This window comes from Paenibacillus sp. OAE614 (assembly GCF_040546645.1).
Lineage (GTDB): Bacteria > Bacillota > Bacilli > Paenibacillales > Paenibacillaceae > Paenibacillus_AQ > Paenibacillus_AQ favisporus.
This window is the reverse complement of record NZ_JBEPOD010000001.1, coordinates 5,084,312-5,199,654: the sequence shown is the minus strand read 5'-3', so window position 1 is coordinate 5,199,654 and position 115,343 is coordinate 5,084,312. Positions and strand designations below refer to the sequence as shown.

Genomic DNA, 115,343 nt, shown 5'->3' with positions numbered 1-115,343 from the left:
CTTTCGCGGCGCTTCCTTCCATTATGAATCAGATTAAACCGATCCTGCCCGCGGCGTTTGAAAGTGCATATGAGAAAGTCATGGCGGCGAACCATAAGCGAAGAGCAGATTCCGCGGTAACAGAGCAGCAAGAAGCAATGACATCGGCGGACAAGTCTGCGGCAGCGATACGGGATCAGCCGCCGTTTCTCATCCCGATTCTCATGGCCACCTTGTCCCAGCATACGATCCAGGCGGAATACGTTCTTTCTGAACGCCGGGAGCGAAAGTCCGGAAGAATCGATCCTTACTGGCTCGTACCTTGGAAGCATCGTTTTTATCTGGTCGGCAGGAGCCATTCGGAAGGGAATATCCAAATTTACCCTCTCAGCAATTTTCAGCAGGTAGAAGTTTTAGATGACGTATTCGTCAAAGTACATATGCATGTTCAGCAAGAGTTGTTGGATCCTTATCATGAGCAGCACGAGCAAGACCAAATACAGTTTAAAATCAGGATCTCCCCCAGGATGGCGAGTATGTTCAGAACTGAGGCGTTTATTCCCCCGATGCGAATGGCGGAGAGCCGGGACGGCAGTCTGATTGTGGAGTTATGTGTGACCAACGTGGTTGAATTTATAAGCTGGCTGTCCCAGTACGGGGCGGAAGCCGAAATTATGGAGCCCGTATTTTACAGGGAGATGATGAAACGAAATTTGCGCAAATGGCTTGCTTTATACAAATGATACAGGATCCCCGCGCTTTATTGCTCACCCTGCAACAGGGAAATGCCAGCAGTTGACATCCCCCTTCCCGATGGATGCTGGCCCTGTCTTTTCAACTCCTCTTCATGCTTGGCAGCGACTTCAGGTATGTTTTCCCGCCTCATTCGAGAATCCAACGATGAACGGCCGACTTCACTTGAGTCATTACGATACAGCCCAGGAAATCGTATGTTTATCATTTTCCTATCATTCTCCTCATTGTCAAGATATGTTAAAATTATAAGGAATGTTTTCCAGTTTGAGATGAGTGCAAGGAAGTGGGGAGATCGGTGAACAATTTTTTGGGAAGGAACGTGAAGGGCGACAAGGACAATGAGCCCAAGTCCGGGCTTAACTTACGGTTGAATTTGTTTTTTTTCAGCACCTTCGTCATATTTTGCGTCATTATTATCCGGCTGGCCGTCATACAATTCGTCGAAGCGGACACGCTGACGGAGAAAGAAACAGGGCAAAACACGAAAAATATTCCGCTCCCGCCTGCCCGTGGAGATATTTTGGACGCGACCGGCACCAAACTGGCCTTTTCTACGCCGGTACAGTCGCTGTACATAACGCTGCAGAAGGATTACAGCAATGCGACGGAAAAAAGCAGGAAGAACCGCGCGGAAGCGTTGCAGTTGGCTCAGAAAATAGCGGATGTATTTAACGGATTGGGGGACCCGATCAAGAAGGAAGACATCATCGAAGCGATGGACCTGGATTCCAAGAAAGAGCACGGGTATTATCCGCGCCGGATCAAGATGGATTTATCACAGCGGGAGATCGCCTATTTCATGGAGCGGAAATCCGAATTTCCGGGCATCGAAATTATTGAGGAATCGAAGCGGACGTATAATCCGAATACGATCGCGGTGCAAACGGTCGGATACATTAAGAGCTTCAAGCATACGGAGTCGTTAAAAGAGTATGATGAGGCGCGCAAAGACCAGAAGGATCCCGGACTCGTCTATACGCCGGATGAGCTGGTCGGGGTCGACGGTGTCGAGATGTCCTTTCAAAAAGAGTTGCGGGGCAAAAACGGGTATAAAGTAGTCTCGGTAACGCCGGGCAACATCGTTGACGGCGTTGAGGAGATCGTCCCGCCCGAGAAAGGGAATGACGTCTGGCTGACGATCAACAAGCAGGTGCAGCAGACGGCGGAGCAGGCGATCATGGACCAGCTGGACTGGGTGCATCACAATCCCGTGTCTGGTGAAACGCATCCCAATGCGCTGACGGGTTACGCCGTTGCCATGGAGGTGGATACCGGCAAGATTGTGGCCATGGCCAGCATGCCGGATTATGACACAAATGTATGGGGGAATGGAGGAATTTCTCCAAAAGATTATGAAAAGATCAAGGCCAATTATCAAAACGGGACTATTACCCCCATATCCTCAGGCAAATCGGGTCACAACATGGAGTCCACGCTGCTTCTCGGTTCCACAATGAAGCCGCTCAGCGTGCTGGTCGGCCTGAAGGAGCATTTGTTCTCGACGACGACACCTTATAATGATGTCGGCATTGCGTATTTCGGCAAAGAGAAGAAAGCTGTACGCAACTCGCAGAACCATGCATACGGGTATCTCCGCACCCCGGCTGAGGCCATCGAGCATTCGTCAAATACCTTTATGGTCGAAATGGTCGGTGACAGGCTGTATTCAAAATATAAAAACAAGGGCGGTACATACAACAAGGGCATCGACGTCTGGGACAACTATATGAAGCAGTTCGGTTTAGGGATATCAACGGGGATCGATCTCCCCAATGAATTTCTGGGCAGAAGGGAGTATATGCCCGACAAAAACGGCAAATTTCCGCAAACAGGCAGCGCCCAGGGTTCTCTCGTCTATGCTTCCTTCGGCCAGGAAGGCAAGTATACAACCCTCCAGCTCGCTCAATATACCGCCACACTAGCCAACGAAGGGGAACGCATCAAGCCGCAGATCGTCAGCAAGATTACCGACCAGAACGGCAAGGTGATCAAAACCTTTAAGCGTGAGGTGCTGAACAAGACCGACGAGTTTGACAAATCGTATTGGAATCTTGTGCGGCGGGGGATGAACACCGACGTAAAGTCGGCGTTTGCAGGCTTCCCATATGATTTTGCCAGAAAAACAGGCACCTCTGAGCAGTGGGCAGATGGAAAAAACCGGGATAACGGTGTCTTTATCGCCTATGCCCCGCGGAACAATCCGAAGCTGGCCGTTGCCGTCGTCATTCCGGAAGGGGGCTTTGGCGCATACAGCGCGGCTCCGATCGCCCGCAAAATCTTCGATGCGTATGACCAGGAATACGGTCTCGACGGGGTACCGAAGAAAAACAAGCAGGCTGTGAACCCGTAAGACCTTTCGGAAAAACGGCCATTTGGCTTAGCAGCTTCACTGATGTCTGCTCCGATAGAACCATGCTTTCATATGTATATATTGGATGAAGACCGACCCGATTTTGCGGGCGGTCTTTTTCTGTTGTTCTTAAAAAAGTAACAGCATCCTTATGTCCCAACACAGGGGAAGAGCGAAAGATGTCGAATGCATGCCTTTTATGCTAGAATAATAAAGGTCGTTTTACATACGTCAGACAGGAAGGAGGAATGCTGGTGAGCGACTATACGACGGACCATGCGCAGGAAGGTCCGAAGAAAGGGAAAAACAGCTTTAACCTGCGGATTAACCTGTTCTTTTTCAGTACGTTTATTATTTTCTGTGTCATCATTATCCGGCTCGCCATTCTGCAGTTTGTGGAGGGGCCGACGCTGACGGAGAAGGAGTCCAGCAACATCGTCAAGGATGTGCCGCTGCCTCCGGTCCGGGGAACAATTTACGACGCTTCGGGCGTGAAGCTGGCCTATTCCACGCCGACCCAGTCGCTGTATCTTACCTTGATGAAGGATTACAGCGAGAAGAATGGGAAGAAGAACCGTCCGGAAGCCGAAAAGATGGCGGAGGATCTGCTGGAAGTGTTCAATAAATACGGCGATCCGAACGGCGAGAAAATGACCAAGCAGGATATCATAGATGCAATGGATCTGGATTACAAGAAATATTCGGGTTATTCACCGCGCCGGATCAAGATGGATTTGTCAAACAAGGAAATCGCCTACTTCTCGGAGCATAAGTCCGATTTCCCGGGTATCGCGATCGAAGAGGAAAGCATCCGGCATTATGACCCCGACACCGTGGCGGTGCAGACGATCGGGTACATCCGGACCTTTAAGGGATCCAAAAGCTTGACCAAGTACAAGACGATCGACGAGCAACAGCGCAGCGGCGATGCACAGACCGATCCGGGCCTGATTTACACCGAGCCCGAGTTTGTCGGTTACGACGGCCTGGAGCTGATGTATCAGGACGATCTGCGCGGCAAGAACGGATACAAGAAGGTGCCGATCGATCCCCGCAACATGCCGGAGGGCGTGGAGGATATCGTGCCTCCTGAGAAAGGGCATAACATCTACAGCACGATCAACAAGGAGATTCAGCTGCAGACGGAGCAGGCCATTACCGACCAGCTGAGCTGGCTCCACTCGCATCCGGTTTCGGGCAAGCTGCATCCGAACGCCACGACGGGATTCGCCGTCGCGATGGAAGTGAAGACGGGCAACATCGTCGCCATGGCCAGCATGCCGGACTACGATACGAACGTGTGGCAGTCGGGCAGCATCTCGCCGGAGAACTGGGATAAAATCCAGAACATTTACCAGAACGGCACGATCCGTTCCTTTAATCCGGGTAAATCCGGCAGCCATCCGGAATCGGTCGTGCTGCTCGGTTCCACGATGAAGCCGCTTAGCGTCCTGATCGGACTGAAGGAAGGCTTGATTCGAACAAACACCTACTACAACGATACGGGTGCGGCATACTTCGGTAAAGAAGGCCACCAGACCCGCGTACAGAACTCCCAAGGCCACGTGTACGGCGGGATGGACCCGGCGCGTGCGATCGAGAAGTCGTCCAACGCGTTTATGGTCGACGAAATCGGAAAAAAGCTGTATGAAAAATACGGCTCCAAAGCCATCCAAGTATGGGACAGCTACATGACTTCGTTTGGCCTCGGGGTCAGCACGGGCAGTGGTCTGCCAGGTGAATGGGAAGGCCGCAAGGAGTATATGGATGTAAAAGCAGCTGGTTCAGCCCAGGCGGCCATGGCCTATGCTTCCTTCGGGCAGCAGGGGAAATACACGACGCTTCAGCTCGCCCAATACGCCGCCATGCTGGCTAACGAAGGCAAGCGGCTGAAGCCGCAGCTCGTCAGCAAGATCACCGACGACAAAGGCAACATCCTTAAAACGTTCAAGCCGGAAGTGCTGAACACCGTCAATTTCAGCCAGTCGTACTGGGATGAAATCAAGCGCGGGATGAAGAGTGACGTTTCCTCCTTTGAAGGCTTCCCTTACAGCTTTGCCCGGAAGACGGGGACATCGACCCAGAGCGTCGGCGGCAAGCTGATCGATAACGGGGTGTTTATCGCTTTTGCTCCGAAGGAAAATCCGGTTCTGGCCATTGCAGTCATGATCCCGGAAGGGGGCTTCGGCTCGCAGAGCGCCGCGCCGATCGCGCGCAAAATTTTCGACGCGTACGATGAGGTGTACGGACTGGACGGCGTTCCGAAAGGTAAGAAAGAGACGACCGACGGTCAAAGCAACCCATAATAAAAGTCAGGCAGTGCCAGTAAGGCCGTGGATTCCATCGGTGCTTGCGGTAAACTGGCTGATCTAGGCAGGCAGTGACACGGGACTTTCCCCGGCTGCCTGCTTTTTTAATGTAAGGCCTGTCAAGCAATATAAGTGCCGCCGCAAATCCTTTTTGTGAGGTCCCGGTCCTTGTGGTAAAATGTCCGTATGTCTGTGTCAAAACGGAAAGAAAAGCGCTGGAACAAGGACAGGGGGAAACGGCATGAGTACGAAATACAAGTTACTCGCACTGGATATGGACGGAACGCTGCTGACCGATGAGCAGAACATTTCGAAGGAAACGGCGCAGTGGATCCGCAAGGCATCGAAGCACGGCGTGCATGTGTGCCTGTCAACAGGACGGGCATTTATGAGCGCCCTGCCTTATGGGGAAGAGCTCGGGCTGACCACGCCCATGATTACGGTAAACGGCAGCGAAGTATGGCGTGCCCCGCATGAGCTTCACCTTCGCTCATTGATGGATGTGGAGCTGGTGAAGGCGATGCACGATATCGCGGTGGAAGAGGACTGCTGGTACTGGGCCTATTCCGTTGAGCAGCTGTACAATAAGGATCATTGGACGGATGAGGTTGAAGGCAAGGAATGGCTCAAATTCGGCTACCATACAGAGGATGACGAAGCGAGACACCGTATACTCATGAAGCTGCAGGATATGGGCGGCCTTGAAATCACCAACTCCTCGCCGTTTAATCTGGAGATCAACCCGGAAGGCGTGAACAAGGCTGCGGGCATTGCGGAAGTGTGCAAGCTGCTGGGCCTGACGATGTCTGAAGTCATTGCGGTCGGAGACAGCATGAACGATCTGGCAGCGATCCAGCAGGCCGGGCTCGGCGTAGCTATGGGCAACGCGCAGCAGGTCGTGAAAGATACAGCCGATTATATTACGTCAAGCAACAACGATGACGGAATCGCTGAGGTTATCCAAAAATTCATTTTTGACGAGGAGTGAGCATAGGCGATGGCTGTGCTTGGCTGGATTTTGGTCATTGCGCTGTTCGCAATCGGCTTGGCCGGCGCCGTATACCCGATACTGCCGGGGGCGCTGGCTATCTTTTTTGCCTTTTTTGTGTATGGCTGGTTTTTTACGTTTTCCCATTTCAACACCTGGTTCTGGATCATCCAGGGCCTCATCATCGTGGTGCTGTTCGTAGCCGATTATGCCGTCGGCGCCTGGGGAACGAAGAAATTCGGCGGCTCCAGGCTGTCGGTCATACTAAGCACCATCGGGGCTATCATCGGGCCGTTCGTCATTCCGGCCTTCGGACTTGTGATCGGACCGTTTGTAGGCGCGTTTGTGGGAGAGCTCATCAACGGATCGTCGCCGTCAAAAGCGGTGAAAGTGGGCTTCGGGACGCTTGTGGGCCTGTTCAGCAGTATGGTGATGAAAGTGATCCTGCAAATCGTCATGATCATCGTATTTTTCGTATGGATCGTGTTTTTCTAATGAGAAGATAACGCATGGGCGGTCACCCGTCCGGGGTTGTGCTTGCTGGGGAAAGAAGGGGAATAGGGTTTGGCGAAGAAAGAATCATTTATTAGAGGCACGCTCATTTTGGCTGCCGCCGCGCTGGTGGCGCGCGTGCTCGGACTGGTGCAGCGGGTTCCGCTGGATCACCTGTTTAATGACATAGGCAAGGCCTCGTTTACGATTTCGAACAACGTCTATTTGCTGCTGCTGACCGTGGCAACGGCAGGCATTCCGAGTACGCTGAGCAAAATGGTATCCGAGCGTTATGCGCTGAAGAAGCCGGCGGAAGCGCAGCGCGTGTACCATGCAGCGCTTATTTTCGCCGCGGCGGCGGGCGTCATCATCACCATTCTGCTGTACGTGCTCGCACCGTATTATGCGACCTACGTTTCCAAAGTGCCGGAAGCGTCGCTCGCCATCCGCGCGCTGGCGCCGGCGCTGCTGCTGTTTCCGGCGATCGCGATGATGCGCGGATACTTCCAGGGCCGCGGCAACATGACCGCGGGCGGCATCTCGCAAATCGTCGAGCAGTTCGCCCGGGTCGGCACTGCGATCCTGCTGGCTTACATTCTGCTGAAAAGCGGATATGAGGACAGCTGGGTGGCGGCCGGCGCTTCTTTTGGGGGCGTGCTCGGCAGCATCGGCGCGTTTGCCGTCATGCTGTATTACACCGTCAAGATTCGCAAGCAGGACCGGGCGCTGATGCTGGAAGCCGGTCCGGATTCGCATCTGCCGATGGGACAGATTTACAAGGATATTTTTACGATCTCGATTCCGATCGTGCTGTCATCGATGACCGTGCCGGTGGTCAACTTTATCGACTCGTCGATCGTCAATCCGCTCCTGATCGGCCGGATCGGCGAAGCGAAAGCGACGCAGCTGCTCGGGATTCTCGGACAGCGCGCACAAAGCGTAGCCGGCATTCCGCCGATTCTGGCCATCGCGCTCAGCACCTCGCTGATTCCGGTCATTTCGGCCGCCTTCGCCCGGAAGGACGAAGCGCATCTGAAGCAGCAGATCACGCTTGCTCTGCGCATTTCGATCCTGACCGGCATGCCAATCGTCATCGCCCTATGCGTGGCGTCGTATTCCATCAACGGCCTGCTGTTCAGCAGCTTGGACGGCAGCGGACTGATCATGCTGCTGACGTTCGGCACGATCTTCCAGATTACGATGATGACGACCAACTCGATCCTGCTGGGTGTCGGCAAAGCGTACCTGACGGTCATCAGCGTGATGATGGGCATCATCATCAAGCTCCTTGGAAGCCTTATTCTCGCTCCATGGCTTGGCATTTACGGCATCATCGCCGCGACGGGACTCTGCTTCCTCGTCATTACGTGGCTGAACCTGCGCGTTATGAAAAAAATCGTGCCGTTCTCCATTCTGGGGAAACGCTGGCGTGGCTTTCTCATTACCGTGATCGTCACCGGCGCCGTTGGATACGGGCTTAACGCCGCGGGGGATCAGCTCGTCCACATTTTGCCGGACAGGCTGGCGTTCCTGATCACCTGCCTGGTGGTCGGCGTCGTGGTCGTGGTGCTGTATCTGGCACTGCTGGTCATGCTCGGCGTGCTGCGCCAGCAGGAGCTGTCCAGCTATCCGCGTATCCTGCAGAAGGCGCTGCGACCGCTGATGCGCCTGCAGCCGTCCCGGTTGAAATCGCAGGAACGGGGTTAATACGGTCCGTGCCGCATCAGTTTATAGACAAGCTAATACGTTGAAGTCACAGCCCTCCCGACATCGTGCGTGAGGGCTGTTTTTTGCAGCGCGTTCCGGTGGGCATGCGTCATTTCGATCATAAAGGGCCGTCTCGGCCGGCTTACGTAATGAATCGCATCCTCGTTTTTGAACCAGTCATAACGCGGGATCGGTTCGCTGTACAGGTCATGCCACACGTCGTGCAGGAGCGGGCTGTACAGGCGCCGGCCGCCGGGGAGCCATTCCTGCTTCATCAGCTCGACACTTTCCAGAGGGGAGTTCAGCGCGTTTTTCTTGTCATGGGTAAACAGCTGCGGCCAATATTCGCTCCGTGAACCGCGATGCTCGACGACTGAGGCGAACGAGTGCACGCCGGACAATACATCCTCGTAACCGAACAGAGTGGCGTAAAGCGCTTTGCCGAAGGCAATCCTCTCGTTCAGGCTGGAGAACTGCTCCAGAATGAGTCCGACCATGGAATCGGCGGCGTAGCCGGCTGACTCGCGGATCCGGGACTTTTCTTCAGGGGTATGGAACACGTCGGCTTCGAGCTCCGGGATATGCGGCAGCATCGGGAAGACGACTTGATTCATCTGAAATTTGCTGTGCATGGAAAATGCCTTTTTACGGAGGACCCGGCTTTGATAATAACCGTTCTGCACGACGCGGCCCTCAATATAGTTTTGTTCATTGATGATCAGCCCGACGGCAAGCAGGGCGCTGTCCCGTTCAATCCAGAAGCGGTCCCAGAAGGGGCTCATGAACGCCGACACGCCAAAGCTCGGGAGCAGGTGAAACAGGCTCCGTCCAAGGCGCCGGCTGTGACTGTACAGCAGAAGCTGGGGGTAGGCGTCCTGAAAAATGAGCGCGTTGCACCGCTCCAGCATCCGGTACAGGTCTTCCCGGGCGGAAGGCTCCATCAGATCAGACATGAGTCCGCCCTTCAGGTCGCTCATATTCCAGCCGGCGTTCCGCGACACCATGTGGGCCAAAAAGGACCAATGGAGCTCTGGATACTCCCGGTAGCAATCGTAATAGGCCTTCGTCCGCGTAATGTTGCTGCGGTTCGCCTCCCGGGTGCGGGTCCGGATCGTATGAAGAATGTCCTGCTCTTCCCGGGAGCGGGCAGCCGTATCCCGGGGATAAGCCGGATGGTGGCGCATTTCCCGCATCCGGCCGATGTCGCCGGCCATCCGGTCCAGCTGGTCGCGGATACTCTGGGCGGACGTCTCCTTCCAATCGAGCGGCCGGCGGCGCCGGGTCAGCTGCCGGGAGGCTTTCCAGCCGGCGGCTTTGCCGCGGGCGACCTCGGCGGCCGTCTTCGGCAGGGCCGACATGATCCGGATCCAGGCGGGTACAAGGGTGCGCTGCGCAGATGTTACCGGCATGAACGCATCCTCCTTTCTTGTAAACCTCACATTACTATCAGTATGGCTAAAAAATTTGACTTCCACTCGGTATTTTGATTCACTAAGAGAAGAAATGGACAAGAATTGGACAAGATATGGGATAGAAAGGGCGGATATCCATGCAAAAAATTACTTCTCAAGCCGAATTTCAAGTCGCAATCCAGTCTCCGAGACTGACCGTAGCCGTATTTAAAGCGGATTGGTGCTCGGACTGCAAATTTATGGACCCGTTTATGCCGGACGTGGAAACGAAATTTTCGAACGATCTGACGCTTGTCGAAGTGGACGTGGATCAAGTCGGCGACCTCAGCCAGGAGCTGAACATTTTGGGCATACCAAGCTTTGTGGCCTTTTCGGACGGCCGGGAGCTGGTGCGGCTGGTAAACAAGCTTCGCAAATCTCGCGAAGAAATCGAGGGATTCCTGAATACGGCGCTGGACGTATACAGAACGATTCATAAATAAGCTAATTCGCACCGCTCTTGCCGCACAGAGGCATTTGAGGCGGTGCTTTTCTCTTTAGAGAGCAGCTTCATGGCATGGCTGTACGGAACTGAAGGTATTCGGGTTTCACCACCATTTGGCCGAACCAGCAGCGAAGCAAAAGCCCCACTTCGTGGGGCTGTTTCATTTCTCCGACATTTCTCCGACATTTTGTCACAAAGTGGCCGTGATGTATGTCAAGGAATCAGGTATAATAGATGAGATTGGTAAAATATTGAGGTACCTGTCTTCAGTGGTAAAGTTTTTATTATGAGCAGCAGGTGAGAGAATTTTGAATACCAGACAATTGAAATGGCTCAGTTATTTAACGTTTGTCGTGATGTTTTTTGCGACGTTCGGCGGAACCGTGGTCACCAAGACCGATTCCGGACTCGGATGCGGGCATGAATGGCCGCTGTGTCACGGTGAGTTCGTTCCGGCGCATACCATCGCCTCATTAATTGAATATTCGCACCGGCTGGTCAGCGGGCTGGCAGGGCTTACAGCGGTCGCGGTGGTGGTCGCCTTCCATCTGTTCGCCAAGAAGCGGCGCGACCTGCGCACGTATTCGGTGTTGACCCTTATTTTCGTATTGGTTCAGGCTGTCATGGGGGCAATGGCTGTCGTATATGACCAGTCCTCGGCCGTGCTTGCCTTCCACTTCGGTTTCTCGCTGATCGCGTTTGCCAGCTCGCTGATGCTGGCCTTAGGCGCCCGCAGGATGGACAAACTGGGCGAGGCTTCGTACCCGTCCGGCGGTACATCGCGCGTCAGCGCGACCTTCCGCGGCTATACATGGGCCGTGACCATCTACTCCTATATCGTCGTTTATATCGGAGCATATGTCAGCCACACCAACTCGGCGGGAGGCTGCCTGGGATGGCCGCTGTGCAACGGGAAGTTCATTCCCGAGCTGTCCGGAGGGGTGACTATCGCGTTTGTCCACCGGATCGCGGCACTGCTGCTGCTGATCGCGATCGCCGTACTGGCCGTCTGCGGCTACCGGCTGAACCGGGGGAACCGGGAGCTGCAGGGCCTGGGCATCGCCGCGGTAACGCTGTGCCTGATGCAGGTGTTCAGCGGGGCGGCGATCGTGTCGACCCTGAACAAGCCGGAGGTTTACATCTTTTCCGCGCTGCTGCACAATCTGCTGATTTCGTCTCTGTTCGGCGTGCTCTGTTATTTGAGCGTCCGTGTCTGGCAGACCGGAAGGGCGACGCTTCAGCAGCCGAAGTCCGCTTCGGCCGCCCGGGGAATCGGCTTTGAGCCGCAGGGCGGCAAACGATGAACTGAATACCGCTGCACATCCAAAGTCCGCGAAGTGATTCGAGGGCTTTGTTTGTAAGTTTATTTATTATTTTTTGGCTTATTCTGGAGAGGAATGATCGTGTGAGCTATCAAAATTTACGCCAATGGCTCGAAGCCTTGCGCAAGGAAAATGACCTGAAAGTGATCGAAGCTCCCGTGGATCCGTACCTGGAGCTGGCGGAGATCCACCGCCGGGTCATCGACGAACAGGGGCCGGCGCTGCTGTTTACGAATGTACAGGGGACTCCGTTTCCCGTGGCTACGAATTTGTTCGGTACCAGCCGGCGCGTAGACATGGCGTTCGGACCGCGTCCGGAGGAGCTGATGAAGTCCCTGGTGGGTGCGCTCGATACGATGCTACCGCCGACGCTGTCGGCGCTGTGGAATGAACGCGGCCTGATCAAGGACATTCTAAAGGTAGGCATGAAAACCGTTCCGATGGGCGATGCTCCTGTGCTCGGCGTCTCCCGCAGCGACCAGCCGCTGAAGGACCTGCCACGGGTCACAAGCTGGCAGGAAGACGGCGGCCCGTTCATTACGCTGCCCCTCGTTTATACGGAGAGCCCATCGCGGCCCAAGGACCACAATCTGGGCATGTACCGCATGCAGATTTATGACAACCAGACGACCGGTATTCACTGGCAGATCCATAAGGGCGGCGGCTTCCATTACCACGAAGCCGAGCAGCGCGGCGAAGCGCTGCGCATGACGACGTTCCTCGGCGGACCGCCGGCCCTGATCGCGTCGGCGATTGCACCGGGCCCGGAAATGCTGCCCGAGCTGTTGCTCACGTCCATGATTCTCGGCGAAAAGCTGCCGATGGTGGAAAATCCGCTCGGCGGGCACCGGATTCCGGCGGAAGCGGAGTTTGCGATCAGCGGCCTCGTCCCACCGTTCGAACGGCGTCCGGAAGGTCCGTTCGGGGACCATTACGGGTATTACTCCCTGATGCATGACTTTCCGGTCTTTCACGTCAACCATATGTGGCACCGCAAGGACGCCATTTATCCGGCGACGATCGTAGGCAAGCCGCGGCAGGAGGACTATTTCATGGGCGAATTTCTGCAGCGTCTGCTGTCGCCGGCCTTCCCGCTCGTCATGCCTTCGATCAAGTCGCTGTGGACGTATGCCGAGACGGGATTCCATGCCCTTGCTTCGGCTATAGTCCGCGTCAGTTACTCCCGCGAAGCGCTCGTATCCGCCTTCCGGATGCTGGGTGAAGGTCAGCTGTCCCTGACCAAATTCCTGATCCTGACCGACCAGCCGGTCGATCTCGAGAACGCCAGCGAGCTGCTGGAAACGGTGCTTGCGCGGTTTAACCCGGCCGTCGATCTGTTTATATTTAATAAGACATCCCACGATACGCTCGATTACACCGGACGCAAGCTGAACCACGGCAGCAAAGCCGTGCTGATGGGGATCGGGGAGCCGGTTCGCGAGCTGCCGCGCGCTTATGAGGGGGGGCCGATCGCGGAGATTGAGCAGATTGTTCCTTACTGCGGAGGATGCCTCCTTCTCTCAGGCGCAGGGTACGAGGACGAGCCGGAGCTGCCGGAGCGCCTGCTGCAGCGGCTGCAGGAGAAGGGAACCGAATGGCCGCTCGTCCTTCTGGTGGACGATGCCCGTCAGACGGCAGCCGACCAGACGTCCTTCCTGTGGACGGTGTTTACACGCTTCAACCCGGCCACGGACATCTATGCGGGTGCCGAAGTGCGGAATCACCATCTGTCGTACCGACTGCCGATTGTAGTGGATGCACGCATGAAAACCGGGTATCCGGACGAACTGATTCCGCGGGAGGATATCGTCAAGAAGGTGAATGAACGCTGGAACAGTTATTTTGCGTAAATACTGATCAGGGAGAGAATGCCGATGCTGCGAACGCTGCTTGGAGAGATGCCCCGCCAAAATAACGGGCTGCTCGAAGATGCCATCGAAACGATGGTGGAGACGATCCATTTGCTCCAGAACGAGATCGAAAAGAATGAGGATCCCAGCCATGATTACCGCAAACTGGAGATATGGACACGCGGTTTGGTGTCTTCCCTGGATGAATTGGAGCAGAGCTGGTATGCCGCTTCCTTTTTCCGTCAATCGGTCAAGGCCGGTTATGTGGATGACATGACGATTGAGGAGCAGGCCGAGTACGCCAGGTACGTATACTTCTATAAAAACGGGTTTATCCGCGTGTTTTCCGTTCTGGACAAGCTCGGTACGGTGCTCAATGACCTGTTTGATCTGAACACGCAGAAGACCAAACCGCATTTTTCCTATTTTACGGTGCTCCGGCAGTTTCACTACATGAAAACCCATGAAGGCCTGGCCGGGCAGCTGTCGAAGATCAAGGACGAATACAAGAGCACCCTGAACGTGCTGCGCAAACGGCGCAATGCGGAGGTTCATTACATGAACTCCGAGATGCAGGATGACTTGTGGCAGCGGCACCAAGGTCTTAAGGATAAGGTCGAGCTGGAGGATCTGGACCAGCATTTGAGCGAGCTGAAGCAAGGGCTGGACATGGTATGCAAGTCGCTCTCGGCATCCTTTCATTACGCCAACAAGCTGTGGAAAAAGGAAGGCATGCATCCATAAAGGGATACAACAAATTTCCTTTTGACAAAGTGGGCAAATATATCTATACTGTAAAAATGAAAACACGTCATCATTAATTTCATAATCTTTTCTTATCGAGAGAGGCGGAGGGACAGGCCCGATGAAGCCCGGCAACCGATTTGAGCACGGCATCCGCCGTTACTCGAATGTCATGGTGCTAATTCCTACAAGCTGCAGCTTGAGCTGCAGGTTGGCAGATGAGAAGGCAGCGACTTTTACAAATAAGGGAGCCCCTTTTCTGATTCTGTCAGAGGGGCTTTTTATTTTGCCTGGATTCGATAGAATAGACTGGTCATTTAGATAGATTATGCGAACTCTATTCGGGTAGGATAGGGGGAAGAGAGGGGGCCCTTCGGTTGATCGAACTGAAGCAGCTGACTAAAAGGTACGGCCAAGGGGCAAAGGCGACGGAGGCTTTGTCCGGGCTGAACCTCAGCATTAATAAAGGAGAAATTTTCGGCGTGATCGGCCACTCGGGCGCAGGGAAGAGCACCTTGATCCGGTGCATGAACCTGCTGGAACGCCCGACCTCCGGAGAGGTATGGGTAGGCGGCGTTAACCTGACGGGTCTGAGCAAGCAGCGGCTGCAGAACGAACGGCGGAAGATCGGGATGATTTTTCAACATTTCAATCTGCTTAGCTCGGCGACGGTGTATGACAACATCGCCTTTCCGCTCCGGTTAGCCCGTAAGGGCAAGGCGGAGGTGGAGGCCAAGGTTAACGAGCTGATTGCGCTGGTCGGGCTGGAAGCCCACCGCAATAAATATCCGGCCCAGTTGTCGGGAGGCCAGAAGCAGAGGGTGGGCATCGCCCGCGCGCTGGCCAGCGATCCGCAGGTGCTGCTGTGCGACGAAGCGACTTCGGCGCTCGATCCGCAGACGACGGATTCGATTCTGAAGCTTCTGCTGGACATTAACCAGAGGTTTAATCTGACGATCGTCCTGATCACCCATGAGATGCACGTCATCCAGAGCATATGCGACCGGGTGGCCGTGATCCATCAAGGCGGCATCGTTGAAGAGGGAGCGGTCACGGACGTATTCCTGAAGCCGCAGCACCCGGTGACCAAAGATTTTGTCCGCGGGGAGCAGAGCCAGGGCGAACCGCTTGAGCTGGCTGCCCAGGCTTCCGGAACGGGTTCGGCGCAGGCTGTGAAAATTACGTTTCTCGGCAGCAAAACGTACGAGTCCATCCTGTCCCGGACCGTGCGCGAGACGGGGGCGGATTTCGCCATCCTGCAGGGCACCATTTCCACCATTAAAGATACCCCGTACGGGCAGCTGATCGTCCGCTTTGAGGGCGGACGGGATCAGATCGATGCGACGCTCGCGAAGCTGAGCGAGCAAGGGCTTGACGTGGAGGTGATGAACTGATGTGGGGTTTGGATTTTTCCTCGGTTGACTGGAACGAGATCGGCGTAGCCACCCTGGATACGTTGAAAATGCTCGGGGCTTCCGCGGTGTTCACCTTTATCCTCGGTCTTCCGATCGGCGTCGTGCTGTTTATGGCATCGCGCTCGACGACGGGCTGGGTGCGTGCCGTCTATGCGGTCATTTCCTTTATCGTGAACATCCTCCGTTCGGTCCCGTTTATCATCCTGATCGTCGCCCTGATCCCAGTCACGAAAGCGATTGTCGGCGTCACCTTCGGGGTGCTGGGGACGATTCCGCCGCTGGTGATCGGCGCTGCGCCGTTCTTCGCCAGACTTGTGGAAACATCGCTGCGCGAAGTGGACCGCGGCGTAATCGAGGCGGCGCATTCGATGGGCGCTTCGACCTGGCAGGTCATCACGCGGGTACTGCTGCCCGAAGCAAGACCGGGCCTGCTGGCCGGAATTACGATTACGGTCGTGACACTCGTATCCTATACGGCGATGTCGGGGATGGTTGGCGGAGGCGGTCTCGGCGATTTGGCCATCCGCTACGGTTATTACCGCTATGAAACGACCGTCATGATTATTTCCGTCATCTTCATGATCGTGCTGGTGCAGCTGCTGCAAATGGCGGGCGACCGGCTGGTGCGTCACTTTACCAGAAAGTAAGGTGTACAACGTGTTTGGCTCACAGTCATGCATCCGGATCACCGGATTTGACCTGGAAAGGCAAGGCAGGTAACATCAAAGCACTGCCTTTCTAATATAAATCATATTATTCTTATGAATTTAAGGGGGATTTATCCAATGAAAAAATGGCTCGTTTCTTTTATGACCCTGGCCCTGGTTGTCGTACTCGCCGCGTGCGGCAGCAAGCCGAATAACAGCAGCAGCGATGCTGCGGGCGAATCGACGGACAAACCGGCTGCAGCCGAAACGGTTACACTGACGGTTGGCGCGACGGCGAAGCCTCATGCCGAAATTTTGAAGCATATCCAGCCTGCGCTTGAAAAAGAGGGCGTGAAGCTCGTCATTAAAGAGTTTTCCGATTATGTGCAGCCGAACGTGCAGACGTTCCAGAAACAGCTCGACGCTAACTTTTTCCAGCATCAGCCTTACCTCGACAATGAAAACAAACAGCGCAAGATGGACCTTGTTCCGGTCGTAGGCGTTCACCTGGAGCCGCTTGGTGCTTATTCCAAGAAGGTAAAAAGCGCTGACGAAATTCCGGACGGCGCAACTGTCGGCATTCCGAACGATGCGACAAACGGCGGACGCGCGCTCAGCCTGCTGGCCAAACAAGGCTTGATTACTTTGAAAGATCCGAACAAAGTGGAATCTACGGTGAAGGACATTACCGCCAATCCGAAAAACCTGAAAATCAAGGAAGTCGATGCTGCAATGCTGCCGCGTCAGCTGAGCGAATTCGACCTGGCCGTTATCAACACCAACTACGCGCTGGAGGCCAGCCTTGATCCAACGAAAGACGCACTCTTCATCGAAGGCAAAGACAGCCCTTATGTCAACATTCTGGTGGCCCGTCCGGACAACAAAGACTCCGACGCCATCAAGAAGCTGGCTGCTGCCCTGACTTCCGACGACGTGAAGAAGTTCATCGAAGACACGTATAAAGGTGCCGTTATCCCGGCATTCTAAAGCCTGCGCAATGGCGCAGCACAGCCGCAAGGGGTTCATCCCCTGCGGCTTTTTTATTTGCATCTGCGTCGGGCAAACATTTTTTATTTGGCTCGCTTTTCCTCGCGGCCCGGCTGTACTGGGTTTCCAAGTTGCGGCGGTGCAATGAAATCTTTTATACTATACAGGATCAATGTTCTTGCGTTAGGTTTGTACATACATACACCATTATATTTTTAATAGGAATGATGTGTCATCGAATGGATCAAAGGATGGGAAGTTCGGATAGCAGAAAGGAGGGTGGCATTTTGAGGGGAAAGGTTGCCCTGATCACGGGCAGTGCCAAGGGACTTGGCAAAATGACGGCTCTTACGCTGGCACGATCCGGCTGCGACGTTGCGCTTAACTATGTCCACAGCCGCCGCGAAGCGGAGGAACTGCGGGCGGTCATCGAGGGATTGGGCGTGCGCAGCATTGCGGTTCAAGCCGATGTCTCCGACACGGGCCAACTGGAGCACTTGGTGGCTCGCGTCGAATCGGAGCTCGGCAGTCCGGACATCGTCGTGAACAACGCGGGACCTTTTATCCGCGAGCGTAAACGGTTCTCCGATTATACCCAGACGGAAATTTTGTCGCTCATCCAGGGCAATCTGGTCGGCACGGTGCTGCTGGACCATTTGGTGCTGCCTGCGATGCGGACTAAGCGCTGGGGAAGAATCATCCACTTCGGCTTCGGCCATGCGGCGGAATCGAGAGCGTGGCCGCACCGGGCGGTGTACGCCGCCGCCAAGACCGGACTGGTTTCTTTTACGAAGACGCTGGCGGTCGAGGAGGCCCCGTACGGCATTACGGTGAATATGGTGTGTCCCGGGGACATCCGCGGGAATAACAAAGAGAAGACCATTGCCGAGGTCGCCGGGTTGCAGGACGGGGAGACGCCGCGGGGCAGACCCGGCAGCGGCGAGGATATCGCGCGCGTGATCGAGTACTTGTGCCGCGACGCTTCCGACTTTATCACCGGCAACATTATGGACATCTCCGGCGGGCTGGATCCGATCCGTCCCTGGATTGGTCCGGCAGATCACGGGATGTGACTGCCAGAGACGGCGTCCCACGCCACAAAAAAAGAAGAGACCCGTCTTCGATGAAGTCAGGTCTCTTCTTGCTATTGAATGGGATTAGAATACTTGAATAACGTCGTTGATTCCTTCAACTTCCTCAACGAGGGCGCGTTCGATCCCGGCTTTCAATGTAATGGTGGAGCTTGGGCAGCTGCCGCAGGCACCCATCAGTTTCAACTTCACGATGCCGTCTTCCACGTCAACCAATTCGACGTCGCCGCCATCGCGTTGAAGGAACGGGCGAAGCTTATCAAGCACTTCTGCTACATCATCATACATGGTGCTCTGTGCGTTTTCGCTCATTGATTTCAACTCCTTTCCTGTAATTCTTATTATATTACAAACCGAGACAAAATAAAATGGCTATATATGCTGCATCGGACAAGACCGTTGATATTATCTGCTTCACCCGGTAAACTAAGATAAGGCCTACCTAAGAATCAATACCTAAAGCAGGTGATATCATTGAGACCCATCATCGAGTTTTGCACCAACAACATGCATTTCGGAACCGATGAAGTCATGGAGAAGCTGGAGGAGAATCCGGATTACGACGTTATCGAATACGGATGCCTGAGCAATTGCGGCCAATGCGCCATGATGCCCTTCGCCATGGTGAACGGTGAGATTATAGATGCTGACAGCGCTGATGAGCTGTATGAGGCCATTATGGCCAAAATAAAAGAACTCGAGGCTTGGGACAGCCTCGAGCTGGATTAGCCGAAATGGCGTCTGGACTTCCAGAGTACCCCGCTTTTTAACAGGCGGGGTACTCTTCCTTTTACCGAAGTTTTCCCCATTAGGCCAAAGCCTGCCTTGCTGCCAAGCGATCCCAGGGTTCCACGAAGGTGGATCTTGTGGATTTTCGGCGTCTCTCCTTTCCAGAGCGCATGAATCACGTCGGCCACTTGCTTGGCCTGAGCTCCTGCCGCCTGGGCGCTGGGAGCGAACGGAATGCTGGCGCAGTCCCCCACAACATACACTTCCGGGTAATCCGGGATTTGGGAATACGTGTTGACCACGACCCGGCCCCCCGGATCCTTCGGCACGTTCAAATCCTGAACGACCTTCACAGGCTGAATGCCGCCCGTCCAAACCGCGGCGTCGGTGTAGATTGCTTCATCCCCGTTATAGACGATACCGTCTTCCACCCGGCACACGGATATGTGGGAGCGCGTATTCACTTCATGATCCATGAACCACTGCTCCACGTACAAGGAAACCGTCTGCGGGAAGGAGGAGAGCACCCGGCTGCCCCGGTCCAGAATCGTGATGTTAAGATCCGGACGGCTCTCCCGCAGCTCCGCAGCCGTTTCAACGCCGCTGAGGCCGCCGCCGATAATATGTACGTTTCCGTACGGCTTGACATCATTCAAGCGCTGATAGGTTTGGCGCGTGCTTGAGAACGTCTGGATGCTGTTCGTGAATTGATCCGCGCCAGGTATGCCGTGATAACGGTCGGTACAGCCCAGGGCGATCGTCAGGTAGTCGTATTCGATCGGATCGTCGCCTTCGAGGTGTACCCGCTTGCCTTCCAGATCGATGGATGTGACTTCGCCGTATTTTTTCGTGAGCTGGGGATGGTTCGGAAACTGGATGCGCAGATCATAGTCGCTTGCCGTCCCTGCCGCAAGCGCGTAATACTCGGTTTTAATGCCTTGGAAAGGCATGCGGTCAATCAAAATCAGCTCCATATCTTGGGGGAAGTGGTTGTTCAGGAGACCTTGAATCAATGCAAGGCCTCCGTAACCTCCACCCAGGATGACGAATTTTCTCATATGTCCGTCTTTCCTTTCTCATACGTCGGCTTTGAGGAAAGGTATAAAATTCCTCTTACTTATTCATAAACTTTTATTTCATTATAAAACGTGTCGCGTTCCACAGGAATGCGTCCGGCGCCTTTGACTAGCCAGATCAGCTCATCGCGGGTGAGGCCTTCCGGAGTGAGCGCGCCTGCGGCGTGACTGATGCGTTCCTTAAGGATGGTGCCATGGACGTCGGATGCGCCGAAGCTCAGCGCAACCTGGGTCAGCTGCGGCCCGATATTAATGAAGTAAGCCTTCACGTGGTCGATGTTGTCCAGCATCAGACGGCTGATGGCAATGGTCTTCAGATCCTCGTAGGCGGAGTTACGGCGCATGATGCCGGCATTTTTATTTCTTGGCTGCATGGAAAGAGGAATAAATACCATAAATCCGTTCGTTTCGTCCTGAAGGTCGCGAATCTGCATCATGTGGCGGATCCGATCTTCATGGGACTCGATCGATCCGTACAGCATGGTAGTATGCGTCTTCATGCCCAGGTTATGCGCCGTCCGGTGCACCTCGAGGTATTGCTCGACGTTAGCCTTTTCCACCCGCATTTTTTTGCGGTATTGGTCGGACAAAATTTCCGCACCGCCGCCGGTCAGCGATTTCAGTCCCGCTTTTTGCAGCTCCTGCAGCACTTCCTTGATGCTGAGGCCGCTGATGCGGGTGAAGAAGTCGATTTCGGCCGCTGTATAGGCTTTAAGCGTTACGTCCGGGAAGCGGTCGGTCAGCGCCTGCAGGGAATCCACATAGTATTGGAAAGGCACGTGCGGGTTATGTCCGCCAACGATATGGAATTCCCGGACGCCCGGATGAATGTGCTGCTCAATGTATTCGACCATTTCAGGACCGGAATACGTATAGGAGCCTTCATCACCAAGGTCTTTGCGGAAGTTGCAGAACGCGCAGTGCGCCTCGCAGACATTGGTAAAGTACAGGCTCATGTTTTCGATGAAATATACTTTTTTGCCGTTCTTGCGCAGGTTGGCTTCGTTCGCCAGCTGCCCCAGCGTCAGCAGATCATCGGTTTCATACAGAAATACTCCATCCTCGAGGTTCAGCCGCTCACCCTGGCGGACCTTCTCAATGATTTCCTGCATGCGTCTTTCGGTGTTCGATGTTACAATAGTGGACATTTCCATTCCTCCTGTTCGCATTTTGGTCGTGCGGAAGACACGCCCTTTGCAGGACGCAAGAGTCAACCCGCAGCGCCTGGAAGGAGTCCGGCGTTCAACCCGTCCAGTCGATTTGCCAATTTTATCGGTCAGCGTCTTCCATGTACCGCAGAGGATATGTATTCAGCGGATCATCCAAGCCGTAAGGCCAGACGCTTTGGTAAGCACTCCGGAGAGGCTTTTGGCCGGTAAAGAAAAAGTAGGGGGCCGCCTTTTTTAGATTATAGAATGTATACATTTTTCAACGAAGCCGAAGGATTCTATAATCGCAAGACAAACATCCGCCAAGCGCGGCCTGTCTTCTGTGAATGAATCGATAGACTTTTTTTATGTGAAAAAAGTTACAACCCAGAGTGACAGACCGTTGTCTTTTCCATGACAAATTACCGACACTTGCTCCCTCATTACCCACCTATTATAAACCGCCTATCCGGGGTCCGCAATACAGTTATGTAGAATCAGCATGCGAAGGGCCGGTAATCATGCCCTTCTTAAACGATCCGCGGAGAGGCAAATGAGGGCATAAATCCTCCGGATCACGCCGGATTATCCCTTTTGGAGGCGCGAATACGCCGTTCCGTCAGCCTTTCTGGTACATAATGGGGAAGGAGGGGATGTTGCCGGGCGGAACCTCTCTTGAGGGGAACAACGTTGTGGAGTATACTAAAGGTAAGTGCAATGTACTCACAGAGCGGGACTTTTGCTCGGCCGCCTTTCAGGTGCGCTGCTGAAGCCCTGCAATGAATAAATTCACATCAGTTAACCAAGGAGGGTTACCTATGATCAACATTAGCGATTCCGCTTCCGATAAGCTGAAAGAAATGCTCGCCGAACAGGAAATTCCGGGGATGTTCCTCCGTCTTGGGGTACAGGCCGGCGGATGCAGCGGATTTTCTTACGCCATGGGCTTCGACGATGCCGAAACCGAAGACGATGTATACATGGACGTTAACGACCTGAAGGTGGTCGTGGATAAAGAAAGCCTCCGCCTGATTGACGGGCTGGAAATCGACTTTGAGGAGTCCGGCATGAGCGGCGGTTTCACCATGAACAATCCGAACGCTACGGCGACCTGCGGATGCGGCGCTTCGTTCCGTACAGCGCTCGATGCAGGCAAACCGGCTCCGGAGGAGTGCTAACGGGCACGCACTGCGGATGAATAAGACAAAAGGCTCACACCTTCTTCGTCCAGAAGCAGGTTGTGAGCCTTTTTTGTTCGTTAGGAGAGCCCGGGAACGATAAACGTTTTGTTCACCATCATGACGAGCATGGCCGCCGCCACGATAGAAAAGGCGATGCAGCAGGTGCCGAGCCCTTTGCGTCTGTCTTTCAGAAATTTAAAGCCCAAAGCAAAGATTAAAACGGTTGTCACGACCAGAGCAAGGGACATGCCGATCATGCCGACCCAGTATAATACCCCGAAAAATTGAGCCACAGCTGTTATCCTCCTTCGCAGGATATTCCAAATTTACACACTTCATTTCATTATATCCGATTTAGACAGGCACGCCAAGGCTCCGCTATCCCCCGTTTTTACACGTTTATCCTTTTCTATGCACAAACATACAGGAGGGAACCTGTAGATACGAGTATGCTAATAACATAGGAGCATAGAAAGGAGGCGACAACATGGGGGGAAGACAGCTGGCAAGCAAATGGCTGAAGACCGAAGCGCTGCTGACGGATCCGGATGTTGCCCCATATATTCCGCAGACCCGGTCTATGAGCCGGGAGAATCTCCAGCAAATGCTGGAGATGTATGACTTTGTCGTCGTAAAACCGGTCGTCGGCGGAGGCGGTTACGGTGTCATGAAAATATCCCGTACCGGCAGCGGTTATAGTATAACCCGCTTCTCTCAAACCTATTATTTTGACAGCTTCTCCGGCATGTACAGCGGTTTTCGGAAGCTAAAGGTGAGAAGGACCTATTTAATTCAGCAGGGGATTAAATTGGCCCAAGTCGATGGGCGTCCGATCGATTACCGTGTCAAATACGTCAAAGTGGACGATCGTTGGGTCATTACCGCAATGGTGGGACGGGTCGCGCGCAGCGGACTATTCGTAACCAATCTGTGCAAGGGCGGTTATTTGCTGAAAGGCCGCGTTGGCCTGAGCCGTTCCCTGCCGCAGATTTCTTCCAAAGCAAAGCTTAAAGAGATGCGATCCCTTACCCGGCGCTGTACAGCAATTCTGGAGCGGCGTTATCCCGGCATCGGCGAGCTCGGCTTTGACTACGGCCTGGACAACAGCGGGAGAATTTGGATTTTTGAAGTAAATACGCGCCCTCAATAAATCAAACTGGCAATGTTTGGGAGATTATAGGCGGGGTAATATCATTATATAAGACTATGAAAATGGAAAAAAATTTTAAAGCCGGGTCGTATGCACAGCACCTGTGTATAACATTTATCCCCAAAATCCACTGCAATTTTGTTGGTATTCCGACACTTGCTAACAAATTATACACAGGATTTCCACAACAGGTTGTGGATAAAGCGAACGCTTGTTCTCTTATGCGATGTTTGATATGATAGGTTTGAGGAAAATTAAGGAAAGGATGTGAAGATAATGGCTATGTTGTCGGATGAATTGCTGCTCGATTCTTATCATATGGCCGTGGAACTCATGCTGGATCATGATTTCATCGCTTTACTCCTGGCCGAAATCCACAAGAGGAATCTAGAGACTTCATCAGAGATTTTAGTTCATTAGGACACATCCCGGTACACATCCACAAATGCTGTTGTATTATAAGCCGCATATGACGTGGAAGTTATGGAAGGTGTGGAGGTGTAACATCTATTTTCCAGATTGGCAGCATCGCAACAAAATGAGGGTATCCTATCTGAATCATGATTTCATGACGATCAGATCAGGATACCCTCTTTTTTTGTGGCCAATTTGCGCGTTACTTCGGGCTAGAGTTTCATATTGCTGCTGTGGCCGGGAGACAGCTTAGCTTCCGGATCAATGTATACCTTCGCGTTGTTGACCGCAGTCGGCGCCTCGCCGAATCCTACGGCGATAAGCTTCAGTTTGCCCGGATACGTGGTGATGTCTCCGGCAGCGAATACGCCGGGAATGTTCGTTTCCATGCGGGAATCTACCACGATGGAGTTGCTCTCGATCTGAATGCCCCAATCGGAGATCGGGCCAAGGGAAGATACGAAGCCAAAGTTCACGATGACGTCGTCGACTTCGATCTCCTGCGTTTCTTTGGTCTTCACATGGGACAAGGTCACCTTGGTAATCGTGTCCTCCCCGTGCAGGGCGGTGATTTCCGTCGGCGTCACGACCTGAACTTTGGAAGCCATCAAATTCTCGACGCTGTGCTCATGCGCACGGAACTTGTCGCGGCGGTGGATCAGCGTGACCTGCTCGGCGATCGGCTCCAGCATGAGCGCCCAGTCTACGGCGGAGTCTCCGCCGCCGCTGATCAGCACCTTTTTCCCCTTGAAGCGGTTTAAGTCATTCACAAAGTAGTGCAGATTCGTTTTCTCAAATTTCCTAGCGTCTTCAAGCTCCAGTCTGCGGGGTTCAAAGGCTCCGACCCCGGCCGTAATAATGACGGCTTTGGAGTGGTATTCGCCTTTGTCGGTCGTCACCACAAAATGGCGCTCGTCCTGCTTAACGAGGGAAGTAACCTTTTCCTCCAGTCGTACGTTCGGCTGGAATAGGTCCATCTGCTTTTGCAGATTGTCGACCAGCTCCTGTGCCGTTACTTTAGGGAATCCGGCCACGTCATAAATGTATTTCTCGGGATATAAGGCTGCAAGCTGCCCGCCAAGCTGGGGCATACTTTCAATGAGTGTGACTGATGCCTGGCGCATCCCGCAATAGAAAGAAGCGAACATGCCTGCAGGACCTCCTCCGATAATGAGCAGGTCGGTTATGTCAGCCGGCTGCGATGTCATTAGTGTAAGCACCTCCAACAAATATAAATAAGAACGCTAGCGAAATTAAGCACGCTGTATATTCTTCAAATTCCATCTCATTATAATACATCGGGGCTTCGGCTGAAAAGTTTACATCCTATTTTGCAAATTCTCCATCCGAAATAAGAGAGTAAACCCAACTGAAAACTGGAATGAAAAGGAAAATGAAAACAGCATGGATGCTCTCTTGGAAGGCCAAATAATACTTGATCTTTTATGGGAAAGTGGCTATCATTTTAGTTATGTGCGGGCAGGTTTTGGTAGTATTCCCGCTGTTTTTTTTCTTGCACAGGCTGCCTGTGATAAAAAGATTCATTGAAGTTCAAACTAATGTGTAATATTTCACAATAACATTTGTAATGGTTCACAAATATATATAGAGACCGACATTTTGGAAGGAGCAAGATGATGAGCAACATTCCCAAGATAGTAATCCTTGGTGCGGGTTACGGCGGCATCCTGACAGCACAGCGCCTTCAAAAGGAATTGAATTATAATGAAGCGGACGTAACGCTTGTTAACCGTCACGATTACCACTATATTACGACCCATTTGCATATGCCCGCTGCCGGTACGGACAGCGTCGAGAATACACGGGTACCGATTTCGAAGCTGATTGACGAATTCAAGATCGATCTTGTCAAATCCTCCGTTCAGGAAATCCGTCCGCATGAGAAGAAGGTCATCCTGGAGGATGGGACGCTCTCCTACGATTTCCTGGTCATTGCCCTCGGCGGGGAATCCGAAACCTTCGGCATTCCGGGGATGGCCGAATATGCGATGACGATCCGCAGCATCAACTCGGTGCGGCTGATCCGCAAGCATATCGAGTACCAGTTCGCGCTGTATAAAAATGAACGCAGTCCGCAGGAAAGAATCAATTTTGTCGTCGGGGGAGCGGGCTTCAGCGGCATTGAGTTTGTTGCCGAGCTGGCCGACCGCATACCGGCACTGTGCAAGGAATACGATGTCGATCCGAATCTTGTGAATGTCTACAATGTGGAGGCGGCGCCGACGGCGCTGCCGGGTTTTGCTCCGGAGCTCGTGGAGTATGCCATGGAAGTGCTCCGCAAGAAAGGCGTTACCTTCAAAATCGGCGTGGCCATCAAAGAATGCAAGCCGGACGGCGTAGTGCTTGCGACCGGTGAAGAGATCAAGGCAGCTACGGTGGTGTGGACCGGAGGAATCCGCGGCAATCATATGATTGAAGCGGCCGGCTTTGAAACGGCAAGAGGCCGGGTGAAGGTTGACGAGTACTTGCGGGCGCCTGGTAGCGACCACATCTATGTCATCGGGGACAACGCCCTGATTATGAATCCGGAAGGGCGTCCGTATCCGCCGACGGCGCAGATCGCGATGCAGCAGGGCGTGTGTTGCGCTCATAACATCGTCACGGCAATCCGCGGCCAGCAGTCGAAAAAGTTTGAATTCAGCAACAAGGGCACCGTCGCTTCCCTGGGTAAAGGCGAAGGTATCGCTGTAGTAGGCGATAAGCATATAAAGGGCTGGCGGGCAGCTCAATTGAAGAAGATCGTGGATATGCGCTACCTATTTATTATCGGCGGCATTCCGCTGGTATTAAAGAAAGGAAAATTCCTGTAATGAGGCACTGCAGTGTTCAAGTCCGCGCATTGTTGACCCGGGACGAACTGGACCGTTATAACGCCTTGATGGAAGTGGGATCCTTCCTCGAGGACCAGAACCGGTACGATCTGTCGTATACGGTCCAAAAGGAAGTGGACATCCTCATCCTGCCGGCCATTGAAAGGCTGAAGGAAAAGGGAAGGGACCGCGACCGGGCGACCGCCGAATTTTTGGAGTCGATGAAATCGCAGCAGGATGAACAACAGGAAGAGGACTAAGGAAACAGCAAAAAGGTTTGCCCTGAATTTACTCAGGGCAAACCTTTTTTAATATATGAAAGTATTTTAAATTTTCAGCATGTCCTCAAAAGATTCCTGCGTCAGAATCGCTCCTACGAAGAAGCCGCCGAATTCTGCATAGCGGGCGCTGACTTCATCAAAGCGCATTTCATAGACCAGCTTCTTGAATTGAAGCGCGTCCTCGGCGAACAGGGTCACTCCCCATTCCCAATCGTCGAATCCGATGGAGCCGGTAATGATCTGCTTCACTTTACCTGCATAGCTGCGGCCGATCAGCCCGTGGCTGCGCATCATGTTGCGGCGGTCGTCCATGTCAAGCATGTACCAGTTGTCGGCCTGATCACGCTTTTTGTTCATCGGGTAGAAGCAGATGTACTTCGTCTTCGGCAGGATCGGCTTCAGGCGGGCGACGACATGCGGATTTTCCATCGGGTCGCCTTCGCCGGAACCGGCAAGATAGTTGCTGAGCTCGACGACGCTGACGTAGGAATAGGATTTCGTTGTATATTGCGCAAACAGCGTTTTGTTAAACGCAGTCTCGATGGCGTTCAGGTCTTCAAGCGTTTCGCGCAGGTGCATGAACACAAAATCGGCCTTCTGCCCGATGATGCTGTACACTGCTGTGCTGCCCTGCTTGCTGGATTCCACCTCGGACCATTCGTTCAGGAACGCCTGGAGCTCGTCCAGCGCCATGGCGCGATCTTCGTCGTCGGCGGCCTTCCATGCCGCCCAGTTCATGGAACGGAAATCGTGGAGAGCGTACCAGCCCTCCAGAGTTGATGCTGCTTCATTCATCTATGAATCACTCCTATAAATAGTTGCCTGTAAGCGGATCCCAAGGTTACTTGCTGGACCCGAGTATCAGGGTCGTTGACGTTTTTCTTCATTGTAGCTCAACCGCAAGCGCAAGAGCAAATGAAGTCACAATCTATTCACCGATTGTTCGTTGATTCGTGACCGTTTTTTTAGTAAACTAACTACTAGTCCACAAAACGTGGCAAGACTGTGAACGGCCTGTTTGTATCCGTTTTAGCGGGGCGAAAGAAAAGAAGAGGTGACTTGGCTGAGATGCAATTTATACCCGTTCTCGTGCTGATGGTGTTATTTTTTGTCATGATGTTCGGCATCGGCTTTATTTTGAATATGTTAATGAAAACGACCTGGTTCCCTTGCTATTTGTTTGTCATCGTTATTTTACCGGTGGTCGTATACTCTTTATGGGACCGCAGCCAAATGTCGCTGCTCAGTCACTTGGAGTCTTTTCGCGTAGTCGACTATTTAACGGGGGTAGCCGGACTGGCAGGCGCGGTCATCAGCGGCTGGTCTATCCAGAAGCTTCGCAGAAGCGGATTTAAAATGTTCTAGGCCGGCAATCGGCCGATTTCGAAACAGCTCTCCACCCGGGGGGCTGTTTTGCGCTATCCCGGCGCTGAAGGGTTGAATGATGGGGGGACGGATGGATGTGGAGAAAAGCATTGGGTCTGGTGCTTGCCGCCGGGCTAATGGCGGGAGGTTCGTTACCAAACGGGATGGCGGCCTCCGCGGGAGAGCAGACCATGATCCCGCTCCGGATTGCGGCCGAGGCGCTTGGCGCCAAAGTGCTATGGGACGGGACGGACAAGCGGGTTCAGGTCTCGCTCGGCAAAACCCGCTGGAAAATCACGCCCGGCAGCAAGCAGTCCTTATTGGACCAAGCGCCGTATGAACTTGCGCGTACCGCGGTGACGGACGGCGGAGGAGCGCTGCTCGTGCCGCTCCAATCGTTTACCGGGGCTTTGGGCATCCGGGGAACTTGGGCGGACCATCGCTGGTCCCTCGATCCGGATGACTGGAAGGGGCGGGCGATCTACTGGATGACCCTGCTGCGCCATGGGAAATGGGAAGAGGCGGGACGGATGATGGATGCGTCCTTATCGGCTGCTTATCCGCCTTCAGCGCTTCCCAAGTACGAAGAACGGCTGGAAAAATTGTACGGCCTCGACTGGAGCCTGCTGCATGCCGAAGCCTTTACGGATTCCGTACGCAGCAACGCCCGCCTGGTCTATCAGACGCCAAAAGGAGAGACGTTCGGCATGGAGCTCCGGTTCAGCCCGGAGGGGCTGCTGAACGATATCGCCTGGATCGAAAATGTGACCAGCAGCTATCGGGCGCCCGCCTATGACCATCCGGAAAAGTACACGGAGGAAGAAGTGCAGGTCGGCCAGAGCCCTCTGCTCCTTCCGGGCACGCTGACGCTCCCCCGGAACGTTCAGGAGAAGGTTCCCGCGCTTGTGCTCGTTCACGGCTCCGGCCCCAATGACCGGGACGAGTCTTCCGGCGGAGGCAAGCTGTTCAGGGACCTGGCGGTGGGGCTGGCCGGCGAAGGGATTGCGGTGCTCCGCTACGAAAAGCGGACGCGGGAATACCCGCTTCGTTCCGCCACCCCGTCCTTTACCGTCCAGGAGGAGACGGTTGACGATGCCGTCAGCGCCGCTGCCCTGCTGGCCGCCGATCCAAGGATCGATCCGCAGCAGATTTATGTGCTCGGCCACAGCCAAGGCGGGATGCTTGTCCCGCGCATCATCGCTTCGGATATGGGCAAGCATATCGCCGGCGCGGTTGTGATGTCCGCCCCATCCGGACCGCTGGAGGACCTGATGCTGATGCAGTACCGGGGAATATTAGGGCGGGCGGAAGAAGAGGGAGCTTCGGATGAGAAGCTGGCCCGTCTGCAAAAGCAGGTGGACACATGGGAAAAAGCCGTCGCGCTGCTGAAGGACCCCGGTTTATTCGAAGGAGCATCTGCCGGAACATTTTCCGCTGCCGAACGCGTATTGGTGGTTCGATTTCAGAAACTACAGCGGGCCGCTGCTCGCCAGAGATCAGAACATTCCGATGTACATCCTCCAGGGGGAGAATGACGTGCAGGTCCCTCCGCCGAGCCTCAAGGTGTGGAGAAGTGCGCTGAGCCAACGAAAAGACGTATCCTTTAAGTCATATCCGGGACTTAATCATATGTATATATATTATAGTAAGAACTCGACCGGCGAGGAGTACAAGCTGCCCGGCAATGTGCCTGAGGAGGTCATCACCGATGTCGCAAACTGGATTCATTTGGGGATGAAAGACTTGTCGAAAAACGGAGAAGAAGCGGACCCTTTTGTGATAGAATAGAGAAAGTCTACGAATCGATGGGAGGGAGCATAGATTATGCATATGAAGAGCCTGCTGCATTTTACCGAAAACCACCGGTACTGCGTGTTCCGTGATTTTGGTTTAAGCAGCCTGGACAACCGAATGCTCAGCTCCGTATACCAGCCCATGGTCGGGGCATTTGCCATCAGCTTATACCACCTGCTGTTTCAGCATATCCCGGCAGAGAAGCTGGGCTACTCCCGGGTTGAACAGCAGCGGCGCATTTTCCTGTCGCTTGGGCTTGAGCCGAGCGAGAAGGGACGCAAATATCTGATTGAGCAGGCTTCCCGTCTGGAAGCGGTGGGGCTGCTGCAATCCTGCCGGATTTACGTGCCCGAGCAGGAAGATTACATGTACGAATACGAGCTCCAGGCTCCACTCTCGCCGTCGGAGTTCTTTAATACACAGCATTTGACGCTGCTGCTGCGCGATAAGATCGGCAAATTTGCCGTCCTGTCGCTGCGCGAGGAGCTGTGGTCGAAGGAACCGGAAGAGTATGCCGGATCATCGTCCGTCCATAAAGAAAATATTTCATTGGCCTTTTACGATATTTTTGAACTGAACACCCATGTGATCGATTACGAGCTGGAACAGGCGTTGTCTGAGGTATCCACGTCAAGACAGCCTGGACTTCGGGTTCTCGATGAGGAAGGGGCGCTGAATTATTCCGATATCATCCTGCGCTTCCCGCGGGATTCCGCCAACCGCCGGCATGTGGAAGGGCTGCGCTTCAACCATGAGCAGATGGGCGTCATCAATTTTGTCGGACGCAAATACGATCTCAGCGTCCAGGACATTTGCCGCCTGCTCGATGAGGACGGCATCTTTGGACCCGACGGCGACATTCTGCTCGACGAGTTCCAGCATAAGGCCAGCCTGCAGTTCCGCCAGGACAAGCGGCGCCAGGAACAGCGGGACGTGTACGCGGGGAAGGTCATTTCATTCCGGCAGGCGGAAACGGAAGAAGAGCAGGCTCCGCTGGAGCATGCCGTGCAGATGGAATATTACGTCGACGTTCCGGTTCAGTTCCAATCCAAATGCGATATTCACCAGTATAATATGATGCTTCGGAATGAGCCGTATACGAAGCTGCTCAGAACTTATTTTCCGGGCTCGGTGCCGGACAATTTTATCGATATATTCGAGAAGATCGACCTCAGCTACAAGCTGCCGGGTGAAGTCATCAATGTGCTGATCCACTACTTGATGTCCCTTTTGACCGAAGGCGGGAACGACCAGCGGATCAACCGCAATTTTGTTGAGGCCATCGCCTCCAACATGCTGCTGAAGCAGGTCAACTCCTATGAGAAAGCCGTGGAGTACATCCGCGACCAGTCCAAGGTCAAAGGAAAGCAGGCCGCAGCAGCCGGCGGCGCAAGAACCCGTACATACGGCGGCAAAACGGTGAAGATGAAGCCGGATATCCCGCTGGCCCAGGAAGACGGGCAGGTCGGCGATGTCAGCGAGGAAGAGTTTGAGGAAATGCTGCGTATGGCAGCTGAAATGCAGGCAAGCAAGAAAAAGGGCGGCATATAGAACCGCCTGAAGAGAGGGGGGGACAACCGGCATGGATTCTTTGGGGCAGCTGCTGAAGCAGATGAGAGGGCCTTCCTTTATACAGCGGTCGCAGGAGATCGCGGACGAACTACTGAGGGATCCGGCGGTACGGGAGCTGCGGCAGGAGCATCCGGAGCTGGAAGAATCGCTGCTGCGGATGAACGTGACCCGGCTGTACCAGTTTGCAACCGACCGGCGGCACTGTGACCGCTGCCCTGGGCTCGAGCGGTGCCCGAACGATTTTCAGGGTCATTACAGCAAGCTGGAGGTGGAGGTCGTCAACGGGATTACGGAGCTGGTGGAACGCAAGGTTCCCTGCACCCTGCAGACGGCCAAGCAGCAAGAGGACCTGATCAGGAAGCGGATCCGCAGCTTTTATGTGGACGAGCGTGCATTGAGCGAAGGATATAACGAGGTCGAGATTATGGGCAAGGACCGGAACCGGGCTCCTGCGGTGAACCAGGTGTTCCGGTATATCCGGGACGTACGCGAGAACGGTCTGCCGAACAAGGGACTGTATCTGTACGGATCGTTCGGGACTGGCAAAACGTTTCTGATGAGCTATCTCCTCCATGAGCTGGCGATTACCGGTCATACCGGGGTTATCGTGTACATGCCTGATTTTGTGGAGGATCTGAAGGGGATGCTTAGCGATAACGTGAAGCTGAAGGAGACCGTGGAGCTGATGAAGGCGTGCGATCTGCTCATTTTTGACGATATCGGCGCCGAAAATTTGAGTCCCTGGGTACGCGACCACGTGCTGGGCTCCATCCTGAATTACCGGATGAACCGCAAGCCGACCTTCTATACGTCGAATTATGCTCTGGACGGCCTGGAAAGGCATCTGAGCTTCACGAACAAAGATGGCGAAGAAGGGCATAAGGGGCAGCGGCTGATGGACCGCATCGCGCCGTTCGTCGATGTCGTGCATTTGCACGGGGAGAATCAGCGCCGCAGACAGGAATAAAGGGCCAATTTCAACAGGACCCGGGCCAAGCGGCATTTTGCATCATTACCAAATTCACTGTTTATAAGCCAAAAAAACCTGGCCAACCTGTCCAAAAGACAGGCGAAGCCAGGTTTTCTTGTAAGCCTTATGGGGCTAATTAGCCGGAAATAACAAATTTAATGATCACCATGACTGCAAACAGAACGGTCATAAACAGCGCCATTCCGCCAAAGCCATTCATCAGATCCATTAAATCATTGCGCGGCTCTTCGTTCACGTGTTTCCGCGGATCGTTAGCGTGCACGTTTGCATCCATTTGAACAAATGCCTCCTCATCATGGTTTCAGCCTGATGTCAATGAGCCTTCTCATGAACAGAGAAACCCGAGTTAACATTAGTATACCCAAACTTCAAAGAATTTGTAAAGAATATATGGTGAATACTTATAGGGGCAGGAAAGGGTGGCTGAGCGGTTAAGGGGCCCGAATTTCGTTTAATCTGTAATTAAGGGTTTCACATTTCTTGACGGAATGTGTTATACTTAAACTGTCCACAAAGACATATCAGTTTAGACGTCCATTTGCGCTCTTGCGATTACGGGGGATACCAAGCGGCATGGCCGTTTTTTCGTCTCCTGCGTACAGCCGCTAAACATGGTCTGTCTTCTGTGAAGCAGAATACACCGAATTTTTTTCTTATAAGGAGGAAACCTATTATGGCAATTGTGAATGTATCCGACCAATCCTTTAACGCTGAAATCGAAGGTCAAGGTACGGTTCTGGTAGATTTTTGGGCACCATGGTGCGGTCCTTGCAAAATGATCGCTCCGATTCTGGAAGACCTGGCTAACGAGCTCGGAGACTCCGTGAAAATTGCCAAACTGAACGTGGATGACAACCCGGAAACGGCGTCCCGTTTCGGCGTGATGAGCATCCCGACTTTGATTTTCTTCAAGGACGGTCAACCGGTTGATAAAGTGGTCGGCCTGAACTCTAAAGAAAACCTGAAAAACATCATCGCTAAACACCAATAATTGGTGCATGGCCGATGACAGGCGCCTCCGGATGATTCCGGGGGCGCTTTATTCGTATGTAGGTACGGATCTCTGGCAGATGGCCGAAAATAGGTTGTCGGGATTTCTTGCATATTTACATGCAGCGCTGGAATGACCCGAAGGTAACCGAATAGGCTATCTTGACGAAACCCCGACTTTTGCCGGGTTATATTGCTGTATTCAGCCGTTTTCTCCTATAATATAAGTACCGGGAGGTGAGCCGATACGGCATGGACGATTTTGCAAAGCAATTACAGGAACAGGAAAGAGCACTGGAGAAGATCCGCAACAAGCTGGCTTTGCTGCCCGATCTGCCCGGTTGTTATTTGATGAAGAATGCCGATGGCAAGATTATTTATGTGGGTAAAGCCAAGGTGCTGAAGAACCGGGTCCGCTCCTATTTTACCGGCAGCCATGACGGCAAGACGCAGCGCCTGGTGGCGGATATCCGGGATTTTGAATATATCGTGACCGGAAGCAACATTGAAGCACTCATTCTTGAATGTAATCTGATCAAAACGCATCAGCCGCGATATAACGTCCTGCTGAAGGACGATAAGACGTTTCCTTATATTAAAATTACCAATGAGCCGCATCCCCGTCTTGAGGTGACCCGCCGCGTGCTCAAGGACAAAGCCAAGTATTTCGGCCCTTATCCGAATGCTTACGCCGCGCAGCAGACGAAAAAGCTGCTGGACCGGATGTATCCGCTGCGCAAATGCGGGGTCATGCCGAAGGAGGTATGCCTGTACTACCATATGGGCCAATGCCTGGCACCCTGCGAGAAGGAAGTTCCTCAGGAGGAATATGACCGTATTACCCAGGAAATTACTTCTTTTCTGAGCGGCGGACACGAAGAGATTAAGAAGGAGCTCCAGCGTAAGATGCAGGAGGCGGCGGAGGAGCTGTATTTTGAACGGGCAAAGGAGCTGCGCGACCAGATCCTGAACATTGAAGCGATCATGGAGAAGCAGAAGATTACGACGACGGACACGAAGGACCGCGACGTATTGGGATTTGCCGTGGATAAAGGCTGGATGTGCGTGCAGATTCTGTATATGCGCCAGGGGAAAATGATCCAGCGTCACGCGTCTGTTTTTCCATTTTATGGCGAGGCGTACAGCGATTTTATGTCCTTCGTGACGCAGTATTACAGCGACAATCCGGCGCTGCCAAAGGAAATTTTGCTGCCTGACATGCCAAAAGGGGAAGAGGCGGAAGACAGCAGCCGGCCAGAGGATGCCGCGGAATCGATCGATGCCGGCGGCGGTGCTGCATCCCTGCAGGAATGGCTCGGCATCAAGGTGCTGGTGCCCCAGCGGGGAACGAAGCGCCAGCTTGTGGCCATGGCGGAAGAGAATGCCAAGGTCTCACTGGACGAGAAGTTCCGCCTGATCGAACGGGATGAGGAGCGGACGTCCAAGGCCGCCGCAAACCTCGGCCAGTATATTGGCATTGAGTCGCTGCACCGGATCGAGGCGTTCGACAACTCCAACATCCAGGGAACGAATCCGGTATCGGCGATGGTCGTGTTTATCGACGGCAAGCCCGACAAAAAGGAATACCGGAAGTACAAAATCCGTTCGGTTCAGGGACCGGACGATTACGATACGATGCGGGAGGTCGTCCGCAGACGCTACGAGCGCGTGCTCAAGGAAAATTTGGAGCTGCCCGACCTGATTGTCGTGGACGGCGGCAAAGGCCAAATTTCCGCCGCGATCGACGTGCTGCAGAACGAGCTGGGCCTGTTCATTCCGGTGTGCGGTCTGGTCAAGGACGTCAAGCACCGGACCGCGCAGCTGATGGTGGGCGATCCGCCCGAGCCGATTTCGCTGCCGCGCGACAGCCAGGAGTTTTACCTGCTTCAGCGCATCCAGGATGAGGTGCACCGGTTCGCCATCACCTTCCACCGCGAGCAGCGCGGCAAGTCGATGGTGGCATCCAAGCTCGACGCCATCCCGGGCATCGGCGAGAAGCGGCGCAAGCTGCTGCTGAAGCATTTTGGCTCGCTCAAAAAAATAAAAGAGGCCCGGATTGAAGACTTCCGGCCTCTCTCGATCGGCGACAAGCTCGCCGGACAAATTATAGCAGCCCTTCAGGAGGAGGAGTCGTAGCATACGGCTTCTCCTTCTTTTTGCCGTAAAACAGGTAAATGACCCAGGCGACGATAAACGGCATGACGCAGGTGACCACGCCCGCCAAAATGTTCGTCAGATCCCCCATGCTGAACAAGCTGAAGCTCATCAGGATGCTGTCGAACACGACGTGGGCGAACATGACCGCGATGTAGCCGTGACGCAGGAAGATCAAGCTGAACAGGAGACCGATGAACAGGAGCTCGATCGGACGAGTGTATATCGGGTAGATCGGGTACAGCGTATGGCCGAAGGCCCAAATCAGCGTCGGAATGACGCAGGCGACAAATGTGTTTCTTACGATTTTCTTCAGCATCGGTATGCCGAACAGGCGGTACACGGCTTCCTCGGAGATGCCGGCCATCCAGGCCATGATCGGCAGCATCCACGGATACAGCATGTTATACGGGGACTGCGAGGCGTCCGTCGTGGACCAGCTGTGGATCGTCCGGTCCAGGACGAGATAGATCACCGACTGCGCCCCCATCAGGATAAACGCCCACAAATACCCGGTGAACATGCTGTGGAGCACGTAACGCCCGTATCCAGGCTCTTTGGCGCGGGCCCAGGCGTTGTAACCGGCTTTGCGCCATAGTCCGTCCCCGCCGACCAGGGAGAAATACAGGAGCACCGTCATCGCTATGCTCAGGATCACCTGAACGACCATGGCCGCGATTATCCCGAACTGGGAGAAGCCTTCCGCTTCCAGCACCGGCAGCATGTTATAAGTCGTCAGCAATGAGACAACAAAATAAAACAAAGACAAAAACAGCCCGCGGGCAAAGGAGGTGTACCGCCGCGTCAGCGCACTGTAAATGATGGCGAGAATGCCGAGCACGATCGTAAACAGTCCGTATCCCAGCATGGTCAGCATCGTGGCGCTTTTGGTCTGCTTCTCTACATAAGCCGTATGAGCGGATGGGACCGAAAATCCAGGGAGGAAGGAGTGAAGCTCCCCATCCTCAAAGGCAAACTTGAATTCCAGCTGCGATTCCCCGATGTGCGAGGAGGAGTCGGTATAGATCAATCCGGGCTCATCCTTGCCGCTCGATACTTTCAAGGAGCTTGTGCTGTAGCCCAGCTTCTGCAGCCAGGACGAGGCGATTTCCTCTTTATCCTCCAGCGTCATGTTCCCTTCCACAATTCTCAGTTTCTGCTTGCGCATGGTTTCGTTCGATTCAGCCATCGCGGCAGCATACTTGGAGTACGGAGGCGTGATGGAGAACCCGACCACCTTGCCCGTGTTCATATGTACGTCTACATTGACATATCCCTGATCGCTCGACTCGGGCAGCCGGACCCGGAACACGTCATAAGGATACTTCGGTTCGTATTTCTTGTTATATTCGTTAAGAAGCTTCTCTCTGGATAAATAACCGTAAAGGTCCGATTCCGACTGGTACGTGACGAGCGGTTCGGCGGCAATGCCTGTTTGAATATTCAACCGGTCCGAGGCAAACGCTTTGGCGGCTGCTTCCGCCTCCGATTTGCTGATGACCTTGGTCGTTTGCCCCTCTAGCGTCTCCGAGCTCGTCTGCGGAAACACTTGTACAAAAAAGAATAAAATAAGGCCGATGACCCCCAAAATGCCCAGCCATTTATAATTGGCCCTGATTTCCAGCGGCTGGTTTAACCGGTCCATGAAATCCCCCCTTGAATGTGATAAAGATACCATTCCCCCCAATACAGTACGGTAAACATAACATAGAAGATTCGCCCAAAACCAGTATACCCTGAAAATAGTGGTGAAAAAACGATGAAAATCAAGGAAAGCCATCGAAAAGAGAAGATAACCGCAGGCCGTGTCCACCTGCATTGCGAATCAGGCTGTTTTCCATCCAATTCATCAGAAAAAGGCCTTTGTGAAGTCCTACAATAAAGATTATAATTTTGATGCAAATGAATAAGAACGCCGAATTTCCAAGTGAAAACGGGGGAACCAATTTTTTGGGGTGAATTTCGTTGGGACGGTTTAGTCCGCGAATAGGGCAACCTGTGCATGCCCGAATCCGTCAGCTAACCTCGTAGGCGTCGTGCATGCAGGAGCCAAACCGAAAGGCATTGGATTTCCGATGCTTTTTTTCTTTTGACTTTTTTAAAGAGGTGAATGTATTGATTGGTAAATGGAAGTGGTTCCGGCTGGCCCCTCCGCAAGTATTAACGCTCGGTTTTGCGGCCATTATTTTGATCGGAGCCATACTGCTCACCTTGCCGATTTCGAACACGACGGGTAAGCCGCTGAATTTTATGGATGCCTTGTTTACGGCAACCTCGGCGACCTGCGTGACCGGTTTGGTTGTCAAAGATACGGGGCTGTATTTCAGCACGTTCGGTCAAGTCGTCATCATGCTGCTGATCCAGATCGGCGGGCTCGGTTTTATGACGATGGCCACGCTGATCGCTCTGGTGTTCAAGCGCCGGATTTCGCTCCGGGACCGGCTCCTGCTGCAGGAAGCGATGAATCAGAACACGATGGAAGGCATCGTCCGCCTGATTCGGAAAGTGATATTTTTTTCGTTGAGTATCGAAGGCTGCGGAGCGTTACTGCTCGCCATCCGGTGGTCGTTCGATATGCCTCTTGGAAAAGCGATCTATTTTGGAATATTTCATGGCGTGTCCATGTTCAATAATGCGGGATTTGACCTGTTCGGCCATTTTAACAGCCTGACGGGATTTGTATACGACCCGCTCGTCAATTTTGTGGTGATGTTTCTGATCGTATCCGGCGGCATCGGCTTTATCGTCATGTCCGATCTGGTGGATTACCAGGTACACCGGAAACTGTCGCTCCACACCAAAGTGGTGCTGTCCATGACCGGTGCTCTGATTGTGGTCGGAGCGGTCGTCATCTTTATCTTTGAATTCACGAATCCCAAGACGCTTGGTTCGCTGAATTGGGGCGGTAAAATTCTCGCCTCCCTGTTCCAGTCGGTTACGCCGAGGACGGCTGGGGCGAATACGCTGGACCTGGCAGGCATGCGCCAGGCGTCGCAATTTTTTACGATCATTCTGATGTTTATCGGCGCTTCGCCGGGATCCACCGGGGGTGGGATCAAGACCACGACGTTCACCATCCTTGTCGGTGCGGTGATTGCAATGATCCGAGGGCGTGATGACATCGTCATCTACCGTTACCGTCTGGCGCAGGAGCGAATTTTTAAAGCGTTGACCATTACGTTCCTGGCCTTGTTCCTGGTGGTCGGCGTATCCATGGTTCTGTCTACGACGGAAGACAGCAGCTTTTTGATGATCCTGTACGAGACGACGTCGGCTTTCGGCACGGTTGGACTGACCCTTGGGTTGACGCCGCATTTGTCCCTGATCGGGAAAATCCTGATCTGTCTGACGATGTTTGCCGGCCGTCTTGGACCATTGACCTTCGCTTATGCGCTCGGTCCTAAGAAAGGCAAGGAGCTGTACCGCCATCCCGAAGGCAAGATCATTATTGGGTAACGGACTTGGGTGATTCAAAGTTTCGATTTTGTCATAAGAACCATATATAGAACCAACATTAAGGGATAAGGAGCATCTGGAGAGAAATGAAAACACAGCAGTTTGTCGTCATCGGTTTGGGGCGGTTCGGTTCAAGCCTGGCCATGGAGCTTATGGATTTGGGGTATGAGGTGCTTGGGGTGGACATCAATGAAGAAGTGGTAGATGATATGAGCGAGCATCTGACCCACGCCGTGGTGGCGGATGCAACCGATGAGGAGGTTCTCAAATCGCTGGGAATCCGCAATTTTGACTGCGGGATCGTAGCGATCGGGGACGATATCCAGATGAGCATCCTGGCCGCAATCCTGCTGAAGGAACTCGGCGTTCAGACCGTGGTGGCGAAGGCCATCTCCATGCTGCACGGCAAAGCCTTGTCTAAGCTGGGCGTGGATCGGGTAATCTTTCCGGAGCGGGATATGGGCATCCGGGTGGCGCACCAGCTCGTGACGCCGAATTTGCTGGATTACATCGAGCTGTCCAAAGATTACAGCATCGTGGAGATGACCGTACCGCAATGCCTGAACGGAAAGACGCTCAGCGAAGTCAATACGAGAGCACGGTACGGATGCAGCATTGTTGCGCTCCACCGTACCGAGGGAGTCATCGTTGCTCCGACGGCGATGGACCAGCTGCATACGGGCGACATCATGGTCATCATCGGCTCCAACAGCAATATCGACCGCTTCGAGAGCGAAGCGGTGAACGTCAAATCGTAAATCCGGAAGTGAGACAGAAATGGAATCCCCGACGACCGAAATCATTCATCACATTTTAATATTGCTGCTGTTTATCATTGCCGTGGGCATGCTGTCCGGAAGACTGGCCTCCTGGCTCAGGCTTCCGGACGTTGCTGTGTTTATCGTGGCAGGCATGCTGCTTGGGCAGGGGCTGCATCTGATCAACGAGGCAAGCAGCTCTCTTATCAACCAGCTGATTCTCTCCGTCGGCTCAGCGCTGATCCTGTTTGACGGCGGCCGGAACCTGAAGCTCAGCGGGCTGCGGAAGGTATGGATCACGCTCTCTATGCTGAGCGTTCCCGGCGTCATTGTCACGACCTTGATCGTCGGAGCTGCCGTGCATTACCTGTTCGGGCTGGACTGGCTTTTTGCCTTCCTGGCCGCCGCCGTCATTGCCTCGACTGACCCCGCTTCGATCATTCCTGTGTTCAAGCAGGTAAAGATCAAGGAAAGGGTACGGGAGACGGTGGAGAGCGAGTCTGCCTTCAACGACGCGACCGGCTCGATTCTGACCTTTGCGCTGCTGGCCGCGGTGACGGGCAGCGGTTCCTTACATATCGGGACGATGGCCTGGGATTTCTTAAAAACCGCCGTCGGCGGCATTCTCGTCGGCGCTGTCATATCTGTGATTCTTACGTATCTCGTTGCCCATTTCCGGCTTGGCGTCCTGAAAGACTACACGACGATCACGATGATCGTCGTAGCACTTTCTTCATATTTAATAGGGGACCTGATTCATGTCAGCGGATTTATGGCGACCTTCGTGGCCGGGCTGATCTGGGGAAACGCGGATACGTTCGGGCTGTCGATGGACGATAAGCTGGAAGAGACCGCATCGTTTGCGGACAATACGAGCGTCATGATGCGGATGCTCATTTTCATCCTGCTCGGCAGCCAGGTCAACTTCCGGGTGCTTGGCGATTACTTCTGGCCAAGCCTGGCGGCGGTCCTGGTGCTGATGGTCATCGCCCGGCCCATCACGATTCTGCTCTGCGCCCTGCCCGACCGAAAGGTCAAATGGTCCTGGCGCGAGCTGCTGTTCATGATGTGGATCCGGGAGACCGGGGTCATTCCCGCCGCCCTTTCGGGCATGATCGCCGGCATGGGCGTAGCCCACGCTGATGTCATCTCGGCCGTGACGTTCATGGCGATCATGCTGACGATTCTGCTGCAGGCCAGCACCACGGGACTTGTCGCCCGCAAGCTGGGCCTTGAGGTCAAGGCGGAGCCGGCGGCTTCCAGGCCCGCCAGGCCCATGGGGAAGAAATAGCCTGCAACATGATACGAGCCGTCAGGAGCGGGGGAATCCCGTCTTGACGGCTCGTCATTTGCCGGCACCGCGTCATTCATCCCGGGTGCGGCCGAAAATCTTTTTCGTTTCTTCGATCCAGCGGCGTGCCCCGGCGCTCAGTCCCCCGTTTTCGGAGTAGACAAGCGAGGTGGTGCGCCGCGTTTCCTGCAGATCGGGAATATGAAGAATGGCCAGGTCGTTGTCGTCCAGCAGCTGACTGCGCAAATACGACTTGGGCAGCAGTGCCGCCGCCCTGCAGGCGGGCAGAAGCCGGACGATCGCTTCAAATGAATCCATTTCCATCCGGATGTCCGGCACGACGCCGGCCCGGTGGAACAATTCGTCGGTCAATTTCCGGTACCACGTTCCGGTTGAGAAGATAATCATCGGCAGGCCGTGAAGCATGTCCATGCTCACGTTATCCTGGCCGCACAGCCTGTGATTGCGGGGAAGCACCAGCTCCAGGTGGTCGTCGAACAGCGGCGTGCAGCGCAGACCGGGCTCTTCGATTGAAGAGGCGACGATGCCTGCGTCCAGCTTCTTGTCGCGGACGGCCGACACGATTTCGTGCGTTTTCCCGGTGACCAGCTTCAGCTCAGCGGAAGGGTGCTTCTCCATAAACGCGTTCACCAAAGGCGGCAGCGTCGTCTGAAGCGTGGTCAGGCTGGCTCCGAGCGTCACCGAAATTTGATCGTCCCCTTTGTACTTGGCGATCATCTGCATGAACTTCTGCTGCTGCTGCCGCTGTTCCAGGGCAAAGGTATAGGCCGACTGGCCGAAGGCCGTCAGCTCAAGGCGCTTGCCGCGGCGGTTGAACAGCTGCACGCCGAGCTCGTCCTCCAGCTTGGTAATTTTGCGCGAGAGGGCGGGCTGGGACAAATTCAGCAGCTTCGAGGCCTTGTTCAGGCTCGACTGCTCCACCACCGTGGCGAATACATCCAGATCTTCAAACATGTCATTCATCTCCATGAAACTTTTGGACTGCGGCTGCTTGGGGTAAGATGGTTATAGGTGCGGTCTGTCTTCTTGGAATTTACGTCGATACATGTTTTTGTTTAGATATAAGAACGAATAAGCTTCAGAGACTGAACATCATTATATCGCAAGAAAATCTACCGCTAAACGAGGTCTGTCTTCTTAGAATTTACTTCGATAAGTGATTTACTTATGCATTTACATTATAACGTTTAATAATTATATTGCAATTCCATTATAAGAAAAAAAAGAGTAACATGAAAAGTGCCACAAGTTGTTCACAGGTTAGAAAAAGGGTGGCAGAATGATGTCGAATAATGAATTATGAAAACGTTGTACTATGAAGAAAGGGGCACGTCAATTTATGAAAGGTTACTATGCCAGAAAGCTTCATTCGCTTCTTGGGGTCATTCCGCTCGCCTTGTTTTTCATCGAGCATGCCCTGACGAATTTTGGCGCATTTGAAGGAGGTCCTGAGCGGTTTAACGCTGGCGTCAAATTGCTGAACGACCTTCCGCTCATTTTCGTGCTGGAGTGGGTGCTGATTTATCTCCCGCTGATCTACCACGGCGTGTATGGGCTGTATATCGCGTATCAAGCGAAACCGAATAACGGACACTTCAATTATGAGCGCAACTGGCGTTATTTGCTGCAGCGGATTACCGGTGTCATTACGTTCGTATACATCATCTGGCACGTATTCGAAACCCGGTTCCAGGTCACTCTCGGCAACGTGACTCACGAAGGGCTAGGCTCCCTAATGCATGATATCGTGACACAGCCGGTATTCTTCGTCCTCTATCTGATCGGCGTCGTATCCGCGTCCTTCCACTTTGCGAACGGACTCTGGTCGTTCCTGGTCGCATGGGGAATCACGGTCGGGCCGCGCGCACAGCGGGTATCCTCGTATGTGTGCATGACGCTGTTCGTCTTGGTAGCATTGATGTTTATTTTGTCTCTGGTCGCCTTCCGCAGAGCGGAATTCCAGGAAGCTTCGGTATGGATTGATACCGTGAAGTCAGTTTTAAGTTAAGGAGAGTGAGCAGGCATGGCAACATCTAATATTATTATCGTGGGCGGCGGTCTGGCAGGTCTGATGGCCACCATCAAGGCAGCGGAAGCAGGCGTCCATGTTCACTTGTTTTCTTTGGTTCCGGTCAAAAGATCGCACTCCGTGTGCGCGCAGGGCGGCATCAACGGTGCCGTCAATACGAAAGGTGAGGGCGACTCGCCATGGGTTCACTTCGACGATACCGTGTATGGCGGGGACTTCCTGGCCAACCAGCCGCCGGTCAAAGCGATGTGCGAGGCGGCGCCTGGCATCATCCACTTGATGGACCGGATGGGCGTTATGTTCAACCGTACGCCGGAAGGACTGCTCGATTTCCGCCGTTTCGGGGGAACGAAGCATCACCGTACGGCGTTTGCCGGCGCAACGACCGGACAGCAGCTGCTGTACGCGCTCGACGAGCAGGTGCGCCGCCACGAAACGGAAGGCCTCGTCACGAAGCATGAGCACTGGGAATTCCTGCAGGCGGTCATCGACGACGAAGGCATCTGCCGCGGCATCTGTGCGCAGGATTTGCGCACGATGGAGATTCATACATTCCAGGCTGACGCGGTTATTCTCGCCAGCGGCGGACCGGGGATCATTTTCGGCAAAACGACCAACTCGGTCATCAATACCGGCACCGCGGCCAGCGCCGTGTACCAGCAGGGCGTTCATTACGCCAACGGCGAATTCATCCAGATTCACCCGACAGCGATTCCGGGCGACGACAAGCTGCGCCTCATGTCCGAATCGGCCCGCGGTGAAGGCGGACGGATTTGGACATACAAAGACGGCAAGCCTTGGTACTTCCTTGAAGAGAAATATCCGGCCTACGGCAACCTGGTGCCGCGTGACATCGCGACCCGAGAAATTTTCGACGTGTGCGTCAATCAGGGGCTTGGCGTCAACGGGGAGAACATGGTTTACCTCGACCTGTCCCATAAAGATCCGAAAGAGCTGGACGTCAAGCTTGGCGGCATTATCGAAATCTATGAAAAATTCGTCGGCGACGATCCGCGCAAGCTTCCGATGAAGATCTTCCCGGCGGTTCACTATTCCATGGGCGGCATGTGGGTCGATTACAACCAAATGACCAACATTCCAGGCCTGTTCGCAGCCGGCGAATGCGATTACCAATACCATGGGGCCAACCGTCTTGGAGCCAACTCGCTCGTATCAGCGATCTTCGGCGGGATGGTGGCCGGACCGAAAGCCGTGGAATACATTAAGGGAATGAAAAAATCCTCAGCTGATGTACCTTCAAGCGTATACGAACGCTATAAGAAGCAGCAGACGGACAAATACGAAGGCATCCTGAAAATGAACGGCACGGAAAATGCGTACGGGCTGCATAAGGAGCTCGGCGATATCATGACCGCCAATATGACCGTGGTCCGTTACAATAAAAAGCTGGAAGAAACGATCGCCAAAATCAAGGAACTGAAGCAGCGCTACAAAAACATCAACGTCAACGACACGTCGCGCTGGAACAATCCGGGCGCTTCGTTTACCCGCCAGCTGTGGAACATGCTGGAGCTGGCCGAAGCGATGACGCTGGGAGCACTGCTCCGCAACGAGAGCCGCGGGGCTCACTACAAGCCGGAATTCCCGGACCGCAACGACGAGGAGTTCCTCAAGACGACCAAAGCGGCGTGGACACCGGATGGCCCGCAAATTTCTTATGAAGCAGTGGATGTATCGCTGATCCCTCCACGGATCCGCGACTACTCCAAAGACAAGTAAAGAAGGGGGATTTGACATGGCGGAAGCAACTGCATCTTCCAAAAAAGTGAAGTTTATGATAACCCGTCAGGACGGCCCGGACGCTGCTGCCTATACCGAGGAGTTCGAGCTTCCGTACCGCCCGGGGATGAACGTGATCAGCGCGCTGATGGAAATTCAGCGCAACCCGGTCAACGCCAAAGGCGAAAAGATCGCCCCGGTATGTTGGGAATCCAACTGTCTGGAAGAGGTGTGCGGCGCGTGCTCGATGGTGATCAACGGCAAGCCACGCCAAGCGTGTGCGGCGCTGATCGATAAGCTGGAACAGCCGATCCGGATTCAACCGATGAAGACGTTCCCGGTCGTACGCGACCTTGTCATCGACCGCAGCCGGATGTTCACCGCGCTCAAGCGGGTGAAAGCCTGGATTCCGATCGACGGCACGTACGATCTCGGCCCAGGACCACGGATGCCGGAGAAGAAACGTCAGTGGGCTTATGAGCTGTCCAAGTGCATGACCTGCGGCGTCTGCCTGGAGTCCTGCCCGAACGTAAACGACAAGACCGACTTTATCGGTCCGGCGGCGATTTCCCAGGTTCGCCTGTTCAACTCCCATCCAACGGGTGAAATGAACAAGGAAGAACGCCTGGAGGCACTGATGCAGGACGGCGGCATCGAAGGCTGCGGCAACTCGCAGAACTGCGTGCGCTCCTGTCCGAAAGGCATTCCGTTGACCACGTCGATCGCGGAAATGAACAAGCAAACCACCAAGCACATGTTTAAGCAGTGGCTGGGTGTATAAACCAACGTTAACCATCATCCCCTTGTCTGCGGACAGCTTTTCGCCGGCAAGGGGATTTTTGGTATACCTCGGGATGCGTCCAACCCTTGTGGCGGGGGTAATTTAACGATAAAGACTTCTAAAACTTTACAGACAGAAGACGTGCAGAGAGAATGGAGGAGGATGGCTCATGTCTTGGTGGATGTGGGTGCTCAATATTTCTGGTTTGATTGTCCTGATTGCGGTGTTTTACGGGTTGGAGAAAAAATGGACGAGCAAGGCGATCCTGCTTGGGCCCATTCTCATTTATGTTCTGGTCTCCCTGGAAGACTTGATCGGCTGGATCGACCTTTCCCGGGTCGTACCGGGAACAGGCGGGATGCGGGCCTTGATTCTGATCTTCTGCCTGAGCTCGGTCATCTTCTACGTGCTGTATATTTTCAACCGGATTGCCGAGTCGGCCCTGAAAAAAGAAGTGCAGCTCAAAACCGTCATTACGCGCATCAGCATGGCCACGTTAACGTGCATCCTCTTTTTTACCGTGATCTACACGTCGATTTACAAGCTCTTTGGCCATAACAGCTTCGACGGCAAAAATATCGGCAACGATTTGCTGAGCCAGCTGATTTCCTTCCTGTATTTTAGCGTTGCAACCTTTGCTACCGTCGGTTACGGGGATATCGCTCCTGTCGATAACACCTCCAGAGGAGTCGTCGTAATGGAGATCGCCTTTAGTTTTATTACGGTTGCCTATGCGCTGTCGATGCTGAGCGTGTTCCGTAAAATTTTTAAAGAGGGCCCAGAGGGCGCTGGTCAGGAGGAGGGGTAAACTTTCCGGCACCATGCCCGGACTTTGCGCAATAACCGTTCAGCGTATCCTAGGAACGGCGCGTTATCCCGGACCGCGTATCGTCTCCGGCGGAGTGATCTGCACTGCTGGAAGAGCGGCGGCCTGAAGGATATAATAGGGGAAAGTCCTATTCTATTCCAATACAGGAGGCCGCCTGCATGAAAAATACGCCGCATCCGGGAACGGGAAGTCGGCAGGCTGTAGCCCAGCCGGAGCTGCCCGGCAGCCGGCTCACCCGCAGGCAATTTTTGAAGCGCGGCGTCGCCCTAGCGGCCGGAGCGGGATTGCTGACAGGCGCCTACGCCTCGTTATGGGAGCCGCAGCAGCTGGATACCGTGTACCGGCCCCTGGTATGTCCGCGGCTGCCGGCGGCTTTTCACAACTTGAAAGTCGTCCATTTCAGCGATGCCCACCTCGGGTTTCACACCCGAAAGAAGCACATCGAGCATCTGATCGCGGCCATTCGCAGGGAAGCTCCCGAGCTGATCTGCTTTACCGGCGATATCATTGATTCGACTGCGGAGGCGATGAACGAATATATTCCGCTGCTCGCTTCGATCGATGCCCCTTTAGGCAAATTTGCGGTGCTGGGCAACCACGATTTTTGGGGAGGGAGCGGCAAGGATGTGAGCCACAAGCTGCAGGTGGCCGGCTTTCGGGTCCTGCAGAACAGTAGCCAGCTTCTGAACCGCGGCGGACAGTCCATCGCGGTGGTCGGCTTGGATGACTGGCTGCATGGATTTCCCGATCCGCAGAAGGGAAGATCCGGCATTCCGGACGACATGTTCACCTTACTCTTGATGCATGAACCGGATTACGCAGGTAACGCCGCCCTGTTTCCTTTCGATCTGCAGCTGTCCGGACACAGCCATGGCGGACAGGTGCGTCTGCCCCTGCTCGGTGCGCTGATGACGCCTCCGGGATCCAAACGGTACGTCATGGGGATGTACGAAGTGGGAGAACGCCGAATGCCGTTGTATGTCAACCGGGGGATCGGGGAGACCCACCTTCCCGTTCGCTTGTTATGCAAGCCGGAGCTTACCGTCTTCACTTTGCAGTCTGGCGCCCGTTAGACAAGCCGGTAACGATTCGAATCAAACTAAGGGAATCAAGCGAAGGAAGGGGAGAAGAGCGTGCTGAATGAGGACACACGAACGCCGATGCCCCTGCTTAAGGGCAGCCGTCTGATGATGAAACCGATCGAACCGCAGGACGCGCCAAGGCTGCTGGATATCCTGGCAGACCCCCAGGTGATCAAATACGTGACCCAGAGCTCCTTCTTCAGCTTTGCCCGCTCGCGGCGCATCGCCTCGGAGCTGCTGAGCACCGGCCGCAGGGACTCGCTGCACATGGGCATTTGGCTTCATGGCGAGCGCGAGCTGGCCGGCGTGGTGTCGATGCAGCATTGGCGTGAGGAGAAGCGCGATGCCATGATCGGCTATATGCTCGCCAAAGCGTACTGGGGCAGGGGAATCGCCACCGAAGCGCTCGGCTTGATGCTGCACTATGCCTTCACCGAGCTGAAACTGCTGCACATCGAAGGCAGATGCCATGCGGTCAACATGGCGTCGGCCAGGGTCATGCAAAAAAACGGGATGCAGCTCAGCCGTACCTTTCAGCATAGACGCATGTTTTTCGCCGCTCCAGTCGAGATGATGGTGTACGCTCATACCGACCGTACCTATGATGAATACCGGAAGGGGCTGCAGCTTCAGGCAAACCAGGAGAATGCGCCAAATCTGCAATCATATGAAATCAGGTAAGATTTGTAACATAAATGAAATATTGCTGTTATGGGACTCTAACAGAGACCGGGTAAACTTATTCACATGACCCCCTTTTTGAAAATATAAATGATGTTCTGGGACCCGGATCGTGCGGGTTCATTTTTTTTGCCCAAAAAAAGAGGCTCCCTCAGAGGGGAACCACCTTTTTGTCTTTACCCTTGAAATACACCCATTCCCGGAATCCGATGTCCTTCAGGCGCCGGGCTACTTCGTCCCGCTCGTCTCCCACCCTTCCAGGAACATGAGCGTCCGAGCCGAAAGTGACGTCTACGCCGAAGTGGAGCGCCCGCTCAAGGATGGCGTCCGCCGGGTACCAGCCGCCGCTGAGCTTCGTTTTGCCCGATGTATTGATTTCGATCGCGATTCCGCACTCGGCAATGGTCTGTAGCGTTTCGTCAATGATCTCATCGGCGGGAATGTCAGAGAAGGCCGGGAAGTTGCCTTTCATCGCGTCAATATGCCCAAGGATTTGGAACATGCCGCTTCGGGCGGAGTCCTGGATCAGCCGGTAATACTCCTCCTTTACGCGGATGCGCTCCTGTTCAGACAGCCCCTTCCAGCGGTTTTTGTTAAAGATGCTGACGCCGCCAACGCTATGTACCGAGCCGATGATGTAGTCAAACGGAACATCGGCAAGAACCTTCCTGTATGTTTCGGCATGCTCCGGAAAAAAGTCGGATTCGATGCCGAGCAGCACGTCGATGCGCCCCTCGTATTCCTTTTTCAAATCAAGCACTTCCCGCACATAATGCTGAAGCTCCGATTTGCCCATGGCGATGCGCGGAAACGCCCGGTCCTCTTTCTCGCCAAAATAAGGGGTGTGGTCCGAAATGCCGATGACTTGAAGCCCGGCCTCCAGCGCCGCTTCCACGTAATCCCGGATATTGCCGTCGGCGTGCCCGCAGCGGAAGTGATGGGTATGCAGATCGAATTTCATATGTACTCCTCCTTGTCAGTAATCGTTGGAATCAAAGGTCTGCAGCGGGTTTACTCCGAGCTGATGAAGTTCGTTTCCGGCATGCCTTTCAGGTCGCTCAGAAACTGCTGCATGGCCGAGTTCAGGTATTTGCCGGACTTGTAAATGACGCCGACGGGATGGCTCACTTCCAGTTCGGTCAGCGGTATGATCTTCAGTGTGCCGAGGCGGAGCTCGCTCGCGACCGACTGTTTGGACATGATCGCCGCGCCGAGGTCGATTTCGACCATCCGCTTGATTTCTTCACTGCTGGACAATTCCATGACGACATTGGGCTCGATTCCGTGCTTTTTTAAAATATCATCGGCAAACCGTCTGCCCACCGTATCGGGAGACAGCAGGATGAGGGGTGTTTCCCGGAGGACATCGATCGTGACGCCCGTCTTCCGGGCAAGCGGATGGCGCGGGGAGACGATCAGCTCGAACGTGTCATAGTACAGAACCGACGTCATCAAATTGGGGTTGCGCTCGATCAGATAACCCAGGCCCACATCGATCTGTCCGTTCTCTACGCTGGTGTAAATCTGGGATGAAGCCATGGACATGATAGAGGTTTTGATGAGTGGAAACTGGTTCTGGAAGTAAGAAAGGACTCTGGGTAAAATTTGTATGGCTATCGAAGTGGTGGTTCCGAGCACGATGTGTCCCTGCGGTGTTTGATCCAGGTCGTACAGGCGCTCCTTCAGCTCTTCCACAATCGCTAGAATCCGTTCGGCATGGCTGAGAAACACTTCTCCGCGGTCGGTCAGCGTGACGGGCTGATTCCGGTCCACGAGCACCGTCTTGAACTCGTCCTCCAGACTTTTGATCTGGGCAGACACAGCCGGCTGGGTTAAGTTGAGCAGCTCTCCGGCTTTGCGGAAGCTCATGGTTTTCGAGATGGTAATCAGGGTCTCCAATTGGCTAATGTTCATGCATTTCCTCCTTCGGCGTTGATGGCTGCCGTCAAGCAGATCAGTTCGAACAAGTGTATCCTTTCATTATATGGGATTCCGGAAGTCAGGGCAACGCAGATGGATGCAGCCGGTGATTCGTTTATTTTTAGAAAAAGCAATCTGCAAAATTCGCCACGGTCTTCAAAATTGCTCCGGAAGTACCGATATAGATAAAGGGAATCATCCCGGTTTTCTTTCTTAAATAGGAAAGCCGGCGGATATATAAGGGTATTTATACCCTGGATTGAAGACGTTTCATGAATTTTTCGTGATTTATTCCAGGGTTTAAAGTATAATTATTCCAATGGTAATGGGACTTTTGGGACATGTCCCAACCCGTTGTGAAAGGGGCAGTAATTACATATGAAGGCTGAAGTCATTAATCCTTTTCTGGAGTCCGCCCGGACCGTCATTGAACAAGTGATTCAGGTTACCCCTTCTACAGGCAGCCTCGGGGTGAAGAATATGGAGATCATCGAGGATCACATCTGGATTCAAATCGGGATGACAGGACAGCTTACCGGCAACATCGTGTTCGGAATTCAAGAGCATGTAGCGCTGCGGATGGTGTCCGTGATGATGGGCGGTTACATTCTGACGGAAATGGACGAAATGGGCCAGAGCGCCATATCCGAACTTGGTAATATGATCAGCGGCAATGCCAGCACGATTTTGTCCAACCAAGGGGTCACGGTCGACATTACGCCTCCGAGAGTGATGAAGAGCGAGCACATCGGGTCGTTCCTTCCGCAAAAGGCGCTCAGCATTCCGCTGCTCATGGACGGAATCGGCGAACTGGATATTCAGGTCATGATATCTTAAAATATCAGCAAGGAATAACGGCAGGAAGCACAAGCGTTACGTTTGCTGATCCCTGGGCATGATGCTGGTCCGCTATGAGCATGCGGGCGACGTTATCCTACAGAAGTGGGAAAGGGCGGGAACAAGCTCTGGACGGCGCTGACGCGCTGATTCGGGGTGTTCCGGCTTGTTTTCCTATAGGAGGACGAGAAGCCATGTTAAAGGACAAAGTCGTCGTGATCACCGGGGCGTCGAGCGGGATCGGAGCCTTGACGGCGAAGCTGGCCGCAGCGGAAGGCGCGGTGACGGTGCTGACCGCCAGGTCGGAGCAGCGCCTGCAGGAAGCAGCTGAGGGCATGACGGGATCCTTTGAACTGCGGGCCATGGATGTGACCCGGGAGGACCAGGTGAGCACCACGATGCAAGACATTATACATAAGTACGGCCATATTGACATTTTGCTGAACAATGCGGGCTACGGCAAGTTTGAGACGATTACGGACATGCCTGCCCGGGAGTTCGGACAGATGATGGACGTCAACTATATGGGCACGGTCCGGTGCACCAAGGCGGTGCTGCCGTCAATGCTTCAGCGCAAAGCGGGACAAATCATCAATGTGGCGTCGATGGCGGGGAAAATCGGAACGGCCAAATCCACGGCGTACACGGCCACGAAGCATGCCGTTCTCGGCTTCAGCAACGCTCTCCGGCAGGAGCTGCGGGAATCGGGCATTCGGGTGTCGACGATCAATCCAGGTCCGATCGATACGCCGTTTTTTGACATTGCAGACCCGTCGGGTGGATATGTCAGCAACGTGAAATGGCTGATGATGACGCCGGAACATGTAGCCCGCAAAATCGTCCAGGTGATGCATACCGGGAAGGAAGAAATGAACCTGCCGGGGAAAGCGGCGGTCGCCATGCGCCTGTACCAGATGTTTCCTAGACTGGCGGACCGGCTGACCTACCGGATCATGAACCGGAAGTGATACGCCTTCTGATCTCTATAAATAGGCTGGCTCCCATAAGGGGCCGGCTTATTTTTTACGCCCGCAGAATTTTGAGGTGAGTCCTATACTTGCATTTGGTGGGATGGCGCTTTTGGCATATAATGATAAAGAATGACTTAAAACATAAAGGATGAACGATTTCATGAACCCGACTTCTTTTGAAGCAACAGGTATTGACCGAGTATGGATAGACAAGCTGGCCGAGTACGGCATAACGGAGCCTTCGCCGGTCCAGGCGCAGGCCATTCCTGCGGTGCTGCGCGGAGCGGATGTGCTCGCCCGCTCTCAGACGGGAACCGGCAAAACGCTGGCCTACCTTCTGCCCGTACTGCAGACCATTGATCCGGAGCTGAAGGCGACCCAGAAGCTTATTCTTGCGCCGACCCAGGAACTGGCGATGCAGATTGTACGCGAAGGCGAAAAATACGGGGAAGCCCGCGGCATCGGTGTGCTTGGGCTGATCGGCGGGGCCGCGGTCAAGCGCCAGGTGGAGAAGCTGCGGCTGCATCCCCAGCTCGTGGTCGGAACTCCCGGAAGAGTCCGCGAGCTGATTGAGATGCGCAAGCTGAAGATGCATCACGTCTCGACCATCGTGGTGGACGAGGTCGACCAGGTATTTCAGCTCGGCGGCGCCGGCGACGTCGACCGGATATTGAGCAGCGCACTGCGTGACCGGCAGCTGGTATTCCTGTCGGCCACGGTCAGCGAGAGCACGGCGGCGCTGGTCAAACGGGAGATGCGCAGCCCGGTCGAAATCGGCATCGACCCGGAGCAGACAACTGCACCGGGGCTGGAGCATTTGTATGTGGTCGCCGAGGAACGCGACCGGGTCGACATGCTGCGGCGCCTTATCCGCCAGTACAACCCGCAGCGGGCGATCGTCTTCGTCAATCAGACCGAATCGATCGCCGAGGTGGAGGCGAAGCTGACCCATTTGGGCATCGCGGCAGAGGGATTGTACGGAGACGCGGACAAACTGGCACGCAGCCGGGTGCTGGGCGGCTTCCGCCACGGCAGGTTCAAAGTGCTCGTGGCAAGCGACGTGGCGGCGCGCGGGCTCGATATCGAAGGGCTCGAGCTCGTCATCAACTTCGACCCGGCGCCTGACGCCGAGCACTATGTGCACCGTGCCGGACGGACGGGCCGGATGGGGCGCAGCGGGCGCGTCATCTCGATTGTGACGGACCGCCAGACCTTTATTATGCGGAAGTTTGCAGGAGAGCTCGGCATCTCTCTCGAGCCGCGCGTGCTGTACGCCGGCAAAGTGCTGTCGCCGGAGCAGTTTGCGGCCCGGAAGGGGGAGCCGTCAGGCCAGCCCCATCAGCGCCAGGTTCGGCCATCCGGGAGCCAAGCAGGCATAGCGGAAGTGCGCGGCAGCCGGCAAGGCGATTCGAAGCCGGCCAAGGGGAGCGTCCGCGGCTCATCCAGCCCGGTCGAACCGCGGGAAGGCGGCGGACGCCGCGAGGGCCGGGAAACGACCCGGCAGGGCGGTGAGCCTTTCAAGGGCGGCAAACCGGCGGCCCGCCAGAGCCAAAGTGAACGGGAGCGCATCCGCAAGAACAAGGGCGCCCCGAAATGGTTAAAAAATAAACCTCCCCGGCCTTAACCGGCGAGCGGGGAGGCAAGTACGGATGGATTCTCCCGTGCGGACGCGCCCCTGGCTGTTCCGCCCGGGAATTGAATGAGGTGAAGAGTTGATGAGTGATACGGCTGTGCTGGATATTCAAGGCCTCATCGGTGGTTACAGCCTGAACCGCCCGGTGCTGCATGATATTTCGTTTCAGGTCGGGTCCGGCGAGATGGTCGGCCTGATCGGATTGAACGGGGCCGGCAAAAGCACGACAATGAAGCATATTCTCGGATTAATGCATCCGCAAAAGGGTGACATCCGCGTGAAGGGCAAGAAGCGGGAGGAAGACGCCGGGACCTACCACGGGGCGCTTGCCTTCGTTCCGGAATCTCCGCTGCTCTATGACGAGATGACCGTCAGGGAGCATTTGGAGTTTACCGCAAGAGCGTACGGGGTTGACCGCCAGGACTACGAAGAGCGGGCGGACCGGTTGTCACGCATCTTCCGGATGCAGGACAAGATGGACAGCTTGTCCACGCACTTATCCAAGGGGATGCGGCAGAAGGTCATGATCATGTGCGCGTTCGTGGCCCGGCCTTCCCTGTACATTATCGACGAGCCGTTCCTTGGCCTGGATCCGCTCGGCATCCGCTCCCTTCTTGATTTTATGGTCGAGCTCAAAGAAGGCGGGTCGTCGATCCTGCTGAGTTCCCATATTTTATCGACGATCGAGAATTACTGTGACCGCTTTATCGTTCTCCACCAGGGACACGTGATCGCGCAGGGGACGCTGGAGGACATCGCCGCGCAGGCCGGCAGACCGGGACTGCCGCTGGAGGAGCTGTTCTATACTCTCGTGCAGGGCAGGGATTGAATGATGGACTTGAAAAAACTTCGGATGGAGCGGCGCGGCCGCTTCTGGGGGGAGGTCACCCCTTATCTCGGCTATGTGATCCAAAGCGGTGTGGCCGTGCTGCTGCTGTTTATGTTGATTGCTTTTGCGGCGTGGTACACGTCGCTCGTTCAGCATATTCCAGCCGGGCTGCCGATTCGCTGGATCATGCTGATCCTGTTCGTGCCGCTGACGGTAAACAGCAGCTTCCGGACGTACTTGCAGCCGGCGGACACGGTGTTTCTGCTGCCGCAGGAGTCCAGGATGAACGATTATTTCAAGGCAGGCTGGACCAGCGGCGTCGTTTATAAACTTATCGGCCTTGCCCTGGTCTTCATCCTGTCCTGGCCGCTGTATGTACGCAGTGATGCAGATCCCAAGTCCTTCTGGCCGTTCCTGCTCCTCCTGTTTGCCTTGAAGATTCTGGCTTCCTACGGCTGCTGGAAGGAGCTGCAGATGGTTTCCCGTCGGGCATCGGCAGGTTACCGTCTGCTGCGTTACGTCGTGCTGATTCTTGCGGTTGCCGCCTGGCTGTGGCAGCCGGAGTGGCGGAGCCTTCTGTTTATCGTGCTGCTGGCGCTGACCTATATCGCCGCCCTGCGCATTCCGGCCAAGCACTTGGTGGCCTGGGAGCGGCTGATTGCCGCGGAGAAAACGCACAGCGCCCGCGTTATGCTGATCCTCGGCTGGTTCGTTAACGTTCCAGGCAGGCAGCAGCGCGTATATCCGCGCAGGTGGATGTCCTGGGCCGGGAACCGGGTGCCTTGGAAGCCGGAGGCAGCGTACCGCTATTTAATTACGAAGAGCTTTGTCCGCAGTGATGTGTTCAGCATCGTGATCCGCGCGGGTATTCTCGCGGCTCTCCTCGTTTGGTGGACCCGGCAAGGGCTGCTCGGCAGCGGGATTTACCTGTTTTTCGTATTCGTGATCGGCGTTCAGCTGTCCTCGCTGCTGCGCTACCACCAGGAATCCTTCTGGCTGCACATATATCCGGTGCCGCCTGCATCGCGCAAGCAGAACGCCGTTAACCTGGCGTTTCAAATCCAGCTGGTCGTGGCCGTATTGATCTGGCTGCCCATGCTGGGTGCAGGGAGCGGCCGAGTCGGACCAATGCTGCTGACGCTGCTTGGCGGGGTCGTGATCAGCGTGCTGTTCCGTTATTTTCAGTCCCGGAAGGGCAAGAGTGATGACGATGACGATGAATAGCCAAGCGAAAAAAGACCGGGAATAGGCTCCCGGTCTTTTTGTGCATCCAACAGAAACGCGTGATTGATCAGCGGTCTGCTTGAATGGATTGCTTTTTCGATTATAACCAGAAAGAACGAGTGATGATGACCAAGAGGATAAAGAGAACCAGGATGGCGCCTGTGTTGCCAAACATTCCGTGGCAATGTCCATATCCGTATCCATATCCGCCTCTTACTTCTTCGCTCATTGTGCATTCCCCTTTACAGTGGTTTGTTTTTCGTTACACCGTATCCTATGTCTAGGGGGGCGGCTGTGCTTGGGCATATCACCCGTTCTTCTCCAAAAAAATAGGTTGTTGATGATGCGTAACCCCCGGGCCTATTTCTGCTGCAAATCCCGGACGCCCTGATAGACTAAATCGAACAGGTCTTCGAGATATTCCTCGTCGATGCAGGAGAACGCGATGCGCAGGTCATGCTCGCCGAGAGCGATGGTGCCGACTCCGTATTGATGGATCAAGTGGCTGCGCAGCTCCTCGGCCGACACGCCTTTCAGCTTCAGGCACATGAAATATCCGGAATTAAACGGATAGTACTCCCACACATCACCGTACTTGCCGCTGTCCAGCAGCGATTTCACTTTGTTGGCGCGGCCTTTCATGATGTGGAACTTCTCTTCCTTCTGAGCCGCGAAATCAGGCGATTTCAGCGCATCGAGCACGAAGGTCTGGGAAGGATGAGGGCCGCTGGAAATCGTCGCGCGAATGATGCCAAGTGTCTTTTGCTCGAGGGCGGCGAGCACGTTGGTATCTTGGGAAGCGTAGGTGATGAAGCCGACGCGGAATCCCCAGACGAACTCTTCTTTGGTGGCACCGTCGACTTTAACGGCCAGTACGCGCGGATGGATATCCGCCAATTTGCCGAACAGCGACTCTTTGAGGGAATCCTCAAAGAAAAGCCCGAAATAGGCATCGTCCGTAACCGCCACAACATTGATGCCGGCTTCGGCGGCTTCCTTGATGGCAGCGACGATGGCTTCGCCTTCCGCCGGACCCGGGGTATATCCCGTCGGATTGTTCGGGAAGTTGAGCAGCACGACGGCTTTGCCTTTGTCCTTCTGGGCCAGCAGGGCTTCGCGAAGTCCATCACTGTTGAAGGTCATGTTCCCGGTGAACAGCGGATAATTGACCAGTTCGCCATGGCGGCGGATGCCGAAGGTCAGCTCGTAGTTCTCCCAGTTTTTGTCCGGATAAATCACGGCGTCCCCTTCGTCCACGAACAGATCGGCCACGATACTAAGCCCGTGGGTCAGGGCGTTCGTCACAATCGGGCTGCTGACCGTTTTGCCCGCGAGCGACGGGTTTTCTTCGATCATTTTTGCCAGCCAGGCAGCGCGCAAATCGGGTTTGCCTGCGGGCGGTGCGTATGGGTACAGGTCCTTCGGCGCAAACGCGGACAGCTTCTCCTGGATAGCAGTCAGATGCATCGGGATGCCCTGTTCGGTCGCAATGCCGATCGTTGCGTTATATTTTTTGGCATGGCTGGTCGCTTCCGCAGATTGGCTCAGTATGCCTTCCTTCGGAAAATAGATTTCCTGGCCGAGTTTGGACAACATTTCGTACACATGCGCGTTGCCGGCTTTCAAACTTTCGTTCAACTGTGCAGCGAGTGGGTTTAACATGGTTTCCATCCTTCCAAATCTGTGTAATGATAGGCTTTTGCAAGGTATATGCCATTTTAACTGCCTAACATTATATCACCTGCGATGAGAGCCGTCACGGAAAAAGGAAAAGGATGGTTGTGCTGTGAAAAAGGCTCTCTAAGGCGCTTTGTGAATCATGCCGCTTTACTCTTCTTCGGAATAGGGATCCGGGGCCAAGGTTTGCTGCATATGAGGGCAAGCGCTGCTGCGAATCAGCTCCATCGTCTCCCGATCCTTGCCGCGGCCTCTGGCGTCCAGACCCTGCAGCACCTGTTCCCTTTTGTCCTCCGTCAAATTTTGCCCAAACTTGAACTTCGCAGTGATTCGGTCGGGAACGATCCGCAGAACGGCGACCCCGCGCAGCCTGGAAGCGTATTTGGGGTTGGCTGCGTCAATGGGGGCGTATCCGCCCTCGGGCTGGAGCTTGTTCATAAATAGGGTAAAGGCAGCTGCTTTCTCTTCCAGGTCCTGTACGATTTCGACCCGTCCCGATGCGGTCACGCTCTTGAAATACGAAGTGGCGGGGCAGGCCATCAGAGGGTCGGTGAAGTAGGAAGGAATGATCGCATATTCCTCCGCGACGCTGAAGCTCACCGCGGGGTTGGCGGCGAGGTGGTCCATTTTTTCGCCGAAACGGCTGCCATGCATGTAGAACATGCCTTGATGATACACATAGTTGATCGGGGTCACCCGGGGATGTCCGTCTTCTCCGAGGGTTCCCAGGAAGCCAAAGCTCATCTCCGACAAAAACGCCTCGATTTCTTCCTCACGCATCACTTCAAATTCATTTCTTCTCATTGGTTTTCTCCTCCTTGATGCATCGCTTGCCGATCGGCGGTTATCGCTGCGGTGACAACAGCATAACGGGAATATTGACAAGGAAAAAGGTCCAATTTAGAGTATTTTTTATAGTCCATTTTGCTGGCGGTTGAGACGATAAGCGGTCACGGGAGGAAAAATACGTTTGTTGAATCTGGTTCCGCAGCAATGGAGGGGAGGACGGCATGGAGATATCCCTGCATCTGGAAACTTATATTGAGAAACACCGCTACAAGTACCTGGCGCTGTATCACGCTCTGAGGGACGCCATCATGGAGGGGAGGCTGCCTGGAGGAACGAAGCTGCCTTCGACCCGCGAGCTGGCGGATCAATACGGCTTGTCGAGAGGATCGGCCGCCTTAGGTTACGATATGCTGGTGTCGGAAGGCTATGTCCACAGCGAAGTGGGCCGGGGGACCTTCGTGGCTCAAGCGGGACCTGCGCCAACAGCAGGGGGGGATGCGGCTGCCGCACCGCTTGCCCTATCCCGCTGGGGAGAGCGGCTGCTAGAGCTCCCGGCAATCCCGAGATTCGGCGGCGAGGCTCCCGCCGGCATCGACTTGGGGGGAGGCGGGATGAGCATGGAGCTGTTTCCCTATGCGGAGTGGCGCAGCGCCATGACCTATGCAGGAGGCCGGGGCGGAGAGGATATGCAGCGCGGAGCTGATCCCGCCGGGGACCTCGGTCTGCGGCAGGCACTCGCCGCCCACCTGCGCGTCACGCGGGGAATTCATACCGGTCCGGAGCAAATCGTGCTCTTCAGCGGATCGATGCAGGGTATTACCCTTCTCTTTCAGCTGCTGCTGAATGAAGGCGAGGCGGCCGTGCTTGAAGATCCGTGCTATTCGGGAATCATCAGGGCGGCAGCTGCCTGCGGAGCGGAGGTGATTCCGGCTGAGGTCGATGTCCACGGCATCCGTCTGTCCGATTGGGACGCCCGCCTTGTACTGGTGACGCCGAGCCGCCAGTACCCGACCGGCGCCGTCCTGACGCTGGAGCGGCGCCGGCAGCTGCTGGACTGGGCGGAGCGGCAAGAGGCGGTCATCCTGGAGGACGATTACGACAGCGAGTTCCGCTTCGGCGGCAGGCCGATCGAGCCGCTGAAGACGCTGGATACGCGGGATCGGGTCATTTATATCGGCTCCTTCTCGAAGACGATGTTTGCCGGGCTGCGTCTGGGTTACGCTATCGTCCCCCAATCGCTCGTGGATGCGGTGCTGCGGGCCAAAACGCTGTACGAGCCGCTGACGACAGGGCTGCTCGAGCAGCGGGCGCTTGCCCGGTTTATGGCCCGCGGCGATTATGGCCGGCATCTCCGCCGACTTACGCGGATCTATGGTGCCCGCCACCGCCGTTTCTGCACCCGGATGCGGGAGAAGGCGGGGCATCTGTTCTCGCTGATGCCGGGAGATTCCGGCCTGCATGTGTATGCCTATTGGCTGCAACCGCCGGAAGCTTTTGCAGCCTTTACAGCCGCAGCAGCGGCTCGTGGCGTAACGTTCAGGGACGCGTCCGGCTACAGGATCCAGCCGGGACCTCCGACCGCCTTTTTCAGCTATGCCCGATGGGATGAGCGGCAGTTGGAGGAGGGGGTTGATCGGCTGGCTGCGGCATGGGAGGATATCCGGCATGACATGAACGGGTAGGCGAAGCAAGCATCGCAACCGCTTGCGGTTATTTACTGTGCTGTGAGCATTAGGAGAAGGTGCGATTTTGGACAGGCCTACAGGGGCGGTAAACCCGGCGGAAGCTCAGGGGATATGGGCCGGATGTGCAAAAACCGCGCCGAAATAGTATCATAGGGAGGAAAGATATGAGTCTATGATATAGGGGGGAATGACGACATGCTGCACGCATCGCCGTCATCTTTTGAAATATTGCCGTCCCTCGCCAAAATTGTGTGCGAGCCCGGCTGGAAATGGCAGAAGCGCGAGAAGGCGCTGGAAAATTACGATTTATTTTATGTATGGAGCGGGGAAGGGACCGTCATCCGGAATGACGAACCGTATGAGGTCGGCAAGGGGAGCTGCTTCCTGTTCAGGCCCGGCGACCACACGAGCGCCACGCACAACCCGCAGAAGCCGCTCGTTCTGACTTACAGCCACTTTCGGGTGTCCGAGCCTGTGACGGATATTCCGCTGCCGTACCGGAAGCTGACGGAAACCGTTGACTTTGAATACATGCTTGCCCGTTACGTCAGGTTGTTTCTTGTGAACACCTACGCCGCCCAGGAAGAGGGGCAGCTCATCCTGAAGCAGCTGATGATCCATCTGCTCCGGCACGACCGGCAGCAGCCGGAGGAGAAGAAGGTCAGCAACCAGCTGACCGAGGTGATCCACGAGATCGCCAATTACATTCAGCAGCACCCCGGCTTACCGCACCGGGTCGAGGATCTGGCTGCCCGCGCCGGGTTGTCGCCGCGGTATTTCTCGATCAAATTCAAGGAGCTGATCGGCTCACCCGTTCAATCCTACATTATCCGGACGCGGATCGACCGGGCGCAGCATCTGCTCCTGCATGCCGGCATGAACGTCACGGAGGTGGCCGATGCGCTCGGATACCGCGACATTTTTTTCTTCAGCCGGCAATTCAAGCAGTATACGGGCAAGAATCCGTCCGAAATCCGGTAATTGTTTCCTGCTGTTTCGCGGTCTTCCCCTTTCGGGTAATAAGCTTCAAGCTTGCAAATGCACCGAATAAACGAAGGGAGGAAAGCATCGGATGAGCAGACGGCGGATTCGCAGGCGTGACGGGTATGCCGCAGCTGCGGCGGCGCGGGGGAACTGCCGTAACCGGATGCGCCGGTTCAGACCGGTCAGCATCATGAGCGACGTATGGTTTTAACCCCACTCGTTAACCTTTTTTATGAACTTCATCACACATGATATAAATGATGTCTAAGAGCAGCGCGGGATGCCAGCCCGCCGCTGCTTTTTTGTACGCGCATCATTAGATTGGAATTGCCTATAGTACCGGTTACGCGGAGAACGCAGTTCTTGGTTGCGCTCTCCCCCGGCCTGCCGGCTTATGGTATGCTGTGGGAGCAAGGTGTTAAGCAGAGGATGGAGGATAGCGAAATGAATGAAGCATTCGGAGCAAATTCGGAGGACAGCCTGCGCCTCCTGCTGGTTCAGGCGGAGCAGGTGCTGATGTCCGCCCTGGAGAAGTTTGGCATTAAGGAGGAACAAGCGGAATTTGTTCAAATTTCAGACCATATTACGTACCGGGTGAGCGCGCGGTCAGGCGGTAAATTTTTGCTGCGGATCCATCCGGTGTCGGCCGACGTACCGGCCATCCGTTCGGAAATGATGTGGCTGAATTGGCTTTCTTCCCAAGGCCTGCCGGTTCCGGAGGGCGTAGCGGACCAGGAAGGGAATACCGTGGCGATTTGCGAGGCGGACCGGAGCCAGGGCTGGCCGGTGACGCTGCTGCGCTGGATCGAAGGGGAGCAGGCGGAGGGCGGCCTCGATGACAGGCAGGTGTACCGGATGGGCGTGCTTATGGCCAGGCTCCATCAGGCTGCGCAGAGCTTTGTTCCGCCGGAAGGGTTCGTCAGACCCGAATGGGGGGCTGCGAGCCTGACAGAAGATATGCAGCGGCTGGAACGGCGGCACCGCGCCTTTCTGAGTTCCGATGAATGGGAGCTTTATGTACAAGCGGCGGACCTAATCAAAGGGCGGATCGCCGCATGGCCTCCGGGCCCTTCCCGGTACGGTATGATCCATGCGGATCTCCACGAAGGGAACGTTGTATTCAAGGACGGGGAACCTTGCCCTATCGATTTTGGCCGCTGCGGGTTCGGTTATTATGCATACGACTTGGCGCAGGCGCTCATCGGTCTGTACCCGGCACAGCGGAGCATGCTGCTGGACGGGTACGAAAGCATGCGACTTCTTCCGAAGGAGAGCGTGTCCATGCTGGAAACCTTTTTCCTGCAGGCGGTCCTGGAGAATCAGGCGTTTCACGCCGGCAATCCGCAGGAAATTCCGTCGCTGAAGGAACAGAAGGGGTATATTCTGTCCGCGATCCGCAGCTACTTGGCGGAAGAGCCGTTTTTGTTTCCGGCGAAATAACATCTGAACGGGGAGTGGAGCGCAATTGGGAGGACATGATGAGCGGCCGGTCGCGCTGGTCACGGGCGGTTCCAGCGGCTTTGGGCTGCTGGCCAGCGTGGAGCTGGCTGCCTCCGGTTACACGGTTTTTGCCGGCATGCGAAGGCCGGAAGCGAGCGGGGAGCTGATGGACGCTGCGCAGACGGCGGGGGTCAGACAGCATATTCACGTGGTTAGGCTAGATGTGACGGACGGGGGACAGGTGCTTGAGGCCGTATCGGGCATCCTGAAATCCCACGGACGCATTGACGTGCTTGTGAACAATGCAGGCACCGCATACGGAGGAATGATCGAGGAGATTCCGATGGACGTGTGGAAGGCGCAGCTGGAAACGAATTTCTTCGGGATGGTTGCGGTCACCCAGGCCGTTCTTCCCGCGATGAGGGAGGCCCATCAGGGAACAATCATTCAGATCAGCAGCGTCAGCGGGGCTGTCGGGTTTCCCGGCTTTGGTCCCTATGTCTCGTCAAAGTTTGCTGTAGAGGGATTTAGCGAATGTCTTGCCCTGGAAATGCGACCATTCGGCGTCGATGTCGTGGTGGTGGAGCCGGGTTCGTACGGAACGGCCATATGGGACAAAGGATTTGCGCAGATGAGCGCCGCCGAGCGGTCACCCTACGAGCGGATGCTGAGCCAGGTGATGGCCTTTTCCCGTGACAACGCCGACCAGCGCGGCGATCCGGCCGATGTGGCCCGGCTGATCGCGAGAATCGCGCGTATGAATAAACCTGCATTCCGCTATGCGCTGCCTGTTGGCACACGCTGGACGATTAAGGCCAAGCAGCTGCTTCCGGACCGGTGGTTTCAGCGGATTATGCTCGCGCTCCTAAGCAAAAAAGGCTGAGCCGGATTCGCTTCCGGTTCAGCCTTTATGCGGGTGCAGCTGACCGAGCAGCTGGCCCATGCGGACATGATCTCCGGTCCGGAGGTCTGTCCGCGGGGTGAACGCGCCGTCCTGGATCAGCAGCACGACGGTCGAACCGAACTCAAAATAGGCGAGCGGATCGCCGTTACGCCAGGAATTGGCGGTTTCGTCGTCGTAGCGGATGCTGCTGACATTCATGGCGCCGACTTTGACGACCGCGACTTCTCCCAGGGCTCCCTTGATATACGTTATCAGCCTCTCATTGCGGCACAGCACGGATTTCATCTGGGTCATGCCAAAATCATTGACCGGGTAGCATCGTCCCTTGATATGCTCGCTCTCCACCTTCACGCCTGTGATGGGAGAGTGGATCCGGTGATAGTCGGTAGGGCTGAGGTACAGCACAAAGACATAGCCATGTTTATATAACTCCAGGTGGGGAGAGAAATTAAGCAGCTCCGCCACCGAATAATCCTGCCCTTTCACGTTCAGAATCGTGCCTGAGGTGATTTCACCCATTGCGGTGATCTTGGCGTCGACGGGGCTCGTGAGTACGTGCTCGCCTTCGTGAATTGGACGCATGCCGGGCTTCAGCCGCCGTGAAAAAAATTCGTTGAGCGTGCGGTATTCATAGATTTCTTTCTCCGCTTCATGCGCCGGGATCTGATAGCTTTTGATAAACGTAGGGATGACCCCTCTGCTGAGCCGGCTGTGCGAGAAGCGTCCCATCATGGAAGAGAGCCACTTTCGCGAGGAGAGCTCTGTCATGAGCCGCAGTAATTTCTTTGTCATGCCTAATCTCCCTTCCATACGTGCCTGTAGCACTCTGAATATATTGACATAGAACGGCTATCAAATCAATATGCAACAAATGCTGGAAACCGCCCCGGAGAAAAATGGTATTGCCAATCCTTCGAGGATCATGTATTTTGGAATCAATACGGGCCCGAGCCGACTCATCGAGGCGAGGTGCCTGTTACACGGAATCGAACCCAAGCATCTCATCGCTTTGGACGGCGATGGCTCCGGGACCAGGAGGCGGCGATGCCGCGCCTTGCGTTCATCTGTGTACATATGGGAATACGGGAGCTCGAGCGAATCGGGCTGAGAGTGCAGCTAATGAACCGCTGCTGACCGGGAATCTGATCTGGATAATGCCAGCGTAGAGAATTCAAGTCCTTTTATGGGCTTATTTGACGATCTCCCTCGCTTATCCAGGGGGTTTTTTTATTGCCCAATTTTGGAAAAAGAAAGGATGTTGTCAAATGAACAGCAGTACGATGCAGATGGATCGGCCGAAGGGGCTGAAGCTCAGCGACCTGCTCGTGACGATTCTGCTATCCCTCGTGATCGGGGTGGTGTACCATTTTTGGGGTTCGGTGAACGACTTGTTCAAGCCGCTGTTTTTCCAAGCGGATGAGCTGTTGTACGGCATGTGGTTCCTCGCTTCGACACTTGCCGCGCTGCTGATCCGCAAGCCCGGCGTAGCCCTCCTGGCCGAGGTTGCCGCGGCTCACGTAGAAATTCTGTTCGGCAGTGAATGGGGCCTTCAGCTGGCGATTTACGGCGTGGCGCAAGGTCTTGCCGCGGAGCTGATCTTCGCCCTGTTCCGTTACCGCAAATTCTCCATGGGGGTAGCGGCGCTGGCCGGTATGGCTTCGGGATTGGGATCATTCCTGGTGGATGTGTACTACGGCTACGTCACGGACTATACGACATGGATGATCGTGTTCAAGTACGTGATGCGGTTAATCAGCTCGGCGGTACTCGCAGGGTACCTGGCGTATGCCCTGACCAAAGCTTTGGAAGCAACCGGAGTAACCCAGCTGCTCCGGCCGGTGACAGCCAAGGATTATGAAGCGCTCGATCATGACTGAGGCTAACCGGGGAGCCGCGACGATGCAGCATCCGGCGGTGGATGAGACGGGTCAAGGAGCGGATCAAAGGGCGGATCAAGGGAGCGGGCAAATTGCCGTTTCGGTAACGGACCTGCGCCTGAAGTTTCCGGGTGAGAAGGCGTTCGTGTTCAAGGATGTTTCCCTGTCCGTGCCAGCCGGGGAAAAGGTGCTTCTGCTCGGCCCAAGCGGATGCGGGAAATCGACGCTGCTGCAGGTGCTCGGCGGGTTGATTCCGGCGGTCATCGACGTTCCGCTCAAATATGCGGACATCCGGAAGCCCCGCTCGTGCGGGTATGTATTTCAGGACCCGGATACCCAGTTCTGCATGCCGTATGTCGATGAGGAGCTGGCGTTTGTGCTGGAGAACCGCCAAGTAGCCAGGGAGGATATGGTGCCGCGGATGCGGGAGGCGCTCGGGCGGGTCGGCCTGGACCTCGAAGAGCTGCACACTCCGATTGAACGGCTGTCCCTTGGGATGAAGCAGCGGCTCGCGCTCGCTTCGGTCCTTCTGCTGGAACCGGAAGTGCTCCTGCTGGATGAGCCCTCGGCGCTGCTGGACCCCGAGGGGAGACAGCAAATTTGGGAGGCGGTTCGCGGTGTATCGGCCGGACGGACCGTGCTGATCGTCGAGCACCGGATCGAAGAAATCGTGAACTGGGTCGACCGGATCGTTCTGTTCGCGCCGGACGGAAGCATTCTGGCCGACGGCAAGCCGGCAGAAATCTTCACGGCGTACCGCCGGACCCTTCAGGAAAATGGCATTTGGTATCCCGGCGTTTGGGAGGATTATATCCGTCACCGGGATACATGGAACAGCGGCCTAGTGCAATCCCCGCAGCAAGGCGCGGACTTGGCGGCGCCGGTCCTCTCCTTGCGGGGGTTTGTCGGTCTCCGCGGAGATGCGCCGGCGATCATGGTGGAAGAGGCGGAGGTATATGCCGGCGATTTTGTCGCCGTTGTCGGTCCTAACGGGGCGGGGAAAAGCTCCTTGCTGCTGAGCCTGATGCAGCTTCTTCCGACAGCCGGCAGCTACGTGCTGGAAGGCAGGCTGCTGCAGGGAAGGGGCAGGAAGCGGACCTGCCCTTCGGACCGGATCGGGTTCGTGTTTCAGAACCCGGAGTTTCAGTTTGTTGCCCAGACAGTACTGGAGGAGACGGCCTATTCCCTTCACATGCAGGGCGGTATGTCGCGGGCTGAGGTGGAGCGTAAAGCCGAAGACTGCCTTAAGACGTTTCATTTGCACGGCTTGGAGAACCGGCACCCGTATCAGCTCTCGACCGGACAGAAACGCAGGCTGAGCGTTGCCACCGCGGCGGTGCGCCGTCAGGCGGTGCTGCTGCTGGATGAACCGACGTTCGGGCAGGATGCCCGCAACGCCTTTGCCATCCTGGAATACTGCGAAGCGCTTCGCCGCAGCGGCACGGCGATCGTTATGGTGACGCATGAGCGAGAAATCGCTGAGCTGGCCGCTACCCAGGTATGGGAAATCCAAGGCGGAAGCCTGACGGCGATAAAGCCCGGGAGGCGGAGGCTTGAAGGAGATGGCGCAGCTTCGGATGCGCAGGAGGAGGTGAGCGGATGAACCGGTTTTTGACTCCGAGCCGTCATACCTGGCTGCACCGGGCGAATCCCTCGCTGAAGCTCGCCGTGCTGATCATGTTGTTTATCGTTACGATTCAGACGCGAAGCATTGATTTTGCCGTCTATCAGGCAGCGGTCTACATCGCCCTCCTGTTTCTGCTCAGCGGTTATCCGGCATGGAAGGTGGCGCTGCTCGTTCTCTCCTTCAGCCTCGTATTCGTCTCTTCATCCCTGACGATGATCCTATTCGGGAAAGGGGATCACGTCTGGTGGCAGTGGGGGCTGTTCCGCGTATCCGAGGAAAGCTTCTACCGCGGGCTGCACCTGGGATTCCGGGCGATTGCTTTTGCGGCAGAAGGACTGCTCTTCGTCATGACCACGCCGTCCGTCAAGCTGTTCTATTCGCTGATGCAAAATTTTCGCCTTCCCCCCAAATTCGCTTACAGCTTCATGGCGTCGATCCGGCTGCTGTCCATCGTATGGGAGGAGTTTCTCATCCGCAGGCAGGCGCTGCGGATCCGCGGCGTACGGACAGGCCGGGGGCCGAGTGGCCTCCTTCAGCATGTCCGGCTGTATGCGGTGCCGCTGCTGTCGCAGAGCATCCGCCGGGCGCACCGCGTAGCTGTGGCGATGGGAGCGAAGCAGTTCAGCGGGTCGGGGCGCAGAACGTACTATTATCCGTCGGCTTTCAGCAGGTATGACGGGCTGGCGGTTCTCATGTTCGTCATTGCCCTAGCGGCGGCGTACTATGCGGCCGCTGCCCTTCCCTGGTTCGGCATCGAAGATGTCAGGTACCATGGACAAGGTTAAGCCGTATAATAGCTATTAGCCGATGCAGAAAAAACCGGAAAAGCGGCATGACACATTTTCGGTCTTTCGTTTAAGCATCTTTTTGTCCGGCATCCGTTGTTTTCCCGGTTTCCCGTTCTGCGTTTTTACCTGCTTTATCGGATTTCCGGAGGTTTGCACACTTTATGACAGACTAACCCGAGATCCGGCTCAAAGTCCTGTGCCGGCGTGCTGCCGATTTACCAGGTACCGGGCATAGGCCATGGGCTCACGATATGTTTTTTTCCAATACTGGGGCATATTGGCGTTTCGGAAGCCGTAACGCTGATCCCGTCCGTTGCATTCAATAAAATACGGCTTGCCGCCCTTGGTGACGCCGATATCCAGGCCAAGGTCCGCCGCAAAAGGCAAATGCTGCTCCAGCTGCCGGGCCACGCCGAAGGCGAGCTGATGTACGCTATCCGATATTCTGTCCGCAGATAACCCCGGCAGGCTTTCGGCCAGAATTCGTTCGGCCGGGAAGGCCTTGCCGCCTTGAGCGACATTGGAGACGAACATTCGGGATGCGGCGACTTTGGCGTACATTCCCGTCAGGCTCCAGCTGCCGCTGATGCCTCGCTGGATGGAGACGCGAAGGTCATAAGGCCGCTGTTTATATTCCGCCAGTGCGATGCGTTCCTGGACAAGAAAGGGCGCCTGGGAGATCCGGCGCAGCAGGATGCCCGGAAGTTGTTGTCTATTCAAGCGAACCGTCGTCCATCCCAGGGATCGCCCGGTTCGGGCATAAGTAAGATACCAATGCTGGCCGTGGGCGTGAAGGCGCATAATTCCTCTGCCGACGCTGCCGACGCAAGGCTTTAATATCAGATCACGATATCGCCGCATCATTTCCTGGACAGAGGAAGGGGCGGCGATCGTCGTATCGGGAAGATGCTGCGAAAGCAGCGGGTTACTTTCGAGCAAGTGATGAATTTCATCTTTCCCGTACCGATTGTTGGCGTTGAATATCATATATCCGCCGTCTATAAGACGTTGAATTCTATTTTTTGATCGTCCGTCAAAGTAGATGGCCCGGTTATGAATGACCCTTGGCAGCGGAAGCCTGGTGTAAACGTATTTCCCCTCTCTCAGAACAAACGCCGAACATTCATGGCGTTCAATATCGATATCCTGTAGTTTCATATAGCACGGCCTCAAGCCGAACATCCGGGCCGCCTCTTCATAATTGATGAGGGATTCCGCTCCCGTCTTTCCGCCGGGAATTCCCCGGTGCACCGCTGCATTCAGCAGAATTCCAACATCAGAAATCCACACGTTCATCCCTCCCTGGCATTCTGTCATCCCACTTTTTATATATCCTATGCCATAGATTGCTATAAGCAAGGGTCTTTGTCCGTAACGTGCCGCCTATTTTCTCAAACGGTGAAGGATGAATGCACAGAGTAGTTATTGGTGGGCAGGTGACACTCATGTCCTCAGGATGTCCCTCGATCATCCCCCGATCATCCCCCGAATTTCAACCTTTTATCCCTGAATATTTGTGATCCCGTCCTCCCGGATTGTTCTGCCGGAAGCATCCATCCGATTGGCTAGTTCAAAATCGTTACAAAAACCGGGAAATCAGTGACAACGGCCTATTTGTTCGCATATGATGCCCAAGATGCATCCGGTCAGGAAGGAGCGAGGTCTTTTGAAGAAGAAAAATAAAAGCCGGACGGTTAAACAACCGAACAAGAACCTCTATTTCGTGGATAATCCTGAAATTCAGGAGTTGGAACTGATCCGTAAAAGCAAAGTAACGGCGCCAAAGACAAACCAACTTGATTCATATGCGGAAATCCGATCCATTGCCCCTGATGCAGTCCTTGAAAAGGAAGAAGTCCAGCAAACAACGACTTTGGACACAGTTGAACCGATACAAGAGCACCAAATGGAGGACACTGCAGAGAGCAAGCCTGAGGCAATAGAAGAGCCCGAGGAGGAGGTTGTATCCGAGGAAGCGGTACCCGAGGAGCCTGTTATTGAAGAAGCTATACCTGAGGAGACGGTGCCGGTTCGGGACCGTGAGGAGCTGGAGGAGATCATTGAAGAAAAAAGGATGCCAAACTCCCCGGAGCCAATCATTTATACGGATGATCTGAGCGACGGTTCGGTCACGACGTCCAAAATTGCGCTCCGGGCCATTGACTCGTCCAGACTTCAGCCCGGCTCGGTAGGCAGCGAGGCCATTGCCGATTATGCTGTTTCTCATATTCACTTAGCCGACGGCTCCGTGGTCTCCTCGAAAATTGCCTCTGAATCCATTTTGGAGGAGCATCTGACCGACGGCGCGATCAGCGGCAGCAAAATTCGGGATCGCTCCATCAGCGGGGAAAAAATCCGCGACGGAAGCATTACATCCGCCAAGCTGGGCGACCAGGTGATCGATTCCACCAAAATCGCCGACGGTTCCATCACGTCACGCCATTTGAGCAATCTGGTCGTAAACACAGATCTGCTGCAAGACCAAGCCGTAACGGCAAGCAAAATTGCTGGGGCCAGCATCCAGTCCATGCATTTGACCAATGAAGTGATCGACACGTCGAAACTGGCCGAAGGCGCCGTTACCGGCTCGAAGATCCGGACCGGCGAAATTACGGGCGACAAGCTGAAGGAGCGCTCCATCGAAAGCGTTCATATACGGGAAGGATCACTGACCGGGGAACTTCTTCAGAACGGCTCCGTTGGCGGAAATCAAATCGCGACGGGGAGCGTGTCAAGCGAGCATGTCGCCAAAAAATCAGTCGGCACCCAACATCTGCAGGATGGAGCCGTGACCGGACCAATATTGGCACCCTTTGCGGTAACGTCCGCGCATTTGGCGGATGCGACCATTCGCGGCAAGCATATCGCCCCCGGCGAGATCACTGCAGCGCACTTGGCCGACCACAGCGTCGGGGCGAACAAATTGGCGGAGCAGTCGGTCGGAACGGTGCATATCGTCGAGCAGACGGTCACCTCATCTAAAATTGCCGATCAAAGCATTCTGCCCCAGAAGATTGCAGACGAAGCCGTGCAGACCCGGCATCTGGCACAAGGTGCCGTCCAGAAAGCACAGATTGCGCCGAATTCCATCCAGACGTCCCACATTCAGCAGGGGGCTGTTAACGGCAGCCATATTGCGGCAAACGTCGTGGAAGGCTCTCATGTCAGACACGGGTCGATCACCACGGGACACATTACCCGCAGCGCCATTGTCGAGCAGCATATCTCGGATGGAGCGGTAGCTTCCCGTCATCTGCAGAACAAATCTGTCATTGGTGAAAAGCTCGCAGGCGGCAGCGTGACGAGCGGCATACTGGCAGACGGCGCGGTCGGCGGCCGCAATATAGCCGAAGGCGGCATCAGCGCGGAGCATATCCGCCCGGCTTCGATTCAGGATCGGCATTTGTCCGACAAAAGCGTGCGGGCGTCCGCGATTCAGGATCAGGCCGTCACAACCCAGCATATAGCCAAAGGTTCGGTGAACGCAGATCATCTGACGCCCGGAATCGTACACAACGCAATCATTAGTAATGAAGCGGTAACTGCAGAAAAGCTCTCGGCAGGAAGCGTTCAATCCGGTCATCTCAATCACGGCATTATCTATCCGGCTCACTTAGCGGACCATGCGGTCACTTCCCTGAAGCTTTCGCCCGAAAGCGTGGCGACCGACAAAATTCAAGATCTGGCGGTGACGTCGGCCAAACTGGCTGATGGCAGTGTGAGCAGCCCCAAGCTGGCCTCCGCGTCCGTAAGCAGTGAGCATTTGTCCGACAACGCCGTCACTTCCCGCTCGATCAACGTGGGTGCGGTAACCCAGCGGCATCTCTCGGAAGAATCAGTCGGCGGAGTACAGCTTCAGCCCGGCTCGGTTTCCAGCGTGCATTTGCACAGTGGAGCGGTCGAAGAAAAGCATCTGGCTGAAGGCATCGTCAGCGAACGCCATCTCACGGCCGGCTCGGTCGGAGGAACCCAGCTTCAGGCTGATTCCGTCACCGGAGCGCACCTGCAAAACCATTCAGTAGAAGAGAAACATCTGGCCGAAGGTATCGTCAGTGAGCGCCACCTCACGGCCGGCTCGGTCGGAGGAACCCAGCTTCAGGCCGACTCTGTCTCCGGAATACACCTGCAAAACCAAGCGGTGGAAGAGAAGCATCTGGCTGACAATATCATCAGTGAGCGCCATCTTACAGCCGGTTCGGTCGGAGGAACCCAGCTTCAGGCCGACTCTGTCTCCGGAATACACCTGCAAAACCAAGCGGTGGAAGAGAAGCATCTGGCTGACAATATCATCAGTGAGCGTCACCTTACGTTCGGTTCGATCGGCGGAAATCAGCTTCAGGACGGTTCCGTCTCCGGGGTGCATCTGCAGAACCAAGCGGTGGAAGAGAAGCATCTGGCTGATAATATCATCAGTGAGCGTCATCTTACTGCAGGCTCAGTCGGAGGGAATAAGCTTCAGGCCGGTTCTGTTTCCGGTGAGCACCTGCAAGACCGTACTGTCGAGGAAAGACATTTGGCTGAAGGCATTGTCGGCGAGCGTCATCTCACACCCGGCTCGGTCAGCGAAGGGCATCTGCAGTCCGCATTGATCCAGGAACGCCATTTGAGTCAGTTATCGGTTAACACAGAAGCCATCAAGGACGGCGCAATAACCGCATCGAAGCTCGGACCGGAATCGGTCGGCAGCGTCAATATCAAACAGGATGCCGTCCGCTCCATTCATCTCCATGAGAAAAGCGTACAGCAGCGGCATCTTGCTCCGGGGGCGGTCGGTTTCCGGCATCTTGCTCCGGATTCCGTGGGAGAAGAGCAGCTTCAGTCAGGCAGCATCAAGGCCCAGCATTTGGCCGAAGGTGCCGTTTATTCGGAGGCACTGCAGGATGGTGCGGTGGGCGCCTCCAAGCTGGCACCGGCATCCGTCGACAGCGCCCATCTGAAACCGGCCTCCATCGGTTTCGAGCATCTTCAGGAGGGGATTATCCGCAACGGCCACCTGGGTGAAGAAGCTGTCGGCTCTAAGCAGTTAGCGCCGGCATCCGTCACAGCGACCCATCTGACGAACGGCAGCATACAATCCGGCCATCTTGCCCCGGATGCGGTATCCGAAGTTGCCCTCCAAGGCGGATCGGTAACCGGTGACAAGATCGCGCCGGATTCGATCGGAACCCGCCATATCCAGGCAAAATCGATCGGCTCGGCTCAGCTTCAGGAAAAGAGCGTGGAGAAGCAGCACATTGCCCATGGTGCGGTGGACTTCAGGCATTTAGCCCCTGAATCGGTCGGAGAGGAACAGCTGCAGGCAGGCAGTGTCGGTATGCAGCATCTGGCCACGAGTTCGGTGCATACCGAAGCGCTGCATCCCGGTGCGGTCACAGCCGATAAGCTGGCGGACACGTCGATCGGAAGCCATCACATCCAGACAGGGGCCGTAACGGCGGAGCACCTGGCCTTTGGGGCTGTTCACGAGCATGCGCTGAAGGATGGATCCGTAAGCTCGGCTAAATTGGCCACGGGTGCGATAGGAAGTGTCCACATCCAGCCGGAATCGATCCTCCCGCTTCACCTTCAGGCCGAGAGCATCCAGGATTGGCATCTGCAGCCAGGACTCATTCAGGGCCAGCATCTTACAGAAGGGGCCGTCGGTCCGGATCATCTTGCCCCCGAATCGGTCACCTCGGATCATCTGCAGCGGAGCAGCATCCAGCCGCATCACCTGGATCGGAGTTCCGTAACGACTGATTCTCTGAAGGACGAAGCCGTTACGGGGAATAAAATCGCTCCAGGCTCGGTTAGCAGCAGCCATGTCCAGCCGGAATCGATTCAGCCGTCCCATCTGCAGCCCGGCCTCATTCATGGAGAACATCTTGCAGAGGGAGCGGTCGGCGCGGAACATCTGGCAGCTGAATCCGTCACCTCGGATCACCTGCAGCAGGGCAGCATCCAGCCGCACCACCTGGCATGGAATTCGGTCATGACGGATTCACTCGAAGACGAAGCAGTGACGGGGGATAAAATCGCTTCCAACGCGGTTGGCAGCAGCCATATTCAGCCGGAATCGATCCAGCCGCACCATCTGCAATCCGGCATTGTACAGGAATGGCATCTGCAGCCGGGTATCGTCCAGGGCCAGCATCTTGCCGAAGGTACTATCGGTCCGGATCATCTGGCGGCCGATTCCGTCACCTCGAATCATCTGCAGTCGGGCAGCATCCAGCCGCATCACCTTGCGCCGGATTCGGTTACGACCGATTCACTGGAAGATGATGCTGTGACTGGGGATAAGATTGCCTCTAATACACTGGATGGCAGCCATATCCAGCCCAAATCGATCCGGTCTTACCATCTGCAACCCGGCCTTATTCGCGGAGAACATCTTGCAGAAGGAGGGGTTGGCCCGGAGCATTTGGCGTCCGGATCCGTCACCTCGGGTCATCTGCAGCTAGGCAGCATCCAACCGCATCACCTTGCGCCGGATACCGTCACGACCCAATCGTTGGAAGATGAGGCCGTTACGGGCGACAAGATTGCTCCTCATGCGGTCGACGGCAGCCATATCCAACCCGAGTCGATCCAGCCGTACCACCTTCACGCTGAGACTATTCAGGAATGGCATCTGCAGCCAGGCCTTATCCAGCCGCATCATCTGGCGGCGGATTCGGTTACGACCGAATCGCTGAAGAAGGAAGCCGTAACAGGGGATAAGATTGCTTCCCAAACGGTTGGCGGCAGCCATATCCAGCCGGAATCCATCGAACCGTACCACCTGCAGCCCGGCCTCATTCAGGGCGAACATCTGGCAGAGGGAGCGGTCGGTCCGGATCATCTAGCTCCTGAATCCGTATCCTCGGACCATCTGCAGCCGGGCAGCGTACAACCGCATCACCTTGCGCCGGAGTCCGTCACGGCCGATTCGTTGGAAAAGGATGCTGTAACGGGGGATAAGATCGCTTCCCGTGCGGTCGACGGCGGCCATATCCAGCCGGAATCCATCGGTTCGTACCACCTGCAGCCCGGCCTCATTCAGGGCGAACATCTTGCAGAAGGAGCTGTCGGTCCGGATCATCTGGCCTCTGAATCCGTATCCTCGGAACACCTCCAGCCGGGCAGCGTCCAGGCGCATCACCTGGCGCCGGAGTCCGTCACCACCGGTCTGCTGGAAGATGAAGCCGTCACAGGGGAAAAGATTGCCCCGAACACGATAGACGGCAGCCACATCCAGCCGGAATCGATTCAGCCGCACCATCTGCAGTCCGGCATTGTGCAGGAATGGCACCTGCAGCCCGGCCTCATCCAAGGTGAACATCTTGCAGAGGGAGCGGTCGGTCCGGATCATCTGGCACCTGAATCCGTATCCTCGGAACACCTCCAGCCGGGCAGCGTCCAGGCGCATCACCTGGCACCGGAGTCCGTTACCACCGGTCTGCTGGAAGATGAAGCCGTTACGGGCGATAAAATTGCCCCGAACACGATAGACGGCAGCCACATCCAGCCGGAAACGATTCAGCCGCTTCACCTTCAGGCGAGAAGCATCCAGGAATGGCATCTTCAATCCGGGGCGGTCCATTCGGACCATATCCAGAACGGGGCGATCCAGAACAGGCACATCGCCGCTAGGTCGGTCACCGGTGAACAGCTTGCTTTTGCACCCGTTCAGAGTGCTTCGGGACAGCCGGCCCTTCAACAGTACGGCATCACTTCTTTCCGGATCGGCGAAGGCCAGCTGCAGGTTGAAGTGCCGGTGACGCTGCCGGAACCGTATCCAAACACCCATTATGTGATCGTGGCGATGTGCAATCATCCCGATTTCTATGCTGTATTGAACACGCAGCGGGAAGATATCGCCTTTATCGAAGTGGTGAGAAGACGGGTGGGCCCGGAAACCTTCGGTTTCCTGTCCTGGATCGCGATCGGCTCGGTCTCTCCATCAGGAAAAGGAACCACGGGCTATGCACAGCGCAGCATGAGGCAGCGGAGCGCGTTCAGGGCCGAGGCAGAACCAAAAGAGAATAAAGATAAGGAATAACAAACAAGCGCGGGGCAGAGTCCCCGCGCTTGTTTGTTATGCTCTTGATAATCAGCAAGTATTGCGATGAAATCCGTGAACGATACCTAAATACATTGCACAAACGCCGCTTCCACGGCATTCACCACGGCATAGGATGTGATGAGATACATGCTGATATGACAGGGAGGGATATGTCGAATGATGAGGCGGATAAGATACAGACGAACCTATCGACCAACCCGCCGAAGGTACCGACAAGCATCGAAGACGGGCGTATGGTCAAGAACCAGGCTTCGAACCAAGCCGCAGGCAAGGCGGATGCCCCATACCGACCTTCCTCCGGTCTTATCGGTGATCATCCCTGCGATGAATGAACAGAAGACGATCGCTGCCGTGGTCCGGGAAGCGCTGCGGGTACATCCTTCCTGCGAGGTTATTGTCGTAGCCAACGGCTGCCGCGACCGAACGGCAGAAGCGGCCGAGTCTGCGGGGGCTCGTGTGCTGAGATACGAGCATCCGCTTGGGCATGATGTGGGAAGAAGCGCAGGGACGCAGGCCGCCCGGGGTCAGGTCATGCTGTACCTGGACGGAGACATGCCGATCGGTGCCGGGCAGCTTCGTCCCTTCGTCACGGCGGTTATTGGCGGGGTAGATGTCGCGCTGAACCGGTATAGAGGCCCGGTTCGCCGGCGTCAGGCGCATCCGGTCGTTCAGGCCAAGCATGTTCTAAATACGATGCTACGCCGCGCCGATCTGCTTGGAGCCTCTCTGACCGCTGTCCCGCATGCATTAAGCCGTCGCGCCGTCGACATGCTTGGAGACGAATGCCTGTCGGTCCCTCCCCTTGCTTTAGCGAAGGCAGTCACCGCCGGGCTCAAGGTCGAAGCGGTTCATGAAATACCCGTAGGACGGTTAAATAAGCGGAGAGTTAAAGTGGACGGAAAAGATCCACTGCAGGAGGTGGTTCTTGCGGATCATATTCAGGCAGTGAAGTGGTATTTGTCGGTAACGGATCCGAGGGGGCTTCGAAGCGATCTGGGAAGGGAACGAAAGCGGGTGAGAAGGTGAGCCTGATGAGAAGAAGAACAAGAAGAAGTGTAACGGCTCGGTCTCGAATAAACTGGGCCGGGAGGAAGCGACGGCAGGGAAGGCGCACCATTCCGAAGCAGAGCCGTGCGGCGCTACCGTCAATCTACCGGGCGGGGGAAGGCAAGCTGGCGGATGCCGCTTATCAAGCAGGACTCCTTGCAGGAGGCAAAGCCGACGCCAAAGAAGGAGAAGGGGATGTTCTCCTCTATGAATCGCCGCTTCAGCGGGCGTTTTCCGATTGGTGCGCGGCACATGTGAAAAAGCGTCCGGATATTCGAACGATGCTCCGGCTGTCAAAGAGCTACACTGGCGGCTATGCCAAAGCCTCCGGGCAAAAGGACGCCCGTATTCCGCTGCCGTTGGCAAGGACGGCCGCAGCTGTCGTCTGTGCCAGCAACGAGCAGGATACGCTGGGCAAGGTGCTTCAGCAATTGGAACGGCTCCCGTTCCAGGAAGTAATCGTCGTACTGAACGGCTGCCGGGATCAAAGCTACTCGGCTGCACGCAATCACCGGATCGCCAGCATCCTCCATGTTCCGGGCCGGCTCGGACATGACGTGGGCCGGAGCATCGGGGCCGCCATGACCTCGGCGGATATCGTGTTGTTTACGGACGGGGATGTCGTGATCTCCGCCGAGGAACTGGCTCCTTTTATATATAAGGTGGATGAAGGGATTGACGCTGCGCTGAATGACCTGAATCCGTATTTGCCGCCATATATGCACCAGGATGAGGTGACGCGGTGCAAAAGCTTTTTAAATACGGTGCTCGGGCACCCGGAACTGGGGGCAAATTCGCTAACGGCCGTTCCACATGCACTGGCAAGACGTTTGATTGATGATATCGGCAGCGAGCAGTTGATGGTTCCCCCCAAGGCCCAAGCCCTGGCCCTAGCAAAGGGACACCGCTTCGCGCTGGTGCAGCCGGTTGACGTGATCAGCTCAAACCGGAAGCGTCCCGGGAATACGGGCACCGGCAATGCGGTGGCAGACCTGATTATCGGTGACCATGCGGAAGCGCTCCATGCGCTGATTGATGCCGGCTGGATGCCCCAATCTTCTACAGTCTCGCGGACGGAAGTCGCCTTGCGGAGGAATGCCTGATGAGTCTGAATCAGCGAATGACGAGCATCATCATCCCCACGCATAACGGCCTGCATCTGCTTGCCCCCTGCATCGAGGCGATCCGCAAATACACCGATACGCCGTACGAAATCATCGTTGTCGACAACGCCTCGACTGACGGTACCGACGGCTACTGCATCAAGGAGGGAATTCCATTTATCTCCCTTCCGGCGAACCGCGGGTTTCCAGTTGCCTGCAACATCGGTCTGGCGGCGGCCGGAGGGGACGATCTGCTCCTGCTCAACAACGATGTGACGGTTACGACGAACTGGTTATCCAATATGCTCGCCGCCCTGCACAGCCGGCCGGATGTCGGCTTGGTCGGGCCTGTTACCAATGCAGCCTCGGGTAGACAAAAGGTGGATGTTTCTTTTAACAATACAGAAGAATTCCAGCTGACAGCTGCTCGAAACAATCAGCCAGATCCGTCCCGCTGGGTGGAAGTGAACCGGGTTATCGGCATGTGTCTGCTTATAAAACGGGAAGTGCTGAGCAGGATCGGATTTCTGGATGAAGCATTCTCACCAGGTCATTATGAGGATGACGATTACTGCTACAGGGCTCGGTTGGCCGGCTTTCATCTGTTGATTTGCGGGGATGCGCTCGTTCACCATCAGGGCAGCGCAAGCTTTAAACAGGCATCCTCCGAACAGATTCAACAGCTGATTGACCGGAATCACCGCTTGTTTATAGAGAAGTGGCAGATTGATCCCCGCCAGTTTATAGAGTAAGCAGGCAGCATATCTGAAGGAGGAGTGGTGCAGTGAGAGGTATTATCTTGGCAGGCGGGACAGGTACCCGATTGTATCCGCTGACCCGGCTGATCAACAAGCATCTGCTACCTGTCGGAAAGTATCCCATGATCGTATACGGCATCGACAGATTGCGCCAGGCAGGAATCAAGGAAATTCTTATTGTCATGGGCAAACAGTCCGCAGGTTTGTATACGGAATTTTTGGGAAGCGGTCAGGACTTTGGTGTGCAGCTAACCTACCGGATTCAGGAGTCTGCGGGAGGAATCGCCGAGGCGCTGGATCAGGGAAGAAGTTTTATTATGAAGGACGAAAAATTCGTCGTTCTGCTTGGAGATAATCTGTTTGTGGATGATTTGAGCACGTATGTAAATAAATTTGCGCAGCAGCCTGTCGGGACGGCGCGGGTTCTCCTGAAACAGGTTCAGGATGCCAGAAGGTATGGTGTCCCGGTGTTTGACCGGGCGCGCCCGGAGCTCATCAGCCGGATTGAAGAAAAGCCAGCGAAGCCTAAATCTTCTTACAGCGTCACCGGTTTTTATATGTATGATACCGCCGTGTTCGATATCATTTCCGGGATCCGTCCATCGGACCGGGGAGAACTCGAAATAACCGACGTCAACAACGTCTATGCGGCAGACGGGCGGCTGGAGTACGATATCCTGCAGCATTGGTGGGGCGACGCGGGAACCTTTGAATCTCTGCAAGAAGCAGGCAAAAAAATGAAGGGAATTCTCCCATGAGCCGCCCTCGGATTCGAAACAGAGCCTTCATTCCTCCATGGAAGAGGGCTCTTCGTGTCAAATTGGCCAAGCGACGTTTAATACTCCGTCGGCGGCATGGTCCCCTGAACCGAAAGGAGAGAAGAAAGCACAAGTACGGCCAGCGGGGAAATGGTATAAAGCATCCGAACCTGCCGGGGCTTACTCCCCTCGCGGTGCATCCTCTTCCCCAAGAGAGGCCCAGTGAACCCAGCACGGAGCCCTCGATCGATATCCAAAAAGTGCAGGACGCTGCTTACCAGGCCGGATATGCAGAAGGGGTGGAGGAGACAGTCGCCTCCCAGCTTCCACCGTATACGGTACTGCCGGATATAGGTGCCAATGAGGTCATCGCCGCGGGAATATCGGCATACCGGGAACATTGGCTCCAGCTATTGCGCCCCGAAGAGGTCCATGGCCGCATGGCGCATGCCTTGGCCGTTGGCCAGCCCCTGTCGGTTGTCCGACTGGGAGACGGAGAATTGCTGGCCCTGGCCCATGACACCGTGCTTTCGCTGGAAGAAGTACGACAAAAGGGGCGCTTTCTCTCGACAGCAGGAATGCAGCTGCCTGATCCGCAGGCACGAGATATGCTGGCCGATTCGCTCCGCATGGCCGGGATTATCGGCATTCCGCATTCCCGTCTGCCGACGTTCCAGGGCCTTTTGTTCCCGGTGCTCCGGTATTATGGGCTATCTTACCGCAGCCTGACACTGACGACATCCACGATGAATTATGCGCTGCATGAGCATGGTCTGCTGCAGCAGCTTCTCCCGGGGAAACGGCTGCTTCTGATCGGAAACCGGGCTCCCGAGCTTGCGAATATGCTGCTGGCTTCGGCTTCGCTGACCATAGCCGGTGTAATCAGCCCGGTGCGGGGATTTTCGGACATTCCAAGGGTGATGCAGGAGGCGGCCATATGCGAATTTGACCTGGCTCTCGTGGCCAGCGGCATTCCCGCGGTCGTGATCTGCGAGCGTATCGCGAGCCAGCTGGGCAAAGTTGCGCTGGATTTTGGACATCTGGCGGATAAGCTCGTTTCAGGTGAGATTCCTTATGCCAGATAGTAAGGTGTATAGCGGAGAGAAATATCATGTGTGCAAAACGGGGAGGGATTGAAATGAAAAAGCGGTTCAGGAGTGCAAGGGGCCGCCGGCCAATCCGGCAGTCTCCTCCCTCATCCTCTGGAAGCGACCGATATAACGAGGGTTACGAACGCGGGTACACGGAAGGGCTGGTAAAGGGAAGGGACACATTTCATATTCCGTTTCAAGGCACCAGCATCATCATTCCGACCTATAACCAGGCCGAATATCTGATCCAGTGTATAGGGAGCATTGAGGCCCATACGCCGGAACCGCATGAGATTATTGTCGTTGACAATGCGTCTACGGACGATATTGCCTCCTGCCTCAAGCCGTTTGGCGGGAAAATCAGGTTTGCAAGGCTGGAGGAGAACCGCGGATTTGCCGGCGGCGTCAATTACGGCATCATGATGGCCAAGGGAGAAACGGTTGTCATCCTGAACAATGATATTCTCGTCACCCCGAATTGGCTGACCCATATGCTCCGCTGCCTGGACAGCGACCCTCAAATCGGCGCCGTGGGGCCTGTGACGAACTATATCAGCGGGGAACAGCAAATTCCGGTTCCTTACGAAGATGTGAAGGAGATGTGGGAATTTGCAGCAGGTCATAATGTGCCGGACGAAGGGAAATGGCGTGAAGCCGACCGATTGGTCGGCTTTTGCCTGCTGCTCCACAGAGATGTTCTGCACCGCATCGGTTATTTGGATGAGGGGTACCGGATCGGCAACTATGAAGACGACGACTGGATCATCCGGCTCCGGCTGACCGGCCGGAAATTGTTTATTGCCGGTGATTCGTTTATCCACCATTTCGGAAGCGTAAGCATGAAACAGTTGGGTCAGCAGTTTGAGTCGGTCCATCATCATAACGAGTCGTATTACACGAATAAGTGGGATAATCCTTACGCTTGGGTGACGAACATGAAGGAAGGCGCGCTGGCTCGGTTTCCCGGATTGCGAAGCGGGCATGATTTTTACCCGTCACATGTACTGGTACGGGACCAGTCTGGCCTTGTGTATTTTCTGCTGAACGGGCGGAAGTACGCTCTTAGCGGCGGGGCGGAACAAGTGGGTACCGAAGCCGTACTGCTGTCAAGGTTAGATATCCGGCAAATTCCAGACGGTGAGTATTCTCTGACAAGCGAGCAGATCCGGGAAATGCTGGATTCGGCAGCAATGGATGAGTCCTTATCGCCCGGGGAGGCCGGCGCCGGTCAGCTGGTGGAGGGCCCCGGTGGACGGGTGTACCAATGGTCCCGCGGAATGATGAGGCCGTTTGCATCGCTGCATACCCTGGAACGATGGCATATGGCGTTGAGAAAACGATCGGTGTGGCCGCTCGAGCGGTTAAATTCTGTGCCGGAAGGGGATCTGATCATCGCCCCCCCGCACCTGGATAATCCCGTGCTTTGACGGTTTTCTAAAAAAATGATGAGAAAAAAACGGATGCTGCCCCCAATCGCGTAACTGACTTCAGGATAGCGGCATAGGATATAGCAGGCAGATGCGGATCAGGCGGACCGCCTATTCGCAGAAGGCGTGACCTATCACCAGGGAGGGACCGGAATGCAGAGCAAAATTGACGAAATGCTCACCCATATGTCACATTCCAAGCAGCAAATGGCCAGGGTTCTGGATGCCGAGCGCCAAGTGGCGGTCCGGATGGCCCAGATTATTCATGATTTGCCCGATGAACATCCGGAATTTGACGGTGTGAGCGGGTTGATTGACAAATTCCAGCCAGATCAACAAGAGCATTATTTCTTACCTTAGCAGCATTGCTGACCTGCAGGAAGCGCTGGCGGAAACTTTGAATCATGTGGTGAAAGAGATGGGCAGCAATGAAGAGGAATAATTTCGGGAGAAACGTAAGGGAGTGCTGGATATGAGCAGAGAACAGGCCTTTTTGCATATGCTGGACGCCGCCTCCAAAATCCAGTGGAACATCGCCATGATTCTGGAAGCCAAAGCGGTCGAAGCTGAAAAAATGCGGAACTGGACGCTGAATCATTTGAACTCGGATGCGTTTGCAAGCCATGAAAATCAACTGAGCGAGCCTCTGCAGATTCACGGTCAGATCGTGGAGCTTTTAGAGGGGCTTACGAAGATGGAGAATGGATTGTGCAGCAACTTGAAAGCATTGCTCGTACAGGAAGAAGAAGAGTACGGCGGCGGCGGTGGCGGTGGCGGTGGAGAAGGCATGTTTGGCGGCGGTGATTACGGCGGCCTCGGAGACATGGGCAAATGAGTTTGCTCCTTCGTGAGCAGGAAACGAAGCTGGAGCTGATTCAATCCATCACGCTCAGCCAAAAGGCGCTGGCCCGGATTCTCGGGAGCATCGCCGACATTTCTTCCGAGTCGGACCTCTCTGCCCGGGCACTTCTTGAAAATATCCGGCTCCTGACGCAGCATCAGGACGCATTATGCCGGATGCTCACGGGCATCAGCCTGTGCCAGCCCCGAAGCGGGAATTCCGCGCCGCCCTGGTTAAACGCATCTCTATCCGCCCATTTCGCAGTCACCCGAGAATTACAGGAGGATTAACGGATGATAACGAAGAAAAAACGTCATCGGAGGCCAAAATCCGTGAAGCGCCTGCTGCTTAGCCGTAAGGCGCGAGTCATCAAGTTGAAAAAGCGGCGTAAACACCTGCTACCAAAAAAAAGAAGGCATCGGATCAAGAGCATTCGCAGAAAACGGAAACGGGTCGTAAAGCCGGTGCTGCCTGTGCCTGTGGCTCAAGGTGTAGAGCCTCATACCAGTCCGGACTCGGCGTACAGCCAAGGATTTGACGAAGCTTACAATGAAGGGTTCAACGCGGGTTTTGCCAAAGGCTATGAAGATGGTCATTTGCTAGCCTACCAATCCAAGTAATAACATGAGGGAACGGGACACAGTCAAGCCTTTCGCTCCATGGGACAGCCATGGGGCGAAAGGCTTTTTGCCGTTTTTCGGCAGGGCATCCGCCAATTTATCCGCGCGAAGGCAGTCGTCCATGATGCAATTGCCTCTTCCGCATATATTTATATTGTTCTTTCACAATTCAAGACAGACAGGGTGAAGACTGTGGAAAATGTGGCTGAAACGGCGGCAAGCGCCAGTTACCTGCAGGGCTACGAGGACGGCTTGCGCCTTGGTGTCTGTCAGGCTGTCATGGAACGGATACCCGCTCCGGAGCCTTATTTCCGGGACATGAAAGTATTTTATATTCCGCAGGGCTTTCATGCCATTGATCAAGGTATATCCGCCGCGCTTAGCAGCCTGGTCAGAGAATGTATCGTCGTAGAGGCTCCAAAGATGCTGGAGCTTGCTCAAAAGGAGCGCCCGCATCTCATCCTCGTATTGAACGGACTGCATGTATTTCCCGAAAATCATTTGGAGGATATCCGGCGGGTTCGCGCGATGGGGATCAAGACGGCCGTCTGGTTTGTCGATGATCCCTATTTTAGCGAGGATACCGCGGACGCATGCACCGCGTACGACGTCGTGTTTACCCACGAGCTGGGATGCGTGCCTTTTTACAGTGCTCTTGGGGTCAAAAGAGTCCACTATTTGCCGCTGGCCGTGAACGCTGACATGTTCAAGCCCCTGCGCTGCGGACCGGAGCACCTTTACGACATTTGCTTTATCGGCAATGCCTTTTGGAACCGCGTCGCTATTTTTGACGAAATGGCACCGTTCCTGAAGGATAAGAAAGTGTTGATTGCGGGGGGATTCTGGGAGCGCTTGTCCCGGCAGGATTTGCTGGGCCGCTCGGTACGGCTTGGGTTTATTCCGCCGGAGGAAACAGTCCGCTATTACAATGGGGCGAAAGTGGTCATCAATATCCACCGTCCCGACGAATGGGGGCAGGACAACCGCAACAGTCATCGGATCAGCGGCAAATCGATCAACCCCAGGACCTATGAAATCAGTGCCTGCGGAGCGATGCAGATCACAGATATCCGCGAAGATCTCACCAATTATTACAGACCAGGCTATGACATCGAAACCTATACATCCACTGAGGAACTTAAAAACAAGATCATCTATTACCTGGAGCATGAAGAGGAGCGGAGAATCATGGCGGCCCGCGGGCTGTACACGACTCGGCAGGAGCATACGTTTATTTCCCGGATGAGAACGTTTCTGGAACAGTTCTGACACCGGACAATATCAAACAAGGGAGTGTCGATATGTCGAAGGTTAAATGGCCCTCAAGGGTCCCTGAGCTGACCCTGAGTTACGATTCCGCCCAAGCGAGAGCCAGGGGACGACAGGACGGCTATCGCCGCGGATATGACGAAGGTTATTTGCGAGGCCGTGCGGACGTGATCGCCAGCCGGCCGGCGGAATCCGTCCCGTTCCGTCAAATTCGCGTCATGTATATCGCTTCGGGCAAGGGGTACCCGTATTCGCCGCTGGACGAGGCCATCTCTTCCACGCTCCGGACGATGGTCGCCGAGGTGGTTATTATCGAACCGGGGCAGATCACCGTCGAAGCGGTTTTGCAGGCGGCTCCAGATCTGGTGCTCGCTTTGGACGGCATGTTCGTAAACAACGAAATGATGGATATCATTCGGCAGCTTGGAATCCGTACGGCCGTCTGGCTTACGGACGATCCCTACTATACCGACATGACGACGGAGAACGTCAAACATTACGACTACATCTTCACGTTGGAGTCCAACTGCGTTCCTTTTTATCAGCAGTTGGGATGCACGCATGTCTATCATTTGCCTTTTGCCGCACACACCGAATACTACCGGCCATCCAGGAATATATCTCCGCTTCGCCGGGATGTCAGCTTTATCGGCTCGGCGTACTGGAACCGCATCGGCTTTTTTGATCCGATCATCGACCGGCTCATGCAGCATAATACCGTGTTCAACGGGATCTGGTGGGACCGTCTGCCTCAATATACGGCCTATCAGGACCGTATCGAGCTCAACAAATGGATGGGCCCGGCCGAGACCGCGGAGGCTTATAACGGCTCAAAGATCGTCATCAATCTGCACCGCTCCCATGAAGACGATACCGTCAACAACAACGCTATTAAAATTCCCGCAGCTTCCCCTAATCCCCGCACCTTTGAAATTTCCGCCTGCGCGACGCTTCAGCTAAGCGACAGCCGGAGCGACCTGGCCAAATTTTATACGCCTGGCGTGGAGATCGAAACTTACAGTTCACCGGAGGAGTTATTGTATAAAATTGAATACTATCTTGCCCACGAGGAAGAACGCAGACAGATCGCCTTGAACGCCTTGGAGAGAACGTTCAGAGACCATACGTACGGCAAACGCCTGAACGAGATGCTCACGATCATTTACCCGTAGTCTCTATACGTTTGGAGGCTTTTTTGTACGAATGACGGGTAGCATGTGTCAGTGCCGGCAAGTGTCGCCTCTCATATCTTGTATTATCTGGGTGAAAGGAGGTGTGATTCGCACCCCTGTACGATTTTTGCAGGTGGGCCTAAAACATGGATATGATTAAACCCAAATTGATGCTGTTCTCGCATGTCAGCAACACCAAAAGCATTACAGGAGCCGAGAAGCTGCTGCTCCTGTTCTGCCGGTGCATGGCGTCTTATTTCAATTGCATCTTGGTGGCTCCAGGTGAAGGTAAGCTGACAGACCATGCCCGAAAGCAGGGAACGGTGGTTATGATTCAGACCTTTCCTTTGCTATACGGGATGTATACTCCGGATTCCCGGCTGCCGCTGAATGCCGATGAGCTCCGCAGCCATCCCGATTATGCTTCTGTCGTCAGACTCATCGGAGAGACCGCGCCTGATCTGGTGCTGACGAACACGATCGTCAACGCGCTGCCCGCGCTTGCCGCTAAACAGCTAGGAATCCCCGTCATTTGGAAAGTGACGGAGGTGATTCAGGAGAACGAATTCACGTCGGAAGTGCTAAACATTGTAGATAATTACAGCGATTGGATCATTGCGATTTCGGAGTCTGCCGCCCGTGTGTTTTACGGGCGAATTAGCAGTCCGATCAGCCTGCTCCCTCCATCGACGGACAGCGAGCGGCTTCACTCCTTTGGTGATCTCGTAAGGCAGAGCGAACGAAGGGAGCTCAGGCTGAAAGAGGAACATAAGTGCATCGGCTACATTTCCGCTTTTATTCATCCGGAAAAAGGCCTAAGAGAGTTTATTCGTATGGCGTTGTCGCTATGCCCGGGCCGTCCCGATTGCCGTTTTGTGATCATCGGCCGGGCTGCGGATCACCGTTATTACGATGCCTGTTTGACGGATGTCAGATTTTCGGGTTATAGATCAAGATTTCAATTTATCCCATTCGTTGAATCGGTTCAAACGGTCTACAGCGCGATGGACATTCTGGTCGTGCCGAGTATGGTGTCCGAAGGTTTTGGCATGACTGCGCTGGAAGGCATGTTGTGCGGCAAACCTGTTGTGGCCTTTGCATCCGGGGGGCTCGCTGAGCTGATGGAAAGTACAGGCAATGGACATTTGGCGGTACCCGTCGGGGACGCTCAAGGGCTCGCGGATAAGGTTGCCATGCTGCTGAGCGATCCGGCTGCCCTGAAGAATATCGGCATGCACAATGAAGCGGCGGCGAGGGCGTTGTACGGAATTGAAGCCTACCAATGGAGGCTGGATCAAATCGTCAGTCAATGGCGCGAATACCATCCTCATTGGCTGACAGCCGGAAACCGAAGCCCCCTGCTAGTGGAGGGATTCCAGGTACAAGCGGAGCCTCCGGTTGACAAGGCACAGTCCTCCCGTAAAACGAGGAGATCCGGCCGCAGAAGATTCTACCGAATAAGGATCACCCGCAGAGGGAAGCTGAAGAAGCTCGCGAAAAGGTCGCGAAGATCCGCGCGAGGAAAAACCCTCCGAAGATCGAGGAGCAAGAAGCGTAAATCCGTCGGGCGACGGAGGGCAGCGAAACGATAAATTAGGAGACGGAAGATATGAGAATTATGACCATTTTGGGTACAAGGCCAGAAATCATCCGCCTCAGTCTCGTTCTTCCGAAGCTGGACCGGTATGCGGAGCGCCACGTGCTGGTGCATACCGGGCAGAATTTCGCAGAAAGGCTGAGCGGGATCTTTTTTAGCCAACTGGAATTGCGAAAGCCCGATTACGTGCTGCAGGACTCGGCAGCTTCCCTGGGAATGCAGCTGTCCGCGATGTTCTCCCAGATGGAAGAAATCCTGAAGCGGGAGCAGCCCGACAAAATTTTGCTTCTTGGAGACACCAACAGCGCTCTTTGCGCGATTCTGGCCGAAAGGCTCGGATATCCCGTGGTACACATGGAGGCCGGAAACCGCTGCTTCGACCTGAACGTTCCGGAGGAGAAGAATCGGCGTATCATCGATACAATCTCTTCTATTAATATGCCGTATACGGAACAGAGCAAGAAGCATTTGATTGCCGAGGGTTTTCCGAGCAATCGGATCGTTCTTACAGGAAACCCCATTTATGAAGTAATGAAGCATTACGAACCCCAGACCCGGAGCAGCAGTATTCTGAAAACCCTGGGTCTTAAGCCGAAGGAGTATTTTCTGGTCACTGCGCACCGTGCGGAGAATGTGGACCGGCCAGAGCATCTTGAGCAGATTATGCATGGGCTCAACCTGATCGCTGAAAATCACGGCCGTCGTATCATCTGCAGCATTCATCCCCGAACCGCTTCACGGATTGCCGAGCACTCCGGATTTTCCATGAACCCTCTGGTGGAATTTCATGAACCCTTTGGATTTTTCGACTTTGTCCAATTGGAGCGATCTGCCTGCTGTGCACTAACGGACAGCGGAACCGTGCAGGAAGAGTGCTGCATTATGCAGGTACCGACTGTCACGATGAGGCGAACGACGGAGCGGCCGGAAACGGTGGATTGCGGAAGCAACATCGTATCAGGCGTCGATGCGAAGCGGATTGCCGATTCAGCTGCCCTGATGCTTGAGTTGAACACGATGTGGCAGTGTCCCCAGGGATACTTGGCGGAAGATGTATCGGATAAGGTTGTCAAATTTCTGCTTGGAGGGAATGTGCATGTTTGAAAATCAGCGTATATTGGTGACCGGTGGCACCGGATCATGGGGCTATGAGTTGATTGCCCAATTGCTGCCGCTCATTCCAAAGGAAGTGGTGGTTTTCTCGCGGAATGAATCCTCTCAGGTCGCAATGAGCCGGGAATTCGAAAATGACCGGCTGCATTTCCGGATCGGAGACATTCGTGACAAAGAAGCTTTGATGGCGGCATGCCAAAATATCGATTACGTGTTTCATCTGGCGGCCCTTAAGCATGTTCCGGTATGCGAGGATCAGCCATATGAAGCACTGAAAACGAACGTGATCGGCACGCAGAACGTCATCGAGGCCGCAATTGAAAATAAAGTTAAGAAAGTATTCTATATTTCGACCGACAAGGCCGCAAATCCCTCCAACTTTTATGGGATGACGAAGGCCATCGGCGAGAAGTTGATCGTATATGCGAATCTGCTTCACACCGATACCCGATTCGTTACCGTGCGGGGGGGAAATGTGCTTGGAACCAACGGCAGCGTAGTGCATGTGTTCAAAGAACAGATACGTAATAAGGGCTATGTATCTATCACCGACATGAAAATGACACGTTTCTTCTTAACGCTTCGCGATGCGATCGCCGTGCTGTTCAAAGCGGCGGAAGAAAGCGTCGGCGGCGAAATTTTCGTCATGATGATGCCGGCCTGCCGGATCGTAGATTTGGCGGAGGTGTTGATCGAGGCTTCCGGGCGGGAGGATGTTCAAATTGTTGAATCCGGCGTTCGTCCGGGTGAAAAAATTCATGAAATTTTGATGAGCGACTATGAGAGTCTTTCGACCGTCGTGTTTGACGAAGAATATTTGGTCATTTTGCCGACACTCAACATACCTGGCCTGAAATATCGGTACAGTCACTGCCAGCCGGTTTCGTTCAGCAGCTTCTCTTCAAACACCCACCTGATGAGCAAAGAGGAAATCCGCAATATCCTGGAGCGCGGGGGGTTCTTATAATGAAGCTGTTGATCATGGGGGCAAGCGGGATGGCAGGCCATATGCTGGTCGATTATTTCAAGCTGCAAAGCAAGCACCAGGTCTTCTACACGACCCGGGATCCCCGCAACAGCGGTGGACTAATCATGGATGCTTCCGATATCGGGACAGTGGATAAATTGGTCGAGATCGTGAGACCCGATTGCATCATCAATGCCATCGGCGTACTCAACCATTTTGCGGAAGAGGACAAAATCAACGCCTACCATATCAACGGCTTTCTGCCGCATCGTCTCCGCCGGGCGGCGGATTCGGTCGGGGCCAGATTGATTCATATCAGCACCGACTGCGTGTTCGAAGGAACGCGCGGAGGTTACCGGGAGAACGACGTACCCGATGGAACGAGCGTCTACGCATTGACCAAAGCGCTGGGGGAAGTCCAAGCCCCGGGACATTTGACGATCCGTACCTCCATCATCGGCCCGGAGATCCGCTCACACGGAATCGGGCTGATGCACTGGTTCATGCACCAGCGGGGAACCGTGACGGGGTACTGCAACGTGTTCTGGAACGGGGTAACCACGCTGGAACTGGCAAAAGCGATCGATACTGCATTATTTATGCCATCATTATCTGGGCTGATTCATCTGGCTCATCCGGAACCGATCAGCAAGCACGATCTTCTTCTCTTGTTCCAAGAGATTTGGAACCTGGAGGATGTGACCGTGGTTGCGGGTAATACCCCCGTTCAGGACCGGACGCTGGTTTCGACTCGAGGCGACTGGACTTACAAGGTTCCGCCTTATCGAGACATGCTGAAGGAGCTGAAACAATGGATGCGAGAAACGACTCCTTACAGCGCATCATTCTAATCACCGGAGCTTCGGGGTTTACCGGCAGCCATGCCTGCCGGTATTTTGCCGGTCAGGGTATGCAGGTTGCCGCGATGGTTCGCCATATCAGCGAAGAGGATAAGGTTGAGGGCGTCCAATATTATACATGCGATCTCCTTGACAAGAAGGGCATTGAAGAACTTGTCGGGACCATTGCTCCGGATTATGTCCTGCATCTGGCCGGCAAAAACTCGGTGCCCGAGTCTTGGGCGGAACCGGTGCTCTATATGGAAACCAACGTGCTCCCAACTCTCTATCTCCTGAATGCCCTCCGTCCTTATCCTTTCTGTCGGATATTGATCACCGGTTCAATGCTGGTATTTCCTCTGTATCCGCCGTTTAGGCCGCCTCATCCCTACGGCCTGAGCAAAAGTTTGCAGAAGGCAGCGGCCCTATCATGGAAAGAGCTGTTCGGCCAGGCTATCATTCTGGCAGAGCCGTCTAATCTTATAGGCCCGGGTCCGTCGAGAGGCTTCTGCAGTTTGCTGGGGCAGCATATCTCAGCCTGGGAACGCGGGGAACCAACTGAGGCTTTCCACATTCCCTCACGCATCATACGCAGAGACTTTTTAGACGTCCGTGATGCGGTTATAGCTTATAGGATTTTGCTGGAGCAAGGGTTACCCGGAGAGATCTATTCCGTCCGGTCAGGAAAAGAATATACACTTGGCGAAATTACAGATCTTTATATGGATATTTTTGAGAAGCCATTCCCTATCGAGTGGGGCGAAGGAGAGAATTCCAGCCAGGGAAATCCAAAGAATACGGCCCCCAGGATGAAGGGACTGGACTGGGAACCTTCCATTCCTCTCCGCACGTCCCTTACCGATGTTCTCGAATACTTTCGTACCTGTGGAGGTGATTCCAGATGAGACCTTTGGTCACGATTGTTATTCCTTTTTACAACGATCCATATGTGGAGCAGGCGGTTCAAAGCGCCTTGTCGCAGTCCTACAGCCCCATAGAGATCATTGTGGTCGATGACGGATCGACACAGCATGCCGAACGATTGGCACCTTACAGGCCCTACATTCATTATCTGGGAAAAGCTAACGGAGGCACTGCCAGCGCACTCAACCACGGAATCCGCCATGCGTCGGGAGAATATATCGCGTGGCTGAGCTCAGACGATTTGTTTTACAGGGACAAAATCAATAACCAGGTGTTATTCATGCGGGAGAGGAATGCGTGGATCTCCCATACCAATTTCAATAATATCGACAAGAACAGTCAAGTTGTGAAGTACCATGCGGGCGTATCATATGAACGGATGATTGATTTCTACCGGTACTTTCTGAGCCATGCCAACCCAGTTAACGGGTGCACGGTCATGATGAGAAAGGAATTATTTTGTTACATCGGGCTGTTCGATGAGTCCCTTCCATATACGCATGACCTGGAGATGTGGGGCAGGGCGATTCAAGCCGGCTTTTCGTTTCATTACTTAAACGAAGCGCTGGTCGGCTACCGCTGGCATGAGGCGATGGGAACCCTGCGGCATCAGGAAGTCATTAAACGGGAGAGTGCGGTCACTTGGCAGAAGGTCAGTTACGCGATTGGCCGAATTTCAGCCATGATGGAATAATAGGCAGTCTGCCCGGTGATCTTCGCCAGATTCACTGAAAGCACCGGAACCCTTGGTTTTGGTGCTTTCTTTCATCAATTTGATATAAGCTGACGGCACAGAAGTGAGATCGGTGAATCCAGTATCCCACCGGACTCATGGGAAGGAGAAGAGATGAAGATTTTACTGGCAACCTACTGGCTGATTCCCCATGTTGGCGGAGTATGGAAGTATATGATACAACTCCAACAGAGGCTAGAAGCGATGGGACATCAGGTGGATCTTCTTGGAAACAGCCCGGATTATTCTAAATTCCACATCGTCAACCGCGGCCGGGAGCTCCCCAAGGACCGAATTCGCCCGTTTCTGTCCGCCAAGCTGGCACAGGAATATGCACCTCAGCTGCATGCTGATCGGATCATTTATTTCTACGAAGAGGACCGATATCATTTGGAACTTTCCGCCGCATACTTCGGTCTTGATCAATATGATATTATACACACCCAAGATATTTTTGCGGCTAGAGCGATCAGCCGCGTGAAGCCGGCTCACGTGCCCCTGGTAGCGCAGGTGCACGGCTCGGTTTCCGGGGAGCTCCACAATCATTTTCGATTGAATCCTCACCTTGGCATCACAGAGGGATCGCCTGCATGGAAGTATCTGAAGTCTATCGAGTACTATGGGGCTACCTCCGGTGCCGTTACAATTACGTCAACCCATTGGCAGAAAAACGAACTGATACGTGATTTCGGGGTCCCTGAGAACAGAGTTTGCGTATTCCAGTACGGTTTGGATACCCTCGATTTTTGGAGGAAGGCCCAGGCTGGAACCAACATGCAGCGCCCTGTGGATAAAAAGGTGATCATCTTCCCGGCCCGATTGTCTTTTGTCAAAGGAATCGATGTGCTTATATCGGCGCTTGGCATGCTGAAATATATTCGGCAGGATTGGGTATGCTGGATCGTCGGGAACGGGGAGAAGATGGAAGAACTGCAGCGGCAGGTTGACGGGTTGGCCTTGAGCAACGACGTTTTGTTCCTAGGCGAACGCCACGACATCCCAGCTCTTCTCATGCAGTCGGATATATTCGTGCACTCCTGCATCCAGGACAATCAGCCGTTCTCGGTCATGGAAGCACAGATTGCAGGGCTCCCTTCGTGCGTATCGAATGCCGGCGGCCTGCCGGAGATGGTTGAACATGGCCGGACGGGTCTTGTTTCGCCGATAAAAGATCCGGTATCCTTGATGCAGCATTTGCATCAGCTTCTGGAGGATGAGAGGTTACGCAAACAACTCGGCCGCAATGCTTCCGCCTGGGGAGAGGAGCACTGGTCCTTGGATCGGATGGTTGGGCGGCTGTTGGAACTGTATCGTCAGGTTATTGGCTAGGCTTGAATCAAGAGCCCAGGAAAGGATTGAGAGGCTTATGTCTGAAGAACCTTTTAAGGTCATAGGTGATTTATATAACCGTATTTTCACGGTCCAGTCTTCCCATTTGGAAGTAAAGGTAGATTATTCGGTCTGGAATCAGATTTTTGCGAATCTCCCGAAGGATTACCAGTTGCCGGATATCCCTGTTCTGCAATTAGACCGCCCCTTTGATATAGGAGAGCGATAATCTATCCCAAGTACCGTCCCCAGGGCGGTACCTCATATAGCAAAAACGTCCCAATAAATCACAGGGGGGAATAAATATGTCCATATTGCGACTGGTGTCGAATGCCGACGGGCCCATAAACAGCCGCTGTATTCAATCTGTTGATTTGGAGATAAACAATTCCGGGGAAGTTCCCTTTGAAATGCTGATCCACGGGTATGGCATTGAGGGACTATTTTATATCGGCCTGATCCATGCGGGGGCGGATGAGTGGGTTGGTGTTCACGATATTATGACTAACTATTCACCGTTTGAGCTAGTACTTGTTACCAACATTAATAACCTGGCGCATACGGGTGTTGTTTTCAAGATAAAGAATCAGGGCGTGTTGATTGCTGAGTACACACAGGAGGACACGATGAGAGAAAACTAAATGGCTGCAGGACGGGAGGAGGAGTCAATGAAGGTCTTATTTGTATTTTACGTGCCGAGCGGCGGGATGGATACGATCAATCGTTTGCGCTGCCATGAACTGAGGAATTATGGAATCGAGGCTTCCTGTTTGTATTATTTCTGGGGGGCGGGCATGCAGAACAGGGCGGATTTTCCGATCTATATTACAAATGATGACGCGGAAATCAAACAAATACTGGATGCGGGCGGTTATGACGTGATCGTAGTTACGACAGATCATGAGAGCTTCCCCCGTTTCCGCCAACTTGGATATACCGGCAAGCTGGTGCTTGAAATTCAGGGTTACGGGACACAAGAGGTAGCCCGAAGCAAGCTGACCGAGGCCGTTCCCTATGTGAATGCCTACGCATCCGCCTTAATGAACCCCAGCACACCGCATATCACTGCTTTATTCCAGGAACTGTTTCCGCACATCCCCTGTTATATCATCCCTAACAGTATTAATTCGGAGACGTTTACCTATCGCCAAACGACCCAGCTTTCTTACCCGGTCATCGCCTGGCTGGGAAGGATAGACGATAATAAAAACTGGCGGGAATTTTTGTATATCGGCCATCAACTAACGCATTTTGTGCCCGATTTGCAGCTGTGGATGTTTGAGGATCCCAATCTTGGTGACCCCGATCAACGCCAGCAGTTTTTAAAAGTTGTGGACGACTTGCAGCTGGGCTCCCGGCTAACCATGCATGCTAATATTCCGAATCACGAAATGCAGTACTATTATTCTTCGATTGGAGATTCGGGCGGATTTATGTGCTCAACTTCGAAAGTGGAGGGTGGGCCACTATCGGTATTGGAAGCGATGAGCTGCAGATGCCCTATTTTAGCATCCAATTCCGATGGAGTAACGATCACCATCAAGCATAATGTTACAGGAAAGAACTATAATCTGGGAAATGTTCACCAGGCTGTCATTGAGGGATTGAACCTCATGCAAGATGTTGAACTGAGGGAGAGCATTAGGGATGCTGCACAGCACTTAGTTAAGACAGAATTTACTCCGTATAGGTATAGCGTAAGTTTCATTGATATGTTGAACAACATCTAAATTTTAAAACGGACAGTGACTTGATGTTTTAAACAAAATGTATAACCACAAACAAATAAGGGCTTGCCGTTGGGTAACGGTAAGCCCTTATTTTGTTATGCTGCGCTGGTTTCGATAAGGTTGATTCCCTGGCATCGCTGCTAATTCACCCCGCTAAGTGGCTGGATGATGCTCATATCAGGAATTTTATAATCTATAGAATTATCTTGAAGTGATCTGAGAATTGGATTCCATATTTCTTCTTCATAAGGAGGGAGTTCCGGTAATGAAAATATGGAAGCGAGTGTGAGCGGTGGATCATCTTTTGTCTTGTTTTTTTTCTTGTTTTTAATAGATAAGCTCCTTAGCATGTACCTCCATTTTTTGCGCTTCAGTCTTTGATAAAGTTTTTTTTGGCGGATTCGCTTCATGGCTGTTTTTTTCTTAGCAGTCTTCTTCTTTTCAGGAAGCGTACTTTTCTTTTTCTTCTGAGTAATAGGCGCCTTCTTCTTTGACTGCTCCATTTTCCATCTCCTCCTTCTGATGTGTTTTGATTTTGCAGATCATGATCTGGAGCAATTTCGTTACCTTGATCGAGATGCTTGCTGCGTGCGAGTTCATACAACTCATGTAGGCGGGAGGTCAATGCAGGTAAAGACCAGTATATTTCTCCTTGTTCTCTGGCTTGATTTGCGACGGAAAGGAACATTGCGGGGTTCTCTAAAGCAGATCGCAGTAAATTATATAACTGATCGCTATCTCCGCTGCGAAATACAAATCCATTTGACGCACTTTTTATCATTTCAGGAATGCCACCGGCATTAGAAGTGATAATCGGTTTACCAGCAACTTGGGCTTCAATAATGGCGAAAGGCTGGTTGTCCTGGATGCTCGGGAGGACAATGAGGTCTGCTTGGTGTAACAATTCCGGGATATCATCACGCTTCCCCAAAAAGGTGACGTGGTCCGTGAGACCAAGCTCCTGTACGGCTCGCTTTAATTTATCGCGGAGTGATCCGTCACCAACTAGCCAGCAAACCCAGTCTGTGCGTTCTTCCTTCAGCTTAGATAGAGCATGAAGCAGATAGATGTGCCCTTTTACAGCATCGAAGCGTGCAGGACACATAAACACTTTTTTTGCGGTAGGTTTCGGTATGGTGGCTACACGCATCATGTTTTGTTGAAATTCATCCACATCTATACCGTAGGGGCTAACTACAACATGGTGTTCGGGAACAGAAAATTCTTGAACCAATATATCTTTGAGCCATTGTGATGGAGTAATGGTTACATCGCTAACGGTTGCACCCAGATATTCGCGCAAGGAGCAATAGCGCCATAGGGGAGAGCTTTGATCTTGCTCGGGCAATCCCATTTCCGTCCATTCAACAAACACTTCCTTGGCGAGACATCCGTGAATTGTCGTTACTAAGGGGGTATGTGGCGGTTTAACACGTGACATTGCATGGGCGCTCACGATGTCCTGCGCGTGAATCAGATCGTATTCGGCCAAACCGAAGTACATGATAGCGGCTTCCAAGCAGTATCGATCGATCTCGGATTGCTTAATCCATGGATGAATTCCTGGTAAATGTTGATCCATATACTGGTGTGTCTGGTCGGCGATCAAGGATTGCAGCCTTCCTCTTTCTATATACAAGTCTTTATTGGAGATCCGAAATCCCAGACCGTCTGGCGTCGGGGAGAAGATATCAGTGGTATGCCCCGCGCGTTGTAATGCTTTGGTCAGTTGATTGACATATGTGTTCACGCCACCGGCATTAGGCAGCGCCCAACTGCAGGCGATTAATATTCTCATCTGTTCATCTCCCGATTGACTAATCTGTCGTCCCCATATCATATGAGCTGTTCATACCATTGCTCACGTACATATACCCATTTGCCCCGCAGCAAATTTACGTTTTCATCGGGAGGTACGCCTGCATCATTTGAAAAAGCGGCCACCAATCTACAGCACCCATGACAGACACGGAGATAATAATTATGTAAAAATAAAATGATCCGGCCGCCTGTTTTTCAAGACGACCGGATCCTATTTCTATAATGGTCTGTTTGAGGAAGTCCTCCCCATTGCAAATACGATCAAAATCCTTGCTGTGACCGCTGCTCCGGATAAATCCGATAGTAGTACAATATTTCAGGGAGGTTCTCAACCGAATAACCCCTAAGCACATATCTTGTAATAAAATATACATCCTCGGTCGTTGTCTCCGTTCCTGCCGGATAACGCTCCAACCCGCCAAGCAGATCGAACAAGGAGCCGCGCATCATCAGCGCGCCATGGCATACACAATGACCGCCTGACAAATAAATGCCGGCAATATTCTCATAACCATACTTTACGAAATCGGTGACAAACTGCTGCTCAAAGTTTCCATCTACGAAGCAGGCTATTCCTGATCCACAAAGACAGAAGTTTGTATTTGCCTGTAAAAATGCGACCTGTTTTGCGATCCGCTCCGGGTGCGAGAGGTCATCGGCCGCCATTGTGGCAATAAACTCACCTCTTGCTAAAAAATAGCCTGTGGTAAACGCACCGGAAAAGCCGATATTATAAGGCAAGGGATGGTAGACAAATCTGTTTTCTCTTATTACGGGATGATCTCTATGCTTCTGCACCCATTGTTGAATGATTAGGTCTGTATTATCTGTAGAACCGTCATTGACGACAACAATTTCAATAAAAGGGTAGGTTTGATGAATCAGGCTATCCAGTGTTTCCTCGATATGTCGAGAAGCATTATACGCACCTACTACAATACTGGCCAGGTTAGGAATTCTTTGAAATTTCACGTATTGACCTCCTTTATTTAACGTGGCTGAAAGCCACAAGCGTATCAATGATATACTGCTGCTGATCATCGGTAAGAAAGGGATTCACGGGAAGTGCGAGCGCATGCCCGGCTGCCTTTTCAGAAACAGGGAAGTCTCCGACTTTATACCCTAAAGAGGAGAATGCTTGCTGTAAATGAAGCGGACATGGATAATAGCGGGCAGTAGTAATTCCATGTCGATCCATGTGGAGTAATAATTTGTCTGGATCCGGAACCTGTATAACGTATAAATGATAGACATGGCTGCAAGCTGAATCGCAGTACGGTAGAATCACGTCGTCCAACTGCACGAGTTGATTTTTGTAGCGCTGTGCCAGTTCCTGGCGGCGTTTCGTCCATTCGCTTAATTTTTTGCATTTTGATTCTCAGCATCAAGGCCTGAATCTCGTCCAGCCGGCTGTTAAGTCCCACGGCCTCGTGATAATATTTGAGTTTTCCCATCCCGTGGAAAGCGAGTACCCGGATACGATCAGCCATTTCGTCATCATTACTCGTAACCATGCCTCCGTCGCCGAAGCCGCCTAGATTTTTAGTGGGATAAAAGGAGAGGCAAGCCGCATGGCCTAAGCTGCCTACCTGTTTGCCTTTATATTCTGCACCTATAGCCTGACATGCATCTTCAATAATAATCAGAGAATACCGATGTGCCAGTTCGGCAAATGCGTCCATATCTGCTGGCTGCCCGAAAAGGTGCACAGGGATGATCGCCTTGGTACGTTCCGTTATCTTTGCTTCCGCGTGGGCTGGCGAAAGGTTATACGTTCGCTCATCGATGTCGGCAAAAACTGGGGTTGCCCCTACGCGTACAATAGCTTCGGCTGTAGCAAAAAATGTAAAGGGAGAAGTAATTACCTCGTCTCCAGGTCCGATCCCGTTTGCCAATAAGGTGAGGATGAGAGAGTCCGTTCCATTGGCCGTCGATACGGCATGTTTCGTTCCAGTAAGCAGCGCCATCTCCGCTTCAAACCGTTTCACCTCAGGTCCTGCGACAAAAATACCTTTATCCAGAACCTCGGACAATGCATCAAGAATATGCTCATTTCGTAAGACCCGATATTCTGATTGTGGGTCAAATAAAGGAATGGGTTGCATGGGTAGAGACTCTCCTTCCAAGTCACTTAGCCGCGACGCCTTTGACAGTCTTTCCGTCCGTAACGTCCTTCGTTACGACTGCCCCTGCACCGATAACCGCATTTTCTCCGATAACGATACCTGGCAGCAGCGTCGCATTATTGCCGATTCTAGCTCCTTTCTTAATATGTGGCCCTTTCAGAGGGACCTTTGTAGGCTCCATGTACTTATCATTCGAAGTAGAAACTTCCGGACCAATAAAAACGTTGTCTTCGATGATCATGTCCGCGGTAATATACGCCCCGGTCTGGATGACACATTGATTTCCGATTTCTGTCCGGCATTCCACTTTCGCATTGCGCCCTACTACTGTAGAATGGCCAATGTTCGTTTGTTCCCTGATACTGGCCAAGTCGCCGACCATGACGTCTTCCCCTAGGTGACTGCCTGCATAAATAACGGTTCCATTGCCTATGCTTGATCCTCTGCCGATGACCAGCCCTGTTTGATCTGTGATCTGGTGAATGACTTTGGAGTTTTTGAAGGGTTGACAACCTAGGAAGCTGCCGTTTCCGATAGATACGTCATCTCCAATGACTGTGTTTTGAAGGATGACGGAGTGATGGCCAATCCGGACCCGGTCTCCAATCGTGACTCCCGATTCAATAACGATATGATGGCCGAGTACGACATCATTGCCGATCGTCGCGTTCGTCGAAATCACGTTCGTCGAATCATCGTTTCGCTCACTCATCTGGATTCCTCCGCTTGTAAAATCTTTTTCGTGATTTCCCCTGTGATTTCCATGACCAGAAGTCCACCTTCACCGGGTACGTTGGGCTGCGTCCCTTTTTTGATGCATGTAATAAAATCAAGCAGCTGCAGCCATAAGGGCTCCTGTATGGGAACGGCAATTTTCTCAACGATATTTTGTTGGGCGTAATTCATGTTTAACGAGGTTTGATAAAAGCGAGTCGAACGGGTAATAAGCACCTGTTTATCCAATAAGTCGGCTTGAATGAAAGCAGTCTTGGTCACAATTCGAATGGTTCGAATCTTCTCCTCTGTAATATAACTCGCCGTTACCTGTGCGATGATCCCATTGTCCATTCGAAGGAGTGCCGCCGCATGGCGAATGATGCCATGATCGACATATCCGACAGCCTGGGTTGCCTCGGTTCTTGTCTTAAACAGATGGTTCATAATGTAGATATCATGAATCATCAGATCATCGACAACATTGACGTTTTGCCATCTGGCTTCGAATGGACTCATGCGGTGAACGTCTACCGCAACGACCTCTTCCTGCTCAATGATTTGACGCAATACCCGAATGACGGGATTATACAGTTCGATATGCCCGACTTGCAGCTTCACGCCGGCCTCAGCAGCTCGCTTAATTAAATCCGCACCTTCCTTCATATTTTGAGCGAGCGGTTTTTCCATCAGCATGTGAACACCTTTGGCTATACATGCCAAGCCGACTTGGTAATGATGAAAAGTGGGAACTGCAATCGACACCGCGTCGACCTGCCCAAGAAGCTCATCCAAACTTTTGAAGGCCATTGTCTGGTACTTAGCGGAGATGTGCTGTGCCCGCTTTTGATCAGCGTCATATATCCCGATCAGTTCGCAGTCATTTGGCAACGCAGTATATACCCGAACGTGATTTTCACCCATGACTCCTGCACCAATGACACCTACCCTCATGGTTTATTCTCCTCTTTCTACGATTTCACGGCATAAATAGATAAAGTCATACCACTTCTTGCATACTTCTTGGGGTGAAAATCGTTTACTATCATTTATAGCCTTTATCGAGAGGCTATCACGGTAGGCCGCGCTGGAAATAACTTCGTGAAGAGCGGTGGCGTATTTCTCCAGCGCCTCAGGCAGCCACCAATATGGAGGCGAGCCCCAATTGACGTCGAAAATCAAGCGCTGACTAGGTGCGGTATGATAGATGGCGCCCATTGCGGCTGCAATAACCGGTACACCACAAGACATAGCCTCCGCAATCTGATTGGAGAAGGTTTCGCTTTTACTTCCGCATACGAGAACGTGCCAGCGGCTAATGATGTCTGCCATTTGGTCATGAGGCACATTCGTTCGAATTAATAAATTCGGAGGATGATCATTTAACCAGCCCTCTTGATTCGTTGGTGGGGGAGCCATAATCATCTCGAACCGGATATGCGGGAACCGGCGTGCGAGGAATGGCATTACTTCTGGTCCTTTCAGCAAGCCATTCAAATCGTGACCGATCCAGCCAACTATAATCTCGTTACCTTTTGGCCTGGGGTAAAAAATCTCACTGTCAACCATGTTGGGAATGATATGAATGAGATGCTCAGGGTAATTTAAATCCTTCATATATTGCTTCTGAAATTCCGAATACACGACCAGCGGAACATAGCGTTCTACTGGCCGGTGCTGGTCGAAATTAGGGCCTGTGCTCCAGTATCTTCCCTTATAAACCTGAAAATCCTCGGTATAGTTTTGTACATAATGGTTCCACCAGCCAATATCCTGTTTACCGACAATCAAGGCGTTATTCGGGTAGATCGGAAATTGTCCCGGATTTGGGGCAAATCCGATCTGTATATCAGGCGGACAATAATAAGGAAGCCATTTGGCTCTCATATTGGCTTCTGTGAATGGCCCCGACATGGCTGAGGCGTGGAAATTATCCATAACAAACTTGAAATGAAACATGATGCGTCCCTCCTTCATCGGTGTATCCCAAGCTCCTGCCGGTACCATTCGATCGTGCGTTCTAACCCGAGATCAATACCGACTTGCGGATCATATCCCAGTATCCCTTTGGATCGAGTTAAATCCGGTTTGCGCGCTGGCATATCCTCATACCCGGGTCCATATGCCTCATCATAAGGCCTAATCAAAATCTCCGACGGGGACCCGGTCATCCGAATCACGAGCTCGGCTAACTGCTTGATCGTAATCGATTGTTCAGAACCAATATTGAAAATGAGGCCATCGGCCTTAGAGCTTAATGCCTGCACTGTCCCCTGCACCGTATCGTCAATAAACGTAAAGCATCGGGATTGTGACCCATCTCCATAAACCTCTAGTGGCCGGCCTTCCAAGGCAGCCATAATAAAACGTGGTACGACCATGCCATATTGGGAATTCGTTTGACCGGGGCCATAGGCATTAAAATAACGCAGGATCGTAACCGGAAGGCCTTTCTGAGAATAGCCTAAGCACATATGCTCATCTAACGATTTAGCAGTCGCATAACACCACCTATGAATGGACGTTGATCCATAAACACGGTCCGAATCTTCACGAAACGGCAGATCACCATTCTTGCCGTATACTTCAGAGGTTGAGGCAAAGATAACCTTTCTCCCCATTTCATAAGCGAGCTCCAGTACGTTTCTTGTACCGTCTATGTTGCCTTCTATAACTTTCAGCGGATTTTCCACCGTGTTCTTAACGCCAAGTACTGCGGATAAGTGAAAAACAACATCTGTTTGTTGGATCAGTGTTTTCATGAGATCACGGTTCAAGACGGTACCCTCAATAAAGCGATGATTCGGGTGATGCAAAACCTCGTTAAGGAATGTAAGAGAGCCGGTAGACAGATTATCAAGTGACCACACCCTGTGATTCATGGACAGCAATTTCTTCACCAGGTTGGATCCAATGAATCCTGCGCCGCCTGTAACTAAAATATCCATAAGGTACACCCCTTGTAATCAAGATCCCTTCCTTTAGAGCTGAATGAATTGCGAAGGTCTGGACAGGCCGCCTCATAACAAGGTGAATGCTAGACTATCGAGGCCTGTGGTTCGTTTGGCATAATTTGTTACTGCTTTGTTGAATGAACGGAAGGTTGATATCATGTTTTTGTGGTTTGTCACAGCTGACACAACTCCGTTAGTGCTCAAGAAACAACAGGACCAGGATACCGGGATATCCAACGCCGATGATGGCGATCCTTCTTCACGTTGTCATCTCCTTTTGTGTTAAACTTTGAAATATTTTACGGTCACCCGTGTAAGAAAGTACTGGTCAATAATCTAAATTTCCAATAAATGGTAGAGTATCTTGATGTCTAGAAGAGTGAGAGAAGAAAAGCTGCGATATGAAACGAGACTGGGTTATCTTCTAGATCTCAGAAGAATGGATAGGGGGTTATACTCTCTTCCAAGATGGGCTATTGTAGTACATTCGTTGACAGCGAGGATGCACTCAAGTCTATGGCAGAACATTGACGGGTTCGGAATTTACAATGTACAACTGTGAGATAGGTAATCTGAAGAGGAAGGGAGTGGGTCTCTTTCTGTAATTATCTTTCTTAACTTAGAACGTGGGATTTAGGGGGCGCTGGACCCGTTAAGGCCGTCTGTAGGCTGAGGAAAACTCCCTTTCTTAGAGTAAAATGATATTTTTGCGATCTGTTATATTTTTTGTGGCGTTACGTGTATCAACTACGATAGGGGTATGCGCCACTAGGGTCTCATAAGGGATATTGGAATGATCCGTTAATATTAAGGTGCAATCGAAGTGTTTCATGTTTCGGGCTGTGAGCTCAATCGAATGAAGTCTGGTTTCTCCGACTTTCAGTTCATCTACATAAGGATCAAAATATTCTACTTGGGCTCCAGATGCTATAAGCTGCTCTATGATATGAATGGCAACCGACTCCCGAATATCATTCACATCTTTTTTATACGTGACGCCGATAACAAGGATATGACTCCCAGGAAGCTCTTTTGGAAGCAGAGCCTTTGTTACCCGTTCTACAATATATCCAGGCATATCCTTGTTTACCTGATGGCTAAGCTCAATGAAGGGCAAATCGTTGTCGTGTTCTCTTGCCTTCCATAATAAATACAGGGGATCGACGGGAATGCAGTGACCACCAACTCCTGGACCAGGGTAATACTTCGTAAAACCATATGGTTTTGTTCCGGCAGCCTCAATGGCCTCCCAAAGGCTAATATCCAGTTTCTCGCACAATCTCAGTAAGCTGTTCATAAACGAGATGTTTACGTAACGCTGACAGTTCTCCAAAATTTTTGTCATTTCAGCAACCCTTGGTGAGGATACCACAACGATTTGATCAAATACGGCTCCATACACTTGTTTGGCAAAAGTTGTACATGATGGGGTGACGCCCCCTACAACCTTAGGGATTTTCTCCAACTCCCATTTTGATCCGGGATCGATTCGTTCTGGCGAATAAGCGAGTGAAATATCTCTTCCTACCATGTATCCGGTTGACTCCAGAATAGGTTTAATTCGCTCTTCGCTCGTTCCTGGAAAAGTGGAGCTTTCGAGCACGACGAGCTGGCCTCGGCGGAGATACTGAAGCGAGCTTTGCAATGCCCCGATGACATACTTCAAATCAGGCTGATCGTCATCCCCAAGCGGTGTTGGAACGCAAATAATGATAACATCAACTTTTTCGATCACATCAAACGAACTGCCGACATAGAATCTATTTTTACTGAACAGTTCCCGGATGTCGCCTTTCTCATAATCCGAAAGATAGGGTTGACGCTTGTGTAACATATTAATCTTTCGTTCATCTACATCGATGCCATATACGATGTGCCCTTTCTCAAGAAATAACCGGGCCAATGGTAATCCGACATATCCCAGCCCGATTACGCCGATTTTATACTTCGGAATATCCTCCATCATTCTTCCAACTCCCTTTGATCGATCTCGTAGCATAGTACGCGGAATAACTAAAACTGCGTTAGTTGATTGTCCAAATTAGCAAAAATAGTGGAGTATCACGAATTTTCATAGATTCCGTGACAAATGATTTGCGGTTTAAAGGTTCGGGGTGATCGGTTCGGATTTGGATTTTCCGGGAAAGGGGAGGGCGGATGGAAACCAGTATCGTCTTTTCATAACCATAGCAGTCGTTGAGACGAACCTTTTCTTTCGTCACTACTGAGAAGATTCAGGAAGATTCATAGGCCATGACATATCATGATAAACATTGACTGGTATGACGGCGAATGGGAAGAAGCCTGGAATTACTATAAACTTAAACGAATGTAGTGCTTGACCGATACGGCTGCGTAGGTGGCTGTCCAAACCCGTTTATGTGTCGCTTAAACAGCGGGCGTAGTTAAAAATAATCAGATAAGCAAAAAATCCGCCCTAATTGGACGGTTCTTTTTGAGAAAGGTCTTCGCTTGTTTGTCCTATTCATGGAGGAGCAAGATGCAATGTACGATATAGAAAATGTTACATGCGATCAGCGAAACTTCGATACGTCTCTTGAAGCCCCTGTTCCAGCGAATAGATGGGTTTCCAAAGCAGCTTTCGCTGAATCGCTTGATTCGATAAGCAGCTGTGACGGATATCTCCAGACTTGTCTGGGCCGTGCTGCACATGAATTTCCCGGGAATGAAACTTGCGGAGGAACGACACCAAATCGTTAACCGTAGCCGCTTTTCCGGTGCTGACATGCAGCGTCAAATCCTCAGGATGGCTGCTTGCCGCGATCAGAGCTTCGACAACATCCTTGACATAAATAAAGTCCCGCGTCTGATTTCCGTCGCCGTTGACAACCAGCTGCCGGTCATGGTGGATCCGGTCCATAAAGATGGCCACGACGCCGCCTTCTCCCTTTGCGGTCTGACCCGGTCCGTACACGTTAGCGAAGCGGAGAATAGCATGAGACAATCCGAATAAGGACGTGTATAAACGAATGTACTGCTCGCCGGCCAGCTTGGAAAGGCCATAGAAGGAAATCGGAAGCGTAGGGTCATTTTCCGTCATGATGCCCTTCTGCAGGTTACCGTATACACCTGATGTGGATGCAAAGATGACCTTGCGGACCTTTGCTTCCCTGCAGGCGTTCAGTATGTTAAGCGTGCCCCCAATGTTAATGTCCATATCCAGGAAAGGATCCCGTATCGATTGCTGCACATCCGCCTGCGCAGCCAGATGGACAACGGCATCCGGCTGAATGGAAACAATCGTCTTATAGGCATCCGAGCTTCGAATATCAAGCGTATGAAGAACCGCCCCGGGGGGGACTTTTTCGGCTCGGCCCGTGGACAGATTATCAATCACGTGCACCTGCGAACCAAGAGACGCAAGACGACGGCCAAGATGCGAGCCAATAAATCCCGCGCCGCCTGTCACGACAACCGTATTCATGCATCTACCTCCTGTGTGTTAGGTCATGATCTATCGTATGTGGAGGAGAAACGTTCGGTATTAGGCGATCCAACCATTTCTGGGGCTGATGCAGAGATCTCGGGCGGGATGGGTAAAATGAAGCAAGGAAGGGTAAAACCGAATGCCTTCAAGCAAATGGGGGATGAGCATGCACGTTAAGAAAAGCATAGGAGCGGCTGTGTGCCTGCTCTTAGGCGTCATTGTCGTAACACTCATAGCTGATCGTGAAGCGAACTCGCCGGATCCGGCCCGGGAAACAATAGCTGCTAATGGAGAGCAAATCCAGGAGTCGACGGGGATATTCAAATGGAATGATAAAGAGGTTCGGAGTGTGGAGTGGGAAGGGAGAAACCAATCCTGGATTCTGCAGCGGGAACCGGCTGCGGCGGAAGAGAGTATGTTAACGAGCGCATGGCTGCTTAATGGAAGCGAGCTGCCTGTAAGTCAAGCGGAATCCAGGATTCGAAAGCTTCACGAGTTGGGGAAAGACGGGGGTACCCGCCGCGCTTCGACTTTAAGCCATGAAGTGATCGTTGGTACCATTATGGTTACTTTAAGCGGATTAAAAAAGGAACCGGAAGTTTACCTCATCGCGGTCGAGCCGGATCACCCCGAACATGTGTGGATCCTGCGCAGTGGCGATTCTTTAGCTTATTTGGTATCCAAGGATGCATATTTGGAACTTGAGCAGCTGCAGTAGCACCGGCTCCCGGCATGCCAAAACCTTTCAGCATACCGGATCATGCGGGTGGTCATCCTAATGGTGTTATTAATACACCTATTAGAGATGGAGGATGAACTCATGCTACGATCCAAAGCGATTAGTCTTTCGGTATCAGCAGCCCTGCTCGTGAGCATGGCCGGTGTTGCCGGCTGTACGACGAAGGAGCCTGCAAATACGAACATCCGCACCAAAAACGTCATTGACGGCAACGGCAGAACGGGACGTATCGGCGTGAATTCCCTGCGGGAAAACGGCTTGATCAGTCCGAAAGGCTACACATACAATACAAACAGCACGAATAACGGCAACGCAGCGACCACCCATAACTTGACGAATGCCCAATTGTCGCAAAAGCTGTCCGATAAAGTGGCAGCCATGAAGGAAGTTAAATCCGCCAACGTTCTCGTGGCCGGTGATACGGCCTACGTTGCCGTGTCCCTGCGTGATACGGCCAGCAATACCGGAGGAAACACGGGCGGAAACATGGGAGCAAAAAGCTTCAGCGGCACCCACAACATGATGAACGGAAGCAGCTTTAACAATGCCGGAATGGGCAATGGAAGCAGCTTCAACAACCGTTCGAAATCGGGAACGGTGCGTAACGGCGTACGCGGTTCCGCTCCGAATGCCGCTGCAGCGCATCATAACATCCGCAACTATTCGTCTAAAGGGGCCAGCATTACGGGGAACAATGGCTATAATATGACGACGTACGGTACGGCAGGCACGACGGACAACGGGGTCGGCACCAACAACGGTATGGGTACCGGCAATGCCATGGGTTCAACCGGTAACCGTACAGGCCTGATGGGTGCCGGCGGATACAGCGATTACCGCAACGACACGATCACGTCTGATATCAAAGACCGGATCGCCAATACGATCAAGAGCACCGATAACACGATCAAGAACGTGTATGTATCTGCAAATCCGGGCTTTGTCCAAGGGTTGGCTAACTTAGCGGCACAAACGCAAGGAGGACATCCGATCAAAGGACTTATGTCCGACCTGTCGACGATGGTGGAACGCATCTTCCCAATGAATGCCGGGAATGGCAACCGTACTACCAATTACAATGCCCCTGTTCACCATTTTGATACGACCAATCGGTAAAATTGCCGATAAAAAGGGGCTGCCATAACCTTGTTATGGACAGCCCCTTATACATAGAACTACCTTTAAAATACTTTACGTCCTTTAACCCAAACGCCTTGAATATCCAGCTGGTTATCCAGCAGCAGAACGTCTGCCTGCTTGCCGATTTCGATCGTGCCGGTGCGGTCTTCGATACGCAGCCGTTTGGCCGGGTTGAAGCTGGCGGCGAGGGACGCCTCTTCGATCGACAGGCCCACGTTGTTGATGAGGTAGCGGAAGCCTTTAATCATCGTCAAGGTACTTCCGGCAAGACTGTCCCGCTGACCCTTCAAGGTAGCGATTCCGTCATGCACCTCAACCGGAAGGTCGCCGATCATGTATTCCCCGTCCCCGAGTCCGGCTGCGGACATGGCGTCCGTAATCAGGAGCAGATTGTTATCCTGCTTCAACCGGGCCAGGATGGAGATGCAGGCAGGGTGTACATGGATGCCGTCGGCGATGATTTCCGCGTGGATGCGCGGGTCGCTCAGCACCGCCCCTGCGGTTCCCGGCTTGCGGTGGTGCAGCGGTGTCATCGCGTTAAAAGTATGCACGCCTTGGCGCAGACCGGCATCCACGGCCGCTTCCACCTCGTCGTACGTCGCATCCGTATGGCCCAGCGCGGCGTTGATACCGTGCTCGGTCATCCAGGCGATCGCGTTCAGCGCGCCTTCGCGCTCCGGCGCCAGCGTCACCTGGCGGACGAGGCCCGGATACGCAGCTTCCCATTCTTCCAGCCATTCTACATTCGGCAGGACGATATGCTCCGGATTTTGCGCTCCCGGCCATTTCGGGCTGATAAAAGGCCCTTCCAAATGAACGCCCTCCACGGTTGAGTAAGGCATGTCATGCTGCGTATACTCGTGAACCTCCTTGAGGACGCGGTCGATCGCCGCCTTTGGCGCGGTCATGGTCGTCGGAAGAATCGAGGTGGTTCCCTGCGAGCAGTGGAAGGCGGTAATGGTATCCAGCACTTCCTTGTTTGAATCCATAAAGTCCTGGCCGTTGCCTCCATGCACGTGGACATCAATAAAGCCGGGAACGATGTATCCGTCCGATTTGAATTGGCTTGCAGCAGAGTCCGTCCAGCGCTGCGGCAAATCGCGAGCAAGCCCCGCATAGACGATCTTGCCGTCCTGGATAGCGACCGCTCCTTCTTCCAATACCCCTGTCGGCGTTACGACCTTGCCGTACAAGAGCTGTACGTTTTCTTGACTCATCCTAACAACCTCCCTGCACCTTGATCCAGCAGCACCACGACGTTCGGATGGCATTGCAGCAGCGATGCCGGGCACTGCGTCGTAATCGGCCCTTTCAGCGCGCGCTTCACGATCTCAGCCTTGTCTTCGCCACGAACGAGCAGCAGAATCTGCTTGGCCTTTAGAATACTGCCGACCCCCATGGTAATCGCGTGCTTAGGCACATCGTCCAGCGATGGGAAGAAGCGTGCGTTCGCCGTGCGGGTTTTTTCCTGAAGCTCAGCCACGTGCGTTCCGCCGTCCAGGCTGTCATCGGGCTCGTTGAACCCGATATGCCCGTTGTGGCCGATGCCGAGAATTTGCAGGTCCACCGGACCGTTCTGCTCCAGCATGGCATCGTACTTGACGCATTCTTCCTCCAGATCGGCGGCGTTGCCGTTCGGAACATGCGTATTTTCGAGCTGAATATCGATATGGTTGAACAGCTTCTCGTTCATAAAGGTACGGTAGCTCTCCGAATGGCCCTCAGGCAGACCGACGTACTCGTCCAGATTGTAGCTGGATGCTTTCGCAAAGCTGACCAGGCCCTGCTGGTACATTTCGATAAGCCGTCCATAAATTCCTACCGGGGTGCTGCCTGTGGCCAGGCCGAGTACCGCTCTCGGTTTGGTATGAAGCAGGCTGGCGATCAGGCTGGCCCCGGTGGCGTTAAAATCAGCCTCGTTTTTAAATGTATAAATGTTCATGCTTGAAAATGACCTCCTCTGGATTTTCGGTAATTCTGTACATTATGGTAGGACTGCTCCAGCTTGGGAACATATTGTCCGAACTGCTCGCTGTTCATCCCCATAAACAGGATGTCGACGAGATGGAGCTGGGCGATCCGCGAAGCCATGTCTCCCCGGCGCATTCCTTTTTCCAGGGAAGAGGCGAACAAAGGGATATCGGCCATGGCAGCCAGCGTATTGCTGCTGTACGACGTCAGCGAAATGGTCGCTGCCCCGCTGTCTTTGGCGCAGGCCAGCGCATCGATCGTTTCGAGCGTTTCCCCTGAATAGGAGATGGCGACCGCCACATCCCGGCCCGAAAGCGTCGAGGCGGAAGTGATCTGCATATGTGAATCAGCGAAGGCGGTACAGTTCTTACCGATCCGGATCAGCTTCTGGTAGAAATCCTGGGCGACGATCGACGAGGTGGCTACCCCGTACAAGTCGATCCGATCGGCGGCGCAGAGCAGGCGGATCGCCTGGGCCAGACGGTCCATGTCGAGCAGGGACGTCGTGTCGCGGATGGAGGCCAGGTGATTCGCTTCCATGGCCTCTACGATTTGGGATAACGGGTTGTTGGCCACGATATCCTGATAGGAAGACATGCCGCTCCGCTCCTGCATTTCCGTATGGGCGATTTCGGCGGACAGCTTCACTTTTAGATCCGGGTAGCCCTTGAGATGGAACGCTTTGCAGAACCGGGTCACGGTGGCGGGACTGGTCCCGCACTGCTCGGCCAGCTCCTTGATCCCCATGTGAACGACTTCGGAAGGGGAGGAGGAGAGGATAAAATCGGCGATCCGGCGCTCCTGCTGGGATAGCCGTTCCTGTTCCTGCGCCAAGGCGTGTAATATAGGTGCCAATCGCAAGCCTCCTTGGATAAAACTATTGATGTTGCAGATAATGAAAATAATTTTAATGAATGATTCTGATTTTGAGAAAATAATTTTTGTTTCATCCTCATCATAGGCCATTTGTCTTACGTTTACAAGGGGCGGGAATGTTAAATTTCTGTAAAAGCGAAAGCGCAAAAAACCGGACTTCTTAGAGTCCGGTTTTTATAAGAGATTTATGCGCGTGCCTTGGATCCCTGCGTATTCCGCAGCTCCACGCGAATCAGCTGCCATAGCACGAAAGCAAGCACGACCATCTGTGGAATGAACGTTTCCCAGGTCGGATACATGCCAAGCCAGGATACGGACGGCAGCCCGGTTTCCGAATGGGCGGGAATGCGACCCGAGACCTGGAGCGAATGGATGCTGTCTCCAAGGAAACGGAAAACCAGGTAGTAGATCAGCACGGTCGCCGCCAGGAAAAAGCCGCGCAGAGGCAGGCGGGCACTGAGCACGATAATCGCATAAGCGAGCACGGCCAGAACGGCAAAGGCGCCGGCGATTCCAAGGATCAGCTGCCCCATATCAATGGAGGAGGCCATCCCGGCATAGAAAATGGTCGTTTCCGCGCCTTCACGCAGGACGGCTAGACCGGCCAGCACGAAAAGAGACCACAGGCTTCCTCGGGCCAGCGCCTGATCCATCTGGCTGCCCACGTATTTGTTCCAGGCGGCCGTGTTTGACTTGCTGTGCAGCCATTGCCCGACGGTCAGCATCATCACCACGGCCACCAGACCGGTGATGCCTTCGATCAGCTCGCGGGCGCTGCCTGAAGCCGCTTTGGAGATGGAGAAAGTGAGCACGACCGCGAGCAGGAGGCTGAGGACGAGGCCTGACCCGGCTCCGCCCCAAATCCATTTCTGGCCGCGCGTATTTCCGCTTCGCTTCAGATAAGACAGCAGGGCGGACAGCACGAGAATGGCCTCCAGGCCTTCACGGAGCAGAATCAGTGCGGCATCCCACGCGGTATATTTGTGATCGACCGCAAGCGGGGTGAGGGAGGACTTCATCGCGTCCATGACCTTTACGGCTTCATCCAGTTTGGGCGGACTGGAGAGCAGGTAGCCGGAAACGGCCGACATTTTATTTTCAATATCCGTGTAAAGGTCCGGAGCGGAAACCCGCACCTCGCCCTCAACCGCCGGCCAGATGGAAATGAACTTCGTCATCTGGTCCGCCGCTTCGCTGCTGCGGCCGGCCTGCGCATCCTGGCGTGCGGTTTCGAGGATGCCCAGCACGTCGGATAGCCGGTAATTTCCGTCACTACCGGAATCAGCGGCAGCGATTTTCCCTTCGGTATAACCGGTCATCAGCGTTATAAGCTTCTGCATTTCCTGCACGGCCTGCTCTTCGCGTACCGGCTCAGCCTGGAGGGCGATCCGCACGAGGCTGATCCCGGTTTCGAGCTGTCCGTAGACCGTGAAGTTATCGCTGCGGATCGGAGTTTCTGCCGTCGGCCAGGCATCCACGATCGACTGATAGCTTCGCTTGGCCGCGCCCCAGTCCCCCGCCTGCATGGCCTTCAAGCTGTCCTGCGCCAGAGGCAGCAGCTTCTTGGCCGACTCCACGCCGCTTATGGCCGCGCCGGAAGATCCGGTCGAGCTCTCGGCCACGGAGACGTATGCGTTGACCGCTTTGGCCAGTGCGGACAGCGCGGTTTTTGCCTCCGGTCCGCCGCTTGCAAGCTTGCTCTGCGCGTCTTGAAGCGCAGCGTCGACGGCCGCTGTCAAACCGGCATGATCCGTGTCCCCGGCTTTGACCGGCTCCCAGAGCTGTTTGAATTGGTTCAGATCCTCGCTCGCTTTGGACCATTCCTGCTGGCCCGCTTCAACCAGGGCGCTGCCTACAGAAGGCAGAAGGGAGTCCAGGGCGGAATTTCCTTCCGCTTCGGCGCGCGGGGCCAAGATGCTCAGGAGGAGCATCGCAAGGGTCAGCAGGGCGCCGATCAGCGGGCGGTTCCATCGTCCGGTAAGAGGCGTAAGGTTGCTTCGCAGCATGGTGAAGTCTCCTTTATGTCAATTCTGCTAGATTTTGATGTCAACGGGCTACAACAGCGTCTCTCCGATATAGCCTCCCGAAGAGGCGCCGGGGAAGCAGGCGAACACCGCGCTTCCGACATGCTGAATATATTCGTTCAGCCGGTCGCTCTTCGCAAGCTTCTGCTGAAGGGGGATGAACTGCTTCTGCAGGTCGCGCTGGAAGCAGATAAAGAGCAGTCCGGCATCCAGCTGGCCGGTCTTGGCGTCCATGCCCCCCGAATAAGAATAGGACCGGCGGAGGATCTGTACGGAGCCGTCTCCGCGGGCGAGCGCCATATGCGAATTGGCCGGAATAGCCGGCGATCCGTCAGGCCCTTTGGCGGACAGGTCGACCTTGTCGAACTCGTGCTGTCCGCCAAGCGGTGCGCCGCTGGCCCGGTACCGTCCGAACGTCTCCTCCTGATCCTTCAGGGAGGATCGGTCCCACACCTCGATCCGCATCCGGATCCGGCGCACCGCCATGTAGCTGCCGCCGGCCATCCAGGCTGCGCCGCCTTCGGCCCCGGCCCAAACGACCCGGTTCATCTGCTCGCTGCTTGTCGTATCCGGATTGGCCGTGCCGTCCTTGAAGCCGAGCAGATTCCGCGGGGTTCCGCCTGCGGGGTCGGCGCTGCCGGTGCGCTGGAAGCCCTCCTGGGTCCAGCGGAGCACGGCCGTGCCGCGGGCAATGCGCGCCAGATTGCGGATGGCGTGAAACGCCACCTGCAGGTCGTCCGCGCAGGCCTGAACGGCCAAATCGCCGCCGCACCAGCGGGCGTCCAGCTGATCCCCGTTAAAGGCCGGGAGATCGCTGAAATTCGCCGGCCGCTTGGAGGCGAGCCCGAAGCGCGAATCAAACAGGGACGGCCCCGCGCCGAACGTCAGGGTCAGCCGGGAAGGCGAAAGACCTGCCGACTCTCCGGTATCCACCGGCGGCAGGTTGTGATTGGCGCTCTCTTCCCCGAGCATGGAGCCTTCGGTCATGGCCGCAGCCGCCGCGGTCCAGGCTTGAAACAGCTTCTTCAGCTCCTTCGCATCGGTCGTGGTCACGTCGAAAGCGGCGAAGTATATGAAGTTTTGCGAGGGGGTGATAATGCCGGCCTGATGCTTCCCGTAGAACGGGATGCGGTCCCCGGCGTCAGGATGGCCGGCAACAGCTGCCACCGTCTTCCGCTCCTTCGCGGCGAAGAGGCCGCTCATACCGGCGCCCCCGATGATCAATCCCAGGCCGCCGGTGCCCGCCAGCCGCAACAAGTCGCGGCGGGACAGCGGCTTTTTCAAAATCGACGAATCTTTGGTTTCCTCATGCTCACGGTTTGACATGCTCTACACTCCAAGCAGGGTGCCCATATTCGACAGCGGCTCCGCCAGGGCATCCAGGTTTTGGCTGAGCTTGCGGACTTCGTCCTCTTTCAGCTCGGTGTAGCTGACGTATCCGTCGCCTTTCTTGTAGGCGTCCAGTTCTTTCTTGAGCGCATCAAATCGCTCCCCGATCTGCTTTTCTAGATCCGGGTCCTTTTTGGCCAGGTCGGGTTTCAGGATTTCGTAAATTTTGGTTGCGCCTTCCACATTGGCCGCAAAATCGTACAAGTCCGTGTGGGAGTAGAGCTCCTCCTCGCCGGTTACCTTGGAGGAGGACACTTCGTTCAGCAGCTCAACCGCTCCGGTTACCATCAGGCTGGCGTCAATATCGACCGTCTCCACCTTGGCACGGAGCAGCTGCGCGTCCTGCAGAAGCCGGTCGGCAAAGGCTTCCTGGCCGTTGGTCGTCTTATCCTCCCACAGTCCCTTCTCGATCCGGTGGAATCCGCGCCAATCGGCGGCATCCACATCGTTCACGCGGGCGTCAATGTCGGGATCCAGATTGCCAAGCGCCTCGGCAATCGGTTCGATCCGCTCGTAATAGGAACGGGCCGGGGCATATAGGGCCTTCGCTTCCTCGAGCTTGCCGGCTTTCACCGCTTCGGTGAATTTTTCCGTTTGCTTCACGAATTGATCGCACTGCTCCACCGCGAAGGTGCGGTAGGATTCCACGGCTGCGCTGAAATCGGCCGTCTGCGCCGCAGCTGTATCGGTACCGGCGCTTGGCGCCGATGTGTC

At 54.1% G+C, this 115,343-nt stretch carries 107 protein-coding genes, 2 pseudogenes and 3 riboswitches (2 of these 112 running past the window's edge); of the genes and pseudogenes, 75 read left to right on the top strand and 34 right to left on the bottom strand.

Annotated elements, in window-relative coordinates; all coding sequences use genetic code 11:
* From ABIE48_RS24030 to ABIE48_RS24005, 6 genes are all read left to right on the top strand, one after another.
* Window positions 1-722 carry the 3' portion of a helix-turn-helix transcriptional regulator gene (locus tag ABIE48_RS24030; protein WP_145029350.1) on the top strand. 238 nt of this gene lie to the left of the window's left edge, so only the last 722 of its 960 coding nucleotides appear in the window; its start codon lies beyond the left edge, outside the window; its stop codon occupies window positions 720-722.
* A gap of 308 nt (window positions 723-1,030) precedes the next feature.
* Window positions 1,031-3,085, top strand: coding sequence for a peptidoglycan D,D-transpeptidase FtsI family protein (locus ABIE48_RS24025; RefSeq protein WP_483312665.1), 2,055 nt, complete (start codon window positions 1,031-1,033; stop codon window positions 3,083-3,085).
* A 254-nt stretch (window positions 3,086-3,339) separates the two neighbouring features.
* On the top strand, window positions 3,340-5,391 hold the full coding sequence (locus ABIE48_RS24020; protein ID WP_260869564.1) for a peptidoglycan D,D-transpeptidase FtsI family protein: 2,052 nt from the start codon (window positions 3,340-3,342) through the stop codon (window positions 5,389-5,391).
* Window positions 5,392-5,635: 244 nt separating this feature from the next.
* Window positions 5,636-6,382: a Cof-type HAD-IIB family hydrolase gene (locus ABIE48_RS24015; protein ID WP_145029346.1), complete on the top strand. Its 747-nt coding sequence runs from the start codon at window positions 5,636-5,638 to the stop codon at window positions 6,380-6,382.
* Between the two features lie 9 nt (window positions 6,383-6,391).
* On the top strand, window positions 6,392-6,877 hold the full coding sequence (locus tag ABIE48_RS24010; RefSeq protein ID WP_076173695.1) for a DUF456 domain-containing protein: 486 nt from the start codon (window positions 6,392-6,394) through the stop codon (window positions 6,875-6,877).
* A 69-nt stretch (window positions 6,878-6,946) separates the two neighbouring features.
* Complete coding sequence (locus ABIE48_RS24005) at window positions 6,947-8,581, top strand: putative polysaccharide biosynthesis protein (RefSeq protein WP_105445073.1); 1,635 nt, start codon at window positions 6,947-6,949, stop codon at window positions 8,579-8,581.
* Between the two features lie 32 nt (window positions 8,582-8,613).
* On the opposite strand, the gene ABIE48_RS24000 is transcribed toward ABIE48_RS24005, so the two are convergent.
* Entirely contained in the window at window positions 8,614-9,990 is a 1,377-nt protein-coding gene (locus ABIE48_RS24000) for a DUF2515 family protein (RefSeq protein ID WP_145029344.1), read from the bottom strand.
* A gap of 140 nt (window positions 9,991-10,130) precedes the next feature.
* On the opposite strand from ABIE48_RS24000, the gene ABIE48_RS23995 reads away from it, so the two are divergent.
* The 8 genes from ABIE48_RS23995 (at window position 10,131) to ABIE48_RS23960 (ending at window position 18,515) form a co-directional block, all read left to right on the top strand.
* Window positions 10,131-10,475: a thioredoxin family protein gene (locus ABIE48_RS23995; RefSeq protein ID WP_076173701.1), complete on the top strand. Its 345-nt coding sequence runs from the start codon at window positions 10,131-10,133 to the stop codon at window positions 10,473-10,475.
* A gap of 310 nt (window positions 10,476-10,785) precedes the next feature.
* The gene (locus ABIE48_RS23990; protein ID WP_145029342.1) at window positions 10,786-11,781 is read left to right on the top strand and encodes a COX15/CtaA family protein; all 996 of its coding nucleotides are present in this window, start codon (window positions 10,786-10,788) and stop codon (window positions 11,779-11,781) included.
* A gap of 101 nt (window positions 11,782-11,882) precedes the next feature.
* The gene (locus ABIE48_RS23985; protein ID WP_192717333.1) at window positions 11,883-13,649 is read left to right on the top strand and encodes a UbiD family decarboxylase; all 1,767 of its coding nucleotides are present in this window, start codon (window positions 11,883-11,885) and stop codon (window positions 13,647-13,649) included.
* A 24-nt stretch (window positions 13,650-13,673) separates the two neighbouring features.
* Window positions 13,674-14,393 carry a Cthe_2314 family HEPN domain-containing protein gene (locus ABIE48_RS23980; protein WP_192717332.1) on the top strand — a complete coding sequence of 240 codons (720 nt, stop codon included), beginning with the start codon at window positions 13,674-13,676 and terminating at the stop codon, window positions 14,391-14,393.
* 89 nt (window positions 14,394-14,482) lie between these two features.
* Window positions 14,483-14,618: riboswitch (SAM riboswitch) on the top strand.
* A 152-nt stretch (window positions 14,619-14,770) separates the two neighbouring features.
* Window positions 14,771-15,787, top strand: a complete 1,017-nt coding sequence (locus tag ABIE48_RS23975) for a methionine ABC transporter ATP-binding protein (protein ID WP_116234113.1) — start codon at window positions 14,771-14,773, stop codon at window positions 15,785-15,787.
* Window positions 15,787-16,455, top strand: a complete 669-nt coding sequence (locus ABIE48_RS23970) for a methionine ABC transporter permease (RefSeq protein ID WP_116234114.1) — start codon at window positions 15,787-15,789, stop codon at window positions 16,453-16,455. Before ABIE48_RS23975 ends, ABIE48_RS23970 begins: the two co-directional genes overlap by 1 nt.
* A 138-nt stretch (window positions 16,456-16,593) precedes the next feature.
* Window positions 16,594-17,442 (top strand): MetQ/NlpA family ABC transporter substrate-binding protein, encoded by an 849-nt coding sequence (locus tag ABIE48_RS23965; protein ID WP_145029336.1) that lies wholly within the window; start codon window positions 16,594-16,596, stop codon window positions 17,440-17,442.
* A 287-nt stretch (window positions 17,443-17,729) separates the two neighbouring features.
* A complete protein-coding gene (locus ABIE48_RS23960; RefSeq protein ID WP_145029334.1) occupies window positions 17,730-18,515 on the top strand; it encodes an SDR family oxidoreductase in 786 nt (261 codons plus the stop codon).
* An 84-nt stretch (window positions 18,516-18,599) separates the two neighbouring features.
* Here the strand turns inward: ABIE48_RS23960 and ABIE48_RS23955 are convergent, their stop codons facing one another.
* Window positions 18,600-18,845, bottom strand: coding sequence for a NifU family protein (locus ABIE48_RS23955; RefSeq protein WP_094599257.1), 246 nt, complete (start codon window positions 18,843-18,845; stop codon window positions 18,600-18,602).
* Window positions 18,846-19,007: 162 nt separating this feature from the next.
* On the opposite strand from ABIE48_RS23955, the gene ABIE48_RS23950 reads away from it, so the two are divergent.
* Window positions 19,008-19,262, top strand: a complete 255-nt coding sequence (locus tag ABIE48_RS23950) for a YuzB family protein (protein ID WP_076173719.1) — start codon at window positions 19,008-19,010, stop codon at window positions 19,260-19,262.
* Here the strand turns inward: ABIE48_RS23950 and ABIE48_RS23945 are convergent.
* Entirely contained in the window at window positions 19,259-20,320 is a 1,062-nt protein-coding gene (locus tag ABIE48_RS23945) for an NAD(P)/FAD-dependent oxidoreductase (protein ID WP_105445080.1), read from the bottom strand. The genes ABIE48_RS23950 and ABIE48_RS23945 overlap by 4 nt on opposite strands.
* 59 nt (window positions 20,321-20,379) lie before the next feature.
* Window positions 20,380-21,486, bottom strand: a complete 1,107-nt coding sequence (gene mqnE, locus ABIE48_RS23940) for an aminofutalosine synthase MqnE (protein WP_076173721.1) — start codon at window positions 21,484-21,486, stop codon at window positions 20,380-20,382.
* A gap of 818 nt (window positions 21,487-22,304) precedes the next feature.
* On the opposite strand from mqnE, the gene ABIE48_RS23935 reads away from it, so the two are divergent.
* Window positions 22,305-22,664, top strand: a complete 360-nt coding sequence (locus ABIE48_RS23935) for a HesB/IscA family protein (protein ID WP_076173722.1) — start codon at window positions 22,305-22,307, stop codon at window positions 22,662-22,664.
* 80 nt (window positions 22,665-22,744) lie between these two features.
* Here ABIE48_RS23935 and ABIE48_RS23930 read toward each other — a convergent pair whose 3' ends face one another.
* Window positions 22,745-22,960, bottom strand: coding sequence for a hypothetical protein (locus ABIE48_RS23930; RefSeq protein WP_076173723.1), 216 nt, complete (start codon window positions 22,958-22,960; stop codon window positions 22,745-22,747).
* Window positions 22,961-23,154: 194 nt separating this feature from the next.
* Here ABIE48_RS23930 and ABIE48_RS23925 point away from each other — a divergent pair, with 194 nt between their 5' ends.
* Together ABIE48_RS23925 and sda are read left to right on the top strand one after the other, a co-directional pair.
* Entirely contained in the window at window positions 23,155-23,817 is a 663-nt protein-coding gene (locus tag ABIE48_RS23925) for a YheC/YheD family protein (protein WP_145029332.1), read from the top strand.
* Between the two features lie 276 nt (window positions 23,818-24,093).
* Window positions 24,094-24,237: a sporulation histidine kinase inhibitor Sda gene (gene sda, locus ABIE48_RS23920; protein ID WP_145029330.1), complete on the top strand. Its 144-nt coding sequence runs from the start codon at window positions 24,094-24,096 to the stop codon at window positions 24,235-24,237.
* Window positions 24,238-24,443: 206 nt separating this feature from the next.
* On the opposite strand, the gene ABIE48_RS23915 is transcribed toward sda, so the two are convergent.
* Window positions 24,444-25,439 (bottom strand): NAD(P)/FAD-dependent oxidoreductase, encoded by a 996-nt coding sequence (locus tag ABIE48_RS23915; RefSeq protein WP_076173725.1) that lies wholly within the window; start codon window positions 25,437-25,439, stop codon window positions 24,444-24,446.
* 196 nt (window positions 25,440-25,635) lie between these two features.
* On the opposite strand from ABIE48_RS23915, the gene ABIE48_RS23910 reads away from it, so the two are divergent.
* The 3 genes from ABIE48_RS23910 to ABIE48_RS23900 all read left to right on the top strand — a co-directional run bounded on the left by ABIE48_RS23910 (window position 25,636) and on the right by ABIE48_RS23900 (window position 27,322).
* On the top strand, window positions 25,636-25,779 hold the full coding sequence (locus ABIE48_RS23910; RefSeq protein ID WP_186320357.1) for a hypothetical protein: 144 nt from the start codon (window positions 25,636-25,638) through the stop codon (window positions 25,777-25,779).
* Window positions 25,780-25,868: 89 nt separating this feature from the next.
* On the top strand, window positions 25,869-27,062 hold the full coding sequence (locus tag ABIE48_RS23905; RefSeq protein ID WP_192717331.1) for an NAD(P)/FAD-dependent oxidoreductase: 1,194 nt from the start codon (window positions 25,869-25,871) through the stop codon (window positions 27,060-27,062).
* Complete coding sequence (locus ABIE48_RS23900; protein ID WP_116234121.1) at window positions 27,062-27,322, top strand: hypothetical protein; 261 nt, start codon at window positions 27,062-27,064, stop codon at window positions 27,320-27,322. The genes ABIE48_RS23905 and ABIE48_RS23900 overlap by 1 nt, the downstream gene beginning before the upstream one ends.
* 66 nt (window positions 27,323-27,388) lie before the next feature.
* On the opposite strand, the gene hemQ is transcribed toward ABIE48_RS23900, so the two are convergent.
* Window positions 27,389-28,138 (bottom strand): hydrogen peroxide-dependent heme synthase, encoded by a 750-nt coding sequence (gene hemQ, locus ABIE48_RS23895; protein WP_105445085.1) that lies wholly within the window; start codon window positions 28,136-28,138, stop codon window positions 27,389-27,391.
* 273 nt (window positions 28,139-28,411) lie between these two features.
* On the opposite strand from hemQ, the gene ABIE48_RS23890 reads away from it, so the two are divergent.
* The 5 genes from ABIE48_RS23890 to dnaI all read left to right on the top strand — a co-directional run bounded on the left by ABIE48_RS23890 (window position 28,412) and on the right by dnaI (window position 33,041).
* On the top strand, window positions 28,412-28,708 hold the full coding sequence (locus tag ABIE48_RS23890; RefSeq protein ID WP_076174042.1) for a YuiB family protein: 297 nt from the start codon (window positions 28,412-28,414) through the stop codon (window positions 28,706-28,708).
* A gap of 95 nt (window positions 28,709-28,803) precedes the next feature.
* Window positions 28,804-30,243, top strand: coding sequence for an alpha/beta hydrolase family protein (locus ABIE48_RS23885; protein ID WP_354519774.1), 1,440 nt, complete (start codon window positions 28,804-28,806; stop codon window positions 30,241-30,243).
* A 1-nt stretch (window position 30,244) separates the two neighbouring features.
* Window positions 30,245-30,496, top strand: a complete 252-nt coding sequence (locus tag ABIE48_RS23880; RefSeq protein WP_354519772.1) for a hypothetical protein — start codon at window positions 30,245-30,247, stop codon at window positions 30,494-30,496.
* Window positions 30,497-30,532: 36 nt separating this feature from the next.
* Entirely contained in the window at window positions 30,533-32,053 is a 1,521-nt protein-coding gene (locus tag ABIE48_RS23875) for a replication initiation and membrane attachment family protein (protein WP_192717329.1), read from the top strand.
* 31 nt (window positions 32,054-32,084) lie between these two features.
* Window positions 32,085-33,041, top strand: a complete 957-nt coding sequence (dnaI, locus tag ABIE48_RS23870; protein WP_192717328.1) for a primosomal protein DnaI — start codon at window positions 32,085-32,087, stop codon at window positions 33,039-33,041.
* A gap of 139 nt (window positions 33,042-33,180) precedes the next feature.
* On the opposite strand, the gene ABIE48_RS23865 is transcribed toward dnaI, so the two are convergent.
* The gene (locus ABIE48_RS23865; RefSeq protein ID WP_089548459.1) at window positions 33,181-33,339 is read right to left on the bottom strand and encodes a YqzM family protein; all 159 of its coding nucleotides are present in this window, start codon (window positions 33,337-33,339) and stop codon (window positions 33,181-33,183) included.
* 399 nt (window positions 33,340-33,738) lie between these two features.
* Between ABIE48_RS23865 and trxA the strand changes: the two genes are divergently transcribed.
* Window positions 33,739-34,056 carry a thioredoxin gene (gene trxA / locus ABIE48_RS23860; RefSeq protein ID WP_076174051.1) on the top strand — a complete coding sequence of 106 codons (318 nt, stop codon included), beginning with the start codon at window positions 33,739-33,741 and terminating at the stop codon, window positions 34,054-34,056.
* Between the two features lie 251 nt (window positions 34,057-34,307).
* Window positions 34,308-36,191 (top strand): excinuclease ABC subunit UvrC, encoded by a 1,884-nt coding sequence (gene uvrC, locus ABIE48_RS23855; RefSeq protein WP_192717327.1) that lies wholly within the window; start codon window positions 34,308-34,310, stop codon window positions 36,189-36,191.
* Here the strand turns inward: uvrC and ABIE48_RS23850 are convergent.
* On the bottom strand, window positions 36,160-37,854 hold the full coding sequence (locus ABIE48_RS23850; protein WP_192717326.1) for a CPBP family intramembrane glutamic endopeptidase: 1,695 nt from the start codon (window positions 37,852-37,854) through the stop codon (window positions 36,160-36,162). The genes uvrC and ABIE48_RS23850 overlap by 32 nt on opposite strands.
* Window positions 37,855-38,112: 258 nt before the next feature.
* A riboswitch (cyclic di-AMP (ydaO/yuaA leader) is annotated at window positions 38,113-38,257 on the top strand.
* Window positions 38,258-38,324: 67 nt separating this feature from the next.
* On the opposite strand from ABIE48_RS23850, the gene ABIE48_RS23845 reads away from it, so the two are divergent.
* From ABIE48_RS23845 to ABIE48_RS23835, 3 genes are all read left to right on the top strand, one after another.
* Window positions 38,325-39,665: a TrkH family potassium uptake protein gene (locus ABIE48_RS23845; RefSeq protein ID WP_354519769.1), complete on the top strand. Its 1,341-nt coding sequence runs from the start codon at window positions 38,325-38,327 to the stop codon at window positions 39,663-39,665.
* An 86-nt stretch (window positions 39,666-39,751) separates the two neighbouring features.
* A complete protein-coding gene (locus ABIE48_RS23840) occupies window positions 39,752-40,423 on the top strand; it encodes a potassium channel family protein (protein WP_192717324.1) in 672 nt (223 codons plus the stop codon).
* Between the two features lie 19 nt (window positions 40,424-40,442).
* Window positions 40,443-41,714 carry a cation:proton antiporter gene (locus ABIE48_RS23835; protein ID WP_192717323.1) on the top strand — a complete coding sequence of 424 codons (1,272 nt, stop codon included), beginning with the start codon at window positions 40,443-40,445 and terminating at the stop codon, window positions 41,712-41,714.
* Window positions 41,715-41,786: 72 nt separating this feature from the next.
* Here the strand turns inward: ABIE48_RS23835 and ABIE48_RS23830 are convergent, their stop codons facing one another.
* On the bottom strand, window positions 41,787-42,689 hold the full coding sequence (locus ABIE48_RS23830) for a LysR family transcriptional regulator (protein ID WP_089548454.1): 903 nt from the start codon (window positions 42,687-42,689) through the stop codon (window positions 41,787-41,789).
* Between the two features lie 385 nt (window positions 42,690-43,074).
* Between ABIE48_RS23830 and ABIE48_RS23825 the strand changes: the two genes are divergently transcribed.
* From ABIE48_RS23825 to ABIE48_RS23800, 6 genes are all read left to right on the top strand, one after another.
* Entirely contained in the window at window positions 43,075-43,743 is a 669-nt protein-coding gene (locus ABIE48_RS23825; RefSeq protein ID WP_145029308.1) for a succinate dehydrogenase cytochrome b558 subunit, read from the top strand.
* Between the two features lie 15 nt (window positions 43,744-43,758).
* Window positions 43,759-45,504 carry a succinate dehydrogenase flavoprotein subunit gene (sdhA, locus tag ABIE48_RS23820; RefSeq protein ID WP_076174068.1) on the top strand — a complete coding sequence of 582 codons (1,746 nt, stop codon included), beginning with the start codon at window positions 43,759-43,761 and terminating at the stop codon, window positions 45,502-45,504.
* Window positions 45,505-45,520: 16 nt separating this feature from the next.
* Window positions 45,521-46,285 (top strand): succinate dehydrogenase iron-sulfur subunit, encoded by a 765-nt coding sequence (sdhB, locus tag ABIE48_RS23815; protein WP_145141832.1) that lies wholly within the window; start codon window positions 45,521-45,523, stop codon window positions 46,283-46,285.
* Between the two features lie 169 nt (window positions 46,286-46,454).
* Window positions 46,455-47,093 carry an ion channel gene (locus tag ABIE48_RS23810; RefSeq protein ID WP_192717322.1) on the top strand — a complete coding sequence of 213 codons (639 nt, stop codon included), beginning with the start codon at window positions 46,455-46,457 and terminating at the stop codon, window positions 47,091-47,093.
* 179 nt (window positions 47,094-47,272) lie between these two features.
* Complete coding sequence (locus ABIE48_RS23805; protein ID WP_192717321.1) at window positions 47,273-48,187, top strand: metallophosphoesterase; 915 nt, start codon at window positions 47,273-47,275, stop codon at window positions 48,185-48,187.
* Window positions 48,188-48,247: 60 nt separating this feature from the next.
* Window positions 48,248-48,877: a GNAT family N-acetyltransferase gene (locus tag ABIE48_RS23800; RefSeq protein WP_145029300.1), complete on the top strand. Its 630-nt coding sequence runs from the start codon at window positions 48,248-48,250 to the stop codon at window positions 48,875-48,877.
* 151 nt (window positions 48,878-49,028) lie between these two features.
* Here ABIE48_RS23800 and ABIE48_RS23795 read toward each other — a convergent pair whose 3' ends face one another.
* Both ABIE48_RS23795 and ABIE48_RS23790 read right to left on the bottom strand, forming a co-directional pair.
* On the bottom strand, window positions 49,029-49,838 hold the full coding sequence (locus tag ABIE48_RS23795; protein ID WP_116234135.1) for a histidinol-phosphatase: 810 nt from the start codon (window positions 49,836-49,838) through the stop codon (window positions 49,029-49,031).
* Window positions 49,839-49,888: 50 nt separating this feature from the next.
* Window positions 49,889-50,791 carry a LysR family transcriptional regulator gene (locus ABIE48_RS23790; protein ID WP_116234136.1) on the bottom strand — a complete coding sequence of 301 codons (903 nt, stop codon included), beginning with the start codon at window positions 50,789-50,791 and terminating at the stop codon, window positions 49,889-49,891.
* A gap of 384 nt (window positions 50,792-51,175) precedes the next feature.
* On the opposite strand from ABIE48_RS23790, the gene ABIE48_RS23785 reads away from it, so the two are divergent.
* The 5 genes from ABIE48_RS23785 (at window position 51,176) to ABIE48_RS23765 (ending at window position 56,291) form a co-directional block, all read left to right on the top strand.
* A complete protein-coding gene (locus tag ABIE48_RS23785; RefSeq protein WP_145029298.1) occupies window positions 51,176-51,634 on the top strand; it encodes a chemotaxis protein CheX in 459 nt (152 codons plus the stop codon).
* 194 nt (window positions 51,635-51,828) lie between these two features.
* Window positions 51,829-52,602: an SDR family NAD(P)-dependent oxidoreductase gene (locus tag ABIE48_RS23780; RefSeq protein ID WP_145029296.1), complete on the top strand. Its 774-nt coding sequence runs from the start codon at window positions 51,829-51,831 to the stop codon at window positions 52,600-52,602.
* A gap of 163 nt (window positions 52,603-52,765) precedes the next feature.
* On the top strand, window positions 52,766-54,229 hold the full coding sequence (locus tag ABIE48_RS23775) for a DEAD/DEAH box helicase (RefSeq protein ID WP_192717320.1): 1,464 nt from the start codon (window positions 52,766-52,768) through the stop codon (window positions 54,227-54,229).
* Between the two features lie 91 nt (window positions 54,230-54,320).
* Window positions 54,321-55,067 carry an ABC transporter ATP-binding protein gene (locus tag ABIE48_RS23770; RefSeq protein ID WP_145029292.1) on the top strand — a complete coding sequence of 249 codons (747 nt, stop codon included), beginning with the start codon at window positions 54,321-54,323 and terminating at the stop codon, window positions 55,065-55,067.
* Between the two features lie 3 nt (window positions 55,068-55,070).
* Window positions 55,071-56,291 carry an ABC transporter permease gene (locus tag ABIE48_RS23765; protein WP_192717319.1) on the top strand — a complete coding sequence of 407 codons (1,221 nt, stop codon included), beginning with the start codon at window positions 55,071-55,073 and terminating at the stop codon, window positions 56,289-56,291.
* A gap of 100 nt (window positions 56,292-56,391) precedes the next feature.
* On the opposite strand, the gene ABIE48_RS23760 is transcribed toward ABIE48_RS23765, so the two are convergent.
* From ABIE48_RS23760 to ABIE48_RS23750, 3 genes are all read right to left on the bottom strand, one after another.
* Entirely contained in the window at window positions 56,392-56,520 is a 129-nt protein-coding gene (locus ABIE48_RS23760; RefSeq protein ID WP_212971272.1) for a YjcZ family sporulation protein, read from the bottom strand.
* A 131-nt stretch (window positions 56,521-56,651) separates the two neighbouring features.
* The gene (locus ABIE48_RS23755) at window positions 56,652-57,953 is read right to left on the bottom strand and encodes an aminotransferase class I/II-fold pyridoxal phosphate-dependent enzyme (protein WP_192717473.1); all 1,302 of its coding nucleotides are present in this window, start codon (window positions 57,951-57,953) and stop codon (window positions 56,652-56,654) included.
* A 165-nt stretch (window positions 57,954-58,118) separates the two neighbouring features.
* Window positions 58,119-58,772: a pyridoxamine 5'-phosphate oxidase family protein gene (locus ABIE48_RS23750; protein WP_192717318.1), complete on the bottom strand. Its 654-nt coding sequence runs from the start codon at window positions 58,770-58,772 to the stop codon at window positions 58,119-58,121.
* A 206-nt stretch (window positions 58,773-58,978) separates the two neighbouring features.
* Between ABIE48_RS23750 and pdxR the strand changes: the two genes are divergently transcribed.
* The 5 genes from pdxR (at window position 58,979) to ABIE48_RS23725 (ending at window position 63,749) form a co-directional block, all read left to right on the top strand.
* A complete protein-coding gene (gene pdxR / locus ABIE48_RS23745) occupies window positions 58,979-60,439 on the top strand; it encodes a MocR-like pyridoxine biosynthesis transcription factor PdxR (RefSeq protein ID WP_192717317.1) in 1,461 nt (486 codons plus the stop codon).
* Between the two features lie 198 nt (window positions 60,440-60,637).
* Entirely contained in the window at window positions 60,638-61,423 is a 786-nt protein-coding gene (locus tag ABIE48_RS23740; RefSeq protein WP_145029282.1) for an AraC family transcriptional regulator, read from the top strand.
* A gap of 91 nt (window positions 61,424-61,514) precedes the next feature.
* Entirely contained in the window at window positions 61,515-61,637 is a 123-nt protein-coding gene (locus tag ABIE48_RS23735) for a hypothetical protein (protein WP_260866982.1), read from the top strand.
* 233 nt (window positions 61,638-61,870) lie between these two features.
* Window positions 61,871-62,866: a phosphotransferase enzyme family protein gene (locus ABIE48_RS23730; protein ID WP_192717316.1), complete on the top strand. Its 996-nt coding sequence runs from the start codon at window positions 61,871-61,873 to the stop codon at window positions 62,864-62,866.
* Between the two features lie 25 nt (window positions 62,867-62,891).
* The gene (locus ABIE48_RS23725; RefSeq protein WP_192717315.1) at window positions 62,892-63,749 is read left to right on the top strand and encodes an SDR family oxidoreductase; all 858 of its coding nucleotides are present in this window, start codon (window positions 62,892-62,894) and stop codon (window positions 63,747-63,749) included.
* Between the two features lie 18 nt (window positions 63,750-63,767).
* Here ABIE48_RS23725 and asd read toward each other — a convergent pair whose 3' ends face one another.
* A complete protein-coding gene (asd, locus tag ABIE48_RS23720; protein ID WP_145029276.1) occupies window positions 63,768-64,562 on the bottom strand; it encodes an archaetidylserine decarboxylase in 795 nt (264 codons plus the stop codon).
* Between the two features lie 280 nt (window positions 64,563-64,842).
* Window positions 64,843-64,956, top strand: a riboswitch (TPP riboswitch).
* 79 nt (window positions 64,957-65,035) lie between these two features.
* On the opposite strand from asd, the gene ABIE48_RS23715 reads away from it, so the two are divergent.
* Genes ABIE48_RS23715 through ABIE48_RS23705 form a run of 3 tightly spaced genes read left to right on the top strand, consistent with a single transcriptional unit; the run spans window position 65,036 to window position 68,059 of the window.
* Window positions 65,036-65,647, top strand: coding sequence for an ECF transporter S component (locus ABIE48_RS23715; RefSeq protein WP_354519762.1), 612 nt, complete (start codon window positions 65,036-65,038; stop codon window positions 65,645-65,647).
* On the top strand, window positions 65,640-67,250 hold the full coding sequence (locus ABIE48_RS23710) for an ABC transporter ATP-binding protein (RefSeq protein WP_354519760.1): 1,611 nt from the start codon (window positions 65,640-65,642) through the stop codon (window positions 67,248-67,250). Before ABIE48_RS23715 ends, ABIE48_RS23710 begins: the two co-directional genes overlap by 8 nt.
* Window positions 67,247-68,059, top strand: a complete 813-nt coding sequence (locus tag ABIE48_RS23705) for an energy-coupling factor transporter transmembrane component T family protein (RefSeq protein ID WP_192717314.1) — start codon at window positions 67,247-67,249, stop codon at window positions 68,057-68,059. The genes ABIE48_RS23710 and ABIE48_RS23705 overlap by 4 nt, the downstream gene beginning before the upstream one ends.
* A gap of 189 nt (window positions 68,060-68,248) precedes the next feature.
* Here the strand turns inward: ABIE48_RS23705 and ABIE48_RS23700 are convergent, their stop codons facing one another.
* The gene (locus ABIE48_RS23700; RefSeq protein ID WP_354519758.1) at window positions 68,249-69,352 is read right to left on the bottom strand and encodes a YheC/YheD family endospore coat-associated protein; all 1,104 of its coding nucleotides are present in this window, start codon (window positions 69,350-69,352) and stop codon (window positions 68,249-68,251) included.
* A gap of 376 nt (window positions 69,353-69,728) precedes the next feature.
* On the opposite strand from ABIE48_RS23700, the gene ABIE48_RS23695 reads away from it, so the two are divergent.
* From ABIE48_RS23695 to ABIE48_RS23585, 23 genes and pseudogenes are all read left to right on the top strand, one after another.
* A complete protein-coding gene (locus ABIE48_RS23695; RefSeq protein WP_354519756.1) occupies window positions 69,729-76,085 on the top strand; it encodes a WIAG-tail domain in 6,357 nt (2,118 codons plus the stop codon).
* 173 nt (window positions 76,086-76,258) lie between these two features.
* Window positions 76,259-76,441 (top strand): hypothetical protein, encoded by a 183-nt coding sequence (locus tag ABIE48_RS23690; protein WP_186326167.1) that lies wholly within the window; start codon window positions 76,259-76,261, stop codon window positions 76,439-76,441.
* Window positions 76,434-77,135: a glycosyltransferase family 2 protein gene (locus ABIE48_RS23685; RefSeq protein WP_354519754.1), complete on the top strand. Its 702-nt coding sequence runs from the start codon at window positions 76,434-76,436 to the stop codon at window positions 77,133-77,135. The genes ABIE48_RS23690 and ABIE48_RS23685 overlap by 8 nt, the downstream gene beginning before the upstream one ends.
* Before the next feature lie 5 nt (window positions 77,136-77,140).
* On the top strand, window positions 77,141-78,259 hold the full coding sequence (locus tag ABIE48_RS23680; RefSeq protein ID WP_192717311.1) for a glycosyltransferase: 1,119 nt from the start codon (window positions 77,141-77,143) through the stop codon (window positions 78,257-78,259).
* The gene (locus ABIE48_RS23675; RefSeq protein ID WP_186320360.1) at window positions 78,259-79,011 is read left to right on the top strand and encodes a glycosyltransferase family 2 protein; all 753 of its coding nucleotides are present in this window, start codon (window positions 78,259-78,261) and stop codon (window positions 79,009-79,011) included. The genes ABIE48_RS23680 and ABIE48_RS23675 overlap by 1 nt, the downstream gene beginning before the upstream one ends.
* Window positions 79,012-79,043: 32 nt before the next feature.
* Window positions 79,044-79,775, top strand: coding sequence for a sugar phosphate nucleotidyltransferase (locus tag ABIE48_RS23670; protein ID WP_192717310.1), 732 nt, complete (start codon window positions 79,044-79,046; stop codon window positions 79,773-79,775).
* A gap of 299 nt (window positions 79,776-80,074) precedes the next feature.
* Window positions 80,075-80,860: a GT-D fold domain-containing protein gene (locus tag ABIE48_RS23665; protein WP_192717469.1), complete on the top strand. Its 786-nt coding sequence runs from the start codon at window positions 80,075-80,077 to the stop codon at window positions 80,858-80,860.
* Between the two features lie 53 nt (window positions 80,861-80,913).
* Window positions 80,914-82,293, top strand: coding sequence for a glycosyltransferase family 2 protein (locus tag ABIE48_RS23660; protein ID WP_192717309.1), 1,380 nt, complete (start codon window positions 80,914-80,916; stop codon window positions 82,291-82,293).
* 153 nt (window positions 82,294-82,446) lie between these two features.
* A pseudogene (locus ABIE48_RS23655) lies at window positions 82,447-82,735 on the top strand (nucleoside-diphosphate sugar epimerase).
* Between the two features lie 30 nt (window positions 82,736-82,765).
* On the top strand, window positions 82,766-83,128 hold the full coding sequence (locus ABIE48_RS23650) for an alpha-helical endospore appendage domain-containing protein (protein ID WP_192717308.1): 363 nt from the start codon (window positions 82,766-82,768) through the stop codon (window positions 83,126-83,128).
* On the top strand, window positions 83,125-83,424 hold the full coding sequence (locus ABIE48_RS23645; protein ID WP_192717307.1) for a hypothetical protein: 300 nt from the start codon (window positions 83,125-83,127) through the stop codon (window positions 83,422-83,424). Before ABIE48_RS23650 ends, ABIE48_RS23645 begins: the two co-directional genes overlap by 4 nt.
* Before the next feature lie 3 nt (window positions 83,425-83,427).
* The gene (locus ABIE48_RS23640; protein ID WP_192717306.1) at window positions 83,428-83,754 is read left to right on the top strand and encodes a hypothetical protein; all 327 of its coding nucleotides are present in this window, start codon (window positions 83,428-83,430) and stop codon (window positions 83,752-83,754) included.
* 183 nt (window positions 83,755-83,937) lie between these two features.
* Window positions 83,938-85,023 (top strand): CgeB family protein, encoded by a 1,086-nt coding sequence (locus ABIE48_RS23635; RefSeq protein ID WP_397342823.1) that lies wholly within the window; start codon window positions 83,938-83,940, stop codon window positions 85,021-85,023.
* 32 nt (window positions 85,024-85,055) lie between these two features.
* Window positions 85,056-86,195: a glycosyltransferase family protein gene (locus tag ABIE48_RS23630; protein ID WP_145029260.1), complete on the top strand. Its 1,140-nt coding sequence runs from the start codon at window positions 85,056-85,058 to the stop codon at window positions 86,193-86,195.
* 146 nt (window positions 86,196-86,341) lie between these two features.
* On the top strand, window positions 86,342-87,787 hold the full coding sequence (locus ABIE48_RS23625) for a glycosyltransferase family 4 protein (RefSeq protein ID WP_192717305.1): 1,446 nt from the start codon (window positions 86,342-86,344) through the stop codon (window positions 87,785-87,787).
* 17 nt (window positions 87,788-87,804) lie between these two features.
* Window positions 87,805-88,896 (top strand): non-hydrolyzing UDP-N-acetylglucosamine 2-epimerase, encoded by a 1,092-nt coding sequence (wecB, locus tag ABIE48_RS23620; protein WP_192717304.1) that lies wholly within the window; start codon window positions 87,805-87,807, stop codon window positions 88,894-88,896.
* Window positions 88,889-89,872: a polysaccharide biosynthesis protein gene (locus ABIE48_RS23615; protein ID WP_076174136.1), complete on the top strand. Its 984-nt coding sequence runs from the start codon at window positions 88,889-88,891 to the stop codon at window positions 89,870-89,872. Before wecB ends, ABIE48_RS23615 begins: the two co-directional genes overlap by 8 nt.
* Window positions 89,872-90,723, top strand: coding sequence for a dTDP-4-dehydrorhamnose reductase family protein (locus ABIE48_RS23610; protein ID WP_192717303.1), 852 nt, complete (start codon window positions 89,872-89,874; stop codon window positions 90,721-90,723). Before ABIE48_RS23615 ends, ABIE48_RS23610 begins: the two co-directional genes overlap by 1 nt.
* Window positions 90,684-91,616, top strand: coding sequence for an NAD-dependent epimerase/dehydratase family protein (locus ABIE48_RS23605; RefSeq protein ID WP_192717302.1), 933 nt, complete (start codon window positions 90,684-90,686; stop codon window positions 91,614-91,616). Before ABIE48_RS23610 ends, ABIE48_RS23605 begins: the two co-directional genes overlap by 40 nt.
* Window positions 91,613-92,329, top strand: a complete 717-nt coding sequence (locus ABIE48_RS23600; RefSeq protein ID WP_192717301.1) for a glycosyltransferase — start codon at window positions 91,613-91,615, stop codon at window positions 92,327-92,329. Before ABIE48_RS23605 ends, ABIE48_RS23600 begins: the two co-directional genes overlap by 4 nt.
* 153 nt (window positions 92,330-92,482) lie before the next feature.
* The gene (locus ABIE48_RS23595) at window positions 92,483-93,697 is read left to right on the top strand and encodes a glycosyltransferase family 4 protein (RefSeq protein WP_192717300.1); all 1,215 of its coding nucleotides are present in this window, start codon (window positions 92,483-92,485) and stop codon (window positions 93,695-93,697) included.
* Window positions 93,698-94,002: 305 nt separating this feature from the next.
* Entirely contained in the window at window positions 94,003-94,338 is a 336-nt protein-coding gene (locus ABIE48_RS23590; protein WP_192717299.1) for a hypothetical protein, read from the top strand.
* Between the two features lie 27 nt (window positions 94,339-94,365).
* Window positions 94,366-95,427, top strand: a complete 1,062-nt coding sequence (locus tag ABIE48_RS23585; protein ID WP_192717298.1) for a glycosyltransferase family 4 protein — start codon at window positions 94,366-94,368, stop codon at window positions 95,425-95,427.
* Window positions 95,428-95,567: 140 nt separating this feature from the next.
* On the opposite strand, the gene ABIE48_RS23580 is transcribed toward ABIE48_RS23585, so the two are convergent.
* From ABIE48_RS23580 to ABIE48_RS23530, 11 genes and pseudogenes are all read right to left on the bottom strand, one after another.
* The gene (locus ABIE48_RS23580; RefSeq protein ID WP_186382067.1) at window positions 95,568-95,930 is read right to left on the bottom strand and encodes a hypothetical protein; all 363 of its coding nucleotides are present in this window, start codon (window positions 95,928-95,930) and stop codon (window positions 95,568-95,570) included.
* Window positions 95,834-97,225: a glycosyltransferase family 4 protein gene (locus ABIE48_RS23575; RefSeq protein ID WP_163881524.1), complete on the bottom strand. Its 1,392-nt coding sequence runs from the start codon at window positions 97,223-97,225 to the stop codon at window positions 95,834-95,836. The genes ABIE48_RS23580 and ABIE48_RS23575 overlap by 97 nt, the downstream gene beginning before the upstream one ends.
* Before the next feature lie 284 nt (window positions 97,226-97,509).
* Entirely contained in the window at window positions 97,510-98,220 is a 711-nt protein-coding gene (locus tag ABIE48_RS23570; protein ID WP_076174156.1) for a glycosyltransferase family 2 protein, read from the bottom strand.
* Window positions 98,221-98,233: 13 nt separating this feature from the next.
* Entirely contained in the window at window positions 98,234-98,578 is a 345-nt protein-coding gene (locus ABIE48_RS23565) for a DegT/DnrJ/EryC1/StrS family aminotransferase (RefSeq protein ID WP_354520692.1), read from the bottom strand.
* A gap of 103 nt (window positions 98,579-98,681) precedes the next feature.
* Window positions 98,682-99,353 (bottom strand): annotated as a pseudogene (locus ABIE48_RS23560) (DegT/DnrJ/EryC1/StrS family aminotransferase); the annotation flags it as partial.
* A gap of 22 nt (window positions 99,354-99,375) precedes the next feature.
* Entirely contained in the window at window positions 99,376-100,086 is a 711-nt protein-coding gene (locus tag ABIE48_RS23555; protein ID WP_260986965.1) for an N-acetyltransferase, read from the bottom strand.
* Window positions 100,083-101,042 carry a Gfo/Idh/MocA family protein gene (locus ABIE48_RS23550; RefSeq protein WP_192717296.1) on the bottom strand — a complete coding sequence of 320 codons (960 nt, stop codon included), beginning with the start codon at window positions 101,040-101,042 and terminating at the stop codon, window positions 100,083-100,085. Before ABIE48_RS23550 ends, ABIE48_RS23555 begins: the two co-directional genes overlap by 4 nt.
* A gap of 3 nt (window positions 101,043-101,045) precedes the next feature.
* Window positions 101,046-102,047 carry a glycosyltransferase family 4 protein gene (locus ABIE48_RS23545; RefSeq protein ID WP_167527098.1) on the bottom strand — a complete coding sequence of 334 codons (1,002 nt, stop codon included), beginning with the start codon at window positions 102,045-102,047 and terminating at the stop codon, window positions 101,046-101,048.
* Between the two features lie 14 nt (window positions 102,048-102,061).
* Window positions 102,062-103,036, bottom strand: a complete 975-nt coding sequence (locus tag ABIE48_RS23540; protein WP_192717295.1) for an NAD-dependent epimerase/dehydratase family protein — start codon at window positions 103,034-103,036, stop codon at window positions 102,062-102,064.
* A gap of 694 nt (window positions 103,037-103,730) precedes the next feature.
* Window positions 103,731-105,008: a nucleotide sugar dehydrogenase gene (locus tag ABIE48_RS23535; protein ID WP_308737731.1), complete on the bottom strand. Its 1,278-nt coding sequence runs from the start codon at window positions 105,006-105,008 to the stop codon at window positions 103,731-103,733.
* Between the two features lie 558 nt (window positions 105,009-105,566).
* Window positions 105,567-106,487 carry an NAD-dependent epimerase/dehydratase family protein gene (locus tag ABIE48_RS23530; RefSeq protein ID WP_192717294.1) on the bottom strand — a complete coding sequence of 307 codons (921 nt, stop codon included), beginning with the start codon at window positions 106,485-106,487 and terminating at the stop codon, window positions 105,567-105,569.
* A 169-nt stretch (window positions 106,488-106,656) separates the two neighbouring features.
* On the opposite strand from ABIE48_RS23530, the gene ABIE48_RS23525 reads away from it, so the two are divergent.
* Complete coding sequence (locus ABIE48_RS23525; RefSeq protein ID WP_192717293.1) at window positions 106,657-107,208, top strand: hypothetical protein; 552 nt, start codon at window positions 106,657-106,659, stop codon at window positions 107,206-107,208.
* A 102-nt stretch (window positions 107,209-107,310) separates the two neighbouring features.
* Complete coding sequence (locus ABIE48_RS23520; protein WP_192717292.1) at window positions 107,311-108,345, top strand: YhcN/YlaJ family sporulation lipoprotein; 1,035 nt, start codon at window positions 107,311-107,313, stop codon at window positions 108,343-108,345.
* A 65-nt stretch (window positions 108,346-108,410) separates the two neighbouring features.
* Here ABIE48_RS23520 and nagA read toward each other — a convergent pair whose 3' ends face one another.
* From nagA to efeO, 6 genes are all read right to left on the bottom strand, one after another.
* Complete coding sequence (gene nagA / locus ABIE48_RS23515; protein ID WP_192717291.1) at window positions 108,411-109,586, bottom strand: N-acetylglucosamine-6-phosphate deacetylase; 1,176 nt, start codon at window positions 109,584-109,586, stop codon at window positions 108,411-108,413.
* A complete protein-coding gene (nagB, locus tag ABIE48_RS23510) occupies window positions 109,583-110,311 on the bottom strand; it encodes a glucosamine-6-phosphate deaminase (protein ID WP_089548430.1) in 729 nt (242 codons plus the stop codon). The genes nagA and nagB overlap by 4 nt, the downstream gene beginning before the upstream one ends.
* Window positions 110,308-111,195 carry a MurR/RpiR family transcriptional regulator gene (locus ABIE48_RS23505; protein ID WP_354519745.1) on the bottom strand — a complete coding sequence of 296 codons (888 nt, stop codon included), beginning with the start codon at window positions 111,193-111,195 and terminating at the stop codon, window positions 110,308-110,310. Before ABIE48_RS23505 ends, nagB begins: the two co-directional genes overlap by 4 nt.
* A 206-nt stretch (window positions 111,196-111,401) precedes the next feature.
* On the bottom strand, window positions 111,402-113,222 hold the full coding sequence (locus ABIE48_RS23500) for an FTR1 family iron permease (protein WP_192717290.1): 1,821 nt from the start codon (window positions 113,220-113,222) through the stop codon (window positions 111,402-111,404).
* A 48-nt stretch (window positions 113,223-113,270) separates the two neighbouring features.
* Window positions 113,271-114,566 (bottom strand): iron uptake transporter deferrochelatase/peroxidase subunit, encoded by a 1,296-nt coding sequence (gene efeB / locus ABIE48_RS23495; RefSeq protein ID WP_145029215.1) that lies wholly within the window; start codon window positions 114,564-114,566, stop codon window positions 113,271-113,273.
* Between the two features lie 3 nt (window positions 114,567-114,569).
* Window positions 114,570-115,343, bottom strand: partial view of an iron uptake system protein EfeO gene (gene efeO / locus ABIE48_RS23490; protein ID WP_192717289.1) — the 3' portion only. It continues 129 nt past the right edge of the window; the window shows 774 of its 903 coding nt (coding positions 130-903); its start codon lies off the right edge, out of view; it ends in the stop codon at window positions 114,570-114,572.

What these genes read in the sequence shown, in the direction of transcription:
- ABIE48_RS24015 (WP_145029346.1), top strand. Translation starts at nt 5,636, where the DNA reads ATGAGTACGAAATACAAGTTACTCGCACTGGATATGGACGGAACGCTG.
- ABIE48_RS24010 (WP_076173695.1), top strand. Translation starts at nt 6,392, where the DNA reads ATGGCTGTGCTTGGCTGGATTTTGGTCATTGCGCTGTTCGCAATCGGC.
- ABIE48_RS24000 (WP_145029344.1), bottom strand. Translation starts at nt 9,990, where the DNA reads ATGCCGGTAACATCTGCGCAGCGCACCCTTGTACCCGCCTGGATCCGG.
- ABIE48_RS23995 (WP_076173701.1), top strand. Translation starts at nt 10,131, where the DNA reads ATGCAAAAAATTACTTCTCAAGCCGAATTTCAAGTCGCAATCCAGTCT.
- ABIE48_RS23980 (WP_192717332.1), top strand. Translation starts at nt 13,674, where the DNA reads ATGCTGCGAACGCTGCTTGGAGAGATGCCCCGCCAAAATAACGGGCTG.
- ABIE48_RS23970 (WP_116234114.1), top strand. Translation starts at nt 15,787, where the DNA reads ATGTGGGGTTTGGATTTTTCCTCGGTTGACTGGAACGAGATCGGCGTA.
- ABIE48_RS23965 (WP_145029336.1), top strand. Translation starts at nt 16,594, where the DNA reads ATGAAAAAATGGCTCGTTTCTTTTATGACCCTGGCCCTGGTTGTCGTA.
- ABIE48_RS23955 (WP_094599257.1), bottom strand. Translation starts at nt 18,845, where the DNA reads ATGAGCGAAAACGCACAGAGCACCATGTATGATGATGTAGCAGAAGTG.
- ABIE48_RS23945 (WP_105445080.1), bottom strand. Translation starts at nt 20,320, where the DNA reads ATGAGAAAATTCGTCATCCTGGGTGGAGGTTACGGAGGCCTTGCATTG.
- mqnE (WP_076173721.1), bottom strand. Translation starts at nt 21,486, where the DNA reads ATGTCCACTATTGTAACATCGAACACCGAAAGACGCATGCAGGAAATC.
- ABIE48_RS23935 (WP_076173722.1), top strand. Translation starts at nt 22,305, where the DNA reads ATGATCAACATTAGCGATTCCGCTTCCGATAAGCTGAAAGAAATGCTC.
- ABIE48_RS23925 (WP_145029332.1), top strand. Translation starts at nt 23,155, where the DNA reads ATGGGGGGAAGACAGCTGGCAAGCAAATGGCTGAAGACCGAAGCGCTG.
- sda (WP_145029330.1), top strand. Translation starts at nt 24,094, where the DNA reads ATGGCTATGTTGTCGGATGAATTGCTGCTCGATTCTTATCATATGGCC.
- ABIE48_RS23915 (WP_076173725.1), bottom strand. Translation starts at nt 25,439, where the DNA reads ATGACATCGCAGCCGGCTGACATAACCGACCTGCTCATTATCGGAGGA.
- ABIE48_RS23910 (WP_186320357.1), top strand. Translation starts at nt 25,636, where the DNA reads ATGGATGCTCTCTTGGAAGGCCAAATAATACTTGATCTTTTATGGGAA.
- ABIE48_RS23905 (WP_192717331.1), top strand. Translation starts at nt 25,869, where the DNA reads ATGAGCAACATTCCCAAGATAGTAATCCTTGGTGCGGGTTACGGCGGC.
- ABIE48_RS23900 (WP_116234121.1), top strand. Translation starts at nt 27,062, where the DNA reads ATGAGGCACTGCAGTGTTCAAGTCCGCGCATTGTTGACCCGGGACGAA.
- hemQ (WP_105445085.1), bottom strand. Translation starts at nt 28,138, where the DNA reads ATGAATGAAGCAGCATCAACTCTGGAGGGCTGGTACGCTCTCCACGAT.
- ABIE48_RS23890 (WP_076174042.1), top strand. Translation starts at nt 28,412, where the DNA reads ATGCAATTTATACCCGTTCTCGTGCTGATGGTGTTATTTTTTGTCATG.
- ABIE48_RS23885 (WP_354519774.1), top strand. Translation starts at nt 28,804, where the DNA reads ATGTGGAGAAAAGCATTGGGTCTGGTGCTTGCCGCCGGGCTAATGGCG.
- ABIE48_RS23875 (WP_192717329.1), top strand. Translation starts at nt 30,533, where the DNA reads ATGCATATGAAGAGCCTGCTGCATTTTACCGAAAACCACCGGTACTGC.
- dnaI (WP_192717328.1), top strand. Translation starts at nt 32,085, where the DNA reads ATGGATTCTTTGGGGCAGCTGCTGAAGCAGATGAGAGGGCCTTCCTTT.
- ABIE48_RS23865 (WP_089548459.1), bottom strand. Translation starts at nt 33,339, where the DNA reads ATGGATGCAAACGTGCACGCTAACGATCCGCGGAAACACGTGAACGAA.
- trxA (WP_076174051.1), top strand. Translation starts at nt 33,739, where the DNA reads ATGGCAATTGTGAATGTATCCGACCAATCCTTTAACGCTGAAATCGAA.
- uvrC (WP_192717327.1), top strand. Translation starts at nt 34,308, where the DNA reads ATGGACGATTTTGCAAAGCAATTACAGGAACAGGAAAGAGCACTGGAG.
- ABIE48_RS23850 (WP_192717326.1), bottom strand. Translation starts at nt 37,854, where the DNA reads ATGGACCGGTTAAACCAGCCGCTGGAAATCAGGGCCAATTATAAATGG.
- ABIE48_RS23840 (WP_192717324.1), top strand. Translation starts at nt 39,752, where the DNA reads ATGAAAACACAGCAGTTTGTCGTCATCGGTTTGGGGCGGTTCGGTTCA.
- ABIE48_RS23835 (WP_192717323.1), top strand. Translation starts at nt 40,443, where the DNA reads ATGGAATCCCCGACGACCGAAATCATTCATCACATTTTAATATTGCTG.
- ABIE48_RS23830 (WP_089548454.1), bottom strand. Translation starts at nt 42,689, where the DNA reads ATGTTTGAAGATCTGGATGTATTCGCCACGGTGGTGGAGCAGTCGAGC.
- ABIE48_RS23825 (WP_145029308.1), top strand. Translation starts at nt 43,075, where the DNA reads ATGAAAGGTTACTATGCCAGAAAGCTTCATTCGCTTCTTGGGGTCATT.
- sdhA (WP_076174068.1), top strand. Translation starts at nt 43,759, where the DNA reads ATGGCAACATCTAATATTATTATCGTGGGCGGCGGTCTGGCAGGTCTG.
- sdhB (WP_145141832.1), top strand. Translation starts at nt 45,521, where the DNA reads ATGGCGGAAGCAACTGCATCTTCCAAAAAAGTGAAGTTTATGATAACC.
- ABIE48_RS23810 (WP_192717322.1), top strand. Translation starts at nt 46,455, where the DNA reads ATGTCTTGGTGGATGTGGGTGCTCAATATTTCTGGTTTGATTGTCCTG.
- ABIE48_RS23805 (WP_192717321.1), top strand. Translation starts at nt 47,273, where the DNA reads ATGAAAAATACGCCGCATCCGGGAACGGGAAGTCGGCAGGCTGTAGCC.
- ABIE48_RS23795 (WP_116234135.1), bottom strand. Translation starts at nt 49,838, where the DNA reads ATGAAATTCGATCTGCATACCCATCACTTCCGCTGCGGGCACGCCGAC.
- ABIE48_RS23790 (WP_116234136.1), bottom strand. Translation starts at nt 50,791, where the DNA reads ATGAACATTAGCCAATTGGAGACCCTGATTACCATCTCGAAAACCATG.
- ABIE48_RS23785 (WP_145029298.1), top strand. Translation starts at nt 51,176, where the DNA reads ATGAAGGCTGAAGTCATTAATCCTTTTCTGGAGTCCGCCCGGACCGTC.
- ABIE48_RS23780 (WP_145029296.1), top strand. Translation starts at nt 51,829, where the DNA reads ATGTTAAAGGACAAAGTCGTCGTGATCACCGGGGCGTCGAGCGGGATC.
- ABIE48_RS23775 (WP_192717320.1), top strand. Translation starts at nt 52,766, where the DNA reads ATGAACCCGACTTCTTTTGAAGCAACAGGTATTGACCGAGTATGGATA.
- ABIE48_RS23770 (WP_145029292.1), top strand. Translation starts at nt 54,321, where the DNA reads ATGAGTGATACGGCTGTGCTGGATATTCAAGGCCTCATCGGTGGTTAC.
- ABIE48_RS23765 (WP_192717319.1), top strand. Translation starts at nt 55,071, where the DNA reads ATGGACTTGAAAAAACTTCGGATGGAGCGGCGCGGCCGCTTCTGGGGG.
- ABIE48_RS23760 (WP_212971272.1), bottom strand. Translation starts at nt 56,520, where the DNA reads ATGAGCGAAGAAGTAAGAGGCGGATATGGATACGGATATGGACATTGC.
- ABIE48_RS23755 (WP_192717473.1), bottom strand. Translation starts at nt 57,953, where the DNA reads ATGTTAAACCCACTCGCTGCACAGTTGAACGAAAGTTTGAAAGCCGGC.
- ABIE48_RS23750 (WP_192717318.1), bottom strand. Translation starts at nt 58,772, where the DNA reads ATGAGAAGAAATGAATTTGAAGTGATGCGTGAGGAAGAAATCGAGGCG.
- pdxR (WP_192717317.1), top strand. Translation starts at nt 58,979, where the DNA reads ATGGAGATATCCCTGCATCTGGAAACTTATATTGAGAAACACCGCTAC.
- ABIE48_RS23740 (WP_145029282.1), top strand. Translation starts at nt 60,638, where the DNA reads ATGCTGCACGCATCGCCGTCATCTTTTGAAATATTGCCGTCCCTCGCC.
- ABIE48_RS23735 (WP_260866982.1), top strand. Translation starts at nt 61,515, where the DNA reads ATGAGCAGACGGCGGATTCGCAGGCGTGACGGGTATGCCGCAGCTGCG.
- ABIE48_RS23730 (WP_192717316.1), top strand. Translation starts at nt 61,871, where the DNA reads ATGAATGAAGCATTCGGAGCAAATTCGGAGGACAGCCTGCGCCTCCTG.
- asd (WP_145029276.1), bottom strand. Translation starts at nt 64,562, where the DNA reads ATGACAAAGAAATTACTGCGGCTCATGACAGAGCTCTCCTCGCGAAAG.
- ABIE48_RS23715 (WP_354519762.1), top strand. Translation starts at nt 65,036, where the DNA reads ATGAACAGCAGTACGATGCAGATGGATCGGCCGAAGGGGCTGAAGCTC.
- ABIE48_RS23710 (WP_354519760.1), top strand. Translation starts at nt 65,640, where the DNA reads ATGACTGAGGCTAACCGGGGAGCCGCGACGATGCAGCATCCGGCGGTG.
- ABIE48_RS23705 (WP_192717314.1), top strand. Translation starts at nt 67,247, where the DNA reads ATGAACCGGTTTTTGACTCCGAGCCGTCATACCTGGCTGCACCGGGCG.
- ABIE48_RS23690 (WP_186326167.1), top strand. Translation starts at nt 76,259, where the DNA reads ATGTCGAATGATGAGGCGGATAAGATACAGACGAACCTATCGACCAAC.
- ABIE48_RS23685 (WP_354519754.1), top strand. Translation starts at nt 76,434, where the DNA reads ATGAATGAACAGAAGACGATCGCTGCCGTGGTCCGGGAAGCGCTGCGG.
- ABIE48_RS23680 (WP_192717311.1), top strand. Translation starts at nt 77,141, where the DNA reads ATGAGAAGAAGAACAAGAAGAAGTGTAACGGCTCGGTCTCGAATAAAC.
- ABIE48_RS23675 (WP_186320360.1), top strand. Translation starts at nt 78,259, where the DNA reads ATGAGTCTGAATCAGCGAATGACGAGCATCATCATCCCCACGCATAAC.
- ABIE48_RS23660 (WP_192717309.1), top strand. Translation starts at nt 80,914, where the DNA reads ATGAAAAAGCGGTTCAGGAGTGCAAGGGGCCGCCGGCCAATCCGGCAG.
- ABIE48_RS23650 (WP_192717308.1), top strand. Translation starts at nt 82,766, where the DNA reads ATGAGCAGAGAACAGGCCTTTTTGCATATGCTGGACGCCGCCTCCAAA.
- ABIE48_RS23645 (WP_192717307.1), top strand. Translation starts at nt 83,125, where the DNA reads ATGAGTTTGCTCCTTCGTGAGCAGGAAACGAAGCTGGAGCTGATTCAA.
- ABIE48_RS23640 (WP_192717306.1), top strand. Translation starts at nt 83,428, where the DNA reads ATGATAACGAAGAAAAAACGTCATCGGAGGCCAAAATCCGTGAAGCGC.
- ABIE48_RS23630 (WP_145029260.1), top strand. Translation starts at nt 85,056, where the DNA reads ATGTCGAAGGTTAAATGGCCCTCAAGGGTCCCTGAGCTGACCCTGAGT.
- ABIE48_RS23625 (WP_192717305.1), top strand. Translation starts at nt 86,342, where the DNA reads ATGGATATGATTAAACCCAAATTGATGCTGTTCTCGCATGTCAGCAAC.
- wecB (WP_192717304.1), top strand. Translation starts at nt 87,805, where the DNA reads ATGAGAATTATGACCATTTTGGGTACAAGGCCAGAAATCATCCGCCTC.
- ABIE48_RS23615 (WP_076174136.1), top strand. Translation starts at nt 88,889, where the DNA reads ATGTTTGAAAATCAGCGTATATTGGTGACCGGTGGCACCGGATCATGG.
- ABIE48_RS23610 (WP_192717303.1), top strand. Translation starts at nt 89,872, where the DNA reads ATGAAGCTGTTGATCATGGGGGCAAGCGGGATGGCAGGCCATATGCTG.
- ABIE48_RS23605 (WP_192717302.1), top strand. Translation starts at nt 90,684, where the DNA reads ATGGATGCGAGAAACGACTCCTTACAGCGCATCATTCTAATCACCGGA.
- ABIE48_RS23600 (WP_192717301.1), top strand. Translation starts at nt 91,613, where the DNA reads ATGAGACCTTTGGTCACGATTGTTATTCCTTTTTACAACGATCCATAT.
- ABIE48_RS23595 (WP_192717300.1), top strand. Translation starts at nt 92,483, where the DNA reads ATGAAGATTTTACTGGCAACCTACTGGCTGATTCCCCATGTTGGCGGA.
- ABIE48_RS23590 (WP_192717299.1), top strand. Translation starts at nt 94,003, where the DNA reads ATGTCCATATTGCGACTGGTGTCGAATGCCGACGGGCCCATAAACAGC.
- ABIE48_RS23585 (WP_192717298.1), top strand. Translation starts at nt 94,366, where the DNA reads ATGAAGGTCTTATTTGTATTTTACGTGCCGAGCGGCGGGATGGATACG.
- ABIE48_RS23580 (WP_186382067.1), bottom strand. Translation starts at nt 95,930, where the DNA reads ATGGAGCAGTCAAAGAAGAAGGCGCCTATTACTCAGAAGAAAAAGAAA.
- ABIE48_RS23575 (WP_163881524.1), bottom strand. Translation starts at nt 97,225, where the DNA reads ATGAGAATATTAATCGCCTGCAGTTGGGCGCTGCCTAATGCCGGTGGC.
- ABIE48_RS23555 (WP_260986965.1), bottom strand. Translation starts at nt 100,086, where the DNA reads ATGAGTGAGCGAAACGATGATTCGACGAACGTGATTTCGACGAACGCG.
- ABIE48_RS23550 (WP_192717296.1), bottom strand. Translation starts at nt 101,042, where the DNA reads ATGAGGGTAGGTGTCATTGGTGCAGGAGTCATGGGTGAAAATCACGTT.
- ABIE48_RS23545 (WP_167527098.1), bottom strand. Translation starts at nt 102,047, where the DNA reads ATGTTTCATTTCAAGTTTGTTATGGATAATTTCCACGCCTCAGCCATG.
- ABIE48_RS23540 (WP_192717295.1), bottom strand. Translation starts at nt 103,036, where the DNA reads ATGGATATTTTAGTTACAGGCGGCGCAGGATTCATTGGATCCAACCTG.
- ABIE48_RS23535 (WP_308737731.1), bottom strand. Translation starts at nt 105,008, where the DNA reads ATGATGGAGGATATTCCGAAGTATAAAATCGGCGTAATCGGGCTGGGA.
- ABIE48_RS23530 (WP_192717294.1), bottom strand. Translation starts at nt 106,487, where the DNA reads ATGAATACGGTTGTCGTGACAGGCGGCGCGGGATTTATTGGCTCGCAT.
- ABIE48_RS23525 (WP_192717293.1), top strand. Translation starts at nt 106,657, where the DNA reads ATGCACGTTAAGAAAAGCATAGGAGCGGCTGTGTGCCTGCTCTTAGGC.
- ABIE48_RS23520 (WP_192717292.1), top strand. Translation starts at nt 107,311, where the DNA reads ATGCTACGATCCAAAGCGATTAGTCTTTCGGTATCAGCAGCCCTGCTC.
- nagA (WP_192717291.1), bottom strand. Translation starts at nt 109,586, where the DNA reads ATGAGTCAAGAAAACGTACAGCTCTTGTACGGCAAGGTCGTAACGCCG.
- nagB (WP_089548430.1), bottom strand. Translation starts at nt 110,311, where the DNA reads ATGAACATTTATACATTTAAAAACGAGGCTGATTTTAACGCCACCGGG.
- ABIE48_RS23500 (WP_192717290.1), bottom strand. Translation starts at nt 113,222, where the DNA reads ATGCTGCGAAGCAACCTTACGCCTCTTACCGGACGATGGAACCGCCCG.
- efeB (WP_145029215.1), bottom strand. Translation starts at nt 114,566, where the DNA reads ATGTCAAACCGTGAGCATGAGGAAACCAAAGATTCGTCGATTTTGAAA.